Source organism: Pseudoalteromonas sp. C8, from assembly GCF_011378685.1.
In the GTDB taxonomy this organism is placed as follows: domain Bacteria; phylum Pseudomonadota; class Gammaproteobacteria; order Enterobacterales; family Alteromonadaceae; genus Pseudoalteromonas; species Pseudoalteromonas arctica.
Genome location: NZ_WTKT01000008.1, coordinates 57,672 through 173,014, shown reverse-complemented (window position 1 = coordinate 173,014; position 115,343 = coordinate 57,672). Strand labels below are relative to the sequence as shown.

100 protein-coding genes are annotated in these 115,343 nt (G+C 39.2%); 42 read left to right on the top strand and 58 right to left on the bottom strand.

Features of this window, described 5'->3' with window-relative positions; translation table 11 throughout:
• The first annotated feature begins 104 nt into the window (after positions 1–104).
• Positions 105–1,814: a BamA/TamA family outer membrane protein gene (locus tag GQR39_RS10005; RefSeq protein WP_165735505.1), complete on the top strand. Its 1,710-nt coding sequence runs from the start codon at positions 105–107 to the stop codon at positions 1,812–1,814.
• Positions 1,815–1,883: 69 nt separating this feature from the next.
• The gene (locus GQR39_RS10000) at positions 1,884–2,459 is read left to right on the top strand and encodes a mechanosensitive ion channel domain-containing protein (RefSeq protein WP_010553281.1); all 576 of its coding nucleotides are present in this window, start codon (positions 1,884–1,886) and stop codon (positions 2,457–2,459) included.
• Positions 2,460–2,812: 353 nt separating this feature from the next.
• Here GQR39_RS10000 and GQR39_RS09995 read toward each other — a convergent pair whose 3' ends face one another.
• Genes GQR39_RS09995 through GQR39_RS09985 form a run of 3 tightly spaced genes read right to left on the bottom strand, consistent with a single transcriptional unit; the run spans position 2,813 to position 5,200 of the window.
• A complete protein-coding gene (locus GQR39_RS09995) occupies positions 2,813–3,871 on the bottom strand; it encodes a succinylglutamate desuccinylase/aspartoacylase family protein (protein WP_007585786.1) in 1,059 nt (352 codons plus the stop codon).
• Complete coding sequence (gene rimK / locus GQR39_RS09990) at positions 3,858–4,763, bottom strand: 30S ribosomal protein S6--L-glutamate ligase (protein ID WP_002961977.1); 906 nt, start codon at positions 4,761–4,763, stop codon at positions 3,858–3,860. The genes GQR39_RS09995 and rimK overlap by 14 nt, the downstream gene beginning before the upstream one ends.
• A gap of 2 nt (positions 4,764–4,765) precedes the next feature.
• The gene (locus GQR39_RS09985) at positions 4,766–5,200 is read right to left on the bottom strand and encodes an ATP-dependent zinc protease (RefSeq protein WP_007585784.1); all 435 of its coding nucleotides are present in this window, start codon (positions 5,198–5,200) and stop codon (positions 4,766–4,768) included.
• A 285-nt stretch (positions 5,201–5,485) separates the two neighbouring features.
• Here GQR39_RS09985 and GQR39_RS09980 point away from each other — a divergent pair, with 285 nt between their 5' ends.
• Entirely contained in the window at positions 5,486–6,457 is a 972-nt protein-coding gene (locus tag GQR39_RS09980; protein ID WP_165735504.1) for a zinc transporter ZntB, read from the top strand.
• Between the two features lie 67 nt (positions 6,458–6,524).
• Here GQR39_RS09980 and GQR39_RS09975 read toward each other — a convergent pair whose 3' ends face one another.
• From GQR39_RS09975 to GQR39_RS09930, 10 genes are all read right to left on the bottom strand, one after another.
• Complete coding sequence (locus tag GQR39_RS09975) at positions 6,525–7,712, bottom strand: polysaccharide lyase family 7 protein (RefSeq protein WP_165735525.1); 1,188 nt, start codon at positions 7,710–7,712, stop codon at positions 6,525–6,527.
• A gap of 897 nt (positions 7,713–8,609) precedes the next feature.
• A complete protein-coding gene (gene rraB, locus GQR39_RS09970; protein ID WP_007585369.1) occupies positions 8,610–8,945 on the bottom strand; it encodes a ribonuclease E inhibitor RraB in 336 nt (111 codons plus the stop codon).
• Positions 8,945–9,658, bottom strand: a complete 714-nt coding sequence (locus GQR39_RS09965) for a 1-acylglycerol-3-phosphate O-acyltransferase (protein ID WP_024590693.1) — start codon at positions 9,656–9,658, stop codon at positions 8,945–8,947. The genes rraB and GQR39_RS09965 overlap by 1 nt, the downstream gene beginning before the upstream one ends.
• A 162-nt stretch (positions 9,659–9,820) precedes the next feature.
• Positions 9,821–12,115, bottom strand: a complete 2,295-nt coding sequence (gene parC, locus GQR39_RS09960; RefSeq protein WP_165735503.1) for a DNA topoisomerase IV subunit A — start codon at positions 12,113–12,115, stop codon at positions 9,821–9,823.
• Positions 12,116–12,125: 10 nt separating this feature from the next.
• The gene (locus GQR39_RS09955) at positions 12,126–13,220 is read right to left on the bottom strand and encodes a PQQ-dependent sugar dehydrogenase (RefSeq protein ID WP_010553286.1); all 1,095 of its coding nucleotides are present in this window, start codon (positions 13,218–13,220) and stop codon (positions 12,126–12,128) included.
• 29 nt (positions 13,221–13,249) lie between these two features.
• Positions 13,250–15,139 carry a DNA topoisomerase IV subunit B gene (gene parE / locus GQR39_RS09950; RefSeq protein ID WP_024590690.1) on the bottom strand — a complete coding sequence of 630 codons (1,890 nt, stop codon included), beginning with the start codon at positions 15,137–15,139 and terminating at the stop codon, positions 13,250–13,252.
• A gap of 108 nt (positions 15,140–15,247) precedes the next feature.
• Positions 15,248–15,808: a YqiA/YcfP family alpha/beta fold hydrolase gene (locus tag GQR39_RS09945; protein ID WP_007585377.1), complete on the bottom strand. Its 561-nt coding sequence runs from the start codon at positions 15,806–15,808 to the stop codon at positions 15,248–15,250.
• Entirely contained in the window at positions 15,793–16,578 is a 786-nt protein-coding gene (locus GQR39_RS09940) for a metallophosphoesterase (RefSeq protein ID WP_007585379.1), read from the bottom strand. The genes GQR39_RS09945 and GQR39_RS09940 overlap by 16 nt, the downstream gene beginning before the upstream one ends.
• Entirely contained in the window at positions 16,565–17,023 is a 459-nt protein-coding gene (locus GQR39_RS09935) for a DUF1249 domain-containing protein (RefSeq protein WP_007585381.1), read from the bottom strand. Before GQR39_RS09935 ends, GQR39_RS09940 begins: the two co-directional genes overlap by 14 nt.
• Before the next feature lie 26 nt (positions 17,024–17,049).
• Positions 17,050–17,676 (bottom strand): NUDIX domain-containing protein, encoded by a 627-nt coding sequence (locus GQR39_RS09930; protein WP_165735502.1) that lies wholly within the window; start codon positions 17,674–17,676, stop codon positions 17,050–17,052.
• A 151-nt stretch (positions 17,677–17,827) separates the two neighbouring features.
• Here GQR39_RS09930 and tolC point away from each other — a divergent pair, with 151 nt between their 5' ends.
• From tolC to GQR39_RS09915, 3 genes are all read left to right on the top strand, one after another.
• The gene (gene tolC / locus GQR39_RS09925) at positions 17,828–19,183 is read left to right on the top strand and encodes an outer membrane channel protein TolC (RefSeq protein ID WP_165735501.1); all 1,356 of its coding nucleotides are present in this window, start codon (positions 17,828–17,830) and stop codon (positions 19,181–19,183) included.
• Positions 19,184–19,292: 109 nt separating this feature from the next.
• Positions 19,293–20,222, top strand: coding sequence for an LpxL/LpxP family Kdo(2)-lipid IV(A) lauroyl/palmitoleoyl acyltransferase (gene lpxL, locus GQR39_RS09920; RefSeq protein ID WP_024590685.1), 930 nt, complete (start codon positions 19,293–19,295; stop codon positions 20,220–20,222).
• A 41-nt stretch (positions 20,223–20,263) separates the two neighbouring features.
• Positions 20,264–20,836, top strand: coding sequence for a toxin co-regulated pilus biosynthesis Q family protein (locus GQR39_RS09915; protein WP_101163672.1), 573 nt, complete (start codon positions 20,264–20,266; stop codon positions 20,834–20,836).
• Between the two features lie 62 nt (positions 20,837–20,898).
• Here GQR39_RS09915 and glnE read toward each other — a convergent pair whose 3' ends face one another.
• On the bottom strand, positions 20,899–23,694 hold the full coding sequence (gene glnE, locus GQR39_RS09910) for a bifunctional [glutamate--ammonia ligase]-adenylyl-L-tyrosine phosphorylase/[glutamate--ammonia-ligase] adenylyltransferase (protein WP_165735500.1): 2,796 nt from the start codon (positions 23,692–23,694) through the stop codon (positions 20,899–20,901).
• A 77-nt stretch (positions 23,695–23,771) separates the two neighbouring features.
• Here glnE and GQR39_RS09905 point away from each other — a divergent pair, with 77 nt between their 5' ends.
• From GQR39_RS09905 to ruvX, 6 genes are all read left to right on the top strand, one after another.
• Positions 23,772–24,665, top strand: a complete 894-nt coding sequence (locus GQR39_RS09905; RefSeq protein WP_007585393.1) for a hypothetical protein — start codon at positions 23,772–23,774, stop codon at positions 24,663–24,665.
• Positions 24,666–24,727: 62 nt separating this feature from the next.
• Positions 24,728–25,228, top strand: a complete 501-nt coding sequence (locus tag GQR39_RS09900; RefSeq protein ID WP_165735499.1) for a hypothetical protein — start codon at positions 24,728–24,730, stop codon at positions 25,226–25,228.
• A gap of 69 nt (positions 25,229–25,297) precedes the next feature.
• On the top strand, positions 25,298–26,032 hold the full coding sequence (rsmE, locus tag GQR39_RS09895; RefSeq protein WP_165735498.1) for a 16S rRNA (uracil(1498)-N(3))-methyltransferase: 735 nt from the start codon (positions 25,298–25,300) through the stop codon (positions 26,030–26,032).
• A 54-nt stretch (positions 26,033–26,086) separates the two neighbouring features.
• Positions 26,087–27,037, top strand: a complete 951-nt coding sequence (gene gshB / locus GQR39_RS09890) for a glutathione synthase (RefSeq protein WP_007585399.1) — start codon at positions 26,087–26,089, stop codon at positions 27,035–27,037.
• A 167-nt stretch (positions 27,038–27,204) separates the two neighbouring features.
• On the top strand, positions 27,205–27,762 hold the full coding sequence (locus tag GQR39_RS09885; protein ID WP_165735497.1) for a YqgE/AlgH family protein: 558 nt from the start codon (positions 27,205–27,207) through the stop codon (positions 27,760–27,762).
• Between the two features lie 38 nt (positions 27,763–27,800).
• Positions 27,801–28,250: a Holliday junction resolvase RuvX gene (ruvX, locus tag GQR39_RS09880; protein ID WP_008170791.1), complete on the top strand. Its 450-nt coding sequence runs from the start codon at positions 27,801–27,803 to the stop codon at positions 28,248–28,250.
• 89 nt (positions 28,251–28,339) lie between these two features.
• Here the strand turns inward: ruvX and GQR39_RS09875 are convergent, their stop codons facing one another.
• The gene (locus GQR39_RS09875) at positions 28,340–29,476 is read right to left on the bottom strand and encodes a PilT/PilU family type 4a pilus ATPase (RefSeq protein WP_010553294.1); all 1,137 of its coding nucleotides are present in this window, start codon (positions 29,474–29,476) and stop codon (positions 28,340–28,342) included.
• Between the two features lie 9 nt (positions 29,477–29,485).
• A complete protein-coding gene (locus tag GQR39_RS09870) occupies positions 29,486–30,526 on the bottom strand; it encodes a type IV pilus twitching motility protein PilT (protein WP_007585408.1) in 1,041 nt (346 codons plus the stop codon).
• Positions 30,527–30,528: 2 nt separating this feature from the next.
• On the opposite strand from GQR39_RS09870, the gene GQR39_RS09865 reads away from it, so the two are divergent.
• From GQR39_RS09865 to GQR39_RS09830, 8 genes are all read left to right on the top strand, one after another.
• Positions 30,529–31,242, top strand: coding sequence for a YggS family pyridoxal phosphate-dependent enzyme (locus GQR39_RS09865; RefSeq protein WP_007585410.1), 714 nt, complete (start codon positions 30,529–30,531; stop codon positions 31,240–31,242).
• A 17-nt stretch (positions 31,243–31,259) separates the two neighbouring features.
• Positions 31,260–32,081, top strand: coding sequence for a pyrroline-5-carboxylate reductase (gene proC / locus GQR39_RS09860; protein ID WP_101163677.1), 822 nt, complete (start codon positions 31,260–31,262; stop codon positions 32,079–32,081).
• 27 nt (positions 32,082–32,108) lie between these two features.
• Positions 32,109–32,642, top strand: coding sequence for a YggT family protein (locus GQR39_RS09855; protein WP_007585413.1), 534 nt, complete (start codon positions 32,109–32,111; stop codon positions 32,640–32,642).
• Positions 32,643–32,702: 60 nt separating this feature from the next.
• Positions 32,703–33,146, top strand: a complete 444-nt coding sequence (locus GQR39_RS09850) for a DUF4426 domain-containing protein (RefSeq protein ID WP_165735496.1) — start codon at positions 32,703–32,705, stop codon at positions 33,144–33,146.
• 4 nt (positions 33,147–33,150) lie between these two features.
• Entirely contained in the window at positions 33,151–33,750 is a 600-nt protein-coding gene (gene rdgB / locus GQR39_RS09845) for an RdgB/HAM1 family non-canonical purine NTP pyrophosphatase (RefSeq protein WP_165735495.1), read from the top strand.
• Positions 33,747–34,883, top strand: coding sequence for a radical SAM family heme chaperone HemW (gene hemW, locus GQR39_RS09840; RefSeq protein ID WP_010553296.1), 1,137 nt, complete (start codon positions 33,747–33,749; stop codon positions 34,881–34,883). The genes rdgB and hemW overlap by 4 nt, the downstream gene beginning before the upstream one ends.
• 68 nt (positions 34,884–34,951) lie before the next feature.
• The gene (locus GQR39_RS09835; RefSeq protein WP_165735494.1) at positions 34,952–36,787 is read left to right on the top strand and encodes a DUF885 domain-containing protein; all 1,836 of its coding nucleotides are present in this window, start codon (positions 34,952–34,954) and stop codon (positions 36,785–36,787) included.
• A gap of 90 nt (positions 36,788–36,877) precedes the next feature.
• Entirely contained in the window at positions 36,878–37,546 is a 669-nt protein-coding gene (locus GQR39_RS09830) for a hypothetical protein (RefSeq protein ID WP_165735493.1), read from the top strand.
• Here GQR39_RS09830 and GQR39_RS09825 read toward each other — a convergent pair.
• Complete coding sequence (locus GQR39_RS09825; protein WP_165735492.1) at positions 37,529–37,972, bottom strand: hypothetical protein; 444 nt, start codon at positions 37,970–37,972, stop codon at positions 37,529–37,531. The two genes, GQR39_RS09830 and GQR39_RS09825, sit on opposite strands and share 18 nt — an antisense overlap.
• Before the next feature lie 8 nt (positions 37,973–37,980).
• A complete protein-coding gene (locus GQR39_RS09820; RefSeq protein WP_024590673.1) occupies positions 37,981–38,697 on the bottom strand; it encodes an SIMPL domain-containing protein in 717 nt (238 codons plus the stop codon).
• 114 nt (positions 38,698–38,811) lie between these two features.
• Between GQR39_RS09820 and GQR39_RS09815 the strand changes: the two genes are divergently transcribed.
• On the top strand, positions 38,812–41,481 hold the full coding sequence (locus GQR39_RS09815) for a bifunctional acetate--CoA ligase family protein/GNAT family N-acetyltransferase (RefSeq protein ID WP_165735491.1): 2,670 nt from the start codon (positions 38,812–38,814) through the stop codon (positions 41,479–41,481).
• Positions 41,481–42,434 (top strand): ion transporter, encoded by a 954-nt coding sequence (locus tag GQR39_RS09810; RefSeq protein ID WP_024590672.1) that lies wholly within the window; start codon positions 41,481–41,483, stop codon positions 42,432–42,434. The genes GQR39_RS09815 and GQR39_RS09810 overlap by 1 nt, the downstream gene beginning before the upstream one ends.
• A 16-nt stretch (positions 42,435–42,450) precedes the next feature.
• Here the strand turns inward: GQR39_RS09810 and GQR39_RS09805 are convergent, their stop codons facing one another.
• Genes GQR39_RS09805 through GQR39_RS09795 form a run of 3 tightly spaced genes read right to left on the bottom strand, consistent with a single transcriptional unit; the run spans position 42,451 to position 47,598 of the window.
• The gene (locus GQR39_RS09805; protein WP_165735490.1) at positions 42,451–46,953 is read right to left on the bottom strand and encodes an EAL domain-containing protein; all 4,503 of its coding nucleotides are present in this window, start codon (positions 46,951–46,953) and stop codon (positions 42,451–42,453) included.
• A 25-nt stretch (positions 46,954–46,978) separates the two neighbouring features.
• Complete coding sequence (locus GQR39_RS09800; RefSeq protein ID WP_165735489.1) at positions 46,979–47,380, bottom strand: GNAT family N-acetyltransferase; 402 nt, start codon at positions 47,378–47,380, stop codon at positions 46,979–46,981.
• 14 nt (positions 47,381–47,394) lie between these two features.
• A complete protein-coding gene (locus tag GQR39_RS09795) occupies positions 47,395–47,598 on the bottom strand; it encodes a DUF3283 family protein (RefSeq protein WP_002962585.1) in 204 nt (67 codons plus the stop codon).
• A gap of 118 nt (positions 47,599–47,716) precedes the next feature.
• Here GQR39_RS09795 and GQR39_RS09790 point away from each other — a divergent pair, with 118 nt between their 5' ends.
• Complete coding sequence (locus GQR39_RS09790; protein ID WP_007586939.1) at positions 47,717–48,415, top strand: transporter substrate-binding domain-containing protein; 699 nt, start codon at positions 47,717–47,719, stop codon at positions 48,413–48,415.
• On the opposite strand, the gene GQR39_RS09785 is transcribed toward GQR39_RS09790, so the two are convergent.
• Positions 48,412–48,657, bottom strand: a complete 246-nt coding sequence (locus GQR39_RS09785) for a DUF1289 domain-containing protein (protein ID WP_007586940.1) — start codon at positions 48,655–48,657, stop codon at positions 48,412–48,414. The genes GQR39_RS09790 and GQR39_RS09785 overlap by 4 nt on opposite strands.
• A gap of 105 nt (positions 48,658–48,762) precedes the next feature.
• Complete coding sequence (locus tag GQR39_RS09780; protein WP_024590668.1) at positions 48,763–49,896, bottom strand: 1-acyl-sn-glycerol-3-phosphate acyltransferase; 1,134 nt, start codon at positions 49,894–49,896, stop codon at positions 48,763–48,765.
• A 386-nt stretch (positions 49,897–50,282) separates the two neighbouring features.
• On the opposite strand from GQR39_RS09780, the gene GQR39_RS09775 reads away from it, so the two are divergent.
• Positions 50,283–51,227: a D-2-hydroxyacid dehydrogenase gene (locus tag GQR39_RS09775; protein WP_007586942.1), complete on the top strand. Its 945-nt coding sequence runs from the start codon at positions 50,283–50,285 to the stop codon at positions 51,225–51,227.
• A gap of 185 nt (positions 51,228–51,412) precedes the next feature.
• The gene (locus tag GQR39_RS09770) at positions 51,413–51,793 is read left to right on the top strand and encodes a DUF3192 domain-containing protein (protein WP_024590666.1); all 381 of its coding nucleotides are present in this window, start codon (positions 51,413–51,415) and stop codon (positions 51,791–51,793) included.
• Positions 51,794–51,859: 66 nt separating this feature from the next.
• Here the strand turns inward: GQR39_RS09770 and GQR39_RS09765 are convergent, their stop codons facing one another.
• From GQR39_RS09765 to GQR39_RS09755, 3 genes are read right to left on the bottom strand one after another with little or no spacing between them, the layout of a single operon-like run.
• Positions 51,860–52,759, bottom strand: coding sequence for a diguanylate cyclase (locus GQR39_RS09765; RefSeq protein ID WP_007581985.1), 900 nt, complete (start codon positions 52,757–52,759; stop codon positions 51,860–51,862).
• The gene (locus GQR39_RS09760; RefSeq protein ID WP_197173257.1) at positions 52,743–56,552 is read right to left on the bottom strand and encodes an ATP-binding protein; all 3,810 of its coding nucleotides are present in this window, start codon (positions 56,550–56,552) and stop codon (positions 52,743–52,745) included. The genes GQR39_RS09765 and GQR39_RS09760 overlap by 17 nt, the downstream gene beginning before the upstream one ends.
• A gap of 51 nt (positions 56,553–56,603) precedes the next feature.
• Positions 56,604–58,001: a PhoH family protein gene (locus GQR39_RS09755; RefSeq protein WP_165735487.1), complete on the bottom strand. Its 1,398-nt coding sequence runs from the start codon at positions 57,999–58,001 to the stop codon at positions 56,604–56,606.
• A gap of 304 nt (positions 58,002–58,305) precedes the next feature.
• Between GQR39_RS09755 and rapA the strand changes: the two genes are divergently transcribed.
• Positions 58,306–61,200 carry an RNA polymerase-associated protein RapA gene (rapA, locus tag GQR39_RS09750; RefSeq protein ID WP_165735486.1) on the top strand — a complete coding sequence of 965 codons (2,895 nt, stop codon included), beginning with the start codon at positions 58,306–58,308 and terminating at the stop codon, positions 61,198–61,200.
• 302 nt (positions 61,201–61,502) lie between these two features.
• Positions 61,503–62,276, top strand: coding sequence for a YggN family protein (locus tag GQR39_RS09745; protein ID WP_007581974.1), 774 nt, complete (start codon positions 61,503–61,505; stop codon positions 62,274–62,276).
• A 98-nt stretch (positions 62,277–62,374) separates the two neighbouring features.
• On the opposite strand, the gene GQR39_RS09740 is transcribed toward GQR39_RS09745, so the two are convergent.
• Positions 62,375–64,804 carry a zinc-dependent metalloprotease gene (locus GQR39_RS09740; RefSeq protein ID WP_165735485.1) on the bottom strand — a complete coding sequence of 810 codons (2,430 nt, stop codon included), beginning with the start codon at positions 64,802–64,804 and terminating at the stop codon, positions 62,375–62,377.
• A gap of 154 nt (positions 64,805–64,958) precedes the next feature.
• Here GQR39_RS09740 and GQR39_RS09735 point away from each other — a divergent pair, with 154 nt between their 5' ends.
• Positions 64,959–65,927, top strand: a complete 969-nt coding sequence (locus GQR39_RS09735) for a class 1 fructose-bisphosphatase (protein WP_008137851.1) — start codon at positions 64,959–64,961, stop codon at positions 65,925–65,927.
• Positions 65,928–66,022: 95 nt separating this feature from the next.
• Here the strand turns inward: GQR39_RS09735 and GQR39_RS09730 are convergent, their stop codons facing one another.
• Positions 66,023–66,349: a hypothetical protein gene (locus tag GQR39_RS09730; protein WP_007581969.1), complete on the bottom strand. Its 327-nt coding sequence runs from the start codon at positions 66,347–66,349 to the stop codon at positions 66,023–66,025.
• A 43-nt stretch (positions 66,350–66,392) separates the two neighbouring features.
• Between GQR39_RS09730 and GQR39_RS09725 the strand changes: the two genes are divergently transcribed.
• Entirely contained in the window at positions 66,393–66,752 is a 360-nt protein-coding gene (locus GQR39_RS09725) for a DUF5522 domain-containing protein (RefSeq protein ID WP_165735484.1), read from the top strand.
• A gap of 444 nt (positions 66,753–67,196) precedes the next feature.
• Here the strand turns inward: GQR39_RS09725 and GQR39_RS09720 are convergent, their stop codons facing one another.
• The 7 genes from GQR39_RS09720 to GQR39_RS09690 form a co-directional block, all read right to left on the bottom strand.
• Complete coding sequence (locus GQR39_RS09720) at positions 67,197–68,030, bottom strand: sulfurtransferase (RefSeq protein ID WP_165735483.1); 834 nt, start codon at positions 68,028–68,030, stop codon at positions 67,197–67,199.
• Positions 68,030–69,103: a capsular biosynthesis protein gene (locus tag GQR39_RS09715; protein ID WP_240918195.1), complete on the bottom strand. Its 1,074-nt coding sequence runs from the start codon at positions 69,101–69,103 to the stop codon at positions 68,030–68,032. The genes GQR39_RS09720 and GQR39_RS09715 overlap by 1 nt, the downstream gene beginning before the upstream one ends.
• A 198-nt stretch (positions 69,104–69,301) precedes the next feature.
• The gene (locus GQR39_RS09710; protein WP_007581961.1) at positions 69,302–69,721 is read right to left on the bottom strand and encodes a group 1 truncated hemoglobin; all 420 of its coding nucleotides are present in this window, start codon (positions 69,719–69,721) and stop codon (positions 69,302–69,304) included.
• Positions 69,721–70,554, bottom strand: coding sequence for a DUF3034 family protein (locus GQR39_RS09705; protein ID WP_007581959.1), 834 nt, complete (start codon positions 70,552–70,554; stop codon positions 69,721–69,723). Before GQR39_RS09705 ends, GQR39_RS09710 begins: the two co-directional genes overlap by 1 nt.
• Positions 70,541–72,856, bottom strand: a complete 2,316-nt coding sequence (locus GQR39_RS09700) for an EAL domain-containing protein (protein ID WP_165735481.1) — start codon at positions 72,854–72,856, stop codon at positions 70,541–70,543. The genes GQR39_RS09705 and GQR39_RS09700 overlap by 14 nt, the downstream gene beginning before the upstream one ends.
• Entirely contained in the window at positions 72,849–73,511 is a 663-nt protein-coding gene (locus tag GQR39_RS09695) for a methylamine utilization protein (protein WP_165735480.1), read from the bottom strand. The genes GQR39_RS09700 and GQR39_RS09695 overlap by 8 nt, the downstream gene beginning before the upstream one ends.
• Positions 73,512–73,633: 122 nt before the next feature.
• Positions 73,634–74,737: a phosphoribosylaminoimidazolesuccinocarboxamide synthase gene (locus tag GQR39_RS09690; protein ID WP_165735479.1), complete on the bottom strand. Its 1,104-nt coding sequence runs from the start codon at positions 74,735–74,737 to the stop codon at positions 73,634–73,636.
• A 178-nt stretch (positions 74,738–74,915) separates the two neighbouring features.
• On the opposite strand from GQR39_RS09690, the gene GQR39_RS09685 reads away from it, so the two are divergent.
• The 4 genes from GQR39_RS09685 to GQR39_RS09670 are packed head-to-tail and all read left to right on the top strand — an operon-like array spanning position 74,916 to position 78,436.
• Entirely contained in the window at positions 74,916–75,986 is a 1,071-nt protein-coding gene (locus GQR39_RS09685; protein WP_206007809.1) for a CDP-glycerol glycerophosphotransferase family protein, read from the top strand.
• Between the two features lie 7 nt (positions 75,987–75,993).
• Positions 75,994–76,692, top strand: coding sequence for an ABC transporter ATP-binding protein (locus GQR39_RS09680; protein WP_165735478.1), 699 nt, complete (start codon positions 75,994–75,996; stop codon positions 76,690–76,692).
• Complete coding sequence (locus tag GQR39_RS09675; RefSeq protein ID WP_165735477.1) at positions 76,689–77,921, top strand: ABC transporter permease; 1,233 nt, start codon at positions 76,689–76,691, stop codon at positions 77,919–77,921. Before GQR39_RS09680 ends, GQR39_RS09675 begins: the two co-directional genes overlap by 4 nt.
• 14 nt (positions 77,922–77,935) lie before the next feature.
• Positions 77,936–78,436, top strand: coding sequence for a DUF3299 domain-containing protein (locus tag GQR39_RS09670; RefSeq protein WP_121954794.1), 501 nt, complete (start codon positions 77,936–77,938; stop codon positions 78,434–78,436).
• Positions 78,437–78,537: 101 nt separating this feature from the next.
• Here the strand turns inward: GQR39_RS09670 and mutM are convergent, their stop codons facing one another.
• Both mutM and GQR39_RS09660 read right to left on the bottom strand, forming a co-directional pair.
• Positions 78,538–79,347 (bottom strand): bifunctional DNA-formamidopyrimidine glycosylase/DNA-(apurinic or apyrimidinic site) lyase, encoded by an 810-nt coding sequence (gene mutM / locus GQR39_RS09665; RefSeq protein ID WP_121954795.1) that lies wholly within the window; start codon positions 79,345–79,347, stop codon positions 78,538–78,540.
• Positions 79,347–79,862 carry a hypothetical protein gene (locus GQR39_RS09660; RefSeq protein ID WP_007581940.1) on the bottom strand — a complete coding sequence of 172 codons (516 nt, stop codon included), beginning with the start codon at positions 79,860–79,862 and terminating at the stop codon, positions 79,347–79,349. Before GQR39_RS09660 ends, mutM begins: the two co-directional genes overlap by 1 nt.
• Before the next feature lie 118 nt (positions 79,863–79,980).
• Here GQR39_RS09660 and GQR39_RS09655 point away from each other — a divergent pair, with 118 nt between their 5' ends.
• Positions 79,981–80,907: a manganese-dependent inorganic pyrophosphatase gene (locus GQR39_RS09655; protein WP_007581938.1), complete on the top strand. Its 927-nt coding sequence runs from the start codon at positions 79,981–79,983 to the stop codon at positions 80,905–80,907.
• Positions 80,908–81,106: 199 nt separating this feature from the next.
• On the opposite strand, the gene rpmG is transcribed toward GQR39_RS09655, so the two are convergent.
• The 3 genes from rpmG to radC form a co-directional block, all read right to left on the bottom strand.
• Entirely contained in the window at positions 81,107–81,262 is a 156-nt protein-coding gene (gene rpmG, locus GQR39_RS09650) for a 50S ribosomal protein L33 (protein WP_004335545.1), read from the bottom strand.
• Between the two features lie 11 nt (positions 81,263–81,273).
• Positions 81,274–81,510, bottom strand: coding sequence for a 50S ribosomal protein L28 (gene rpmB / locus GQR39_RS09645; RefSeq protein ID WP_004335549.1), 237 nt, complete (start codon positions 81,508–81,510; stop codon positions 81,274–81,276).
• Positions 81,511–81,784: 274 nt separating this feature from the next.
• Positions 81,785–82,459 carry a DNA repair protein RadC gene (gene radC / locus GQR39_RS09640; RefSeq protein WP_007581936.1) on the bottom strand — a complete coding sequence of 225 codons (675 nt, stop codon included), beginning with the start codon at positions 82,457–82,459 and terminating at the stop codon, positions 81,785–81,787.
• 144 nt (positions 82,460–82,603) lie between these two features.
• On the opposite strand from radC, the gene coaBC reads away from it, so the two are divergent.
• The 4 genes from coaBC to GQR39_RS09620 all read left to right on the top strand — a co-directional run bounded on the left by coaBC (position 82,604) and on the right by GQR39_RS09620 (position 88,731).
• Positions 82,604–83,797: a bifunctional phosphopantothenoylcysteine decarboxylase/phosphopantothenate--cysteine ligase CoaBC gene (coaBC, locus tag GQR39_RS09635; RefSeq protein WP_165735476.1), complete on the top strand. Its 1,194-nt coding sequence runs from the start codon at positions 82,604–82,606 to the stop codon at positions 83,795–83,797.
• Between the two features lie 111 nt (positions 83,798–83,908).
• Positions 83,909–84,496 (top strand): nucleoid occlusion factor SlmA, encoded by a 588-nt coding sequence (gene slmA / locus GQR39_RS09630; RefSeq protein ID WP_007581932.1) that lies wholly within the window; start codon positions 83,909–83,911, stop codon positions 84,494–84,496.
• 140 nt (positions 84,497–84,636) lie between these two features.
• The gene (locus GQR39_RS09625) at positions 84,637–87,405 is read left to right on the top strand and encodes a prolyl oligopeptidase family serine peptidase (RefSeq protein WP_165735475.1); all 2,769 of its coding nucleotides are present in this window, start codon (positions 84,637–84,639) and stop codon (positions 87,403–87,405) included.
• Between the two features lie 252 nt (positions 87,406–87,657).
• Positions 87,658–88,731, top strand: coding sequence for a GGDEF domain-containing protein (locus GQR39_RS09620; RefSeq protein ID WP_165735474.1), 1,074 nt, complete (start codon positions 87,658–87,660; stop codon positions 88,729–88,731).
• Positions 88,732–88,733: 2 nt separating this feature from the next.
• Here GQR39_RS09620 and GQR39_RS09615 read toward each other — a convergent pair whose 3' ends face one another.
• Positions 88,734–89,918, bottom strand: a complete 1,185-nt coding sequence (locus GQR39_RS09615; RefSeq protein ID WP_165735473.1) for an NAD(P)/FAD-dependent oxidoreductase — start codon at positions 89,916–89,918, stop codon at positions 88,734–88,736.
• A gap of 328 nt (positions 89,919–90,246) precedes the next feature.
• Between GQR39_RS09615 and GQR39_RS09610 the strand changes: the two genes are divergently transcribed.
• Complete coding sequence (locus GQR39_RS09610; protein WP_165735472.1) at positions 90,247–92,373, top strand: S8 family peptidase; 2,127 nt, start codon at positions 90,247–90,249, stop codon at positions 92,371–92,373.
• Between the two features lie 104 nt (positions 92,374–92,477).
• Here GQR39_RS09610 and GQR39_RS09605 read toward each other — a convergent pair whose 3' ends face one another.
• From GQR39_RS09605 to rplU, 7 genes are all read right to left on the bottom strand, one after another.
• Positions 92,478–92,951 carry a peroxiredoxin gene (locus tag GQR39_RS09605; RefSeq protein WP_165735471.1) on the bottom strand — a complete coding sequence of 158 codons (474 nt, stop codon included), beginning with the start codon at positions 92,949–92,951 and terminating at the stop codon, positions 92,478–92,480.
• A gap of 188 nt (positions 92,952–93,139) precedes the next feature.
• Positions 93,140–94,024 carry a UTP--glucose-1-phosphate uridylyltransferase GalU gene (gene galU / locus GQR39_RS09600; RefSeq protein ID WP_007586080.1) on the bottom strand — a complete coding sequence of 295 codons (885 nt, stop codon included), beginning with the start codon at positions 94,022–94,024 and terminating at the stop codon, positions 93,140–93,142.
• Positions 94,025–94,320: 296 nt separating this feature from the next.
• The gene (locus tag GQR39_RS09595) at positions 94,321–94,698 is read right to left on the bottom strand and encodes a DUF3718 domain-containing protein (RefSeq protein WP_007586082.1); all 378 of its coding nucleotides are present in this window, start codon (positions 94,696–94,698) and stop codon (positions 94,321–94,323) included.
• Between the two features lie 78 nt (positions 94,699–94,776).
• Positions 94,777–95,268: a type 3 dihydrofolate reductase gene (gene folA / locus GQR39_RS09590; RefSeq protein WP_165735470.1), complete on the bottom strand. Its 492-nt coding sequence runs from the start codon at positions 95,266–95,268 to the stop codon at positions 94,777–94,779.
• A 73-nt stretch (positions 95,269–95,341) separates the two neighbouring features.
• Complete coding sequence (gene cgtA, locus GQR39_RS09585) at positions 95,342–96,499, bottom strand: Obg family GTPase CgtA (protein WP_007586086.1); 1,158 nt, start codon at positions 96,497–96,499, stop codon at positions 95,342–95,344.
• 140 nt (positions 96,500–96,639) lie between these two features.
• Positions 96,640–96,897, bottom strand: coding sequence for a 50S ribosomal protein L27 (gene rpmA / locus GQR39_RS09580; protein WP_002957747.1), 258 nt, complete (start codon positions 96,895–96,897; stop codon positions 96,640–96,642).
• A gap of 16 nt (positions 96,898–96,913) precedes the next feature.
• On the bottom strand, positions 96,914–97,225 hold the full coding sequence (gene rplU, locus GQR39_RS09575) for a 50S ribosomal protein L21 (protein WP_002957748.1): 312 nt from the start codon (positions 97,223–97,225) through the stop codon (positions 96,914–96,916).
• 422 nt (positions 97,226–97,647) lie between these two features.
• On the opposite strand from rplU, the gene ispB reads away from it, so the two are divergent.
• Positions 97,648–98,619, top strand: a complete 972-nt coding sequence (gene ispB / locus GQR39_RS09570; RefSeq protein ID WP_007586099.1) for an octaprenyl diphosphate synthase — start codon at positions 97,648–97,650, stop codon at positions 98,617–98,619.
• Between the two features lie 86 nt (positions 98,620–98,705).
• On the opposite strand, the gene mdh is transcribed toward ispB, so the two are convergent.
• Positions 98,706–99,638, bottom strand: coding sequence for a malate dehydrogenase (gene mdh, locus GQR39_RS09565; RefSeq protein WP_007586102.1), 933 nt, complete (start codon positions 99,636–99,638; stop codon positions 98,706–98,708).
• Positions 99,639–99,863: 225 nt separating this feature from the next.
• On the opposite strand from mdh, the gene argR reads away from it, so the two are divergent.
• The gene (gene argR, locus GQR39_RS09560) at positions 99,864–100,331 is read left to right on the top strand and encodes a transcriptional regulator ArgR (RefSeq protein WP_002957753.1); all 468 of its coding nucleotides are present in this window, start codon (positions 99,864–99,866) and stop codon (positions 100,329–100,331) included.
• Positions 100,332–100,338: 7 nt separating this feature from the next.
• Here the strand turns inward: argR and GQR39_RS09555 are convergent, their stop codons facing one another.
• From GQR39_RS09555 to GQR39_RS09540, 4 genes are read right to left on the bottom strand one after another with little or no spacing between them, the layout of a single operon-like run.
• Entirely contained in the window at positions 100,339–101,238 is a 900-nt protein-coding gene (locus tag GQR39_RS09555) for a Dyp-type peroxidase (RefSeq protein WP_165735469.1), read from the bottom strand.
• A gap of 48 nt (positions 101,239–101,286) precedes the next feature.
• A complete protein-coding gene (locus GQR39_RS09550; protein WP_165735468.1) occupies positions 101,287–102,336 on the bottom strand; it encodes an ABC transporter ATP-binding protein in 1,050 nt (349 codons plus the stop codon).
• A complete protein-coding gene (locus GQR39_RS09545; RefSeq protein ID WP_165735467.1) occupies positions 102,337–103,968 on the bottom strand; it encodes an iron ABC transporter permease in 1,632 nt (543 codons plus the stop codon).
• Positions 103,968–104,972 carry a Fe(3+) ABC transporter substrate-binding protein gene (locus tag GQR39_RS09540; protein ID WP_024590632.1) on the bottom strand — a complete coding sequence of 335 codons (1,005 nt, stop codon included), beginning with the start codon at positions 104,970–104,972 and terminating at the stop codon, positions 103,968–103,970. Before GQR39_RS09540 ends, GQR39_RS09545 begins: the two co-directional genes overlap by 1 nt.
• Positions 104,973–105,909: 937 nt before the next feature.
• On the opposite strand from GQR39_RS09540, the gene GQR39_RS09535 reads away from it, so the two are divergent.
• Complete coding sequence (locus tag GQR39_RS09535) at positions 105,910–106,425, top strand: hypothetical protein (protein ID WP_024590631.1); 516 nt, start codon at positions 105,910–105,912, stop codon at positions 106,423–106,425.
• A gap of 10 nt (positions 106,426–106,435) precedes the next feature.
• Here the strand turns inward: GQR39_RS09535 and GQR39_RS09530 are convergent, their stop codons facing one another.
• The 5 genes from GQR39_RS09530 to pdhR all read right to left on the bottom strand — a co-directional run bounded on the left by GQR39_RS09530 (position 106,436) and on the right by pdhR (position 114,477).
• Complete coding sequence (locus tag GQR39_RS09530) at positions 106,436–107,116, bottom strand: tRNA-uridine aminocarboxypropyltransferase (protein ID WP_024590630.1); 681 nt, start codon at positions 107,114–107,116, stop codon at positions 106,436–106,438.
• 324 nt (positions 107,117–107,440) lie between these two features.
• On the bottom strand, positions 107,441–108,865 hold the full coding sequence (gene lpdA, locus GQR39_RS09525; RefSeq protein ID WP_007586124.1) for a dihydrolipoyl dehydrogenase: 1,425 nt from the start codon (positions 108,863–108,865) through the stop codon (positions 107,441–107,443).
• A gap of 175 nt (positions 108,866–109,040) precedes the next feature.
• Positions 109,041–110,960 carry a pyruvate dehydrogenase complex dihydrolipoyllysine-residue acetyltransferase gene (gene aceF / locus GQR39_RS09520; protein ID WP_165735466.1) on the bottom strand — a complete coding sequence of 640 codons (1,920 nt, stop codon included), beginning with the start codon at positions 110,958–110,960 and terminating at the stop codon, positions 109,041–109,043.
• Positions 110,961–110,970: 10 nt separating this feature from the next.
• Positions 110,971–113,637 carry a pyruvate dehydrogenase (acetyl-transferring), homodimeric type gene (gene aceE / locus GQR39_RS09515; protein ID WP_010553346.1) on the bottom strand — a complete coding sequence of 889 codons (2,667 nt, stop codon included), beginning with the start codon at positions 113,635–113,637 and terminating at the stop codon, positions 110,971–110,973.
• A gap of 90 nt (positions 113,638–113,727) precedes the next feature.
• Complete coding sequence (gene pdhR / locus GQR39_RS09510) at positions 113,728–114,477, bottom strand: pyruvate dehydrogenase complex transcriptional repressor PdhR (RefSeq protein ID WP_007586129.1); 750 nt, start codon at positions 114,475–114,477, stop codon at positions 113,728–113,730.
• Positions 114,478–115,343: the final 866 nt, after the last annotated feature.

Here is a 115,343-nt window from a genome sequence, read left to right as displayed (position 1 = left end):
CAATTAATTAGTTTCAAAATCCATACCTTTTACTTACATTATAATAACAATGATGTAAGCTGATATTACGATAGTCATTTGCTACGTAGCAGTAAAGAGGTTTAATGGTGAACAAGAAATGGATAGCACAATGTTGTATTAGCTTAACGGTTTTAAGCTTTTATGTGCCTAATGCATTCGCACAACAATCTTCAACGAAAACTGATAACTGCCTTGTAGAACAGACAGATTTAAGCACAAATAAAAACTTACGCCGAGAAGTTCAAGACAAAACAACCCTCACGCACAGTAATAGTAACGCTAAAATAGCCTCAATAAAGCTCAAGCAACTTAATGTATTTAATACTGAGCTTGAAGAGGAAAATAATGCCCTATTCCGATTTGCTAACCGCGCTCATATTCAAACAGAGCCCGATGTCATTAATAACCTTTTATTATTCTCCCCTGGTGACAAGTACGATGCTAAAAAGCTTGCAGAGTCTGAGCGCCTACTTCGTAAAGAAAGCTACTTATATGATGCACAAATTAGTGCAATCGAAAACTGCGACGGTGACGTTAATGTAGAAGTGGTTACCCGTGATTTATGGACACTTTTACCTGAAGTAAACTTTAGCCGTAGCGGCGGAGAAAATAAATCAAGTATAGGTTTTAGAGAATCAAACCTGCTTGGTTGGGGGAAGCGCCTTTCGTTGTCACGCACGACCGACAGCGATCGTAGCGGTTATTTATTTGTTTACGACGATCCTAATATTTTATCTACTCGCTACCGCGGCCGTTTAGAGTACGCTGATAACAGCGATGGCAAGCGCCATTTACTTGAGCTAACCTATCCATTTTACGCGATAGACACCCCTTTTAGTTACGGTATTTTAAGCTATTCTGAGCAGCGCGAAGAGTCACTATATAAACGCGGCGAAGAGTTTAGCGAATTTGATCAAACTACTGATTTAAACCGTGCATTTATAGGACACTCTAAAGCGCTTAATAATAATTGGACCCAACGCTTAACCTTAGGTTATACCGACGAGCAGCATACCTTTGAAGCTATAGACACTACATTTGCACCACTTGCCGATGACAGAAGTTTAAGTTATCCCTTTATAAGCGGCCATTGGTTTGAAGATAACTACATAAAAGTACGCAATTTTGACAGTATATCTCGCACTGAGGATTTAAACTTAGGTTGGAATATTAAAAGCTTAATTGGCTATTCAGACGAATCATTAAGTAATGACGACAGCCGCGCGGTGTATTCTGTTAACTTTAAAAAAGCCCACTTTACTAACGATAATACCTTATGGCGTTTTAGTGCTGATATTGATGGCTATTGGAATAAAGAACAGAAAAAACTCGAAAACTTTATGGCCACTAGCCAAGTACAATATTATTTAAATACCAGTGAAGACCAATCTTGGTATGTTAAAGCCCGCGTGCAATACGCAAAAAACCTTACTGCTGATCAACAGCTTACTTTAGGCGGCGAAACAGGCCTGCGTGGTTACCCTATGGATTATCAACATGGCGACCGCAGCTTTTTAGTTAATCTAGAAAAGCGCTATTACTGGGAGTACGATTTACTACAACTATTTAAAGTGGGTGGCGCAGCTTTTGTGGATGTGGGCAGAGCATGGTTTAACGATAAAGATAATGGTGAAAACGCACATGTATTAAAAAATATAGGCGTGGGTCTTCGTTTAGCACCGAGTCGTGCAAATTCAGGAACCATGATTCACATTGATATTGCAGCCCCAGTTGATAGCTACGATGACGTAGACTCAGTACAGTGGTTAGTGAGCGTTAAAAATACTTTTTAAATAATACAAACGCGTTAAACTAATACCAATTGCATTAAATTAAATTGGTATAAAAGTTCAGGGTCTAATGTGGAAATAATAGAAGTTTTAGAATTGTTTGCATCACAATATAAGTTGATTGTAACTATAATCGCTATTTTGGTTTTCCCTCTGCTATTAAAAATAACCAAAAAATTACTCGAAAAAGCAATTAAGGGGAAAGTTGATTTACACCGAAAATATCGTGCAGAGCTCTTACTAAAAATTATACTCGCCTTTGTCGTGCTGTGTTTAGTTTTAGTATTTTGGGGTATAGAGCTGCGTGGCTTATTGGTTTTAGGCTCCTCTTTATTCGCTATGTTGGGCGTAGCACTATTCGCTGCCTGGTCATTATTGAGTAACCTCACCGCATTTTTACTAATGTTTATTCAAAACGATTGCCGTGTTGGCTATTGGGTACGAATTATTGATGGTGCGAATCATATTGAAGGGCGCATTGTTGAAATGGGCTTAATGAATGTAGTACTTGAGCATATTGATGGGCACCGTGTAATTTACCCTAATAATTTATTTGTGACACGCCCTGTCATGGTTTTAAATAAAGAACCAAAGCCAACAAAAGCTCCCGTTATAAAGCGTATTATTGGCCCTAAAAAACATAGTTAAAAAAGTAATAGTCACAAAAAAGCCGCAGTAAGTAATTAACTTCTGCGGCTTTTTTAATGCTTAACTAACCACAATTAAGACTAGGGCGTGTTGATCTTTGATGGTTGAATTTGCAGCAGTATGTTTTGTTTTTAGGCAAGGCAGAGCCTATGAAGTGTGGTTACTCCCCATAAATAGGCGATAACGCAGCATAAATGCCAAACATGCGCTGCCCTTCGGGTTCTGCCTAGGGGCGATAAACTCTTTGTTACTCGGTTTTTACTTAGCCCACTAGGTTACAAACCTCGCGCCGCGATTTAATCGCCCCTAGATTGAACAAATTTCAATCCGCAAAGTTAAACACGCCCTAGCTATTAGTTATTTAGTTCAGCTGTTTTAAGCTCGTCATCTAAATCGTTTATCTCATCAATAAAGTTCTCTAGTTGCTGCTCTACTAAACTATTGTCATTTGCAAAGTAAGCAAGGTGGAATACCGCATCACCTTCATTTACCAATGGCATAGTTTGCTGACCAATAACAATACCGCCTTTAGGCGCTAAAAGCTCAAGCTCAGAGTCACCTAGTGGGCTACTAATATAAGCAAGTACTTGCCCTTTAGTTACATGCTCCCCTAGTGATACTTGTGCACGCACAATGCCATCAACTTCGGCACGTATCCAACTAGTTGAACCTGCAATAATAGGATCTGGTAACTTTTTAGGACGCTTGCCACGGATCATTTTTAAATGACGCATAACATAATCAACACCCTGTACACCGGCCGCAATTGCGATTGGATCAAAACGCAGTGCTTCACCAGCTTCATAGGTTATAACCGGTATACCTAGGTTTGCAGCTTCACTTCGTAATGAGCCATTACGCAATGATGCATCTATAACCGCTGGCGTGCCGAATGCTTTAGCCATTTCAGCGGTTGCTTCATCAGCTAAGTTAGCGCGAATTTGCGGTAAGTTAGTTCGATGAATAGCGCCAGTATGTAAATCAATAATGTGGGTACAATGTATTGCCACTTGATTAAAAAACATATAAGCCATACGCCCAGCAAGTGAGCCACGCTCAGAACCTGGGAAGCTACGATTCATATCGCGTCTGTCTGGTAAGTAACGCGATTTATGAATAAAGCCAAACACATTCACAATAGGCACAGCGATTATTGTGCCGCGCAGTTGGCTTGGGTCTATTTTAGCAATTAACTGACGCACAACTTCTACGCCATTTAGCTCATCACCATGAATAGCCGCACACACCATAAGCACAGGACCTTCCATTACACCGTTAACCACTTCAATAGGAATATTAAGTGGTGAATGGGTATAAAGTTTAGCTGCCTCTAAGGCAAGTGTTTTACGCTCGCCTACGCCTACACTCTCTCCTAATAAGGAAAAAGGACGGTTAATTTTAACCTTTGCCACGTGTTGCTGTTCCTTTACTTGAAGCATTTTTTTCGATGAAATCAATCACCATGCCTGCAATGTCTTTACCTGTTGCTATTTCAATGCCCTCTAAACCTGGTGATGAGTTTACTTCCATCACAAGTGGTCCACGAGATGAGCGAAGTAAATCAACTCCCGCTACGTTCAAGCCCATTGATTTAGCCGCGGCTACTGCCGTTTTACGTTCTTCTGGAGTAATACGAACTAATGTAGCACTACCGCCACGGTGAAGGTTAGAGCGGAACTCACCTTCTTGTGCTTGGCGCTTCATTGCTGCTATTACTTTATCGCCTAATACGAAACAACGTATATCGGCACCACCCGCTTCTTTAATGTATTCCTGAACCATAATATTAGCTTTTAAGCCCATAAACGCTTCAATAACGCTTTCTGCCGCTTTGCGTGTTTCAGCAAGTACAACACCAATGCCTTGTGTGCCTTCAAGTAATTTAATTACAACAGGTGCACCGCCTACCATTTCTAGTAAGTCTTTTACATCATCTGGTTTGCTAGCAAAACCTGTTACTGGCATACCAACGCCTTTGCGCGAAAGTAACTGAAGTGAGCGTAATTTATCGCGCGAACGAGAAATAGCGACTGATTCATTTACAGGGTAAACACCCATCATTTCAAACTGACGAAGTACCGAACAGCCATAAAATGTAACCGATGCACCAATACGCGGGACGATTGCGTCAAATTCTTTTAAGTTTTCACCGCGATAGTGAATTTCTGGTTGCTCAGAGTTGATATTCATATAACAGCGCAATGCATCAATCACTTTAACTTCGTGACCGCGTGCCTCTGCCGCCTCAATTAAGCGACGTGTTGAATATAATTTTCTGTTGCGAGATAAAATACCGATTTTCATAGTTAAACCTTACGACCTAATAGTTGAGATAAAGCCGGGTCAACGACTATACGATTTTCCATGGCTGTACGCCCTAATAACATTCTAAACTTCATTGTTGCACGGCTTGTTAAAGTAAGCTCGATAGGCCAGCTATGCTCGCCTGCATGCAATGTAGTTTCTATAAAGTAACGTAACTCTTTTTGCCCACTTGAGCTGGTTACGTACTTCATTTTTTTAACTTTTGCATTGCAAGTGACTTGCGTTTGCTCATCATCTTGCAGTGGCTGGGCCGTAAATTTAACCCATTTTTCTGAGTCAACTTCGTATTCTTCAATGTTAATTGCATGAATACATGAAGTGCGAGCGCCAGTATCAATTTTTGCTTTTATCTCGTTAATACCAAGCCCAGGTAAACTTAACCACTCACGCCAACCAACTGTGATCTTTGCTGTCATAAATGTGCCCTTAATAAAAAAGTGACTTATACGCTACAGGTAAAAAAACACCAACGAAATAAATTTATCTAGTCGATTAGTAAATTAAATTGATCTTTTTAAACAACTGGTCACACAATGCACGCCTTGCTGAATAGTACTTTATGCCACTTTACTCAGCCCAAAGGCTCTGCATATATTTTGCTGTTTAAGCTTAACTTATTAAAAATAAAGGTAAGTTTAAAATACTTAAGTAGATACACTATAGTTAACGGTATTAAAAATACACTATTATGAGAAATAATTATGATTAATGGTTTACTACATGCACTTGTACTTGATGGACAAGGCGGCGCTCGCCCTATTGAAAGCACTAATGAGCTAAATAGCTGGCAACCAAGCCACGGAAAACTTTGGGTGCACATGGACTATAGCCAAAGCGAGGCTGTTGAATGGCTCAAGGCACAACCTCATTTAAACGACTACGAATTAGAGTCCTTAATTGCTGATGAAACACGCCCGCGTATTACATCAACGACTAACGGACATATGTTATTTTTACGTGGTGTAAATTTAAATCCAGCACAAAGCCCTGAAGACATGGTTTCAATTCGTTTATTTATTAGCGAAGACATTCTTATTACTACCCGCAAGCGTCGTTTATTATCGGTGCAAGATACGCTCGCCTGTTTAAATGAAAATAAAGGCCCATGCAATATTTCTGAATTAGTGTGCTCTATTACACAAAAATTAACCTCACGTATGCAAAGCGTTATTGACTCACTAGATGAAACACTCGACGAGTTTGAAGAAGAAATAGATGAACCAAGTAAAAAGTTTGATAACCAAGGTTTATCACAGTTGCGCCGTCAAACAATTGCCTTAAAGCGTTATTTAAAACCGCAAAAAGAAGCCCTTAGCTCAATGGTAAATAATCACTACCCGTGGCTGTTAGATGACGATAAAGCAAAATTAAACGAAACAACAAACTTACTTATTCGTTATTTAGAGGAGCTTGATAGCTCTATTGAACGTGCGCAAATCATTCAGCAAACAATCACTAACCAAGTGTCTGAGCAATTAAATCAGCGTATGTATGTAATGTCGGTTGTAGCTGCATTGTTTTTACCTTTAGGCTTTTTAACCGGCCTGTTAGGCGTAAACGTAGGAGGTATTCCGGGTACCGAGAGCCCCTATGCATTTAGTGCGTTTGTTATATTTTTGATTTTACTTACTGGCGGTATTGGTGTGTATTTTAAAAATAAAAAATGGTTATAAATTTAGTTTTTACAGTTAAAAAAGCCACTCAGTTTTAAACTGAGTGGCTTTCTAAACTACTAAATAATTAGTTAGTTTTACGCGTATAACTAACGTCAGTCATTGTTACTTTAGCTTTTGTAATTCCTAAATCTTTAAAGCACTCTTTAAATGAATCTGAGTTTCCTGACTCGCCACACTCATCTAGTGTATATGGGTCTTGTGATTGTAAATAATTACCAAACTTAAAGTAAGATTCTGAATCATCTTCTACCGGAATACCAAAGGTAGTACCTAATGCAGTCACATCTACATCACCGTAATTATTAACTACTTTTAGATTGAATGAACCACCACTTCTGATAGTACCTAGTGCATGTTTTTCTTCTTTACCACTGGTGTTACGCAGGCGAACATAAACGTCAAAAATCCCGTTACCTGCTATGCTATCATCAAAACCTGATTCATCAGTATCTGAAACATATACTTTTGAAATCGTACCCGTATCGCTAGCATGGTGCTGAGAAATAATCGTTTTACCACCATCTGACATTTCAACTTTTACAGTTGCCTCAAAAACCTCATAGGTTTCGGTCATTGCAACACGTGCACTTTCTTTTACTTTATATTCATGACGCCAGCCATTCCCGTTTGGAGTGATATGACGCGCTTCTAGAGGAACAAACTCTAAAGTGTCGCTATTTACTAATGGATGAGGATCGTTACCTTCAAGGTCAAAAATACTACCGTTGGTGATGTTGCTTGCTATACCTGAGCCACTACCAGTGTCGCCACCGCCAGTATCACCACCACCTGTGTCTCCGCCGCCAGAAGAACTACCCTTAGTTAACGAAAAGTCATCAAAACGAACATCGCTTGAGCTCTTATCATGCTTAGCAAATACTTGTAGCGAACCTGTATTAGCTGTGGTGAAAGTTTTAGATACTTTTGTCCACGAAGAAACGTTAAATTTCTCACTTTTAAACAAACCATTAAGATCGTTAATGCCGATTTGTCCCTTGCCAAGTACGTACGCACTTAACGTGTACTGAGTATTTCGATCTACATCTACATTTTGGTAAACACGCCCTGGGCTACCTTGAATTTTTAATGATTTAGAGCCTTTATACGAATCTGAAGATAGTGCTGCGGGCTCTGTTTCATTCCAGTTACTCCAACCATCTTCAAAACCAGAATTATCAATCGTGGCAGCATGCGCAAAAGAAGTACTCGCAGCAATTGCAGAACAAATAAGTAACTTTTTATATTTAACCATCATTTTTATTCCTTTAAATCTGTATAAATAACCTAACAGCTAACTTAGTACTAAATACCAAACTTAGCTTGAGCTTGCATCATGTAAACAGACTTTCAATTCAAAAAATTGGTAATATCAAAATAAATTAAAATAACTCAAATTGGTATTACCAAAACATCACCAAACCGGTAAGGCAAGGCTATATTTTTTGTATCCAATATGTCAACAAGTGAATTGTTACCATGAAATCAGCTAAACGTTCTAAAAATAATAATAAAATAAAAATTAATCAATTAATAACAACAAGTTAAAAATAAACCAATTTAAAAAAACGAATGTTCTTATTTGTAAATTTCAGAAAATAGTAGTAATTAAAATAAAATGGTCTATTACCAATTTTTATTTATAGCTTAATGCTTTATGAATAAACCGAATTAAATTTTGATTAAATTGTAACTGAGAAAAACTAGTCATACCAGTAAGGCACTAACACAGCTTGATTTGAAAATAGATTTAGTACGAATAATTAATTAAATGGAGCTTTAATCAACACATTTACTAGCATATTAAAGCCCTAAATATTTAGATTTATTAGTCTCTAGCTAGTCCATGTTGACCTTTGGTGGTTGAATTTGTAGCAGTATATTTATTTAATACCAATTCGTTTAATTAAGTGATCTATTTTAAGGCTGGAAAAACGTGTTGATAGCTAGGTAAAAAAATCGCTATTTAGTTGTTCTAAATGAGAATTTTTTAACGCAGGTAGCGACACGTTTAGCCCCGTAAAATGATTAAGTATTATTACGGATTGGTATAACCTCGAAAATAAACATGCCCTAGTTATAGGCATAAAAAAGCGAGTGCTTCTACAGCACTCGCTTTTAAACTAGTTAATCTAAACACTCGTTAATTACATTACTCTTGAAAGTAAGTACCCCAACCATCGTACTCAACTTCGCACTCAACGGCTAGTTGCGCTAGCTTATCAACGTCTTCCATAATAACGTCTACGTCTAGCTCAGCTTCAACTACAATGTCAAAGCTCCAAATTTTGTTACCGTCTTCAAGCTCAAGCTCTGCTGGTTCTTCAACATCGTAACCCAATTTAAAAGCAGCAAGTGCAGCTTGCTCTAACTTAGGAAAGTCTTCACACACAAAGTGGTGCTCTACTTCATAAAGTATTTCAGGGTCTGACCCATCTTCAAGTAGTGAACTTACGATGTCTTCACTTATTTCACGCCAGTTTTCCATTATTTTTCTCTCACTTGAGCATCTAATTCAGTTATTTTAGCAGCCATAATGCTATGCACGCTTTTAGCATGCTCACGCGCGCTAATTTCTTTATCAAGCGGTATAGGCGCTAACATTTCGATGTGAATTGTACCATTATCCCAACGATTTAGCTTAATGGTTTTATGTGTTGTATTCATACATACCGGAATTATGGGTACATCTGCGCTCATTGCGGTGTGAAATGCACCCGTTTTGAATGGTAGTAACCCTCTTCCATAGCTTCGTGTGCCTTCTGGAAACATCCATACAGATAAGCCATTATTTTTAATTTTTTCGGCTGCTTTTGAGATAGTTCCTGCCGCTTTAGAGCGATTCGATCTGTCTATTAATATATTACCCGACAACCAATAAAGCTGACCAAAAAATGGGATCCACTTTAAGCTCTTTTTACCCAAACTTACGCAGTTTTTTGGCACCATTGCTGGCACTGTAAATAAGTCGTAGCTATTTTGATGATTAGCAACATAAACTGCAGGACCAGGATCAACGGCATCTTTATGACGTGTTAGAACTAGCTTAACGCCAACCATTTTAGCCATTGAGCCAAACCAACCCGCTATAATATGTACATTATTAGGGTGAAATGGTCTTACAATCGAAAGTAATAAACCAAAAATACAACTGAATAATATAAACAGCAGCATAATAAAAACGCGTATAACAGCTAGCAAATGGGCTTCTCCAAAAATGAATTATAATTATTATAGCGTTATTTTGTGACACAAACGAGTCAATAGCGCACAAGTGTACGCTGAAATATTTAAGCTCTTTATTTTAAAACAAAAACGGCCTGCAAATGCAGACCGTTTTTATTTATACAAAAAAGTAATTGGCTACTCTTCGCTAATAACGTCTATTGGTTCATCATCTTGAGGAGTTAGCTCAACAACGGCTTCGTCAACACGCTGTAAGCCACGCGGTAGTTTATTACCCCTACGTCCTCGCTCACCATGATAATGCTCTAAATCACTTGGTTTAAGTGTTAGTTTACGCTTACCAGCATGAAGCGTAACACTGCTTCCTAGTGGTACAACAGCAAGCACTTTTACAAACTCTTCACGGGCTTGTACTTTAGCACCTGGTATAGAGATGATTTTATTACCTTTACCTTTGCCTAACTTTGGTAAGTCTCGCAGCGGGAATAAAAGCATTCGACCTTCGTTAGAAATAGCCATACAGTAATCGCTAGCAACATCGTTCACTCTAATAGGAGAAAGTAATATTCCACCTTTAGGGACACTTACCAGCGCTTTACCGTTTTTATTTTTACTAACTAAGTCTTTAAAGTCGGTAATAAAGCCGTAACCTGCATCTGACGCCATAAGCAATACTTGCTCGTCTTCACTCATTACCACGTGCTCAAAATTAGCGCCTGGTGTTAAGTTAAAACGACCTGTCATTGGCTCCCCTTGGCTACGCGCCGAAGGTAGACTGTGCGCATCAGTTGCAAACGCCCGCCCTGCTGAATCTAAAAATACCGCAGGTTGATTACTCTTACCACGAGCAGAGGCTCTAAAGCAGTCACCTGAGCGATAATTTAAGCCTTGTACATCTAAGTCATGACCTTTACCAACGCGTGCCCAGCCTTTGTCTGATAGCACAACAGTAACTGACTCTGACGGAATTAAATCTTTTTCGTTAAGTGCTTTCGCTTCTGAGCGCTCAATCACTGGCGAGCGACGATCGTCACCGTACATTTCAGCGGCTTCTTGAATTTCTTTTTTAAGCAGTGTCGACATACGACGTTCTGAGCCCAAAATTTGCGCTAATTTATCACGCTCTTTAGCCAGTTCGTCTTGCTCACCACGAATTTTAAACTCTTCAAGTTTTGCTAAATGACGAAGTTTTAATTCTAAAATTGCTTCTGCTTGCGTATCAGTTAAATCAAAGCGCTCCATTAATACAGGCTTTGGTTTATCTTCGCTGCGGATGATTTCAATTACTTCATCAATATTTAAAAAGGCGGCTAGCAAACCCTCTAAAATATGTAGACGTGCTAATACTTTATCTAAACGATACTGCAAACGACGACGCACTGTTTCGCGTCTAAATATTAGCCACTCACTTAAAATACAGCGTAAGTCTTTAACTTGCGGGCGGCCATCTAGGCCTAGCATGTTTAAGTTTACTCGGTAATTTTTTTCAAGATCGGTGGTTGCAAATAAATGCGCCATTAATGGCTCAGCTTTAATGCGGTTTGAGCGCGGAATAATTACAATGCGCGTTGGATTTTCGTGATCTGACTCGTCACGTAAATCGGCAATCATTGGTAATTTTTTAGCGTTCATTTGCGCTGCAATTTGCTCAAGTACTTTACCACCAGAACATTGATGCGGCAGCGCTGTAATAACAATATCACCATGCTCTTCGGTATAAACCGCACGCATTTTGATAGACCCACGACCGGTTTTATATATTTTATGAATATCGGCTTTTGGGGTAATTATTTCAGCATCTGTTGGGTAATCTGGTGCATGTACAAGCTCAAGTAATTCTTCAAGCTCTGTTTTTGGTTTATCAAGTAATAAACAACATGCACTAGCCACTTCACGTACGTTATGTGGCGGAATATCGGTTGCCATACCTACGGCAATACCCGTTATACCGTTTAGTAAAATATGCGGTAAACGAGAAGGCAGTACAACAGGTTCGTCCATCGTGCCATCAAAGTTTGGTGTCCAATCTACGGTGCCTTGGCCAAGCTCTTTTAATAGTACTTCTGAAAACTTAGATAAACGCGCTTCGGTATAGCGCATTGCTGCAAACGATTTAGGGTCATCTGCCGCGCCCCAGTTTCCTTGTCCATCCACCAAAGGGTAGCGGTAAGAAAACGGCTGCGCCATTAACACCATCGCTTCGTAACATGCACTGTCGCCGTGTGGATGGTACTTACCAAGCACGTCACCCACTGTACGGGCTGATTTTTTGTACTTAGCGTTAGCCGACAAACCCAGTTCGCTCATCGCATAAATAATACGACGCTGTACTGGTTTTAAACCATCACCTACATGCGGTAAGGCGCGGTCCATGATCACGTACATGGAATAATTTAAATAGGCGTCTTCGGTAAAACGCCCCATTGTTTGTTGCTCAATTCCTTGCATTAGCAAGGTATCTGTATCACTCATTAAAGCTTACCTAGTTTTTCTTATAGCTTACACGGTAGATTACATTGGCGTAATCATCGCTTACTAACAGACTGCCGTCACCTAATTCTGCAAATGCAACAGGGCGTCCAAATGTTGTTTCGTCTTTCATAAAGCCAGTAATAAATGGCGTATATTTAGTTACGCGACCTACTTCAATTGTTGCTAGCCCTACTTTATAACCTGACTTTTTAGAACGGTTCCATGAGCCATGTTCAGCAACAAATAATTGTTGCTTATAGCTTGCTGGAAATTGCTTACCGTTATAAAAATGAATACCCAGTGGCGCTACATGCGCAGCAAGTGCAAGAGCTGGCGACGTGTAATCGGCAATATTTTTACCTTCCCCAAACTCAGGGTCAATAATTGCGCCGGCATGAACATACGGAAAACCAAAATGCTCACCTTCTTGCGTTGCACGGTTTAACTCATCAGGCGGAATATCATCGCCCATCATGTCGCGACCGTTATCACTAAACCATAAAGCTTGAGTAGCTGGATGAAAATCAAAACCGACGGTGTTTCTAACGCCCTTGGCTATTGTTTTTATTTGTTTTGTTTCTACATTAAGCGCAAAAATACGGCCAAAACGTTCATCCTCAGCACAAATATTACACGGTACACCCACCGGAATGATTAGCTCGCCCGTTGGTGCAAAACGTAAAAATTTCCAACCATGATGACGCTCGCTCGGTAATGCGTCATAAACCACATCAAATTTTGGATCTTTTAATTGGGTATCAATATTTTTAAAGCGAATAATACGATGTACTTCGCCTACGTATAAATCGCCATCTTTAATTGCTATGCCAGAGGGCATATTTAGGCCTTTAGCCACAACAATTTTTTTATCTGCTACGCCATCACTATTATGATCAATAAGCGCATATACGTTGCCCGCTTTACGAGAGCCAACATACACAATACCTTTTTTTGAAACAGCTATTTGACGTGCATTTTCTACATCATTTGCAAATAAGCTTATTTCAAATCCCGGTGCTACGGTGAGCTTATCGAGTATATTTTTCGCCATTACAGGAGCGGTAGTCAGCCCAAGTAACAGCAAACTTCCTAGTAGTTTTTTCATTCGCCTCTCCTAGTGTTAAGCACAGGTAATTAAACGAGTGCCTTGTTACCATGATCTTCTAACCATTGACGACGATCAGGCGATCGTTTCTTAGCAAGCAACATATCCATCATTTCCATGGTTTCTACTTCTTCATCAAGCGTAAGCTGCACTAAACGTCGTGTATTTGGATCCATCGTGGTTTCACGCAGTTGTAACGGGTTCATTTCACCCAGACCTTTGAATCGTTGTACGTTTACTTTTCCGCGTTTTTTCTCGGCTTCTATGCGCGCCAAAATAGCGGTTTTTTCTTGCTCATCAAGTGCGTAATAAACTTCTTTACCAATATCGATTCTAAATAATGGCGGCATTGCTACATACACATGCCCTGTTTTTACTAACTCAGGGAAATGGCGAACAAACAGTGCACATAATAGTGTTGCGATGTGTAGTCCATCCGAGTCAGCATCGGCTAATATACAAATTTTATTGTAGCGTAATGCCGACATATCGGTTGATTCTGGATCAATACCCAGCGCCACTGAAATATCGTGTACTTCTTGTGATGCTAGTATTTGGCCTGACTCAACTTCCCAGGTATTCAAAATTTTACCACGTAGCGGCATGATAGCCTGAAATTCACGGTCTCTTGCTTGTTTAGCAGAGCCACCAGCAGAATCACCTTCCACTAAAAACAATTCGGTACGGTCGTTATCGGCCGCGCTACAATCGGTAAGTTTACCCGGTAAGGCAGGACCTGCAGTAACACGCTTACGCACTACTTTTTTAGCTGCACGCAAGCGAGTTTGTGCATTTGAAATACATAACTCAGCTAATAACTCTGCGGTATCTGTATGTTCATTTAACCATAAACTAAACGAGTCTTTTACAACCCCCGATACAAACGCAGAACACGAGCGTGATGATAGTTTTTCTTTTGTTTGACCGGCAAATTGAGGGTCTTGCATTTTGACCGACAACACGTAGCTACAACGATCCCAAATGTCATCAGGAGTTAATTTCACACCACGAGGGAGTAAGTTTCTAAACTCACAAAATTCACGCATTGCTTCAAGCAAGCCTTGGCGTAAACCATTTACATGCGTACCACCTTGCGCGGTAGGAATAAGGTTTACGTAGCTTTCGGCTATTGATTCACCACCTTCTGGTAGCCATACAACAGCCCAATCAGCGCCTTCAATTGAACTTTTAAATTCGCCAACAAACGGGTCTTGCGGTAATGTTTCAAAACCTTTAATTGCTTCAACTAAATAGTCTTTTAAGCCTGTTTCGTAAAACCATTCTTGGGTTTCTTTTGTTTGCTTATTAACAAACTTAATTCGCAGCCCTGGACACAAAACGGCTTTGGCTTTTAATAAATGATTAAGTTTAGTAATTGAGTAGTTTGGTGAATCAAAGTAGCTAACATCAGCCCAAAAACGAACCGTAGTGCCGGTGTTACGTTTACCGACTGTACCAATTACGTTTAAGTCTTCTACTTTATCGCCGCTTTCAAATGCCATTCTGTATTGTTGAGCGTCGCGCCTTACTGTTACTTCTACACGCGTAGATAACGCATTTACTACCGAAATACCTACACCGTGTAAACCACCCGAAAATTGATAGTTTTTATTAGAAAACTTACCACCGGCGTGTAATTTAGTGAAGATCAATTCAACCCCAGGGATACCTTCTTCTGGGTGAATATCAATAGGCATACCACGCCCGTCATCACTTACTTCAAGCGAGTTATCTTCGTGGAGTATTACGTCGATACGAGTAGCATGACCAGCCATAGCTTCATCGACACTGTTATCGATAACCTCTTGGCCTAAATGATTGGGACGTGTTGTATCTGTGTACATCCCTGGGCGTCGTTTTACCGGATCTAATCCATTAAGTACTTCAATGGCTTCGGCGTTATAATTTTGATCACTCATAGTTTTTGTCTTTATATCCGCTAAGGCTCTAATACGTTTTACTAGTTTTATTGTTATATGCGCTAAAGCGTTAATATAGTAACTAACCTCAGTTCAGGCTAACTAGTTTTACGTGATTTTAAGAAAATCTACAATACTTGCAAAGGTGCGTTCAAATTCAACGTAGCTATGATCGCCACCAAATTCTATCAATTGCTTGCATTGCGAATAATATTTTACTGCGTGTTGAAAGTTCAACACTTCATCGCCTGTTTGCTGTAATAAGTACAGTAACTCAGGGTATGCTAATTTATCTACAGCGAGTAATTTAAGTGCCTCAATATGACTGTTATTTAAATCGTAATGATAATCTTGATACGGATTATAATTAGGTCCAAGTAACGACTGTAATAAATTATAGGGTGCGACCGCGGGATTAATAACCACTGCAGGAATTTGATAACGCTGCGATAAATACGTGGCAAAAAAACCACCTAACGAGCTACCTAATAAAACGGTATTTGGCGTTAGTAATTGTTCAAGCTCAATTATAGCTTGTAGGGGCTCGTGGTTTAAGTTCGGTACACAATAATCAACGTCATAGTTTGCCATAAGCTCACCAAAGCGCACAGCTTTATATGATTTTTGTGAACTATTAAAGCCATGAATATAAATTACGCGTTTAGCCATACTACTTCCGTTTTTACTTCTACTTTATCTTTTTTACTCTTTATATTTAGCGTTCTGTAAGCTGGTCCCGCATTTTTTTGCTCCCACTGTGAAGTGTGCTTTACAAACTGTATTGAGCTGGCTGGGGTCGCATATATGGGCAGCCCTCTAAAACTTTGTTCGTAATCATTGTGCACATGCCCATGAAAAAGCGCAGATACATTATTACTATTAACTAAGATATTTAAAAGCTGTGGGCCATTTTCTAATAAGTGTTTATCAAGGTAGCCGTTTATTGGCAGCGGATTATGATGACAAAATATAACTTTACTATTATTCGAGTTGACTAAAGCGTCCGTTACTTCATCTAAATGCGTGCCAGTAACCCATCCTGCGGGCGTGGGCCCTTTAGAATTAATAAGAAGTAGCTCAATCCCATTAGCAATAATATGTTTAGCCGAATTTATTTGCCCACCACTTATGCGATTAAGCATTGCTAATTCATCATGATTACCTGGCACCCAAAATACAGGACAAGTAATGTCACTGGCATTTATAAGTTCACTAAATAATAAGTACGATTCAAAACTATGATCTTGTGTTAAATCGCCACCAAAAATAATGCAGTCTATTGATTGTTTTGCTATGTGTGCCAAGGCTTGTTCAAAATGATCTGCGGTATTTACAGTAAAGTACTCACCGCTTTTGTCTGCAAATAAATGGCTGTCAGTAATATGCGCAATGCACAAAGATGATTTATCAAATGTATATGTATCATCAAACCAAGCCATTATTTACATCCCAATTTAATGTTGCTTGCCCGTGCTCTACACAGGCCACTAACCAGTCGTATAAAAAAGCATTAAGTTGATACTTTTCATCTTTTTGATGCATTTTAGGGTTAGGGTATCCATAAGATGGTTTTATGCGTTGATGGTAATCGTGGTGAACAATTTCAGCCACTTTGGCATCGTGATACATGCGTACCGTTAAATACAGCGGCGTAATCCCTTTAACCATTCCTGTTAGCTGCTTAATTGAAATATCCATAGTGTATTTAGCGCTGCCATCAATTTTTGTAGCAAACTCACTGTTGCCAAGTTTAACTTCACGAATGCTTCCTATATTGCGCTCGCTCGGTAACAACTTTAATAGTCGCACATAGTTATGCTCACAAAGTGTTAAATACTTTGGGAGGCTCTGAATATATCGCTTTGTTGCTAATTGTGCTGTCAAAGTACCACCATAATATTAGTAAGAGTTTATGCCCATTTACTTGCCATTTTTTCACGATTAAGCGCAAGCCACTGCATACAAATAACCGTTGCCGCATTATCCATTTCACCGTTATTGAGGCGCATTAGCGCATCATCAACTGATAGAATGTGAGTTTTTATATCCTCGCCTTCAGTTTCAAGACCATATACACCTGATTTCACTTGGCTTAAGTCAGTACGCGCTAAATACAAATGCAAGCGCTCAGTTGTACCACCAGGGCTTGATAGGTATGAAAGCATAAATTCAAGTTCAGTTAATTCAAGCCCAGCTTCTTCATACGCTTCTTTTTTTACAACTGATTCGTAATCCGTACTGCCGTCTGTCATTCCGGCTATACACTCTAGCAGCCAAGGCGAATGCTTGCTTTTAATAGCGCCAACACGTATTTGCTCAATTAAAAGAACAGTATCTGATATTGGATCGTAAGGGAGTACTGCAATTGCATCGCCACGTTCTAATATTTCTCGACTAATTAATTTAGATTTTCCACCCGCAAAAAGAGCATGTTCAAACTGGTATAAATCAACCTGAAAAAAACCTTTATAAAGGTTTTTTATTGGCTTTAAATTCACATCTTTATGTGTAAATTGAACGAGCTTTTTATCAACCACGTACATACCTCCTACTTATCTAAAGCTTTAAAATGCGTTAATATATTCTGTTACACTTGAACATACTGTTTTACTAATTATTTTTTTTGTTATGCGGTAAAACAGGTTAACATGCTTTTAGTACAAAAATTGTCTAAGGACCGAACCCCACATGAAAAAGAACATTCTTGCGGCGCTAGTTAGTTTATCATGCGCATTAGGTGCAACAGCAGTGAAAGCTGAAGATTTACTACAAGTTTTTGAAATAGCGACAGCTAACGATCCTACTGTTTTAAAAGCAAAAGCCCAAGCCGATGCGCAGTCTTACCAAAGCGATTTGGCGATGAGTGCACTGTTACCTCAAATTGGTTTAACTATGGGTTATACAAAAAGCGATGCAACGTCGTACCAAAGCGTTGGCGACTTATCTAACCAAGTAAAAGTTGAAAGTGATACAGACCAATTCTCTCGCGGTGTGAGCTTAAGCCAAACATTATTTGATTTAGGTGCCTGGAATACGTTAGATATTGCCGACAAGCAAGCGCTTCAAGCAAGCGGCCTATACGATGCAGCTAAACAAAACTTAATTGTACGCGTTGCTGAAGGTTATTTTAACGTATTAAGTGCAAGCGATAACCTTGAATTTGTTGAAGCTGAAAAACGTGCAATTGAACGTCAACTTGAGCAAACAAAACAACGTTATGCGGTAGGCTTAACAGCAATTACTGACGTACACGAAGCGCAAGCTCAGTTTGATAACTCTGTAGCTCAAGAAATTATTGCAGGTAATGCTGTAGAAACAGCACGTGAGCAACTTCGTGAGATTACAGGTAAATATCACGAAAAATTAGACTTTTTAAATACAGATACTTTCTCAACAACTAAACCAACTAAGCGCTCAAGCGACTTTGTTAAAGTAGCTGAAGATAAAAATATAAACCTACAAGTGTCTAAAGTAACGGTTGATATTGCAAAAGATCAAATTGAATTAGCAAAAGCGGGTCATTATCCAAAGCTAACCCTAAGTGCTAGTTATGGCGATTCTCTTACAGACAATCAAATAAATGGCGCTAACTTTGATGATCAGCCACGTTCAGACTCAAGCTCTGTAGGGCTTAACTTTAGCGTACCTTTATATTCAGGTGGTGCAACAGTTGCTGCAACAAATCAGGCCCGTGCGTTTTACGTAGGTGCGAGCCAAGACTATGAAACAAATTACCGCGCAGTAACTCGCACAGTGATTACATCTTATAACCAAGTTGTATCAGACATTGCTACTTACAAAGCGCTAGAGCAAGCCGTTGTTTCAGCTCAAAGTGCGCTTAAAGCAACTGAAGCTGGTTTTGAAGTAGGTACTCGTACCATTGTTGACGTACTAGTAAGTACGCAAAATTTATACGATGCAAAGCGTAACCTTGCTGATGTACGTTACCGTTATGTGTTATCTACCCTTCGCCTAAAACAAGCTGCGGGTACATTAACAAGTGAAGATTTAGTTGCTATAAACCAAGGTTTAAAAGCCGCTTAAATCGCATGATTCATGTAGTTAAAAACATTGGAAGCCAGCTAAATGCTGGCTTTTTGTATTTTACAGCGCTTAGCGTTAAACTATCGTTTTTATTCTCAGAGATATTTTTGTGGTCACCTCATCTCCTTTTAAAGCATCTTTTTTGGGCCCTCGATACTGGTTAACGTGGATTGGCGTTCTATTTTTATATTTAATTTCTTGGTTACCGCAAAAACTACAATTGGCAATGGGTAAACAGCTTGGTCGCTTAGTTCATAAATTTATGAAGCGCCGTCGCCATATTGCAGAAGTAAATATTAAGCTGTGTTTTCCTGATATGAGCGCAGCAGATCAAAAAGATCTTGTGCTCAAAAATATGGAAAACACCGGTATTGCAATGGTTGAGACTGGCATGGCTTGGTGGTGGCCACAGTGGCGAGCACAAAAAGCATTAGGGTCTTTTAAAGGGCTTGAGCACTTTGAACGCGTACAAGCGTCTGGTAAAGGTGTTTTATTGCTTGTACCTCATATTCTGCATCTTGAAATGGCTAGCCGTATTATGGGCTTAGAGTGTCAGGGTGTTGGCTTTTATCGCCCTCATAACAACCCACTAATGGAATACTTTACGACTAATGGGCGCCTTCGCTCTAACGAATATTTAATCGGTCGAAAAGATGTAAAAGGTTTACTAAAAGCATTAAAAAATAAAAAGGTATGTTATTACTTACCCGATCAAGATTACGGTCGTAACCGCTGTGAATTTGTCCCATTTTACGCAGTACCTGACGCTGCAACTACAACGGGTACTCTTATGTTTGCAGGCAGTAAAAACTGCGAAACAATGAGTTTAATAACTCGCCGTGATGAAAATGGTAAATATCACTTAGAAATACTGCCAGAGCTTGAAAACTTCCCCAGTGGTGATAATAAGGCTGATGTAACACGTGTAAATCAACGCATGGAACAATCTGTTAATGCCGCACCCGAACAATATATGTGGCTACACCGTCGTTTTAAAACTCGACCTGATAAAAATACCCCTTCTTTTTATAAAAAGTAATGGTATAACAATAATAGGAACAAATAAGGTGGGTAATAATCATGTGGTTTTGGATTAGGCATTTATCATTTGCAGCTGTACTAATAGCACTCGCCGTATACTTTTTGTTGAGTGATGGTTCTTTATTTGATATTAAAAAATCTAAAAATGCAGCTGCCGAAGGATTATCACGTTTTTACTCCTCTATTCGTAACCAAGTAAAAAGTAATAAAGAACGAGATCAATTTGTTTTAAAACTTAAAACACCAGAACAGACCTTAGATAGAGTATTAGCGGAACGTGCGCGAACAGTTGATCCAATGCCGACCACTTGGACTGGAGAAGTTGAACCTAGACGCTTTGAAAATGGCACAACACTTAAAGACGTACTCTATCAATATGCTAAAAATGAAGGTATTGAGCTTTACTGGTATTTAAGTAAAGACTACGTAGTTAAAGATCATTTTAGAGTAGACAGCAACTTTACTTCAGCACTTTATCAAATTGGTCGTGCTATAAATGACGACTTTGAGCATGAGGTTTACACTTACTTTTGCCACAAACAAAGAGCAGCTGTTATTACAGAGTTACCATCAGAATTTGTGCGAACAAACTGTTTAAAGCTAAAGGTTTAAGGGTTTACACGTACAAAAAACCCAAGCAAGCGCTTGGGTTTTACAATTCAATTCAATTCAATTCAATTCAATTCAAAAATACTATTCCAAATATTCGTTACGTTAGTAATATCTTGTAAAAAAGCTTCTCGCGAGATCAATTTGCCTTTTTGATCCAAGCTCAGCACGTGATAACACGAGCGATAATCAATATACGCTTTGATCAACTGCTGTTTTTGCTCTTTAGTAATACAGCCTATATTTGCTGCATCCGTTAATATTCTTACGTTATCTGAGTAAACGGTAAGCTGCTCAAATTCATTAGCGTGTTTAAGTACTAAATATTGCGTAATAAACTCAATATCAGCCATACCACCAACATCTTGTTTTAAGTCAAATTGCTCAGTATTTCCCTTCGCTAGATGGTCGCGCATTTTTTCGCGCATTTTTATTACATCGGCTTTTAACACGGTGTCATCGCGCTGTTGGCAAAGTATATTTTTACGAATTTGTGAAAAACGCTCTATAAGATCGTCTTGGCCCAAAATTAACCGAGCCCGCACAAGTGCTTGATGTTCCCACGTCCATGCTTGAGTTTGCTGATAGTGATTAAAACTCTCTAGATTGATAGCAAGTAAACCTGATGCACCTTCAGGGCGTAATCGCGTATCAAGCTCATACAAAATACCCGATGCAGTACGAGTATTAAATAAATGCATTAAGCGCTGAGCGAGTTTTAAATAAAACTGGCGAGAATCTATCGGTTTTTCACCATTGGTTTGGCTTGAGCCATCATGATTATGTACAAACACCAAATCTAAATCTGAGTCGTACCCTACTTCTAAGCCGCCTGTTTTACCATATGCAATAACAGCAAAACCTTTGTTTTCATCATCAGTGCCAGGGGGCATACCAAAACGCTTAACGGTGTTATGCCATGCAATATTAACAGCTTGATCAACAATCGCTTCGGCCAGTACGGTTAAGTGATCGCTTACTTTCATTACATCAAGAACACCGGTTGCATCAGCAGCAGCAATTCGTAATTGATGCGTTTGCTTAAATTGCCTAAGCGACTCCATTTGCAGTTCTAAATCGTCATGCTCTATTCGTAAAAAATACTGTCTTATTTCATCTTTATAAGCGGTTAATGGTGTCGGCTTATAAAGAACAGCCGGATCTATTAGCTCATCCAGCAATATAGGGTAGCGAGAAATATGCTCGCCTATCCATTTGCTATGACAACACAGTAAAACAAGTTGCTTTAATGCACCTTGGTTTTCGTACAGCAATTCTAAATAAGCAGTACGTGAAATTATCTTATTAAAAATTTGGCAAACCATTGTAAAAGCAGCTGCGCTGGCATTGAAGTCATTTAACTGACTCAATAAAACAGGCATTAATTTATCAAGGGTTTCACGCCCTCGGTTACCTATGTTTACCTTAGACAGTCTTAATTTAAAATCGCTAAGGGGTGTTTGCCATTCATCTCTAGCCTCTTTTAAAAAGCTCACATCACCATGATCCCAAGCACTAATAAATGCGCCTTCACAGGTATCTAGTGGCGCGGTTTCTTCACCAATAACGAGAGCAAACTCACCGTTAACTTGCTTCATTACCTTTTCAATAGTGCTTAAAGTGGCAAAAAAATCAGCTTGTTCTAATAATAAATTTAAGCGCTGCTGATTCAATTCATCATCGGGGAGTGTTTGCGTTTGCTGATCGTCAAATATTTGTAAGTACTGTTCAACTTTTCGCAAATAAAGGTAATTGCGTTTAAGCTCGCTCGCTTCTTGCTCATCTATAACTTGGTTAAGTGCCAGCTCATTTAATGCTTTAAGTAATGATTGAGTTTGTAAATTAGCCTCTCGCCCACCTCGTACCATTTGCAGGGCTTGCACTATAAATTCAACTTCACGAATACCACCAGCGCCTAGTTTTATATTATTAGTTAAGCGTTTACGGCGAACCTCTTGTGCAATCATTAACTTCATTTTACGCAAAGATTCAATCACCGAAAAATCAATATACCGGCGATAAACAAACGGCTTTAAAAGCTTAATAAATTCATCCCAATATTTATTAGGCGTGCCAATTAAGCGCCCTTTTAACATCGCGTAGCGTTCCCAGTCGCGACCTTGTTCTTGATAGTAATCTTCAATGGCATTAAAGCTCATAACCAAAGGGCCACTTTCGCCAAACGGGCGTAGACGCATATCAACCCTAAATACCTGCCCGTCACCGGTGGCTTGGTTAAGTGATGCAATGAGCTTTTGTGCAACTTTGGTATAAAATACTTGGGCCTCAAGGCTTCTGCGGCCACCTTGGGTTTTTGTGCTGCGCGGATATGCAAAAATGAGATCAATATCAGAGGAGTAGTTTAGCTCTTGCCCGCCGAGCTTCCCCATCCCTAAAACCATTAATGGCATTGCTTGGTTTTGCTCATCAAGCGGCTCACCATTTACTTTTGCCACCTGTGCATGCGCCCATTGGTTAGCACTATTTATTAGCATGTCAGCCAGTTGGCTTATGTAATTAATACTATCGGCAATGGGGTTATTACAGCATAAATCTAAAAAGGCGACTTTGAGCCAGTACTTTTCACGATATTGGCGAAGTACTTTATGGCACTGCACTTCATCAATGTCAGCTAAGTTAAGGTTTTTAAAAGGAGAATCTATTGCTCTATTTTGTATTTCGTCTTTGCATAATAGCCAAGTATTTAAATCAGGTTGTGATTCTAAACTGCGCCAAGCAAAGTCGCTTAATGCTAATAACCTTACAACTTCACTTTGTTCACTTTGCTGCGGGTATAACTGTTCAAAGCGCATCAAGCCAAATTTTTGTAATTGAATAGGAAGTTGCTTTACGTTACTCATCAATCCTCTCTTTTATATCATCAATAACCGTACTAGAATGATTAAAACCTAGAAAGGTTAACTTAATTAGGATCACCATGTCATATTTGTCTTTATCTAACACTAGTTTTATTGCGATTGCCATTAGTTTTGCGGTTATTTGCATAACTATTTTTTGTTTACGAGTTGTCACTCAAATCAAAGCAAAACAAGCGCTTAAAGATGAGCTAGCACAACACGACAACTTTGCCATGGGTATTAGTTTTGCATCTGAAATATCAGTTGTTATAGCCACTATGGCTTTCTTATTTGACGAAATAAGCATAAGTACCGCACAGTCAAACCCGTTAAAAGTGTTAATTATTATTATTCTTTTATTCACTTTTATAAAAGTGGGTCATTTAATTCACAGAAAATGGATACTCCACAGGTTTAACGAAGAAGCTGCCATACTAAAACAAAATGTATGTGCTGCATTGGTAGATTCAGGCATGTTAATCGCTAACTGTATTATTGCTCTTGGCTTGTACACGTGGACGCACACCCAAGGATTTAGCAACTTACTTATTGCTTGTGTTAGCTTTTTTACGCTTCAGGGAATGTTTGCACTTGATAGTAAAATACGAGAACACCGTTTTGCAAAAGCAAATCAAGGAGCTTCGCTACAAAGTAACTTTAACCTAGAGAATACATCTATTGGTATAAGGTATGCTGGCAAATCAATAGGTTTAGCATTGGCTGTATATGCTGGTTTATCTAGCGCAGCATTTCAAAACGGTAAAATGGTAGAAAACATATTTACACTCGTTATGCATTGCGGTGTAATGTGGATACTACTTTACAGCTTAACGTATGTGATAAAAGTTATCTCTTTACCAAATATTGATACGGCTCTTGAAATAGACCATCAAGATAATATTGGGGTAGCATGTATAGAGTTTGCTGTTTTTTGTGCTATAGGCTATTTACTTATTAGCATGTTTTCTCTTTAGACCTTTTTACTAAAATACAGCCATTAAAAGTCTGCATTTAAGTAATAATGGTAATTACTTAAATGCAACAAGGTCCTAGCTCTATGCCACTTGAAATAACGAATTACTTGTTAATTGACATAGACAACGAATTTAGCCGAGCATTTGCCGAATACTATGTAAATAATAATGGTAAAACAAAAGCGAGTACGCTTATTGCAGCAGGCAGTAATACCCGCCAGTTAGTAAAAATGATGTTTGACGAACTTATTAAAGACTATAGTTATTGCGACCTTGAAAACGAAATAAGCGTTTCTGAATTAATTAACTATCTAAAAGAGCATCACGATTTACACGGAGTCCTTTTTAATAGTACCGATTACTTACTAGCAAGCGATAAACAACGCTTTATTTATAACTCGTTACATGAAAAGCGCTTTTTAATAAGCCTTGATGATACAGGCTATACACTAAGCCTAGTTACTGACGAGACGTTAACGGAACCTTCGCAAAATCACCACGATATAGCGCACACACCACAAGATTTAATAGATCTTGCAGAGCAACTTAATAAAAATAAATAATTGCGCACAGCTCCCAGCTTACTTACCATAGCAGTATATATCTTTACGCTAAGTAATAAGTGACGCCCTATGCGAGTTCCTCATATTTATCAAACATCGAGTATTGCCCTAAACACCCCTGTAACTTTAGATGACGATGCTGCAGGGCATATTGGCAGAGTGCTGCGCATGAAAGTAGGCGAGCATGTATCTATTTTTAATGGCGAAGGCGGCGAATACCTTAGTGAAATAATTGAGGTAACAAAAAAAACAGTCGTCGTAATGCCGTTAGAGCTTAATCCTCATGATGTAGAATCCCCGCTTAAAATTCATTTAGGCCAGTGTGTATCCCGTGGTGATAAAATGGATTTTACAATTCAAAAGTCAGTTGAACTGGGCATTACCGAAATCACCCCTATTTTTAGTCAGCGCTGTGGCGTGAAACTAATGGGCGATCGTCTTGAGAAAAAACACCAACAATGGCAAAAAATTGCAATAGCAGCGGCAGAGCAATCTGGGCGTAATTTTGTGCCAACTATTCATCCCCCTGTAGATTTAAAACAATGGCTTGCACAACAAACCAATGCAATTAAGCTCACTCTTCACCCTCGTGCTGAGCACAGCATTAAAACCATTACGGTACCTAAAGATGGCGTACGCTTTTTAGTCGGCCCAGAAGGCGGCTTTACCGACGATGAAATGGCACTAACTAAACAACTAGAATTTGTGGATATTCGCTTAGGCCCGCGCGTTTTACGAACGGAAACAGCCGCTTTAACGGTCTTAAGTGCATTACAACTTCAATTTGGCGATTTAGCTAATTGAAATAACTAAAAGCACCCTCATATAAACAGTAACATTTATAGTAAGGCACAGCGCATGGCAATTAAGTTAGGTATTATTTCAGATCCTATTAGTGGATTTAACATCAAAAAAGACACCGGTTTTGCAATGATGATGCAAGCGCAAGAACGCGGCTACGAAATTTATTATATGGAGATGGATGATTTATCTCTTCGTAAAGGTAAGTCGTACGCTACAGCGTCTAAAGCGCAAGTGTTTAATAATGCAGAAAAATGGTACGAGCTTGAAGAAAAAGCCACTATAGCCCTTGCCGACCTTGATGTTATTTTAATGCGAAAAGATCCTCCTTTTGATACCGAATACATTTACGCGACGTATATTTTAGAGCGTGCAGAACAAGAAGGTACGTTAATAATTAACAAGCCACAAAGCCTTCGCGATGCTAACGAAAAGCTATTTACAGCATGGTTTAGCGAACATACGCCAGACACACTTGTTACACGTAGCCAAAAACAAATTCGTGAGTTTTTAGCCGAGCATAAAGACATTATTTTAAAACCCCTTGATGGCATGGGTGGCGCATCTATTTTCCGCCTTAGAGAAGACGATGCCAACATTGGTGTAATTTGTGAAACGCTAACCGAGCACGGCAGCCGCTTTGCTATGGTGCAAAATTACATCCCAGAGATCAAACAAGGCGACAAGCGCGTATTGGTTATTGATGGTGAGGTTATTCCGTATTGTTTAGCGCGAATTCCACAAAATGGTGAAACACGCGGTAATTTAGCTGTTGGCGGTCGAGGCGAAGCGCGTCCACTTAGCGAGTCAGATTTAAAAATAGCGCAAGCGGTTGCACCAACGCTTAAAGAAAAAGGCTTAATATTTGTAGGTTTAGATATTATTGGCGATAAATTAACTGAAATTAACGTAACTGCACCAACGTGCGTGCGCGAAATTGAAGCTGCTTATGATATTTCTATTACAGGTATTTTGTTTGATGCCATTGAAAGAAAGCTAGATAAATAAATAAATAAATAAGTATCTACCTATCGTTATTAAAAGCACTTTTGTGTCATAAATTTTAATATAGTTGTTAACTATTAATTTTTAAACTGTATGAAAGTGCTTTTTTAGTTTTAAAAACAAAGGTATGTGCCATACTCAAAGTTCATTAACTAAAAAGGGTGAAATCTATGCAGTCATTAGAAAATCATTTTTTAATCGCGATGCCGTCGATGCAAGACCCTTTTTTTAAACGTGCTGTTACCTATATTTGTGAGCACAATGAAGATGGGGCTATGGGCTTGGTAATAAACCAACCTATTGATGTTACTGTTGGCGAACTTTTAGATAAAATAGAAATTGACAACGACAAAACTCAAAACGCAGCAAAAGTAAGTGTGTTTGCAGGCGGACCCGTTAAAACTGACCGTGGTTTTGTTTTGCACTCTCCCCAATCAGGTTATTCAGCAAGCCAAAAACTCAGTAGCGATATTATGATCACTACCTCAAAAGACGTTTTAGCAAGCTTAACTACCGCACAAGCACCTGAACAATTTATTATTACATTGGGTTATTCAGGATGGGAGCAAGGACAACTCGAAAAAGAGTTACTTGATAACAGTTGGTTGATCATAGAAGCCGATCCGAAGATCATTTTTGATACCCCCGTTGAAAAACGATGGGAAAAAGCAGTTTCAATGTTGGGCTTTGATATTAGCCAACTCAGCCCTGAAGCTGGTCACGCATAATAGTAACTTAACCCTTAGCAAACTTAAACAAGATACACATGACAAAAAAATCGCTTAAGCCGCAAGGCGAACGCACTGTAATGGGCTTTGACTTTGGCACCAAAAGTATTGGTATTGCTATTGGGCAAGAGCTAACAGGCAGCGCCTCTAGCCTTAAGGCTGTAAAAGCACAAGATGGCATTCCTAACTGGGACCATATTGCTGTACAAGTAACCGAATGGCAGCCTGACTTAATGGTTGTTGGCTTACCACTAAATATGGATGGAACGTCACAAGAGGTTACCTTTAAAGCAAAAAAGTTTGCCAACAGATTACATAATCATTATGGCATTCCTGTGCAAACACAAGACGAGCGTTTAACGACTGCAGATGCTAAAGCGCGACTTTTTGAAAGTGGTGGCTATAAAAACTTAGGCAAAGGTAACGTAGATAATATGTCTGCGGTTATTATTTTAGAAAGTTTTTTTGAGTCTAGTTACGGTGAATAAACAGGCTATATAAATAACCTGTTATATAAATAAAAAGCGCCAATTGGCGCTTTTTTTATATTAAGTATTTATATTTATTACTTTTTAAATTATTGATCGCTATTTTTATCGTCAAGGCCATCAATAGTAACGCCTTGTAAAAAGCCCGCACCTTGCTGCTCGTTATTGCGCAGTTTAATCATTAAACGTAAATCATTTGGCGAATCAGCATGATGCAGTGCATCAGCGTAATTAATTCGCTGCTGTCTATACAGCTCAAATAATGCTTGGTCAAAGGTTTGCATGCCCATTTCTTTCGATTTAGCCATTGCCTCTTTAATACCACCAATATCACCGTTTTTAATCAGTTCAGCAACCATTGGTGAGTTAAGCAATATTTCAATAGCTGCAACACGGCTTTCACCATCAGCAGTCGGTACTAATTGCTGGGCCACAATTGCACGTAAGTTAAGTGCTAAATCGTACTTAAGCTTATCGTGTTTTTCTTTTGGAACTAAATGCATAATACGGTCAATCGCTTGGTTAGCATTATTAGCATGCAGTGTTGCAACACATAAATGACCTGTTTCGGCAAAGCTTAGTGCGTATTCCATAGTTTCTTGAGAGCGAATTTCACCAATCAAAATTACATCGGGAGCTTGGCGTAATGAGCTTTTAAGTGCTGACTCAAAGCTTTCGGTATCAAGCCCTACTTCGCGTTGAGTAATAATACTTTTGCGATGCTCATGAACAAATTCAATCGGATCTTCAATAGTCAGTATATGACCACGTTGATGTCGGTTACGGTAACCAATAAGTGCGGCTAGCGAGGTTGATTTACCCGTGCCAGTACCACCGACGAACAAAACAAGGCCACGTTTAGACATAATTACATCGGTAAGAATAGAGGGGAGCCCGAGTTCACTCACATCAGGTATTTGCGTCACAATGCGGCGTATAACCATACCTGCTTTATCGCGTTGCCAAAAAGCAGAAATACGAAAACGCCCTTCGTCGGTGGCAATCGCAAAGTTACATTCTTTCGTTGTATGAAACTCTGCTTTTTGCTTTTCGCTCATTGCAGATTCTACTAACTCAAGCGATTGCTCATCAGTAAGCCTATCGTCACTTAGGGCTGTTAGCTCACCGTTTATTTTTGCGCTTACAGGTAGCTGACTCGATACAAATAAGTCAGAACCTTTTTTCTCAATCATGATGAGTAAAAAGTCGTTTAAAGATAAAGCCATAATAGTTTCTTACCCGCCAAATTGTGTTTTGTCTTGTGCTTTTTCTTTCGCTGCCGCATTTGTAACAATGCCGTGATTAACTAAATTAGTTAAACATTGATCCATTGTTTGCATGCCCACAGACGCACCGGTTTGAATAGACGAGTACATTTGTGCAATTTTATCTTCACGAATTAAGTTACGAATAGCAGGTACTGCAATCATAATTTCGTGTGCTGCAACTCGCCCGCCACCAATCTTTTTAAGCAGTGTTTGCGAGATAACAGCACGCAAAGATTCAGATAACATTGAACGTACCATTGATTTTTCTTCACCTGGGAATACATCGATAATACGGTCAATAGTTTTTGGTGCAGATGTTGTATGCAACGTGCCAAACACTAAGTGGCCTGTTTCAGCAGCGGTCATTGCAAGACGAATTGTTTCTAAATCACGTAACTCACCGACCAATATTACATCTGGATCTTCACGCAATGCACTACGTAGCGCGTTTGAAAAGCTATGAGTATCGCGATGTACCTCACGTTGATTAATAAGGCTTAATTTATTATCGTGAACAAACTCGATTGGATCTTCTATTGTTAGAATATGGTGATGTTTATTTTGATTTATATAATCGACCATAGCGGCAAGTGTTGTTGATTTACCAGAGCCCGTTGGGCCTGTCACTAACACGAGTCCACGTGGGGTATCGGAGATTGTTTTAAAAATATCTGGCGCACCTAAATCATCAAGCGTTAACACTTCACTTGGTATGGTACGAAATACCGCAGCAGGCCCGCGATTAGAGTTAAACGCATTCACACGAAAACGTGCTAAATTAGGCACTTCAAACGAAAAATCCACTTCGAGATTTTGTTCGTAGTCCTTGCGTTGATTATCGTTCATAATATCGTAAACCAGACTGTTTACGTCTTTGTCTGCAAGGGCTGGTATATTAATGCGGCGAACATCACCGTCTACGCGTATCATAGGTGAAACACCCGACGATAAATGTAAATCGGATGCTTTGTGTTGCACACTAAACGCTAATAATTCGGTAATATCCATTTATGACTCCACAACTAACTGATAAATATATGGTTACAATAGCAGAACGACTCACATCCGCCTACGCTAGAATTGCAGACGCGGCAAAAATTGCACAACGAAACACTAACGAAGTCACTCTACTGGCAGTGTCTAAAACTAAACCAAGCGAAGATGTTATTGCAGCTTATGAGCATGGTCAGCGCGAATTTGGTGAATCTTATGTTCAAGAGGCTATAGATAAAATAGCTCAACTACAGTCATATAGCGACATCATTTGGCATTTCATTGGCCCTATTCAATCTAATAAAAGTGCTTTAGTGGCTGCCAACTTTGATTGGGTGCAAAGTGTTGATCGCATAAAAATAGCGAAACGATTAGATTCCCAGCGCCCAGACGATAAACAGCCTCTTAATATACTTATTCAAGTAAATATAAGTAATGAGGAAGCGAAGTCGGGTTGCCACCGCGATGAAATAGATGAACTTGCCGATTTTATTAACCAATGTGAGCACTTAACACTTCGAGGTTTAATGGCTATTCCCGCTAAAAGCAACGATCTGGATACGCAAATTCAATCTTTTGAGCAATTACAAACTTGCTTTGATAAACTAAAGACCCAATATCCTCAAGTAGATACTTTGTCGATGGGTATGAGTAACGATGTTGAAGCTGCCATTAGTGCAGGCTCAACCATGGTAAGGATCGGCACAGACATTTTTGGAACACGAACTTAAAAGGTGATAACAGATTTATGTCAGATAAAAAAATCGCATTTATAGGCACAGGTAATATGAGCTACGCCATTATTGGTGGCATGGTAAAAAACGGTTTTAACGCAAGTAACATTATTGCGACTAACCGCAACCAAGAAAAGCTTGAAAAGGTAGCAGCCGATTTCAAGGTGCAAACCACCAGTGACAATAACGAAGCCCTGCGCGATGCTGATGTAATTGTTTTGTCTGTTAAACCACAAATGATGGGCGATTTATGTAAATCGTTTCAAGAGTCGGGCGTAGATTTTAGCGATAAACTGTTTATTTCTGTTGCTGCTGGCTTAACTGTAAAACGTTTACGTGAAATGCTAGGTCAAGACGTTAAAATGGTACGTTGTATGCCAAATACACCGTCTTTATTAGGCCGTGGTGTATCAGGTTTATATGGCGCGGGCGAAACACAAAGCGAACACGAATTTGTACAACAAGTTTTTGAATGCACGGGCATTGTTGTATGGGTCGAAAAAGAATCACAAATTAACGATATTATTGCTGTGACCGGCTCATCACCTGCTTACTTTTTCTTATTTATGGAAGCCATAGAAGAAAAAGCCAAAGCGCTGGGCTTTAATGATGAAGACGCTCGTCGTTTAGTACAACAAACAGCCCTTGGCGCCGCCGAAATGGCACTTAGCCAGCCTGATATTAGTATTTCGCAACTACGTTCAAACGTAACATCTAAAGGCGGTACTACTCACGCAGCTGTTGAGCACTTAAAAGATGAAGGCTTAACTAAAACCGTTGGCGATGCAATGGATGCGTGTATTGCGCGTGCAGAGCAAATGGAAAAAGAACTTTAAAACCACTTTTTTATTGAAGGTTACACTATGAATGCCATGCAATTTTTAATCAGTACCCTGTTTGATTTGTTTTTAATGGTGGTATTACTGCGCTTTTGGCTGCAGTGGGCAAAAGCCGACTTTTATAATCCAATGAGCCAGTTTGTGGTTAAAGCCACTTCGTTTGCGGTAAAACCACTGCGTAAAATCATTCCGGGATTTGGCGGACTTGATTTAGCATCTCTGTTGTTGGCATTTATAGTGGCTGTAGCCAAAATTAGTACTTTAATGCTTGTTATATATAATGCGTGGGCAATACAGCCTGTAATTATACAAGCACTTATAACGGTACTAAAAGAAGGCCTTAACTTAGTTTTTTGGGTACTTATTATTCGCGCTATTTTAAGTTGGGTTAGCCAAGGTTATAACCCTATAGAAGCGGTTTTCCATCAGCTTACTGAACCAATGCTAAAACCAATTCGTAAAATATTGCCATCAATGGGTGGCTTAGATTTATCAGTTTTAGTGCTTATTATTGGTATTCAGTTTTTGCAAATGCTGCTTATGGATTTTTTAGTCTAATATGGATTTTTTAATTAGAGGCCCAAAGGCCTCTTTTTTATATGTTTTGAGGAATACATAATGAACCGTTTAATTAAGTTTTGTTTTATTGCTTGTTTAGCATTTGCATTTAACGCGCAAAGCGAAGAAATGCAAGGCGCACAATATAAAGAGCTTGGCCCTTGGCAAGTGCATTACATCGCCTTTCCTTCTACCTTTATTCAGCCAAAAATAGCAAAAGCGTATGGCCTTGAGCGAAGCGGATACAAAGGCATTGTGAATATTTCTGTTTTAAAAAATGATGCCGAAAATACAGCCCAAACAGCAAAGCTTACTGGCACAGCTAGAAACCTACTTGGCAATAAACAAACGCTTACTTTTAAAGAAGTAAAAGAAGGTGATTCAGTTTATTACCTTGCCCAAGTTGATTATACCAACGAAGAGATTTTACGCTTTGAGATTGAAATACAACAAAGTAATCAATTTCAAAAATTACAGTTTCAGCAAAAATTTTACGTAGATTAATAACATGACCAAAACTTTAGTACTTGCTACAGGTAACCCTGGCAAAGTAAATGAGCTAGCTAACATGCTAAGCCCTCTGAATATTAATGTAGTTCCACAGAGCGATTTTAACGTAGGTGAAGTTGCCGAAACCGGCACTACCTTTGTTGAAAATGCCATTATTAAAGCGCGTCATGCCGCTAAAATTACTGGCATGCCTGCTATTGCCGATGACTCAGGTTTAGAAGTTGATGGCCTAAATGGCGCACCCGGTGTTTACTCTGCCCGTTTTGCAGGCCCAGGTGCCAGCGATCAAGATAACATTGATAAGTTACTCGTAGACTTGGGTAATAACCCTATCCGTAGTGCTCGTTTTTGGTGTGTACTGGTATTAATGCGCCACGCAGATGACCCTACCCCCCTTATTTGCAGTGCAAGCTGGGAAGGCGAAATTACGCTCACTCAAAATGGCAGCGGTGGCTTTGGTTACGACCCTGTATTTTTTGTAGCAGAGAAAAATTGTACCAGTGCTGAGCTTACAAAAGAGCAAAAAAATGCAGTGAGTCATCGCGGCCAAGCACTACAAAAACTATTGCTAGAGCTACAGCAAAAAGGCGGCCTGTGAACCTTCCACCACTGAGCTTATATGTGCACGTACCTTGGTGCGTGCAAAAATGCCCGTACTGCGATTTTAATAGCCACGGACAAAAAGGTGAAATACCTGAAGCTGAATATGTTCAGCATTTAATTGATGACTTAAAAGCTGATTTGCACTTAGTGCAAGGACGTAAAATTCACAGCATCTTTATTGGTGGCGGTACTCCGAGCTTATTAACTGGTGCGGCTTATACTCGTTTATTAAATGAAGTTGACAACCTAATTGGTCTTGAAGAACACTGCGAAATTACCCTTGAAGCCAACCCAGGTACAGTAGAAACAGGTCGTTTTAAAGATTACGTAAAAGCAGGCATTAACCGTATTTCTATCGGTGTGCAAAGCATGCAAAACGACAAGTTAAAAGCACTTGGTCGGATTCATGGCAGCGACGAGGCAAACTATGCCGCGCAACAAGCTAAAGAAGCCGGTTTAAATAGCTTTAACCTTGATTTAATGCATGGCTTACCAGGGCAAACACTTGACGATGCACTGAGCGATTTAAAGCAAATAATAGCGCTCGATCCACCGCATATATCTTGGTATCAACTAACTATTGAACCCAATACTCAGTTTGCTTCAAAACCTCCTACCTTGCCACAAGACGAAATACTGTGGGACATTCAAGAGCAAGGGGTCGAGTTACTAGCTCAAGCAGGTTACATACAATACGAAATATCGGGCTATGCAAAACCAGGCTATCAGTGCCAACATAACTTGAATTATTGGCGTTTTGGCGATTATCTCGGTATTGGTTGCGGCGCGCATGGTAAGGTTACTGATGCAAATACAGGGCTTATTACGCGTACTGAAAAGGTTAAACACCCACGCGGCTATATGGATTTAATTAAACCGTATATGTATAAAAGCTGGCATGTAGAGCAAGACGATTTAGCGTTTGAATTTTTTATGAATCGCTTTCGCCTTGTTGAGCCTTGCCCAATTAATGATTTTAATAAACTTACAACACTGCCACTGCAAAGTCAGCAAAGTGCATTAAACCAAGCAATTAATAAAGGTTTATTGACTCAAACAGACAGCCATTGGCAGGTAAGCTTAAAAGGTCATCGCTTTTTAAATGACCTGCTAGAATTATTTGTGTAGCCCCCAGCGCTACACAAAAAATAAATATAAAATACCCTAATGGGTTTCTAACAACAAAAGGGAAAACAATGCGTAAACTTACTTTTATTGCGGCCGCAGTAAGCGTTGCACTACTTGCTGGTTGCCAGCAAACAACACAACAAGCGACTTCAGCTCCTATTGCACAAGCAGTTCAATCACAACAAAGTGAAATAGACAAAGCCAATGCATTTTTTGAAGATACATTTAACCGCGACGTAATGAGCAGTCCTGTATATCAAACATACATGGGTATTAAGCAAGATTACGATAAGTGGGATGATGGCAGCGAAGAAAGACAGCTTAAAGATTTAGCGCAAACAAAAGCTGACCTAGTTGCACTAAAAGCAATCAGCCGTGATTTATTAGATGATGCAACAAAAGTTAGCTACGACTTAAAAAAACAAGATCTTGAAAGCTCAATTGCTGACTTTAAATGGCGCTACCATAATTACCCTGTGAACCAAATGTTTGGTACGCATTCTATGATCCCTGCATTTTTAATTAATCAGCACTCAATTAGTAATGTAAAAGAAGCTAAAGACTACATTTCACGTTTAAATGGTGTAACTGGTGTTATTGATCAGCTTATCGTTGATTTAACTGTACGTGCAGAAAAAGGCATCATAGCCCCTAAATTTGTATTCCCGCATGTTATTGATTCAAGCAAAAACATTATTCACGGTGCACCGTTTGAAAAAGGCGATGATTCTACATTGCTTGCTGACTTTAAACGTAAAGTAACAGCGCTTGAAATTAGCCAAGACGAAAAAGACTCGTTAATCAGCGATGCATCAGATGCATTAAAATCAGCTGTTAAACCATCTTACTCTAAGTTAATTAATTACCTTGCACAGCTTGAAAAACGCGCAGATGATCGCGATGGCGCATGGAAATTACCTGATGGCGAAGCGTTTTATAACAACGCACTTAAGCGCACAACTACAACAGATTTAACTGCTAAAGAAATCCATGCAATTGGCCTATCTGAAGTGGCACGTATTCATGATGAAATGCGTGAAATTAAAGACAAAGTTGGCTTTAAAGGCGACTTAAAAGCGTTTATGCAGTTTATGAAAACTGACAAGCAATTTTACTACCCTAATGATGCACAAGGTAAACAACGCTACCTTGATGAAGCCACTGGGCTTATTGATACAATGAAAACGCGTTTAGATGAGTTATTCATTGTTAAACCAAAAGCAGGTTTAAAAGTAAAAGCGGTTGAAGCATTCCGTGAAAAAGCAGCAGGTAAAGCATTTTACCAACAGCCAGCTCCTGATGGTTCACGCCCAGGTGTTTACTACGCTAACCTTTACGATATGGAAGCAATGCCAACGTATCAAATGGAAGCGCTGGCATACCACGAAGGTATTCCGGGACACCACATGCAAATAGCTATTTCGCAAGAACTAGAAGGTATTCCTAAGTTCCGTAAGTTTGGTGGCTACACAGCGTATATTGAAGGCTGGGGTTTATACTCAGAGTTCATTCCTAAAGAAATGGGCATGTACTCAGACCCTTACTCAGATTTTGGTCGTCTTTCAATGGAATTATGGCGCGCATGTCGCTTAGTTGTTGATACGGGGATTCACGCAATGAAGTGGACTCGCCAAGAAGGTATTGATTACTACGTAAATAACACGCCTAATGCAACATCTGACGGTGTTAAAATGGTTGAGCGTCACATTGTAATGCCTTCACAAGCAACAGCTTATAAAGTGGGTATGCTTAAGATTTTAGAGCTTCGTGAAGAAGCTAAAAAGCAACTTGGTGATAAATTTGATATTCGCCAGTTCCACGACGTAGTGCTTAAAAATGGTCCTGTACCACTTAATGTACTAGAAAACTTTGTTAATGAATGGGTAGCAAGCAAAAAGGCTTAAAACCAATTTAAACAATTGCTTTAAATATGAAAAGGTCGCATTTGCGACCTTTTTTGTTTTATAGTAGTAAAAAAGATTTTGGAAATAATAATGGATTTAAGCATACAACTACTTAATGCGCGTATTTCAAAGCAGCAGTTAAATGAGCTCGATAACGACTTTAGGCAGTTAAGCCCTGCTCAGCAAACTTTGCAGCTTAACCATTTATATGACAGCGCCCAACGGTTGAGTGTTAAGTATGACTTTATGCAAAACATAGCAATCCGTATATTAAGTACTAATACAGCACCTTCTCTATTTATTAATCAACTCACTAATATTGACGCATTGAGCTTTTTCACCCCAGCGCTGAGAGTAAATAAAGGCTTTTTAGTACAAGATACTCAAGGAAATAACGTACTGCACAATGTGTTTAAGCATGCCGATGCTACAAAGCTGCCATTTAACTATGTACGCTCTTTAATGTTGTTTGAATCAAATGATGACTTAGTTAAAGCACTCGCGCAGCCCAACTCTCACGGATTAACACCAGTTGCCTGCTACATTGCCTATGCAAATAAACCGAGCACACCGGTAAAGCATGAATTTTCAGCTTTGTTAGCATTAATGGAAATAGAGCAAAAACAAAACCCTAACGTAAAACAGCAGCTTGCCAACGTACTAAAAGGGCAAAAAGTTAACGAGACCACAATTTTACTTAGCGCCGCTTACTTGCAACGCTCAACGGCGCAAGTTGCTCACTTAATCAAGGCGCTTTAATTCACTCACAACTTCTGTACGCACACTGTCTATGGCATGTGTAATAGATTGCGCAGCACTTTGGTGATCAACCATATTTGGCCAATTTGTTTGCCAGACCTTTTGTAAGCCTTTTGTTTTTAAATGTACTTTATCAACGGCTAAGTAGCTTAAGTCATGAATTAAGTTAACTTTAACCCAGCCTTTTCTAGGGCTGCCATCTATTTTGTTATTATCGTAATGTGCGGCAAATACAATAAGCTCAAGCTCGGCTAGTTCTTGTAATATTTGAAAGCTAGCAATGCGTGTATTGTTGTTCTCTTCACTTGCCTCCATCCGCCATGCATTATAACTAAAGCCTATAAACGCAAATACTACGCTCGCTATAGCAGTGAAAAAATACGAACGGGGCGCCAGTACAAACTGACCATATTTAGACTCTGACATATTATTTCCTAGTCATTTAAATAATATTCAACACTGGTTACCACTCTTATGTTTTTTATTTGCGGTGTGTTTGAATCTCGATTACTGATACTAAATTGCCCTTGGCGAGCTGTTTTTATTTTGCCTAATTTTGAATTAGAGTCTTTAGCAAATTTATTAGCGACTTCACGCGCTTTTTCAGTTGCTTCTTGCACCATCGCAGGTTTTACATCATTGAGGCCTGTAAAAATGTATTCAACTTTAGTTTCGTAGCTGTCCTGCACTATCGCGATATCTTGTTTAGCAAGCTGGCTTACTTTACTCAGCGCGTTTTGCACTTTATCTGGCGCATCAGAATAAACAATAATATTTGAACGCACTATGTATCTAAATTGCTGATTTTCATTACTGTATTCACGTGCTTGCTTATCAATAACTGACTGGCTGCCTATTGTTATTTCATCGTCGTCAAAACCATGCAGTTTTAAGAAAGCAGTTACAGCATCATTTTTTTTCTCAACTCGGCTGACTAATTTTTCAAGGTTATTGTCGGCATCACTAAATTGCAGAGGCCAAATTACCGTATCGGCTATTACTTCTCGCTCGGCCAATCCCTTAACCTGCACAGTACGTTCCATCTCTTTTACACTGAGAGCTGTGCTCTTTAAAATAAACCCTAAGCTAATTAAGCCTATACTTAAACAAATAGCCGCTATAACAATGTAAAAACCGGGGGTTTTATTCACAATAATCTCCTTGATTGATATCAATAATAAGCATCTAGACGCTCGAAATAACACAGTAAACAGGGTACATTGAGACTATAAATAACGCAAAATTTAATCAGCCTAGGAAAAACCATGAGCCTTAAGCGCATTACCCAGTTTTTTAACCCAAGCTCAGTGGCCGTTATTGGTGCCTCTAATATATCAACTCGTGCTGGTTTTGTGGTTATGCGCAACTTACTTCAAGGCGGTTTTAAAGGGCCGATAATGCCCGTTACTCCAAGCCATAGCGCAGTACATGGCGTACTTGCTTACCCCTCTATTGCTGACTTACCAAAAGTACCCGACCTTGCTGTTATTTGTACTAACAAAAATACCTTAATTGATATTATTGAGCAGCTTGGAGAGCTTGGCTGTAAAACGGCTATTGTTATTGCAGATGGGCTTTCTGGAGAGCAAAAAAGCGCACTTAAAGCATGCGCTCAAGCCAAACAGGTTACTTTGCTTGGACCCAATTGTTTGGGCTTGCTGATCCCTCATATTGGTTTAAATGCGAGCTTTTCACATACTGTAGCAAGCCCAGGTAAAATTGCATTTGTATCGCAATCAGCAGCAGTATGCTCAACTATTTTAGATTGGGCTAAAAACAAAGAAATTGGCTTTTCATATTTTGTATCGGTAGGTGATTGCCTTGATATAAACTTTAATGAACTACTCGACTTTTTAGGTCGTGATGCTAAAACCAAAGCTATTTTACTCTACATTGATAACATTGAAGATATTCGTGGCTTTATATCAGCAGCAAGAGCTGCGGCCTTTAGTAAACCTGTAATTGCAATTAAAACAGGTAAAACAAGTGCAGGCGCACTTGCAGCCGAAATTCACACCGGCGGAAAGCAAAGCTCTGATGCTGTTTACGATGCGTTATTTCAACGTGCAGGTATGCTGCGCGTAAATGATTTACGAGAGCTATTTGCAGCGACACAAACACTCGCCATGCATCCAAAATTATTAAAAGTAGAGCAACTGACAATTTTAACTAATGGTGGCGGCCCGGGTGTTATGGCCGTTGATGAGCTAATTCAAAGCTCCGGTAAATTAGCCGAGTTGAGCGCTGAAACCCGAAATGCGCTAAATAAAGTAATTCCGCAATCAGAAACCACCTCAAACCCTGTGGATATTTTTGGCGATTCAGCACCTGCGCGTTATAAGCAAGCATTAGAAATTTTACTGCACGCAAAAGAAGTTAAAAACTTACTGATTATCCATACTCCCTCAGCGCTTGCGCCCAGCGAAGACTACGCCAACATTATTGTAGAAACCTTACAAACATTACCCAAAATGGCACGCCCTTACGTTATAACTAATTTTATGGGTGAAGACGCATCTTACGCCGCCAGAAAAGTGTGCTCAAACAACGCAATACCAACTTATAGAACACCAGAGGGTGCTGTTGGCGCGTTTATGCACTTGGTAACGTATCGCCGTAACCAAAAGCATTTAACGCAAACACCTGAGTCGAATACAGATGACGCAAAAATAAATAAAGTAGCAGCTAAAGCGCTTATTAATGAGTTTTTAGATGACGGACAAAGCTACTTACCTACCCATCAGGCAAGCCAAGTATTAAATCACTATGGTATTACATGCATTCAAACTGAGGTGGCTTACACCCCAACAGAAGCCAGAGAGCAAGCCATAGAACTTGGTTTTCCGGTCGCGTTAAAACTTATTAGCCCAAGTATTGCTTCAAAGTCTGAAGTAGGTGGTGTGGTGCTTAACTTAAACGACGCCAACGAGGTTGAACAAACCGCTTTTGCAATGCTTATCCGTATTAAAAACACTTATCCGGATGCTGTTATTGAAGGGTTTTCATTACAAAAAATGGCGCCGCGAGCAGGCGCAAATGAGCTGCGAATTGCAATTAAAACCGAGCCTAATTTTGGTCCTGTTATATTATTAGGTGAAGCAGGCACCGGCCTTGAATATGCGCAAGCCGCCGTTGCTCTGCCTCCACTAAATATGAACTTAGCAAAGTATTTAATTGCCGCAGCGCACGATAAAGGCGTACTAAAGGAGCGCATATTACCCGAAAAAGTTGATAAGTATCGTTTGTGTGCACTGCTAACGCGTATTTCTCAGTTAGTTATTGATCAACCTGACATAAGCTCAATGGAACTTAATCCTATACTTGCCAGTAATGGACAGTTTTTAGTGCTCGATGCCACCATGACACTTAGCCGTTATCAAACTCAGAGCAATCGTAAGCGCTTATCTATTCGTCCCTACCCTATAGAACTTGTTGAAGTGGTAACACTTAAAAACGACACCCAAGCTACGCTCAGACCAATAAAGCCAGAAGATGAACAAGCTCATAAAGCATTTGACGAGTCACTTAATAAAGAAGACAGATATAAACGCTTTTTTGGCGAACTACCACAATTTAACCACGATCAACTCGCGAAAATGACGCAAATTGATTACGACCGTGAAATGGCGTTTATTGTTTGCCAACGCTTTGAAGGTAAAACTCGCACATTAGGTGTGTCTCGCGTCATTATGGACCCCGATAACCTGCATGCTGAGTTTGCCATTGTAGTACGCTCAGATTGCCAAGGCTTAGGGCTTGGTCGCATACTAATGAGTGCTGCAATTAACCACTGTAAACGCCAAGGTGTTGAGTCGATTGAAGGCATAACTTTACCAGAGAATACGGGGATGATTGAGCTTGCCCGTAAGTTAGGCTTTAAAATTAGTCGCGACTTTGAAGAAGGCAGTATTAATATGGTACTTAAACTTAAATAATGAATGAACCACACACTTTAAGACAAAAAATGGCTTGCCTGTTTGAAGGCACAGGCCAGTACCATCGAGCAGGACATATTCTTGATATTGCACTCATTAGCTTAATAATGATTAACGTTGTAGCCATTGTTATTGAATCAATTCCAAGTGTGGCAGAGCAGTATTACAACGAATTCTTAGTTTTAGAAATTGTCTCGGTCGCTATTTTTGCTATTGAGTACTTAGCCAGACTTTGGGCTTGCGTAGATAAAACACAATATGCAGCAATGGAAGGGTCTCATACCAAACGTCGGCTTAGCTATTTTTTCTCCCCTTTGGCAATTGTTGATTTAATTGCGATTTTACCAAGCTTAATGATGTTTTTATTTCCTCTCGATTTACGTTTTTTACGCGTGCTCCGACTATTAAGGGTATTTAAACTCACTCGCTACTCACGCGCCATGCAGCTACTTTTAAAAGCCTTTAACGATGAAGGTAGTTCATTAATGGCTGCTTTTTTTATTATGGCCGTCGTGCTTATTTTAGCTTCATGCGGAATTTACTTAATTGAGCACGACATACAACCCGATAAATTTGGCTCTATTCCTGCGGCTATGTGGTGGGCAATGGCAACATTAACAACCGTTGGTTATGGCGATGTAGTACCTATAACACCATTGGGTAAGTTTTTCGGCGGGGTTATTACACTACTGAGCATGGGAATGGTTGCGATACCTACCGGTTTACTGGCGTCTAGTTTTTCAGAACAAATACGTAAACGCCGCCAATTTTTTGAAGATGCCGTACATGAACAAATTCAAGATGGCACTCTTAATGATACTCAACAAGAACACCTAGAAGAACTACGCTATAAATTAGGCTTGAGTAAACTAGAAGCTAATAAGGCCATTAAAACGCAGTTGAATGAGCATAATAGCCATTTGTTTTGCAGGCACTGCGGTAAAAGGCCTTAAATATGTACTGCTATTATTAATTAAATATATCACTCCAATTGCGATTAATAAGCGGTAGCACTTCGGTATTAGGTACCGGTTTACTAAATAAGTACCCTTGAAAATGCATGCATCCTCGCGCCTTTAAAAAGGCGAGTTGGTGCGAGCTTTCTACGCCTTCAGCTACACATTCTTTACCTAAACTATCTGCAAGCGCGAGTATTGATTGAATAATAGCTTCATCGTCAGAATCTATGCCTATGTCTTGTACAAAGCTTCTATCTATTTTTAATACATCAATAGGAAAACGCTTTAAATAAGTAAGCGATGCGTAACCCGTACCAAAATCATCCATATACAATCTACAGCCCAACTTTTTAAGTTGTTCCATGCTGTGTAGCGCTTCTTTTGAATCACGCATTAATATTGATTCGGTTATTTCAAAAACAATTGCCTCAGACGACACTCCTGAATTACTTAACGCTTTTTTAATTTCAGGAACAAGGTCTTTAAACTCAAAATCAAGAGCCGATAAATTAATAGATAAATACAGGCTAGGTGAGGCTTTTCGCCACTCTTTTAGCTCTAATAAAGCGCGCGCAAAAGTCTGCAGCATAATTTTTGTAATTAGGCCTATACCTTCTGCTGCCACCGAAAACTCTTGAGTTTGCACAAGCTTATTTTCAGGCCAACGCAGCAGTACTTCAAAGCCTTCTGTTTTTTGACTTTCAGCGTTAATGATAGGCTGGTAGTAATTACAAAATTCTTCTTCTTGATACGCTTTAGTTAGCTGAGACTCAAGATGCAACGCTCTTTGAACATGCTGATTCATCTCTTGCTTATAAAACTGATAACGCCCCTCTAAAGAGTCTTTTGCATGATATAACGCTATGCTCGCAGCTTTTAAAAGCGCAGAGCCTTGCTGTGCATCATCTGGTGATATAGCCACACCAATACTTAAATTAACGTTTACAACTTGGCCATTAATCGTAATATTTTGATTCACACAATCCATCAACTTAGTGCATATAATGAGTACTTGTTCGATTTGCTGAATATCTTCCACCAGTACTACAAATTCATCGCCACCAAATCGAGCAACACTATCAGACGGACGCAAGGAGCATTTTAAACGCTCAGCAACTTCTTTAATTAGTTCATCAGCAACTGCATGCCCCAAAGAGTCATTAAAGTATTTAAAACGCTTAATATTTATATGTAATAAAGCAACTTTACATTCGTGCAATTTTGCTTGCTCAAGGGCGTGTTCAACGCGGTCATTAAATAACGTACGATTTGGCAACCCTGTTAATGCATCGTAGTTGGCCAATAAGTGCAGCTCGTTTTCGGCTGATTTTTGTGCGTTTATATCGGTTAAAATAATGACATAACTATTAAGGCGCTGTTCGTTATCGGCCACTGCACTTATTTTCACAAGTACATGACGCGACTCACCACTTGCTAAAACTACACTGTCTTCACACGAAAAGTGTTCTCCAATAGATAGCTTTTGCATTATGCGTAAATAATCAAAACGATTGCTGCGCGATATACCTAAATTTAATGCTCGACTAGATAACGACTCAGCAGAGAAGTTAAAGGCGGTTTGCAGTGATTTATTAGAAGCCCGAATATTTAAATTTTTATCGAGGATAAACACCCAATCACGTGTTTGCTCAAATGCTGCCGTAAATAATAAAGCGTGTTCTTCAAACACCATCTCACGGGTCATATTTGTGTAGGTACCCGCTACTTTTTGTGGCGTTTTATCATCCCACTCAACTACTTTTCCAAAATCTTTATACCAGCGCCAATAGCCTTTTGCATGGCGCAGGCGGTAGGTGCAATTAAAGTAACCTTTATCGGTAGATAAAAACTCAAGCCACTCTAAGCGAAATAGCTGTTTGTCTTGCGGATGAATTTTAGATAAATATTCATCAAGGCTCACGGTTTCATTTTCGTAGCCTAACTCACTCGCTAAGCGAGGTTGATAAATACTTGGATTGCTTGATTCCCAATCCCAAACACCCGATTCGCTACCTTCAAGCGCTAGCTTTAGACGGGCTTCGCTTTCTTTACTTTCTTTATTTGCTGCCAATAAAATACGCTGAATTTTATTACGGCGCATAACCCACATAGCAACAAAGCCAATAAACAGCATGCCGTAAAGCACCATAAAATAAGGTGCACGCCAAAGCGGATACTTTACTTTTATTTTTAAAATAGCAGGCGAGGTATATTCGCCAGTCAGGGGGTCTTTAGCCCAAACTTTTAATTGATAATTACCTGGATTCAATTTTGGAAACAATACACGGTTGTTATTTCGGGTATAACTTTTTTGTCCGTTATCGAGTTGATACTCATAAATGATGCGTTCTTGATTACTAAATGCCATGGCCGAAAATGCAACTTCAAGCCCTATATCATCATGGTTTAACACAACCTCGTTGAGCGGTTGTTTTAAATCAAGCGATAAATCTCGTGACATTAAATCAACTCGCGTAATATTTACGTGATCAATAAGCGACTGATAGTTTTGGTTTTCCATTGGATGAAAATAAGTAAAACCTTTTAAGCTACCATACGCAATATGGCCATCTTTGAGCTGTGCCATGGCGTTGCTATTAAACTCAGCAGAGAGTAGCCCTTCTGATGTAGAAAATTGCTGAAAATGAAGTGTTTCTGGGTTTAATCGCCAAATGCCTTTATGGCTACTCATCCAGATCATGCCATCATCATCTAGCACCATATCGTATAGCAGAGTGCCTAATTTATTCCTTTCTAAATCAATTGTATGGACTAATTGATAGGTAGATGCGTCAAGGCCTATTAAGCCGAAATTAGAAAGTGATATCCACAATATATTGTTGTTATCTATTAAGTAAGAAAGCACACTAATGGCTACGTTTTCATGCTGTTTTGGCACTTTATAAATCATTTTAAGTGCTAAATCACTTGGGTTTACTTGGTATAAAATACCGGCATTAAAAAATAATGGTGAATCTGGTTTATTGCTCAGCGCAGGTAAAAAGCCATGGGCTAAAAAGGGTTCAAATTGATCAAACTGGCCACCCAAACGCGTTATTACTTGAGAATCTATATTGTATATAAATACCCCATGATCTGAGTGCACAAAGTATAGATCGCCATTTGGCATTAATGTAACGCCATGTACCCTACCGGTAATTAACTCCTGATTAGCAGGGTTATGTACTTTAGGTTCGCTAACTTGATGCGTTACAGGGTCAAAAATAAACAAACCACGGTTCGTATAAAGCCATAAATTATTTTTATAAGGCGTTATTTCATATACGGTAAACTCAGTGGTGAGTAAGTCGACTTTGTAATCTTTTAAATAAGCTTTACCAATATTTGTTTTTAAATCAACCTCGGTAATACCGTTATGCGTTGCAAGCCAAAGCTTGTCTTTATATTCGGTAATCCCCCAGATAGAGTGATGCGATAAACCATCCCCCCCGAGCAAAGTGCCATCGACATTATTAAAATGATAGCTGTCATGAGATAAATAAAACGCACCATCAGTCTTAGTCGCAACCCATGTACCACCCGATTTATCTTTAGCCATATCAATAATACTGGTATCGGCAAGTGTGTACTTACTTTGGGCTATTCGAGTGTTTTTAATCATCTCCCCGGTGTTTAAATCAAATTTAAACAAGCCTTTATCGGTAGCTAAATCTATTTTTCCGTGCTCGTTTACTATGCTCCACACATTTAAGTCACTTAGTAATACCTTACTTTCAAAAGGTAAATCTGGGCGTTCAAACATTTTTGATAAGTTACTAATATCAACTTCGTATAAACCTTGTACCGCCCCTACTAACAACTGTTTATTTTCACCTAATGCGAACGACTTAACATTATTTTGGTAAATATGATCAGCCTCACCTTTTAAATGCTGCAGGGGTCTGACTTGCTCTGTGGCAATATCAAATACGTATGCGCCATGGCTTGTACCTATAAATATATAACCATTGTAGGCAAAGAGCTTTCTCACAAGGGTATTTTTATATTTAGCCGGAAGCTCAAAAATAGTTGTGATTTTTCCGGTTGCTATATCAAGCTTTGCAAAGTCGCGGCCTCGGCCAATCCAAAGTGTTTTTTTATCAACGGCCACCATACTAAAAACAGACTGATTGATAATTTCTTCTTCACTGGTAGGTTTTTCTAGAAATTGCTGATATGAATCTGTTACGGGGTCGTATCTAAATAGGCCTGCAAGTAAAGAGGCTATCCAAATGTGCCCTTGAGGGTCTTGGTAAATACGATCAATGATCGCTTCTTCTAATTCACCATTAGGGCCGTTTATTGGAATAACTTGATAGCCATCATAACGATTAAGCCCAGCCTCAGTAGAAAGCCAAAGGTAACCATTAGTGTCGATAAGCATTGTATTAACGTAGCTTTGCGATAAGCCTTCGCTTGGAGATAAACGTTTTACTTGTGCGCCTACTTGGCAACTTAGGATAGTTATTAAAACTACAAAGCAACTAATGATCCCATTAACGCATTTACTCATGCTTATTCCATATTATTATTTATTATTATGGGTACTCTAGAGCGACTATATTTCGATGTTTGTAAGTATCAAAAAGTACTTGTAAAGCAAGAGTATATGTTAACACTTGGTTAAAACCAATAGCACAATATAAATCAACTACGTTTTTATATGCGAAGGTATTAATCATCTTATCTTGCGACTTTAAGAGTGTTGATAATAGCTGTTTAGCAACACCTTTACCGCGATGTTCCAGCGCAACAAACATGGTAGATAAAAATAAGAACTCTGTTTTATCTTGCAGCCTACATGCTGCAACTATTTCATTATTATAGTAAGTAACCCATACCTTATCTTGTTTATTAGCCCGCCCTCTTACATTATGTTTTTTATAAAATTTATTAACGAGTGGAACTTTTAGCCCATCCAGCAACTTAACTATATACATTTTTATATCAACACTTAGCTAAGCATTAGCGCTAAATATTGCTCAAACTTTTGCTTCAAAACCATTTGTTCAGCCATTGGACGGCTATGGATTGTATTATAAACTTGCTCTCTCGTTTTTTTATTTCGCTTAATTTGATACGCCCAAAAAGACGCTTCATAATCTAACTGAATTTGGTATTTTTCTTCACGTGGCAATAGGCATAAATTAAAACTCACAATACTTCCTCATTCGCTTTTAAAATTATTTGATTAACCCCGAAACTGGGCAAGAGGTAATCTCCTTGTTATTATACGCGTCTTATTTTATTTATTTCTGTAGTAATTGGAACTGATAATGAATAGACATTTTAGTATCTTGTTATTATTGGTAAATTTATTTTTTAGTGCCTCTTGTTTTAGTCATCAATACAACCTCACTTTTAATCGTCCGCAAAGTACACCACAAGCTGATTATGCCTTAGAGTTATTAAAGTTAGCATACGCAGATATCGGTTTTAAAATACATATAATCGATTTTAGCCACCAAAATGCTTTGCTAGCTGCAAATAATGGCGTACTTGATGGGCAGTTAGGAAGAGATGCAAGCGTTGAAGAAAATTACGAAAACTTAATTAGGGTCGATTATGAGCTATTTAAGTTTGACTTAGTATTATATAAAAACTGTTTACCTAGCAGTTTAGAACAGCTCGATAGCGTCGCAATTGTTGATGGCTACCCTGTCCAAGAACATTATTTAGCAAGCACACAGTTTGCAGGGAATATTATTAAAGTTAAAAGCATGAATACCCAACTTAATTTGCTTGCTCAGAAAAAAGTACAGGGAGCTTTAATGATTAATTTTATAATGCAAAACAATGAGCTCCCGTCACCTCAAGGTTGCTTTGTAAAAGAAGTGCTGAATACTTATCCGCTTTATCATTATTTAAATAAGCGTAATGAAAACTTGGTAGAAAAGCTTAAAATGTCATTAATTAACTTAACTAACAATGGCACTGTGTACGCACTAAGAGCCAAGTATGGATTAAGCTTTTAAAAGTCGAACCCTTGCTGCTGCGCCTGTGTGCTTGGCACTGCATTTTGCTGCTTTTTTTGAAGATAACGTTTGTAGCGCTGCTGGCACAAACTAAGCACCTTCTTTTTTTGGTCGTTGGTTAAGGTATTCCACGAAAAGCGTTCATCCCGACTACGATAACACCCTTTGCAATACCCTCTGTTATTAACTAAGCAAATACTCTTGCAAGGACTTGGAATATCAAATATTTCAATTTGTTGCATGCATAAGTACCGCCCAGTTGAAGAGGAGGTATTAGTATAGCGTTATTTTTGAGCAAAAAAAAAGCAGCAATTTAATTGCTGCTTAGTTTCATTGAGCTGTGAGTATTAATGTTCACAGCTATTAGTATTTATCTCTGTTTTACGGTGAAATGGCTTAGCGTACATAGCTAGCACTAATGGTTTTAACTCTTCAGGTACACAGGCTAAACGTTGTTCAAATGTCGCTGTATCAGGAGAGTCTATTACCGCATCTTTACAACCACCAGCGATGTAATTGCCTGGGTGTAAATAAAACGAATCAACAATTTGCCTATCAATTGTTTTAGCAAGCTCTTCAGCACTATCACATTTAGATTCAATTGGTTGCCCAAATGCTAAATGCACGTGCCCTTTAGCAGTACTAAAGCCTTCAACAATGCTCGCAATATCTTCACCAGCCGATTTAACGTACTCACCATGGTGTTGCTTGTGGTAAAGCTCTTTGGCTTTAGCAATTGCACACGGCTCATATTGATAAGAAATAGAAACAGGCACTATTTTTAACTCTTTAATATAATCGCCAAACTCTTTCTTTTGTTTACGCCCATTTAATTGCAGCATTTTTAAAAGCGCAGGATCAGTTTGATCAAAACCGTCTTTTGCACGCCCTTCTTTTTGCGCAATCCAAATAGAATTTCCACCGACCACAGAATCGTAAATGTATGACGATAATTGAGTCAGTGCTTTTAACATCTCTTTTGGTGCTTTAGCAGAGCGCTTAACTATAAAGCTTTTATTTAGACGCATAAGCTCAGTAATGTAAGGTATTTGCAATAAATTATCGCCAATAGCAATACGCACTGTTTTCATTTTATGTTGGTATAAACCCCAGTTAACTAATGCAGGATCAAGCACTATGTCTCTGTGGTTTGAAATAAATAAATAGGCCTGGTTAGCATCTAACTGTTCTAACCCAGAAAAGGTAACTTTTGATGTGGTGCGCTTCACTAGTTTATCTAAGTATTGTGCCACTTCATTTTGCACATCTTCAACGGTGCTTACTTTGCCCCATTTTTTGCGTAACTGACTTCTTACCATTGGACGCGCAATAAAAGGCACTGCCGATAAAAAGCGCGGTAAATTATACTTTGCTATTACATCAATAAACGCATCATCGTTAATTAAACGTGTAAGCGACGCCGCAACTTCGTCGTCGTTGTATGGGCGTATATCTGCGTATTTATCTTCTAATTCACTCATTACTACATCTACAATGTTAAAAAACGGTACGCCAAAGCGCACCGTTTATGTCTATATCCGATTATAACTCAGCCAATCTAAAATGCGAAATAACCAAAAAAGCGATTTTATTTTTAGCAACTTGCTTTAAAGCCGAGTTTAATTACCTTCTATGACCATGAGCTTGCTCAAAAGTGCAAAAATCTGATCAGTCTAGCAAAATACCATGTTCTCAATCTGCTAGTGGGCAGACCACTAATACAAAGCCCTCTAATCATTTGGTAGTAATACCATTAACAAAGCCTTTCTTTCGTAGTACCTTAAGCTCGTATTTTAGATTTTTGATGGATCGTAGGCATCTTTTTACGATTTTAACTCTTTCAGATCCACTTATTTTAGGGCTCATAATGAACATTACTATTCTTGATAACGCAACGTTAGCTAAAACGTCTCTTACTGGTATTGAACAACTTGGTAAATTAACGACTTATGAACTTACTAGCCCAGAGCAAGTTATTGAACATTGCCAAGGTGCTGATGTATTAATCACTAATAAAGCCGTTTTAAATCGCGATACTATTAGCAAACTTACACAGCTTAAATTAATTTGTGTAAGTGCAACTGGTACTAATAATGTTGATCTAGAAGCCGCTAAAGAATTTGGTATTGCCGTAACTAATGTAGCTGGCTATTCGACACCTTCTGTTGTTCAACATACGTTTTCTTTAATTACTAACTTACTGGGTAACACACACCGCTATCAGGCGGATTGCCAGCAAGGCGCGTGGCAAAAAAGTGAAATGTTTTGCATACTCGATTACAGCTTTAACGACTTACAAGGTAAAACATTTGCCATTATAGGCGGTGGTACGCTAGGTAAAGGCGTTGCTAAAGTGGCTGAGGCATTTGGCGCAAATGTTATTGTTGCAGAGCGCAAAGGTGTTAAATGTCGCGACGGTCGTACGCCTTTTGAAGACGTCATTAAAACAGCCGATATAATCAGCGTACACTGTCCGCTAACAGATGAAACACGTGATTTAATTGCACTTAATGAGCTTAAAATGATGAAGCCAAGCGCTATAATTATTAATACAGCACGTGGTGGAATTATTAACGAATCCGACTTAGCTACAGCGCTTGAGCAAAACCTAATTGCTGGAGCCGGTGTTGATGTACTAACTAAAGAACCAGCTGAGCTTTCAAACCCACTTGCTAATTACAAAGGTAATAACCTTTTACTTACTCCACATATAGCATGGGCAAGCACCGAATCTATTGTGCGTTTAATTAATGAAGTAAGTTTAAATATTGCTGCATTTAATAAAGGCGAATCACGCAACCGCTTGGTGTAGTGATTTTATTGTAGTAATCAAATAAGCTAAAAAATGGCTGTTTTTACTAATACATTTAATATTTTATTAGATAAAAACAGCTTAACCCACTTAACAAACTGATTAATAACAACTTATAAATATGGTCTACTCTTTGCTTTAATACAGCTAATAACCAATTAAAAATCTTATTAAGGTAAATAAAAATGAAAAAATCACTTTTAGCAGCCGCTTTAATCGCTCCATTTTTAACAGGCTGTGTTATTGCCGTATCAGATGGTGAAGCTGAGACTCATTGGGCTGGTAAGAATTCATCTAGCTGGCAAGCACAACATAAAAATAATCGTGAAGCTATATCAGAGCTAAAAATGGATAGCAGTTACCAATCTGTTTTAACGCAATTAAAAACGCCTAATTTCACAGAGCTATTAAAAAAAGATGACGATGTATACCAAGTACTTTTTTATGTAACTCATAGCAAGCATTCAGATTCTAAAACAACGAAAGATGAATGTACGCCACTTGTATTCAAAAATGATAAGTTAGTGGGCATTGGTGAAACCGCTTTAGGTATGATCACGCAATAGCCAATAAAAAATGTTTGATACAAAAACGCCAATATATGAATATTGGCGTTTTTATATATTAAGTTTTTAGAGCGCAACTATTCTATCTCGCCCTGCATCTTTAGCGGCATATAGGCCTAAATCGGCCTCTTCTAATAACGCTTGCTCAGCATACACTTTACCACTTTGAGTAGTGGCAATACCTATACTAATAGTGATGTGGTCTGCATTTAATGAGCCTTTATGTTCTATATTCAAAGCATTTACAGCATTGCGTAATTTGTTAGCAAACTCCATAGCTTCATGCCTATTCATTCCAGGTAATACAGCTGCAAATTCTTCACCACCATAACGAGCTATAAAGTCACTACCACGTTCACATTGAGCTGCGAGTGCTTGTGCAACATCCTTTAAACATTCATCGCCAGCACGATGTCCGTAGCAATCGTTGTAACGCTTAAAGTGGTCTATATCCATAAGTAACACCGATAGCGGGGTTCCACTGCGTTTACTTCGGCGCCATTCACGAGCTAAGTTTTCGTCTAGGTAGCGTCTATTTGGGATTTCAGTTAAGCCGTCGATTGAGGCTAGCATCTCTAGCAGATCATTTTTTTGCTTTATAAGTAATTGGTTACGAACCCTAACACGCACAATAGAAGGGCTAAATGGCTTGGTGATATAATCCATAGCACCGAGCTCTAGGCCCTTAGCTTCGTCGTCATGGCTACGATTAGCTGATATAAATATAACGGGGATCGATTGAGTTATCGGATTTTCTTTAAGTTGCACAAGCACTTCATAGCCGTCAATTCCTGGCATAATCACATCAAGGATAATTAAATCAACTTGCGCAGTTTTTACAAAGGTCAGTGCTTTTTCACCACTTTCAACTAAGAATACGTCGTGTTCTACTTTAAGTGTTTTTTCAAGTACTAATCTGTTGATTGGATCATCATCTACAATAAGTACTTTAGCTCTTTTCGACATCCCTAGCCCCTACCCCTTTTATAAAAACAATTACCTGTTCTAACTGCATAATAAGCTCTTTCAGTGTTATTTCAACAGGCTTGTTAGTTGTTTTAAGTGTTCTTTCACACAATAAAGCGCAGTGAGACAATCGTCTAAAGCCTAAATTACCTGCTACACCTTTTATACTATGCACTAAGCGTACCAAATCATCCTTATTGGTTGTTTCTTCTATTTGCAATAGCTGGGTTTCGCATAAATTAGCAAATTTACCAATCATTGTATTAAGGAGCTTTTCATCCATACTAAACTGCGTTAATGCGAATGATTTTTCAAAAAAGCTTGGTTTAACTAAGTTTAAATCGGCAATTGCATCAATAAGTACCTTAGCAACAACCGGTTTAGTTAAATGCTTATTCATACCGCACTTTAAAGAACGTTCAATATCAGCGGGTTCACAATGAGCCGTTAAAGCAAAAATAGGCAGTTGCTTTGCGTCAAACTGTTGACGAATTAATGCCGTAGCTTGGCAGCCATCTATTTGCGGCATTTGCACATCCATCAATATTAAGTCAGGCTTTAAAACTTGCAATAATTCCATGCCGATAGATGCGCTTAAAGCGGTAACAACACTTACATTTGCTTGGCGTAATACACTGCTAATTATTTCTAAATTAAGTTGATTATCATCAATGGCTAATACAAGTAGACCCGATATATCAACTTTAGTTTCAGCAGTATTATATATTACGGCATTGGTACTAGCTTTAGGCTGTTGCTGAGAGTTCAAGCTAAATAGCCTTTGTCCCAATGCAGAGGCTTTAACGTGATGCGCAGCTAAATGCTCACTTGTTGGTAAATTAAGTGTGTGCTGATGATTAATAATAATTACCGATGTTTCTTTAGCTGATAACGAATCATTAATTGCTTCAACATTTAAAAGTGCAGGTAAATCGGCCGCATCGATTATTATTTGCTGAGTATTAGAGAGCTTAATTGGGTATTTGAGTACTTCATCTAAATTAATATTAGCAAGCTCTGTATAAGCATTTGTTACTTGCTTAAGCTCTTTACTTTGATCCGATAAAATAGCCAATGTATTAGTCGGTAACATCGTATTTTTAGTGGTATCAACCAAAAAACTAACGCTGAAGTAAAACTCACAGCCATGACCTTTTTTACTCTTTAAAGCAATCTCCCCTCCCATTAATGACACCGCATGTTTAACAATCGCTAAACCTAACCCAACACCATGATGTATACGTGTTGAAGACTCATCACCTTGCGTAAAGGCGTCAAATAAACGCCTCTGATCGGCTTCATCTATGCCCATACCGGTATCAATTACTTTAAAGCAAATATGCTGTTGCTCTAGGCTATCGCTTTCAATAAGTTCCATTTTTAAAGTGATAGAACCTGTTTTTGTAAACTTAACAGCATTTGTTAATAAATTACCTAATATTTGCTGTAAGCGAATACTGTCGCATATCAAATCAGGCGCTATTAACGGGTCAATATCAATAACAAATTCAATGCCTTTTCCTTCACACAATGGAGCCGTTAAACTTTCACAAATATCCACCAGCTCAACCATACTAAAAGATGCTTGTTTTAAATCGGTTTGCGAACTTTCTATACGTGCAAAATCAAGCATTCTATTGAGCATTAGCAACAAGCTTTGTGCTGCATGCTTAGCTTGATCCGTTTGTTGTAATTGCTTTTGCGTTAATCCTTGCTCAATAAGCATATCAAGCAGCCCTAAAACAGCATTAAGAGGAGTGCGTATTTCATGACTTAAATTGGCTATAAAGCGACTTTTAGCAAGGGTTGCTCGTTCGGCATCTAGTTTCGATTTAGTTAATGCGCTCACATCCTGAATGTGAATAACATAATAAGCTGGGTCCCGGTTTTCATCCCATACAAGCGATACACTCAGTTGCAACCAACTTGTTAAGCGCCCTTGAGCAAGCGTTAGGTGGTATACGCGTTTTTTGTCATCTAGCAATTGCGCTAAAGTGCTTTTTATTTGCTGCCATTGAGTATCGTCAAACAATGCTTTTAACTGCTCACCAACCAGTACTGGCTGTTCAGAAAACTGCTTTCTTGCCGCTTTATTTACTTGTAATATTGTGTGCTCAAGCGAGAGTAAAACCACGCAGTTAGCCGCAAATTCAATCGCACTTCTAAATTTAGATTCTGATGCTTTTAAGGCCAATAATGCTTGTTGCTGCTCGGTAATATCGCGACCAATACCCATAGTCCCCAACAGATGTTGGTGCTCGTTATAAAAAGGTGCAATAGTCAGTTGGTACGTTTTTTTATCGGTTTCTATTCGCTGTTCAACACTGTTTCTATTTTGTAATACTTGTTTTTCAAGCGCATTTATTTGTTGATCGTTATCACCTAAATCATCTACATATTTACCGACTAATGCAGTTTGATCTTTACCGATGTACGCCTCAAATGCTTTATTGCACCCTAAGAATGATCCATCAATATTTTTAAAATAAATAAGATCTGGCACACTGTTTAGCATAGTGTTGAGCAAAGCCAAGTGGCGCTCTTTTGCTTCGTAACTGCGGCTTAGTTTTTCTGATTGCAACTGAACCTGGTCGTCCAGAGCTTTATTTGCACTTTGTAATGAATCAACTAACTGTTTGTTTTTAGTAAATACACGCTTCACTTTAGAAAACCAAGGCTGCCAGCTCAGCGGTACTTTATAATCGAGCTGCACTTCTTGCTGTGTACCGTTACTCTCTAGGTACGACATTAAGTGAGTCATTGGCTTAATAAAAATGCGCTGACTTAACCAAAAAAACACGCCAAACATAATACTTAAAAATAGCGTTAAAAATGCAAACTCTAATAGTATTTCATACTTAATTGGGCTTATTAGTTGGGGTTTGTGCTCGTAAAATGCTGCGTGAATAGGTAACTCATCCATTGGCTGCATAAAGTAATTACTATCACTAGTTAAGACTGTTTTTTTACTATGGTGCTGGGCCAAATCAGGCCAATAATTTTTTAATGCTGTTGCTTGCTCTATTAACTGTTTAGAGCTGGCGATAACTTGATGTGATTGGTTCATAAAAACGTATTCACCACTGTTCGGTGAAACCTTTTTTAACCACCCAGAAATTGCCTGAACATCATAAATCAAAATAATGTAATCGGCTGAGCCAGTGCTTCGTTGTCGGCCAATAGCAAAATACGATTTATCATTCACTTTAACAATGGGACTTGAAGTAAGTTTGTTTGGTGAAAATTTTGGCTTAAATTTTCCATTTAGAATTTCAGTAAGCATTAAACTTTGGCTTTTGTTTCGCCTGCTTACATAAGCAAAACCATTATTATCAACATATGCTACAGCAGACAACGACTGCATTAATGCAAGCGTTGTATTAAACGAAGGCCCTAATGTAATAGCCTGCTGCCACTGCATTAATGCCTTAGTAGATAACGCAAACTCCCCCTTACCTACAATTTCAGTGCCTTGCTCACTAAAGTGACGGTAATAGTAACCATCATATTGATTTATGCCCTCAAGTAAGCTTTGGTTTATTTTTGGATAGGTCGTTTGTTCGTATAAGCTAAACATGGTGGTGAGTAGATTACTCACCGACTCCATCCCGTGAGTAACCTGTGCTGAAACATTCGTAAAATCGGCTTCGCGTTTTTCAACCGCCCGCTCAAGCTTTATATTATATAAGTGCAAGCACAGTAAAAAAGCGACAATCAATGGCACTAAAAGCGCAATAAATAATGAACGATAATAATGCTTCAGAGGTAAAAAATTCAATGTACTGCCTGCCATTTGGCTCGAAAATCAATCGATAGACTATCGAGCCAATTTGTTAAGCGCAAGTTATAAATTTTCTTCTGCAAATGACGCTAAGCGACTACGTACAACACCGTTGAGGTTTATAGTTGCGCTGCCTTCAAAGTTTTTAAAGCGCTCTACTATGTACGTTAAGCCCGATGTTACTGGCGTTAAATAGTTACTATCTATTTGCGCCAAGTTACCCGTACAAATTAATTTAGTACCTTCGCCGCAGCGGGTAATAATCGTTTTAAGTTGAGATGCCGTTAAATTTTGGCTCTCATCTAAAATTACCACCGCATTTTGAATGCTACGCCCACGCATAAAGTTAACCGATTTAAACTGAACATTAGCCTTCTCCATAATGTAGTTTCGGCTTGATATCGGATTTTCGTCGCCTTTGTGCAATACCTCCAGCGTATCGGTAATGGCTGCGAGCCATGGCGCCATTTTTTCCTCTTCGGTGCCTGGTAAAAAGCCAATGGACTCTGCTATTTCTGGCGTATTACGGGTAACTATTACTTTATCGTAAATACCTTTTTCGATGACCATTTCAAGGGCGCTGGCAAGCGCTAACAAGGTTTTACCACACCCCGCAGGGCCGGTTAAAATAACAAGTTCAATACTTGTATCTAGCAGCGCATCAAGCGCCATTCCCTGATAAATATTTTTGGGCTTAACGCCCCATGCTTGTTGATGCATTAAACGCTCAATACCAATATCTTTGAGCGTTATGTGCTCGTCATCGTACGATTTAACACGCGCCGCAAACTGATCCCCTCCATCAAGTAAATATTCATTACAAAATACATCCGGTATTAAGTTTTTAGGCACATGATGAAGCGTATCTCGTCCGTGTTGCTGCGTATTACATTCCCCTACATGGTCCCAAAAATCACCTTCAATTTTTTTATAACCACTAGTGAGTAAGCTGATATCGTCAATAAGTTGATCGGTACGGTAATCCTCAACATATTTAAGCCCTACGCCTTTGGCCTTTAAACGCATGTTTATGTCTTTTGTTACTAATATAACTTTTGAATCACTGTGCTGCTTTTGTAAATACACGGCGCAATTAATAATACGATGGTCGTTTTCGTTACCCGGCAGACCAGAAATGGAGTCGGCAAATAAATGGTCGTTTACAATAATGAGGGTACCTGCAGAGCTCGCTTTTGCCTTTTTGTTACTCGGCAGCGCCACGCCTTGTAGCATTTGTTCGGGCGTTGCATTTTTAAGAACTTCATCTAATCCACGAATAGCGACGCGCGCATCACGGCTTACGTCGTGTTTTCTGTCTTTTATGTGGTCGAGCTCTTCAAGCACTGTCATCGGAATTACAACGTCATGTTCTTGAAAAGACAAATAAGCGAGGGGTTCGTGAAGTAGTACGTTGGTATCTAGCACATACATTTTACTTTCAAGGTTCGAAGCTTTTTCCATAGCACTTTCCTTACGTTTTATGATTTTTATGCTATACCAAAATAACTAAGTAAAACGGGCAAAACTTCAACCTGCAATACTTAATTGCCAAGGCATAATGTAAGTTTAGTCTATTTGTCATAAAAGTCCGTTTTATTACAAACCATAATTAGTTTTAATTTATAAAAAAGCAGCCATAAACAAGTTGTTTTAATAGTAATAATTAACACTTACAAAATTAATTAAAAGTGAGCCAAATAGCGCCTTGCAGTGGTGTTAGCTTACAGGTAACATAGCCGCCTTTTTCATCATAGACGAGACATACATGAATTTTTCCTTAGGTCAGCGTTGGATCAGTGATACAGAGTCAGATTTAGGATTAGGCACCGTTGTTGCCATTGAAGGCCGTCAGGTCAGCATATTATTTCCTGCCAGTGGTGAGAGCCGTGTTTATTCTTCGGCAGAAGCACCTGTTACCCGTGTGGCATTTAATCCTGGCGATGTGATCAAAAGCGTTGAAGAATGGGAATTAGAAGTAGAGTCTATTGAAGTACAAGGCGAGTTACTGTGTTATCACGGCACCCGTGTTGATAACGGCGAAACTGCCAAGCTTAAAGAAACCTTTTTAGATCATTTTATTAAGTTTAATAAACCACAAGATCGTTTATTTGCGGGCCAAGTCGATCGTTTTGATCGCTATACACTTCGCTACCAAACGTGGTTACATAAATTTGAACGTGAACAATCGCCTATTAAAGGCTTAATTGGTCAGCGTGCTAATCTTATTCCGCACCAGCTTTATATTGCCCAAGAAGTGGGTAAACGTTTTGCACCACGCGTACTTTTATCAGATGAAGTAGGCCTTGGTAAAACAATTGAAGCGGGCATGATTTTACACCAACAAATTATTAGTGGTCGTGCAAGACGCGTATTAATAGTTGTACCAGAAAACCTACAACACCAATGGTTAGTAGAAATGCTACGCCGCTTTAACTTACACTTTTCTATTTTTGATGAAGAACGTTGCGACGAAGCGTTTGCAGATTCTCCAAACGTGTTTGATACAGAGCAACTAGTACTTACCAGTCTTGAGTTTTTAACCAAGAAAAAACGCTGGTTTGAACAAGCAACGCTTGCTGATTGGGATTTACTAGTTATAGATGAAGCCCATCACCTAAGTATAAATAACGGCAAGCCAAGCTCAGAGTATCAACGTATGGCAGAGCTTAGCCAAGATATTCCTGGCCTTATTTTACTTACCGCAACGCCTGACCAACTTGGTCACAGCAGCCACTTTGCACGTTTACAGTTACTCGATCCTGACCGTTTTTACGACTACGACGTGTTTAAAGAAGAAGAAGCAAATTATAAAGACGTTGCTGAAGCTGCAAATCAATTACTGCAAGAGCAAGGGCTAGACGACACAGCCAAAGCCACACTAATTGAGCTATTAAAAGAAACCGATATTACTGATATTCTTGAAAAAGCACAGCAAGGCGATTTACCAGCACGTAAAGAAATACTTAACATGCTGCTCGATCGCCACGGCACGGGTCGCATATTATTTCGAAACAGCCGCAGCGGTATTGATGGCTACCCAAGTCGTAAATTACACGCCTACCCTATGGCACTGCCAAAACAGTATAAAACGGCTATGTCGGTACTAGGCAACATGGGTGGCATTCAAAACCCTGAACTAAGTGCACACCGCGCTCTTTTTCCTGAAAAAATATTTCAAGAGTTTGAAGGCGAAAGCGCAAGCTGGGGTTTATTTGACCCACGTGTAGATTGGTTAATCGAAACACTTAAAACGCTTAAGCGCGAAAAAGTACTACTTATATGTGCTAAAGCTGAAACAGCTATCAGTCTTGAGCAAATACTGCGTGAACGCGAAGCAATTAAAGCATCGGTATTCCACGAAGGTATGTCTATTATTGAGCGTGACCGCGCTGCTGCATTTTTTGCAGACGAGTACGATAATGCACAAATATTACTGTGTTCAGAAATTGGCTCAGAAGGTCGTAACTTCCAGTTCTCGCATCACTTAGTGTTGTTTGATTTACCATTGAACCCAGATTTACTAGAGCAGCGTATTGGTCGATTAGACCGTATAGGTCAAACGCAAGATGTGAACATTCATGTGCCATATTTTGAAAACACCGCTCAAGAAGTATTGCTACGTTGGTACAACGAAGGTCTAGATGCATTCGAATCTACCTCGTCAACAGGCCAAATGCTTTATAAAGAGTTCCGTGATGATCTACTTGAATATATTTCTGCGCATAACTGCGATGAAGACGAACTCGATCCATTACTTGAGCAAGTAGCACAGCAAAATGCAGTACTGCGTAAAAAAATGGAAAGCGGACGAGATCGTTTACTAGAGCTACATTCATCGGGTCAAGGTGCTGCAGATTCACTTGTAGCTGAAATCGAAAAACTCGACAATCAGTTTGAATTACCAAGCTACATGATCAACGTGTTCGACACATTTGGCGTAAGCCAAGAAGATAAAGGCGAAAATACCATTATCTTAAAGCCAACTGAGCATATGTTAAACCCTTCATTCCCATCGCTTAAAGAAGATGGCATGACCGTTACCTTTGATCGCGACACGGCGCTTTCGCAAGAAGACGTGCACTTTGTTAGTTGGGATCACCCAATGGTGCAAGGCACCATGGATATGATTTGTGACGACGACTTTGGTAGCGCATCGGTTGCATTGCTTAAAAACAAAAAGTTACCGCCTGGTACCTTTTTTGTTGAGCTTATTTTTGTTGCAGAAGCAATGGCACCAAAAGTATTACAAGTTGGTCGCTTTTTACCGCCTACACCAATTCGTATATTGCTAGATAAAGCAGGTAATAATTTAGGTGAGAATGTGGCATTTGAAGGCTTTAATCAGCAGTTATCAGCCGTTGGCCGCCAAACAGCAAGTAAACTTGCAGGTGCATTGCAAAGTGCTGTTCACCCTATGATTACTACCGCTAAAGATATGGCACAAGAAAAACTTGAAGTTATTCGTGCAGCGTCGCTTGTTAAAATGCAAACGTCACTCAGTGAAGAGCAAGAGCGACTGGTAGCCCTTAAGCAGATTAACCCGAATATTCGCCAAGAAGAAATTACCTTCTACGATAAGCAACGCAGCGACCTAGCTACATATATTGAAAAAACGCAGCTACAACTTGATGCAATTCGATTAATAGTGGTTTCACACTAGAGATTTTGGCTTTTAACCGCTAGCCTTTTAAGCTGACTCCAGAGTAAATTTGGAGTCATCTTTTTAAACTTCATTTTTAAAACCACGTGTTCTTATTTAGATATGAGCTAACACTACCTATTTAGCTTTATACCAAGTCCTTTATTGTGCTATCTATTTTTCTTAACATCACCGTAGCTAAAAACTCAAGCTACGCCCTATACAGCTATTGTTTGAGATAGTTGATAGGTTTATTTTCCCTTGCATAAAGTTGTTTTTTTGTTAACCTACTCGCCTTCCATTTTAGTCTTTTTGAGGTGTTTATGGCGTTTCTATCTCGTTCGATATTGGCGTTGTCCATAGCGCTCTCAAGCAGCAGTGTCTTTGCTCAAGCCCAATGCGATGTTGAATTACGTCATGGTTTAATTATCACTGACGATGCAATTCGCATATTAGATAAAGGCCAGACTCGTGTACAAATTAATAACAATAACCAACTATTTATTCGCGGTTATTGGGTTGATTTAAGCGATGACGAAAGCAAAGTACTCGAACAGTTTAGTAATGGTATTCGCCACACAGTCCCCGAATTAGTAAATCTGGCTACCGATGGTGTTAACTTAGGTTTAAGCGCTATTGAACACGTAGTTGAAGGTATGTCAGACAAAGAGCCTGAAGTACTAAAAACACAACTAAAGTATGTAGAGCGCGCGCTAATGGATAAGTTTAAGCGCGGAGATGACTTCTTTTTTATAGCCCCTCAATCACTTTCGCAAATAGATGATTTTTTTACTAAAGAGATCAGCCAGCAAATTCACTCTGCAGTGCATGGATCGTTAGGTGCTATTTTGGTATCACTCGGAGATGCGTTTAAATCGCGCGAAGGTAATATAGAAGATCGTATTAACGACATGGGCCAACGCATGGATATTATCTCAAGAGAAATTGATAAGTCGCTACAAAAAAAGGCGCATCAATTAGAGCTTAAAGCTTCTGAGTATTGCGAATGTTTAAACGCACTCGATGTAACCGAATCTCGCTTACAAGCAATAGTACCTGGTATGGCCGATTACGATTTAGTGCAAATAAAGTCTTAGAGTACGTATTCGTTTTTAGAATAAAATAACACCGAGTATGAACATACTCGGTGTTTTGCTTTATGATTGATTAAAAATAAGCGCTTCTACTTTTTATTCTAAATTGGTGAGCCCGGTGGGATTGGCAGCACTTTAAAGTTGTTTGGCCATTGCCCTTTAATTAAAAACTGATTTATTTGCTCAGCTAAATATTGCTTAAACGCACTCTCGCCAGTACTTGTATGGCTCAGCATTGAGTTTTGGTTAAAGTCTTCACTCAACTTAACTAAGTAGTAACGTAACTGCGCTTGCACTTCAGGGCTTGCACTATCGCTTGCTACTAAATCAGCCATGGTTTTTGCAGTTAAAAATTGCACGCGCTGAGTGATTTTACCTGTCATTGTATTAGGTGATGACACGTTAAACACTTGGCTATATAGCTCCTCAAGTAACTCATCTAAACTATAAAAGTCATTACTACGCGCTTGTTGCTGCGCTAAGCGATTTAAACGCTGTGCATTTAATAAAAGCGACAAGCTGTGCTGCACTGCAACCTCGGGTAACGCCATTGCATCGAGCGTTAACCCTGTGCGTCCAACTATGCTCTCGCGCGATTTAGACTCGCCATATGCTTTTGGCGGAATTAGCGATAACACAGATTCAGGAAGTAATAAGTTACTTGGCTTAAGCGTTGCAAAAATAGCGTTTACTGCTTCTTGCTGTGTTTTTTTATTAACGACTTGTGCGCCTTTTACGGGTGAGTCACCGCGTGTTTCGTATTCGTAATCAACACCGGCTATAAGTTTCACTGCAGCCTCAACCTGAAAACGGTGAAACAGATAAAGCGGAACTAGTTTTTCCTCTAATTGCGATAATGAGTCGCCCGTTTTAATATTATTAATACCAAACTGCGAAAGTGCTTTTTTACGTACGTCGAGTACTCGTAAAAGCTCCTGAGAAGGATTAGTGCCGTTATCCCATAAATGAGCTGTTGGATGCGCGCCACCTTTAGCACGAGCATCACTATCTGATATAAACTCAAGGCCTTTGGCTTTGTTCTCTTTTAAAATAGCAGCAAGTTCTGCGCTTTCATCTTGGTTAGTAAAATCGCTATAGCCATATTTAATTACCTGGGTATCCCACACGCCCATGCCTGTTGCATAGCCGCGCGTTACATCAAGCTTACCTTGTTCATTAAAACTAAGTAGCGGATGTGGGTAATCCATTACTGAGGCTCTATCCCCTACCGATGCTGCAAAGTTATGAGAAATACCTAACGTGTGGCCAATTTCATGTGCGCTTAATTGGCGAATACGATCAAGCGCCATTGCTTGCAAGTTTTTAGCAACTTCATTGCCTTTTAAATAAGGAGCAGCGAGTGCTTCAGCTATTAAAATATCTTGGCGAACACGCAATGAGCCGAGTGTTACATGCCCTTTAAGTATTTCACCTGTACGTGGGTCGATCACCGAACTTCCGTATGACCAACCACGCGTTGCACGGTGTACCCATTGAATGACGTTGTAACGAATATCCATAGGGTCGGCGCTACTTGGCAGCACTTTTACTATAAATGCATTTTTATATCCTGCCGCCGTAAATGCGTCGTTCCACCACTTTCCACCTTCAAGCAAAGCGCTTTTAACGGGCTCTGGTACGCCAGGATCAAGGTAATATACAATTGGTTTAACAGGCTCACTAATAGGTAAACTTGAATCCTTTTTAGTTAAACGATGGCGCGGTATATAACGCACGTACATAGAGTCACCAAGCGGCGCTGCGTAATCTTTATGTTCTATACTCCAAAAACCTGATTGCGGATTAAACTTACGGGGCGTGTAGTTATCATCTGGTAATTGAATAAGTGAATGATGCATGTGTACGGTAAGTGAGTATGGGTCGGCACTTACTTGGCGAACAAATTCACCTGGTTTTGTGCCTTTAAATGTAAGTACAGCTTCAAGCTCGGTGTTTTTTACAAATGCTTTTGAGCGATTCATATAAACGGCGCTACGTGACTCATCAAGGCTAAAGTTACCTTGCTTACGCGCCGCAAGCGTTCGGCTTACGCCGTGTACATCACTTAATAAATAAGGTGTGTAATCAATAAGTGCTGTGGCTTTATCTTCTGCGACCACTTTAAAACCAGCAAGTATACTTGATGCAAACGCCTCTTTAATACTTTGCTGTTCGGCCTTGTTACTTGTGTTGGCACGATAGTAAATATTTACAGCCCGCAGCATTACTTTGTCGCCAAAACGCTCAAACTGCACAAGGTGAGTATTACCAAGCTGACCTCTATCAAGGCCTATGTCGTTAGAGCCAATACCGTAAGGCAAGCTTTGCTGCAGTAAAAATTGTTGTTCAAACTTATCAACTTTTAAATATACTTTTCCGTTTTGGGTATCGTAAAAAAACGAATAATAGCCCGGAAAATGATTCATTTGCGTAGTAAATTCATCAATTGACTTAATTGCTGCGTGCGCTTGAGTTATGATAGAGCACAGCACAGTAAAGAATATGTAACTTAGTAGTGGTATTTTTTTCATAATCTTATCTTTGTTATTTGTGTTTTAAGTACGATTAGGTGGTCCCATTATAGGGTGCTATTTAAACAATACAGTTATTTAAGACGAATTTCAGCGCTCTAAGCTAATCTCTCTCACATTATGATTGGTTTTAACACGTTATCAGGAAAATAGAATGCGTAGACTCCCTCCAGTATTACTTGAAGATGGTTGTTCAAGAGAACTTTTATCATTAATTCGAACAATTTTAGCAGCATGTAAAGAAATTTCGTTTCGCGTTGGTCAAGGCGCGCTTTCTGGCGTATTAGGCTCAACCCTTGATGAAAACATTCAAGGTGAAACTCAAAAAAAGCTCGATGTATTATCTAATCAGCTGTTAAAAGATATTTTACTGGAATCAGGTACGGTTAAAGCAATCGCTTCTGAAGAAGAAGACTACACAGTAGCAGGTAACCCAGACGCTAAATTCATAGTGGCATTTGATCCATTGGATGGCTCGTCAAATACCGATATTAACTCGCTTGTCGGTACTATATTTTCTATTATGGAAGCGCCTGAAGGTTCTGACGCCGCTGACGAAAGCATTTTTATGCAGCCAGGTCATAAGCAAGTTGCAGCAGGTTACGTACTTTACGGCCCGTCAACAATGCTTGCGCTGACTACAGGTAAAGGCACGCGTATGTTTACCCTTGATAAAACACAAGGCAGCTTTTTACTTACACAAGATTTTGCTGATATTCCTGCTGATACAAACGAATTTGCCATTAATACGTCTAACCAACGCCATTGGCAACCAGCTATGCAAAACTACATCGATGATTTGCTAGCAGGCGATACAGGCCCGCGCGCTAAAAACTTTAATATGCGCTGGATTGCAGCAATGGTGGGCGATGTACATCGCGTGCTTAGCCGTGGCGGTTTATTTACTTACCCTACCGACACCAAAGATCCTAAAAAGCCAAATAAATTACGCCTACTTTACGAAGCAAATCCAATGGCTATGTTAGTAGAGCAAGCTGGCGGTATCGCATCAACCGGTACCGAGCGTATTATGGATATTCAGCCTGATGCAATCCACCAGCGTGTAGCCGTTATTTTAGGTTCTAAAAACGAAGTCGAAACGTGCTTGGGATATCATAAATAATCGCTTAAAACGATTGTCTTCAATTTAAAAAACCGCATTCAATTGAAATGCGGTTTTTTTGTAGGTGAGCTTTTACACCTCGCTTTTTAAACAAATCAAATTTTTACTAACGCAACTATTTGAGCAAGCTTTTGATGATTAAGCTCTCCCATTTGCTCGCTATTACTGAGCGCATAAATAAAACCTTCATGCTCTGCACAATCAATGTCATCTCGCGATTCAATTACGTTTGCCCAAAGCTCTAAATCATCTAAGTCTATTTCGTTACTTAAACAGCGCTTAAGTACATCAATTAAAACCTCGGTTGAGAGAGTATAATGAGTTTTATTGCTATCAGCAGGGCTTGAAACGATAACCGATATAGCTTCATCCCTTTGCTCACCAAATGTAATAAATTCAGCTAATGCTTTTTGTGTATTCATAATATTTGTTATTCTTGGCTCACTGTTACTAAAAAGAATTATAATGACTGAACTTAACTGCACTCAATGCCACAGTACTCTAACGTGTAATGTAGACGATATATCAGCGTGTTGGTGCAATGAGCTGCCGGCTATTTTACCGCTAGATATCACAGCAACAAGTTGTTTATGCCGCAAGTGCACGCTTAATAAAATAAATACTTTTTTAGAGGGTGTTTATACACAACCTATTAAAACCCAAATAGACTTTGCAAAACAATTTAGAGGTAACGAAAATTTAATTGAAGGGCTCGACTACACCATGCAAAGTGGTTACATGATATTTAGTAAGTGGTTTTTTTTAAAGCGTGGTTCGTGCTGCAAAAATGGTTGTAAAAATTGCCCTTATGGTTTTAGAAAATAAAAACCATTTAATACAAATACGAGCAAACATTGGTTTTTACCCTCTCATTTCCTTCACTTTTTCTTGTGAGTAATATTTTTAAGTACTGTTATTCACAAAGAGGTTTAGAGGCGCTGCGCTTTTAGAGTAAGTGATTGTATAAAAATAGTATTCAAATACGAGTAAGCACTGGTTTTTACCTTCTCATTTTCTTCTCTTTCACTTTTTCTTGTGAGTAATATTTTTAAATACTGTTATTCACAAAGAGGTTTAGAGGCGCTGCGCTTTTAGAGTAAGTTATTGTATAAAAATAGTATTCAAATACGAGTAAGCACTGGTTTTTATCTTCTCATTTTCTTCACTTTCACTTCTCCTTGTGAATAATATTTTTAAGTACTGTTATTCACAAAGAGGTTTAGAGGCGCTGCGCTTTTAACGTGAGCAAGCTTTACATATCCAACACGTCTACTTTTCTCCCGTGGCGATGGGCAATGAATCACTTGCGCCCCACTCACTCCACGAGCCATCAAAAACACTTAAATTACTGTAACCACATTCAGTAGCAAATAACGCTAAAACACAGGCTGTAATACCTGAGCCACAGCTAAATTGTAGCTGCTGTGCATCCCCGACCACGTCATTAAATATCGCTTTAATTTCAGTAAGTGGTTTTGCTTCACCTTTATTAAGTAAATCCATAAAAGGTAACGAGCGACTATTTGGGATATGCCCGCTACGCATGCCTTTTCGGGGTTCACTTTCTTCGCCTGTAAAACGCTTATAAGCACGTGCATCTAGCAATGCAGTGCTGGGCTCATCGATTACGTCAACCACTTGTTGGCTATTAATAAAATACGCAGAGTTATAGTTTGCCGTAACATCACCTGTACCTGACGCTTTGCTATAACCTTGTTGTGTGGCGTAATCGCTCTCTAACCACTTTTTAAGGCCACCACTGAGTACTTTAACATTGTGATGCCCCATAGCTTTAAACATCCACCACGCTCTTGCTGCGCTAAATAAACCGCCATCTTCGTATACAACTATAAACGAGTCGTTATTTAAACCTGCATTTTGCATCATGTGGGTAAACTGCTGCTCGCTGCATACCATACTTGGTAAGGGATTTGATCTATCGGCCAATTCGTTTTTTATGTCAAAACGTTTAGCGTTAGGCAGCATTGCTTGCGGCGAATAAGTACCCAAAACACCTGGGCGCAGCATACCTGCATCAAATATCACTAATGCAGGATTATTAAGTTGCTCGTGTAATTGCTGACAGCTAATTAGGTTTTTCACTACGATTCCTTATCACCATGATACTTAGCAAACTCGTCATTACCCGTAAAACGCGCTTCAATCGCTTTAATGTGTTTATCTTCAGTGTGTTTCCAAACGCCAGGAATACAATATACATGTTCAATAAAGCTAAAAAACTTATCCTTTAATAATGTATTTGGTTGCCAGCCCTGCACTACTTCGTTCATATTCTCTGCTAGCTGCTCTGCAGTGCTTGCATGCTTTACCAAACCCTCAATGTTGTAACAGGCTTGTCCAAGAGTTAAAACTCGTTTATTGAGCAGCAATGCTTCTAAGCCGACCGTTGAATTAATCGTTAATACGGCTTCAGCGCACTTAATCAAATCACTTGTTTGATTTCCATTAGCAAAAATTGCAATCGGATCTTTTTCATAAAGATGAGCGTAATGTTTATGCCACGACGGATGCTCTTTAAAAACCACTTTTAAACTTGGATCGTTTAAGCTTTTGACCGCTTTAATCACCTCGTCGTAAAACATGTCCATAGAGTTTATCCACGGAGAAAAGCTAGCTAATTGAGTATCGTGAGGTACTTGAAAAGGCGCAAATATATAGCGTTCTGGCACATCGGCGCATTCAAATTCACAGCGCTTTTTATGATCAGCTCTTGGAATTAAATCCGGCGCACAAAAATTTAGCTTATTTTGTGGGTCAAAATTTAGGTAAAAAGAAGGGTCACGGCTTAACGACGCATTATAGTTAATACCGCTAGGGTCTAAACTGCTTGTACCGGGTAGTAAACCATTTTCATAATAAAACTGCTTAACACCTAATGCTTTTGCAGCCATAGCAACGGTCGTATTTGGAAGTTTATTGCCGTTCCAAATAACAATGCACTCAGGATTAGTCTCGGTTAATAAGGCTAAATACTTAGCGTATCGTAATCGTTCAAATAAAACTAACCCAGCACTGTAAACAGCAGTAATAATAGGACTATTCCAGATAGCATTACGTGCTCTTTTGCGTTTTAGCTGAGAGTTAACTACATCAGTAAAATTAACTTGAAACGCATCTTTTAAATACTTAACAGCAGAAAGCTTAGGGGCTCCCATGATATGTAATTGGCAATCCATCGACAATTTTTTGATTATTTTTTTATAGTATTTTGCGTGTACATTTTTGCGAGAGATAAATAGGTAAGCCATACAAGCTATATTTGCCAATTATTGTTTTTATGAAATAATTCTAAGTGGACAATGACATCAAAGCAAGGTTCCCTTTACTTAATAATTACTTTAAAGCCTTTATGGCTACATTTTTATAATTTCACCACGAAGTGGTGCCATTCTAGAGAGAATATCGTTTTGCAAACTATGGCTAATGTTCTGCTCATTCATTGCATTTATAAGTAAATCAACCACATGATTAAAGTCTTTCTCTGTAATATGCATACCTGTATGGATTGCTACCATAGAGTCGCCATCGTATGTACATGGGCCTTCTACTAACATACACATATGAGTAATAAACCCTTGGCGAAAGTACGCTATATTGCTGTGTTCAAAGTAATGAATTATCTGCTCGTCATTACCTATTTGATAGATAAAGCTATCAACAATTCTGCCTATCCCCGCTTTACCATCGAGCTTTTGATAAAGCGATAATTGTGTTGAGCTAGCACAACTACAAAGCAATCCTACGCATACTATAAAAATACCAACGCTTTTCATTACCAATACCCTGTTACCGATAAATACCAACCTGTTTGATCGTCAGCTCCTGCAATGCTTCCTAAATCAAGGTAAGCCGCTGTCACACTTACGTGCTTATTAGGCATCCATGCTACAAATAAGTCTTTCCAATCTTGTTCGCCTAAGTTTAAGTTATTTGATTTTTGACGATACTCAACACCTACGGCGACTTCACGACTAAAAAATAGTGCTGTGCTGCCTTCAAATAGCACTTTACCACTACCATTTTCTCCACCGTAGCCAAGCAAACCAAGTTGATTAGCTTCGCTGTATCGTGTAGTTACGTTCCAAAACCAGTTATAACCAGCAATAGCCCCCAAATGTAACTTACTAGCAGCGAGGTAGTAGTCAGTGCCGCTAGTATCTTCTGCGCCTACAAGTGTTGCAATACTGCCATCATCCAGTGATTTATGCTGAATACCTAAGCTAAGTTGTGGCCAATCACTGTAAACAATATCGCCATATAAACGTATTTTAGCACCTGTAATTGACTGCTCTATTTCAGCATCAAGTGCTGGTACATCAAAGCGCTGTTGGGCATAACTGAGCTCAACGCGATTAAATAAATTAAGTTGTGCACCACATACGTCAAGTGTGTAGTCGGTTACATCTGCGCGGCTACAAAAGCCATTTACCGAAAATTCGTCATCACTTGCGTACCCAGCAAGTTGTGCCCACGGTACAATACCACCGCCGCCACTGCCTTCAATTTGAGAAACTCCCGGCGTAGCTAGCAGTTTTCCATTGCTTGCAATGCTCGGTACACTAATTATTAAAAACAAACTTGCTAATAAGTATTTAATTTTTTTCATAGTATTCCTCCAGCCATTCTTCTAATAGTTCTGCTTTTAAAGGCCTACTTAAGTAATAGCCTTGTGCATGGTCACACTGCATACCTCTAAGTAAATTTAATGAGCCAAGTGTTTCAACCCCCTCAGCTACAACCGAGAAACCTAGCTGATGCCCCAACGTAATTGATGATTGCACTATAAATTGATCTTTTTGCGATTCATCAAGTTTTAGGATAAAGCACTTATCTAGCTTAAGCTCATCAATCGGTAACATTTTTAATCGACCAAGTGATGTTTGCCCTACACCATAATCATCTAATGATATTTTAACGCCAATTGCCTTTAGGTTTTCGAGCGCTTTAATACCTTTTTCTTCGTTTTCGATCATATCGCGCTCAGTAAGCTCAATAGTGATCAGCTTAGGATCTACTTTGTACTTTTTAAGCGTACGAACTAATGCAGCATGAAAGCCCGGAAATGCTATGTCTTGCGCAGATACATTTATTGCAGCTTGTAAGTTTATATTTTTAAACTGCCAATCAGCTACTTGTGCTACAACCGTATTAACAACCCACCCTGTAAGTTCAACAATAAGGCCCGACTGCTCAGCCAAGTCAATAAACAGTTCAGGATTAACCCAGCTACCATCTTTTCGCTGCCAGCGAATAAGCGACTCAACTTTATCTATTTTTTGCGTTTTCATGTGTAATTTTGGCTGATAGGTCATAAATAACTGACCATCATCATCACTAATAGCCTGCTTTAATTCATCAAGCATTATTAAGCGCTCTAAGTGCGCCTCGTCTTCACCATTTTGATAATAATGTATGCTCTCTTGTGTGTTTGCAGCACTTTCAACAGCAATTAGCACGCGGCGCATTAAGTCATCACTTGCAATTCCTTGCGTAGGATACTGCACAATGCCCGCACTAAAGCGTAAGTTAATTTTTAGTTTTTGAATGGTGTAGCACGCTTGTAATTGTGCCATTAAGCCAACAATACCGCTTTTGTGTTCGCGCGCTGCCGCAGTCGGAAACACAGTTAAAAACTCATCGCCGCCAATACGAGCATGAAAGCCCCCTAACTCATCCGAAAACTCACTTATTCTACAAGCAACCGCCTTTAGGCAGTCATCACCAATGCGCGGACCGAGCTTATCGTTTATATGGCGAAGACCTTTTATGTCTATTGCAACGAGCGTGTACTCGGCTGATGAATCTAACTCTTCATCAAGCACCTCAAGCATAGCTGAGCGGTTATAAAAGCCTGTTAGGGAGTCGTGTCTGGCTTGAAAGCTAATTTGTTGCTCGCGCTGATTAATATCATTACCCATGCTATCAAACGCTGCGACTAGCGTGTCTATTTCGGTGCTTTGCCTGCGCCCTTTAAATTCAAAAGTATAATTACCTTGTGCAAATTGCCTTGCTATTACAGCTAGTTGAGTAAGTGGCGTAGTTAAATTATTTGCAAATATGCTGCTCGTAATAACACCTACAAACATAGTTAAAATAGCTAAAATAATAAGTGTAAAAAGAAGTTTTTCGAAGTCACTATAACTTTGTGTTAAATCGGCGCTCAGTAAAATAATTATAGGATGGGTCAACAACGATGGTAAATCTATATCTCGGTTACGATACACCAAATACTCACCAAAAAACCGCGAAGTGGTTACGGTACTAAAATAGCTAACAGGTTCAAATTGCTCAGGGCGATTAGCTAATGAACTAATAACAATATCGTCAGCGCTACCTATAAAGCTCACATCCATGCCTGTTAAGCTTTTTAGTTCATGGGCTACATTGTCATCAATTTTAAAGCCCACCAAACTATAGGCCACTGTACGTGGCGCTCTTACGGGTAATAAAATAATTTGGTAAAGCTCGTTATTAAGCACCACAAAACTAGACTCTTCTGGCGCACTTAAAAGCTCTTCCATTAACGGCTTTAAGTTATGTGCAAAAACATCTTCGTCAGTATTGGCGGAAATTAGCTTACCCGATAAATCAAGTAACAGCATTAATTCGGCATCAATACGTTGGCTATGATTAAACAACACACTGCTTATTGTCCCGGCATCTCGCGTTGCTACAGCTTGCTTAAAACCAAAGTCGGAGGTGAGTACTTTTGCTGCGGTTAGTAGTAAGCTTTCTTTTGATTTTAAATATTGCTTATAAACATTTTGCGCTACGGTAATGTCTTGATTTACTTTTTCTTCTTGAAACTTACTCGTAGACCACCAAAAACTAAACAAGCTGACCATAGTGGTTAATAACACTAAGCCAACACATAAAATGGTTATGCGATTTCGTAAACTATTAGTCATTACCAGCCTTAAACTTACTACCAAAGGTATTTCTAGGTGCTGGGGTCGATGTGTTTACTGTTATCTGTAACTGTTTTTGAGAATTAATTGTTATCATTTTTTTATTCTCCAATGGCGCTGTTTGTAAAGGGTGCCACAAACTCACTTGTGCAGGCAGCGTATTAATAGGCAAACTAACATAGCCTTTTTTATCTGTTTTATATACGGATTCACTACTCGCTACATAGATATAGCCAACCATAGAGTCATGAATATTACACCCTAAAACAACAACCCCTTGTTGCTCAAACGTAATGGGCTCTTTTGGTTGCCCTGAATATAATCTTAGTTGAAAAGGCTTAGCTTGTGAAAAAGAATAAACATGATGGCGAATATTATCGCTGTTAGGAAAGTTAACTTTTTGACCCTGTTGTACAACTAATAATTCGGGTAAAAACTGCTTATGGACTTGATCCATTATAGCAATGGGCAAATTTGATGGTGTGGCTTGTTTGTCAGCAATATTAAGCTCAACCACTGCACCTGATAACTTTTGGCCGTGTTGATCTTCTATTACTAATTCAATATTCGCACTTAAAGCAAACTGACTAAAAAACAAACCTATAGCTAAAAAGTAATGACTTTTAGCAAACTTTTGCAATGCCCGCTCAAACATAACAACACCTAAATATTAATGTTAGGTTAAGTTAATTAGAGACGAGCACTAATTGCAAGAATTATAGCCCAGTAACTAAAAATAAAGACTTAGTTACTGGCTTTGTTAGCACTTAAGTGCTGCTATTTAACAATTAATCCGTAATCGTTATCTAAAATAGTAATTACTTCTTGGCGAGGATCTTCAGGGATCACAATATCTTTACCTACAATTTTGCTCGCTATGCCAACATAGGTATTTGACACTTCAAGCATTACTGATTCTGGTAAAATATAATCTTTTGCTAATTGCTCACGCTCACTCATGCGATCTTTATTTAATAATACGTCGCTCTCTGGCACATTATTAATAAGTAATTGGCGAAAACCTTCTTTAGAATTTTCAACAATTTTACCATTTTTGTATGCAGCTTCATCCCAAATACGTGACGAATCAGGCGTGCCTACTTCATCAATATATATAAGCTGTTGCGCGCCATTTAAATCCTCTACATAACCAAACTCAAATTTTGTATCTACAAAAATTTGGTTAAGCTTCGCTAGTTCATCACTAATTAATTTAAAACCTTCAACTAACAGCTTTTCGTATTTGGTTACGTCATCTACCGATTTAAAGTTAAATACGTCTAAGTTATTAGTAATGTTAGCGCGAGTAATATTTACATCATCAACTGGCGGAATATCAGCAACGCCTTTAATAATACCTTTTGTTGATGGCGTAATTAAAACGTTATCAAGCTTTTGGTTCGCTTTTAAGCCTTCAGGCAAGTCAATACCACAAAAGTTACGTATGCCTTTAGCGTAGTCACGCCACATGCTACCCGTAATATATTGGCGAGCAATTGCCTCTACTTTTACTGTACTAGCTTTGCGTACAATCCACACATACGGATGTGGAATATCAACAATATGATTACCCGCAAGGCCTGCTTTATCAAATAACTTAAACCAATGGGCTGCCACTGAGTTTAACGCTATACCTTTACCTGGTACGCCATTTAAACCATTTTCGCCTTGCCAAATGCAATCAAATGCAGAAATTCGGTCTGAAATAACCATAATCGCAAGCTCAGTACCTGTCGGTACTTGGTAGCCTTTGTCTTTAATTAATCGTGCGCTGTCTTCATCAGTTAACCAATAAACTGAACGAACTTTACCGCTGTGTACTTCACCTTTGGTACGAATGGGTAAATCATCGTTTACGTCTAAAACTTTATAGCTAGTCATGCTATCTCCGGGGTTAGGGATGCTCTTTGAGCAAAGTATGGTATGGGGTTATATGGGCTGTATAATAATCTAGCCAACCTCAAAGCTCAATCGGATGCTTAAAACAAATAAAGGCATATATTTATAAGCAAGTCGCAATGGGGTAAACTTAATGTGCTAACCAGCCTGAGGAGATAGCTTGAACTACTTAACTGCCACTAAAAATAAAAAATACTTGATGTATATTTCTCAGAATTATTCATACGCTATCTTGAGACCTTTGCAGGCGCAAATATTGGCATATGGTGGTGAAGTACGCTGGTTTTTAGCTGGTAGCGAAGTAAACCCCGATTTTTTAACCACAAACGAGCAGCGTTTACATACCATAAAAGATGTTAAAAGCTGGTCTCCAAACATTACATTTATACCGGGCAATATAGTACCGAGCTTTATTCCGGGTAAAAAAGTAGCTGTATTTCATGGTTTTAACTCTGAAAAGCGCAGCTCTGAAGGTAATCGTGGGCATTTTACTATTCGTGGTTGTTACGATTTATATTGTACGCAAGGTCCAAATACAACAACCCGATTTAAAGAGCTAGCTAAGCAGCATGGTTTCTTTAAAGTAGCTGAAACTGGCTGGCCAACGCTCGATCCACTTTTTAGCAATACTTCAAATAATCCTTATGTAAGTGACGACTCTCGCCCTACTTTACTTATATGCTCTACTTTCTCACGAAAGCTGTCACTTGCTCCTAAATTATATGAGCAAATAAAACATTTTAGTAAACAAGGTAAGTGGCGTATTTTGATGCAATTTCATCCTAAAATGCCTACCGAATGGGTTAATAAATACAAAGCGTTGAGTAGCGAAAACCTAACATTTATTGAAACCGATAACGTCTTGCCGTTACTGCAAGCTGCCGATGTTATGCTGTGCGATACTTCGTCAGTTCTTTTAATGTTTTTACTACTACGTAAACCGGTAGTAACATTTTGCAATCAAAAACCACTTCCTCATTTACTTGATATTACCGATGCTGATGAAGTAGAAGCAGCTATTGAACATGCGCTTACTAAACCTAGTGATTTAATGCAAAGTATTGAAAGCTATTGCCAGGAACTTCATCCATATACCGATGGTCAATCTAGCCAGCGCGTATTAAATGCAGCTAATGAATTTTTACAAAGTAGCGATAAACTAAAATCCAAACCACTAAATATAATAAGACAACTAAAAATGCGTAAAGATCTAAACTATTGGGGTTGGTAACCAAATAATGATAAACCTAAAAAATGTTACTTTTAAGTGGCATAAAAGCGATAGCTCTCCCACGCTCAACATAAAAGAGCTAGTTATTGAAAAAGGCGAGCGTATTTTTTTACACGGTCCTAGTGGCTCAGGTAAATCGACATTGTTAGCGATTCTTGCTGGTATTAATACAGCCACCAGCGGTGAGGTATCAATTTTAGACCAAAACCTAACTACATTAAGCAATACTACCCGTGATGTTTTTAGAGCGGATCACATTGGCTACATTTTTCAAAACTTTAACTTGCTTCCTTATTTAACTCCTATTGAAAATATAACGCTTGGGTGTGAGTTTTCAAAAAGTCGAAAACAAAAAATATTAAAGCAATCATCAAATAAAAACTCTGCCTTACAAAAAGAAGCGATGCGGTTATTAAATGCTTTAGGCCTTACTGCGCAGTATCACCATAAAGATGTAGCGACATTGAGTATTGGACAGCAACAGCGCGTTGCTGCAGCTCGCGCATTTATAGGCAGCCCTGAATTAATAATTGCTGATGAGCCCACATCTGCACTCGATACAAATAACCGTGAGAGCTTTATAAAGCTACTGTTTGAACAAGCAAAGTTATCTAATAGTACGCTGGTATTTGTGAGCCACGATGAAACACTAAAGCCTTTATTTGACCGCTCCATTGACCTTATAAGCTTGCAGGAACAAGTATGATTCTCGCTAAACTTGCTTACAAAAGCTTATTAAACCGCCGCGCAAGTGTACTGCTTACATTATTTACTATCGCAATTAGTGTAATGTTACTTTTAAGTATTGAGCGTGTACGAATTGATGCTAAAAGTAGTTTTAGTAATACTATTTCGGGCACTGATTTAATTGTTGGTGCGCGTACCGGCGACATACAGTTGCTGCTTTCGTCAGTATTTAGAATTGGCCATACTAATAACGGCGTAAGCTGGAAAAGTTATGAATACATAACAAGTCAGCGTGGCGTAAAATGGAGCATACCTATAAGCCTAGGCGACAGCCATAAAGGTCAAGCGGTACTAGGCACAACACTTGATTACTTTAGCCATTATCGCTTTGCAAAAAAACAAAACTTAACCTTTAACAAAGGCCAACCTTTTGCTGCAATTAACGAAGTGGTGCTAGGTAGTGAAGTTGCAAATAAATTAGGTTATAAACTTAACGACTCTATTGTTATATCGCACGGTATGGGGAACACCAGTTTTCATCATCATGACGATAACCCATTTAAAGTCGTCGGTATTTTAAACTCTACTGGCACGCCTGTTGATAAAACGCTGCATATTCCTTTGGCTGCAATCGATTTAATTCACGGCGGTAAAGCGAGCCTTGAGCATGAGCATGACGACCTAGTTGGGCATCCAAAACAAATTACAGCATTTTTAATGGGATTCAAATCGCCTTTATACACGCTACAAATTAGGCGCAATATAAATCAATATAAGCCAGAAGCCCTGCTTGGGATTATGCCAACCGTAACACTTAAAGAGTTATGGGAAATGCTCGCCATAGTAGAAAAAATACTTTTGCTATTCTCAGCTGTTGTCGTGTTAATTAGCCTACTTGGCATGCTAACGACATTGCTCGCAAATTTAAGTCAGCGTCGTCGCGAACTTGCTATATTACGTTCGGTAGGCGCTCGCCCTTGGCATTTATTTACACTTATAAGTATTGAGTCACTACTGACCACTTTACTTGGTTGCCTAGCAGGTAGTGTGCTTTACTATTTAGCTATTTTTTCAGCCGGCGGTTACTTACAAAGCCATGCCGGTATAAGCGTAAATATCACAATACTCTCTTACTATGAACTGGGCTTAATCGGCGTTATTATGGTAGCCGGTTTTATTATTGGCTTAATACCCGCTACTCGCGCTTATTTTTATTCACTCAGCGATGGTATGAGTATAAAAGCATAATTTTTAGGGATTTTATGACATTTTTTAAAACAGCTTTTCAGTACATTGCTGCTATTGGCTTATTATTTATAAGCGTAGCGAGTTATGCTAATCCACCAAAAGAAATTTTTTGGGAAGACTTAATCCCTAAAAACCACGTGCAAATAGACACTCAAGCACAAGCTAATCACGAAGGTAGTGATCAAAACTGGGTGCAACCCGATTTAGATGCTCCAGTGGTAAAGGCACTTGATGGCCAATCGGTGAGTTTGCCTGGTTTTGTTGTGCCACTTGAGGGCGATAGCGAAGTAATTACCGAGTTTTTACTCGTTCCTTATTTTGGCGCCTGTATACACGTACCACCACCACCGCCAAATCAAATAGTCCATGTAACAATTAAAGGTGGAGTACCAATAGATAGCCTATACGACGCAATTGTTGTAACTGGAATAATAAGTACACAAACGTGGTCGGGCGAAATCGCGCAGGTAGGATATAAAATGAAAGCGGTCGGTGTAGCACCGTTTGAGCTTTAAAATTAAGGGCCCGCTTTTAAAGCTGGCCCTTAAATCTCATTAAATTTAGAATCGATAAAATTTACATAACTAAATATTCAAATAACTAGATAACTAGATAACTACTTTTGGCAATTTGAGCAAAAAATAGTACTGCGCTGCCCCAATCTAATTTCTTCTAATTCGTTTTCACACGTCATACATGGCTTGCCTTTGCGCCCATATACTAATAACTCTTGAGCAAAATACCCTGGCTTACCATCACTTTGTGCAAAGTCTTTAAGCGTTGTACCACCTTGTATTATAGCCGCAGCAAGCGTGTCCTTTATAATAGGGATAAGTGCTTGATAACGTTTGAGCGATACTTTTCCCGCTTCTCGCTTTGGATGTATACCCGCTTTAAATAACGATTCATTCGCGTAAATATTACCAACACCAACCACCACTGCGTTATCCATAATAAATTGCTTTACGGGTACTTTTTTATTGCGCGATTGTTCGTACACGCGTTTAGCAAAAAAATCATCGGTAAGCGGCTCAGGACCAAGCTTAGAGAGTAGCTTATGCACTTCACCTGGCTCTTGCCATAAGCAGCAACCAAAGCGACGAGGATCGTTTAAGCGCAGTGCTTTACCGTTGCCAAAAATAAACTCTACGTGGTCATGCTTTTTAAGCGGCTCACTTTTATCTACAACACGTAGATTACCTGACATACCCAAATGTAAAATAGTGCTCCCAAGCTCACAGTGTAAAAGTAAGTATTTAGCTCGTCGTTCAATACTAGTAACAATTAGCCCTTCAAGTTGATACACGTCATCTGGCACTGGCCAGCGCATACTGGCATTGTAAATATTTACCTTTGTAACAACTTGGTTTTGTACGTGGGGAGTGATGCCCATTCGGCTCACTTCTACCTCTGGTAATTCAGGCATTAATTAGACTCACTTTGTGAAAAATCAAAACTAGGAAATAACTGCTGTGCAGTTTTTAAATCGAGTGCGAGTATTCGTTGGCTACTCTTTTCGAGTAAGTAATATTGCCCATCGCCTTTATAAAGCAAATAAACCCAAGGTAAACTCTCGCCAGCCAACTCAAATGTAGCAACATATAAAGGTGCATTAGGATTAAAAACAACAGATTCGTTAACACCCATTAACTGCGCGCTTTGCCATTGGTTAATTAAATCACTAAGTTGCTGCTCAGAGGCTTGCCACACAAGCGGTATGTCTTTTTGTAGTGGGGTTGTACGCCAGCTTGTTCCTATTCGCTCAATTTTTTGATCAACAAATTGCAGTGTCAGTACAAAACTTTGCTGGGGGAGTACGGCTTGTAATGTTGGTTTATCCTCCCCTCCCAAAAGTTGCTTATGCCAGCCATTCAAAAAGAAGATCATAATCAACATCGAAAATATTATAACGTTGTTCCAACCTTTACGGCCCAGTCGCATATTAATACACCTAGTAAATTCAAGATTTTAAAGTGTAACTAAAACTTAATTGCGCTGTCTATATGTTAAAGGCCGCAGACTTTGTTAGAATATCGGCAAATTTAAAGGAGTTCCGTCAATGTCTATGTATGTAGTGGGCCATAAAATCCCAGATTCAGATTCTATTTGTGGTGCAATTGCACTGGCTTATTTAAAAAACCAAATCGATGAGCCAGCAATTCCAACTCGTCTTGGTGAAATATCACCTGAAACTCAATTTATCCTTGATAAATTTGGCTTCGAAGCACCAGAGCTTAAATTAAGCTACGCGGGTGAAGATGTGTATATTGTAGATCACACAGAAAAAACACAAGCACCCGATGATATCGACCAAGCTCGCGTTGTTGGCGTGGTAGATCACCACAAATTAGGTGACTTAACATCATCTACTCCGCTTGAATGTTGGATTCGTCCTGTTGGTTGTTCAAACACCATTATTAAAATGATGTACGACTTCTACAGCGTAGAAATCCCTAAAGACATCGCGGGTATTATGATGTGTGCAATTTTAAGCGACACAGTCATATTTAAATCACCAACATGTACCACTGCCGATATTAAATGTGTTGAAGCGCTAGCTGAAATTGCAGGCGTAGAAGACTTTAAAGAATTGGGTATGGATATGTTTCGCGTTAAATCTGCGGTAGAAGACACACCAGCACGTGATTTAGTAATGCGCGACTTTAAAGATTTCAACATGAACGGTAACCTAGTAGGCATTGGCCAACTAGAAGTAATCGACCTTGCTGTTTTTGACGATATTAAAGCAGACCTTGCAGCCGATATTGCTAAGCTAAAAGTTGAGGGTAATCGCCACTCTGTATTTTTACTACTTACCGATATAATGAAAGAAGGCTCAGAAATGCTAATTGTATCTGACGATGCAAACTTAGTTGAGCAGGCTTACGGTGTAAAACCAGAGAATGATAAAGTATGGTTAGATGGTGTACTGAGCCGTAAAAAGCAAGTAGTACCACCACTACAAGATGCATTCACAAAAATCTAATGATACCAATTTTATTAAAAACATGATTATTTTATCGCATTAAATAGCTCACTAATTTAATGCTATTGGTATAACGTTTTTTGATTTAAAAGCCTTGTTGGTTATGCCAACGAGGTTTTTTATATCAATTCACTAATCATATTTTTAAAAACAAAAAACCCAGCCTAGGCTGGGTTTTTAAATTCTAAAAGAACTAAAATTACTTAATTTTAGCTTCTTTAAAAAGAACATGTTTACGAATCTTTGGATCAAACTTTTTGATTTCCATCTTCTCAGGCATGTTACGTTTGTTTTTGTCAGTAGTGTAGAAAAAACCAGTACCGGCAGTTGAAACTAAACGGATTTTATCGCGCATGATTCAGATCCTTAAACTTTAACGCCGCGAGCACGGATTTCTGTAAGAACCGTGTCGATGCCTTTTTTATCGATAATACGCATACCTTTAGTAGTAGTGCGTAATGTTACAAAACGTTTTTCACTTTCAACCCAAAAACGGTGTGTTTGTAGGTTAGGTAGGAAACGACGTCTAGTCGCGTTTCTCGCGTGTGAACGGTGATTACCAACCGCAGGACGCTTACCTGTAACTTGACATACTTTAGACATGTCTATATATCTCCAATAACTTCGCTCGAGCTTAATTTAATCTAAGGCCGTGTATTTCCGCCCTAGAGATAAATCGAAGGGCGCTCTTTATACAGCTTTTACAGGCAAAGATCAAACACTGATCTATCCAATCAGCTCATATATGTAAATTTGATAGCGGCTAATTATAAAGATCGAATGCCCTTAGGGAAAGTAAAAACTGCATTTAAATTAAACTAATTTGCCAAAACACGTTAAACAGCTCATTTTTAATACACTTCTGTATCTAACAAAGCTAAATCAGGCCTCGCTCGGCAAACGAAACACACGTTTCTCCACCAACAATGATGTGATCGAGCACACTTATGTCGACCAATTGCAGTGCTTGCTGCAATTTATTAGTAATAAGTTTGTCTGCTTGGCTCGGTTCTGCAATACCACTTGGATGATTATGCGCAAAAATAACAGCGGCTGCATTATTTTTAAGGGCAGCCTTTACCACTTCACGCGGATAAACGCTGGCAGAATTAATTGTGCCATAAAAAAGTATTTCATCTTTTACTAATCTATTTTGGCTATCTAGGTATAACACCATAAATACTTCTTGTTGCAAACCTCGCATTTGAATTGTTAGGTAATCGTAAACTGAGTTTGGCGAATTAAACACGGCGTCTCGTTGGCAACGCTCCTGCATATAACGTTGGCTTAGCTCTAACACAGCTTGTAGCTGAACATACTTAGCGGTCCCTAACCCCTTTTGAGAGCAAAACTCCTCAATGCTGGCATTAAACAAATTATGAAGTGTTTTATTCTCGTTTAATAAATGCTGAGCCAACTCAATTACATTCATTCCCGGTAACCCTGTTCGTAAAAATATGGCAAGAAGCTCTGCGTCAGTCAGCGCCTTAGCCCCCTTTGCTATGAGCTTTTCACGAGGTCGAAGTGAGTTTGGTAGTGACGTAAGTTGCATTATTCATCCTTGAGAGGCGAAAGTGTCTTATAAATGTAATGCAAATTTGAAATTTAGCCTGTTATTTCGAATTAAAAAACTTCGCTGTATGGGTAAAGATTTGTTATTTTAAGCCCAATATTTAATAAAAACTGATGAACATCCATGACTAACTTAACAAACAAAAAAATTGTACTAGGTATTACCGGCGGTATTGCAGCTTATAAATGTGCAGAACTCGTTAGGCGATTAAAAGACTCTGGTTGTGAAGTAAAAGTAGTTATGACTGAATCAGCTAAACACTTTATTACACCACTGACCATGCAAGCCGTTAGTGGAGAAACAGTCTCTGACTCATTACTAGACCCTTCTGCTGAAGCTTCAATGGGGCATATTGAATTTGCAAAATGGGCTGACTTAATTTTAGTTGCTCCAGCGACGTGTAATATTATTGCTAAAATGGCAGCCGGCATTGCTGACGACCTACTAACGACGTTACTGCTAGCAACGCCTGCAAAAGTCGCAGTTGCACCAGCCATGAACCAGCAAATGTATGCACACGCAGCAACACAAGCTAATTTAGCCACATTAAAGGCACGTAACGTACTTATTTGGGGCCCTGGTAAAGGTGAGCAAGCCTGTGGCGATATCGGCGCTGGACGCATGTTAGAGCCTCATGAGCTAGTTGCGCTATGTATAGCAAAAGAGCAACCGCAATTACTTGCAGGAAAAACAATTACAATAACAGCAGGCCCAACGCGTGAGCCTCTCGACCCGGTACGCTTTATATCAAATCACAGCTCTGGAAAAATGGGTTATGCACTGGCAGAAGCCGCTTTGCAACTCGGTGCTAAGGTTAATTTAATTTCGGGTCCGGTCACTATAAAAGCCCCTACTGGCGTAAACCTTATCAATATAGAAAGCGCTGAGGAGCTATTAACTGAGTCACTTACCTATGCACCGCAATCAGATGCATTTATTGGCTGCGCTGCTGTAGCAGATTATCGAGCTGCAAACATTGCGACTCAAAAAATGAAAAAGCAAGGCGACGAACTCACCCTTACTTTAACTAAAAACCCTGACGTAATTGCAGCTATTGCCAACCTTACACAAAACCGCCCCTATACGGTTGGATTTGCCGCCGAAACTCAAAATGTAGAAAGCTATGCTAAAGGTAAACTACAAAATAAAAATCTAGATATGATTTGCGCTAATGACGTATCAAAAAGTGGCTTAGGGTTTAATTCCGATCATAATGCTTTAACACTGTACTGGCATAACGAACAACTAGAATTACCAACAACAAGTAAAATAGAAATAGCTCGCAAGGTGATCGAACAGCTGGCTAAACATCTATAAAAAGGCTGGAAACAAACTGAATAAAACATTAACATACGCCAATCATTTGAACAAAAAATGACTAGGGTTCTTAACTGCGCCACTAAGAATAACTAATAAAAAGGAATGTTCATGCCTGCGACAAAAAGAAGTAATCGCAAAGAGCAAATACTGCAAGCACTCGCACAAATGTTAGAAACTAATTTAGGACAACGCATCACCACAGCAAAACTAGCTGCTGAGGTGGGTGTGTCTGAAGCCGCGCTATACCGTCATTTTCCGAGCAAAGCGCGTATGTTTGAGGGCTTAATTGAGTTTATTGAAGATACCCTTTTATCTCGTATAAATATTATTATTGAAAACGAAAAAGAAAGCCAAACGCGCATTTATAACATTCTATTATTACTTCTAACCTTTGCTGAAAAAAATCCAGGCATTACTCGTATTTTAACTGGCGATGCTCTGCAAGGTGAGCAGGAACGTTTACGCGAGCGGGTACAAAGCTTGTTTGAAAAACTAGAAACTCAGTTTAAACAAGTACTTCGTGAGCGTAAATTACGTGAAGGTAAAAACTTTCAAAGTGATGAGCTTACACTTGCAAACTTTTTACTTGCCTACGTTGAAGGCAAAATGAATCAGTTTGTACGTAGCGACTTTAAAGCAAAGCCAAGTGTTCAATTTGAAAAACAATGGCTTGAGCTACAAAAAATTTGGCTGTAATGTTTGCTAAATTAATAAATTAAATACCAAAAAACGACCTACGGGTCGTTTTGTCGTATGTAGCTGCCATTTATCTGATCCGCTCGAATTGTGAGCCAAACTCGTTACAATGAAACAATGTCATAATACGAGAATCAATAATGAAAACAAAACTCACCTTATTAAGCACGGCACTCGTTGCCAGCTTAACTAGCACCGGCATACACGCCAAAGAATCGCTACAATTTAAAGACGTATTTAGTTTTAAATCAGCTAAAAGCACACAACTATCTGACAATGGCCAAGTACTCACTTTTAGTGCAACGCCGTATCGTGGAAATGCAACTGGCCAAGTTTACTCACTACAAAGCAATACGCTCATCGCAGAAGTAGAACGCGGCACTAAGCCTCATATTAATAAAGCCGCTAACTGGGTCGCTTTTACACAAGTGCCTACCTTACTTGAAAAAGAAATAACCAAAAAAAAAGACACACTTAAAAACAATCTGGTACTCGTAAACACGCAATCAGGTGCCCAACAAAACTTTGCTGATGTAAAAGATTACACGGTATCTGATGACGGTATGTGGCTTGCTTATCGTTTAAATAAAAAAGACGATGACGCAAAAGTAGAAGATAAAACCGATAGCGCTAAAAACGAAGTAGACAACGCTATCACGCCCGATAAAAAAGATAAGAGCTATGCGCTTGTTATCGTAAATTTATCTGATAAACGCACCCATACAATAGAAAACGTATTTAGCTACGCGATTAACTCAGCCAACAGCCAGCTATTAGTGAGTCAAAGTTACAGCGATGGTAATAACAACCAAATAGCGCTGATTGAGCTAAGTGACTTTACTAGCAGCGTATTAATTGATGAACCGGGCGCAATCGCAAATAAAATAGCATGGCACCCAACTGACAATATTGCAGTGTTTACATTAGGTAACTATGTAAATGATGACACGCGCCGTCGAAGCTACAGTTTACAGCTATATAAAAACGATAAACTTTCAACAATAGCCTCACCTGATAAAACATGGACCCTAGGTAAAACAGCATCCCTTAAATGGTCAGAAAATGGCGAGCGCTTATATTTTGAAAACCATCCAAAATTAGCAGCTAAAGTAAAAGCCAAAGAATATACCGACGAAGCCTCATTGTACGACTTTGATACCATACGTGAACATAAAGGTTTAGATGTATGGCACAACAACGATGCGCAAATAAAACCGCGTGAAGAACAGCAATGGAACGAAGTTAATAAAAACCGCCATTACAGCGCGGTATATCACGTTAACTCGCAAAAAGTTGCGCAACTTAGTACACCAAACATGCCTGAGGTTGCACTAAAGCCTGAGCGAGATGTGTCTTTACTTGGCTCATCTAACATTCCCTACTTAGAAAAAATAATGTACGGCGGTTTTTTTGCTGATTACTTTGCAGTAAATATAAACACCGGTAAACAAACTCCCATTATTAGTAACTACCCGTTTAAACCGAACCTTGCACCTAATGGAGAGTTTGCGGCTTATTTTAACGACAGCCAAATACAGTTAAAAGATTTAAAAAATAATAAAGTAACACCGCTTACAAAAGCGATTCAGGCAACCTTTGCTGATGATAAACACGACTACCCTTCTACCCAACCTGGTTATGGTTTTGCTGGTTGGATGACCGATAGCAGCCAAGTGCTTGCTTATAGTAAATACGATATTTGGGCATTTGACGTAAAAACGCAGCAAGCTAAACGCCTAACTAATGGTAAGCAAAGCAATACGCAGTACCGTGTTATTAAGCTTGATAAAACCCAAGTGGGCTTTAAAAAAGGCGATACATTACTTGTCTCTGCTATTAACTTACAAACTAAACAAAGCGAAGTGGCAAAGCTCGACTTAACCACTAACACAATAACTAAGGTGCTTAGCGGTAATAAACGCTTTGATATGGTTAAAAAAGCCAAAAAGGCTGACAAGTACTTATTTACCTCGCAAACTTATAGCCAATTTCCTGATTACTACCAAACAGATTTTAGCTTTAGCGCACCAAAAAAAGTGACCACGCTAAACCCACAAATTAGTAATTTTGCCTGGGGCGAAAAGCCAGAACTAATAAGCTATAAAGGCTTTGACGGCGAAGATTTACAAGGCGTCCTAATAAAACCAGCGGGATATAAAAAAGGCGATAAAGTACCTGTGGTTGTGTATTTTTATCGTTACATGAGTCAGCGCATGTTTGATTTTCCAAAAATGGAATTAAACCATCGCCCTAACTTCCCTATGTTTACCTCAAACGGCTATGCGGTATTTTTACCTGATATTCGCTTTGAAATAGGTCACCCGGGTAAATCGTCAACGCAAACCATGATAAACGCCACCCAAAAATTAATAGATTTAGGCATAGCCGACCCTGATAAAGTAGGCTTACAAGGTCACTCTTGGGCGGGCTATCAAAGTGCGTTTATGATAACCCAAACAGATATATTTAAAGCGGTTGTATCGGGTGCGCCAGTATCTAACATGACAAGTGCTTACAGTGGCATACGTTTAAAATCGGGGCTTGCGCGTCAATTTCAATACGAAACAGGGCAAAGCCGTATTGGTAAAAACTTATTTGAAGCTCCTGAGCTTTATATAGAAAACTCACCGGTATTTTTTGCAGATAAAGTTAATACACCTATCTTAATAATGTCTGGCGACAAAGACGATGCAGTACCTTGGCATGAGAGCGTGCAGTACTACTTAGCTCTGCGCCGTGCAGGTAAAGATGCAACCTTTTTACAATACGAAGGTGAACCGCATCATTTGAAAAAGTTTCCTAATCAGGTCGATTTTTCAGTACGTATGATGCAGTACTTTGATCATTACTTAAAAGGCAAACCAGCTGCAAAGTGGATGACACAAGGCGAAGCATTTATAGAGGAATAGATATAACATTTATTCAGAGCTCTACGTAAGCGATAACGGCGAGCTCTGCGTCAATTAAATCAAGGCGAGGCATATTACATTTAAGTAATCAGTCACTACCTAGTCCTTCATACCTTTGAAAAATGCTGTAATGATCTTTAAACTTTTATAAACACCACCGTATATAAGCGTTTTAATCAAAGTTAAAAAGCTATAGTAAAAATCTTATATAGGTAATAATCACTAAATTCAGAGGTTAAAGAGTCGTTCATTATGCTAGGTTTTTGGTACAAAGAGTTTCCACAATACCCTAAAGATCATAAGGATTTTTGGCGTACTCGCTTAATAGCTCACTCTTTACTAATAACTACATGTTACTTTTTAGTTTTAACACTCCTCAATCTTTTTTATTTTGAAAGCTATGACATTGCTTTAATTGATGCCTTAGGACTTACGATATCGTTAGGTATTTATACTTGGTTTAATAAAACAGCCAACGTAAATGCAGCAGCGTGGGCTGTTACCCTTATGGTTGTTAGCTTAATAATGATGTTTGTGATTTCTGTAGGCGGACATGCGCATTCTTTATTTTGGGCAACGTTAATCCCGCCTTTTAGCTTTTTTTTAGTTGGAAGAAACTGGGGAAGCCTATTTAGTACAGTCGCCTTTACTATTTGTGCGTACCTTGTGTATTTACAACAACAGCAAACTGTAACAATTGGCTTAGGCTCTTTATTTAATCTTATAGAGGTAAGCCTTGCTCATATTTTAATTTTTAGATTTTACGAAAAAACACGGTTTTCGGCATACACTCGATTATCTATCCGTAACTTAGAAATTCAACACTTAGCAGAAACCGATAAGTTAACGGGGCTTTATAACAGGCAAAAATTTGATTTTGAATTATCACAGTTAATTGCTAAAAATGACGTTTTTAAAACCCCACATTGCTTACTTATTTGCGATATAGACCACTTCAAAAATATAAACGATACCTACGGGCATTTAGTTGGCGATAACGTACTCACTGAATTTTCTAAAATATTAAAAATGCGTATGGGAAATGATGCACTTATTGCGCGATGGGGCGGAGAAGAATTCACGATTATTTTATCGAACACCTCTTTAAATGATAGCGCTAAAAAAGCTGATGACCTGAGAAAATATATTGCCAAAAACACCATTACAAATATAGCATTTACTATAAGTATTGGGTTAGCAACGATACAAAAAGACGATACAGCGCTATATAAGGCTAAAAATAATGGACGCAATAAAGTATGTGTTAGCGATAACGATTCAACCGTTATCGCTCAATCAACTTACTTAAATGGGTCTATAGCCTAAACTTAAGCGTACTGCCCACAAGCAAATCCACAGCTCCAAGCATACTGGAAATTGTAGCCCCCTAACCAACCCGTTACGTCAGTTACTTCGCCTATAAAGTATAGGCCTTTAGCTTTTTTAGCTTCAAAGGTTTTTGAGCTCAACTCGTCGGTATCTACACCGCCCAAAGTTACCTCAGCAGTACGATAGCCCTCGGTCCCATTAGGCTTTATTTGCCACGCATGAATGTAATTAACTAACTCATCTATTTGGGCATGTGTAAGCTGATTAATATTACAATCTGGTATCGCTTTGCTTTCATGCAGTATTTCTATAAAGCGTTTAGGTAAAATAGTCGAAAGGCTGTTTTTTAACGACTTTTGGGCTTGTGTTTCACGCCAATCAGCAAGTTGTTGCCTTAAATCAATTTCAGGTAGCAGGTTTATAGTGACAGCCTGCCCTGCTCGCCAAAATGAGCTTATTTGCAATATTGCAGGGCCCGATAACCCTCGGTGAGTAAAGAGGATATTTTCTTTAAATACGGTGCCGTCTTCGCTTGAAACTTCACATGGAATACTAATTCCCGAAAGCCCTTCAAAACGATCTTTATCATGCTGATGCAGAGTAAACGGCACAAGTGCAGCCATAGTTGGTAACACGCTTAAGCCAAACTGCTCTGCAATTTTATAACCTATTGGTGTAGCCCCTAGTTTTGGCATGGTTAAGCCACCTGATGCTATAACTAACGACTCACAGCTTAAGGTTTCTTGCTCTGTGGTAACGCTATAGCCGGTTTCGGTTTTTGATACATTGATCACTTCACTGCGTAGCTTTATATTTACTCCGGCCCACTCACATTCGGTTAGTAAAATATCAACAATGTCTTGTGCATTGTTATCGCAAAAAAGCTGGCCTAGTGTTTTATGGTGATACGCCAAGCCATGTCTGTCTACAAGCTCAATAAAGTCATGCTGTGTATAACGACTTAAGCATGATTTAACAAAATGAGAGTTTGTGCATAAGTAGTTATCCGGGGTTGCATTTTCATTTGTAAAATTGCAACGCCCACCACCACTTATTAAAATTTTACGACCTGGTTTTTTCCCCATATCAAGTACTGTAACGCTTCGGCCACGGTATCCAGCTTGCGCTGCACACATTAATCCTGCTGCTCCCGCACCTATTACAATTACATCTACTTGGGTCATTTATTTATCTCATTAAAAAATTTGCTCGATTATAGCAAAGTTTAATAGCTAACAACGCAGCATTTGAATTATTAGTAATAACACAACAAAAACGCATCAGTAATAAGTAGGGAATAATTACCCTCACAATAAAACAACCCTTTATGCTTATTTTTAATTTATATGACAAATACTAAACAACGAGTAAACCGCTAAAAACCTGGGTTATAACTAAATGAAAGAGGTACATAATAAATTGATATTTTAACCCGGTTAACAGATCGTTTACTTTTGTTCCCGCATCGTGATCTTATATCACGAAATAATAAATAAAAATCTAGGGATAATTATGACAACTAGTAAAACTTTTAAAAGATGCGCAATTGCAATTACAGTTAGTACGCTTTTTGCAGCAACATCTGGCATGGCTCAATCAGTTTCAAGTTCAATGACTGAAACATCGGCTAAACTACAAAGCCAAGGCAGTTTCGAAACTCAGTTCATTATTAAATATAAAAATAATAACGAAATGGCAAGCCTCTCAACTGCAGACGCAAGCCTGTCTAGCATGAAAAAGCGCGCACAAAGCTTTGTCAAAAACTTCGCTTCTAAAAAAGGCAAAGTAAAAGCAAAATATATTCGTGCAATGGCACTTAATAACCACCACGTAATGCGTGCTGATAAAAAATTAAGTACAGCAGAAGCCCAAGAGTTTATGCAAGAAATGGTTGATTCTGGCAATGTTGAATACATTGAAGTGGATCAAATGTTAAAGCCGTTTTCAACTCCTAACGACCCTCGCTTTGATGACCAATGGCACTACTACGAGCAAGCCGGTGGTTTAAACTTACCTACTGCATGGGATACCGCAACGGGTAGCGGTGTAGTTGTAGCTGTACTAGATACGGGTTACCGCCCACATGCCGATTTAAATGCTAACATTTTACCGGGTTACGATATGATCTCTAACCTATCGGTAGCTAACGATGGCGGTGGTCGCGATAGCGATGCACGTGATCCTGGTGATGCTGTTGCTGCGAATGAATGTGGTACTAACGGTGCACAAAACTCTAGCTGGCACGGCACGCACGTAGCCGGCACAGTTGCTGCGGTAACCAATAACGGCGAAGGCGTTGCAGGCGTAGCTTATAACGCAAAAGTAGTGCCTGTTCGTGTACTTGGTAAGTGTGGTGGTTTAACCTCAGATATTGCAGACGGTATTATTTGGGCATCTGGCGGAAGTGTTTCAGGCATTCCTGCTAACTCAAACCCTGCAGATGTAATAAACATGAGTTTAGGCGGCAGCGGTTCATGTAGCTCGACAACTCAAAATGCAATTAACACAGCACGCAGTAACGGCACTGTGGTAGTTATTGCTGCAGGTAACGATAACGATAACTCGGCAAACTACAACCCAGGTAACTGTAATGGTGTAGTAAACGTAGCATCAGTAGGTCGTAATGGCGGTCGAGCTTATTACTCAAACTACGGTAGCAATATTGATGTTGCAGCACCGGGTGGCGCGCAAAGTTTTGCAAACGACTCTGAAGGTGTTCTATCAACTTACAATTCAGGTTCGTCTACACCTTCAAGCGACAGCTACGGTTATTCGCAAGGTACATCAATGGCTGCGCCTCACGTAGCAGGTGTTGCGGCACTTATTAAGCAAGCAAAACCAGATGCAACGCCTGACGAAATAGAAAGTATTTTAAAATCAACAACCCGTTCGTTCCCTGCTACATGTACTAGCTGTGGTACGGGTATTGTTGATGCAGCCGCAGCTGTTGCAGCAGCAAGTGGCGGCACTACTCCGCCTACAGGCGGTGATAGCAAGCTTATTAATGGTGAAGCTAAAACAGGTTTAAGTGGGGCTGCAAATGCACAAGCGTTTTACACTATGACCATACCAAGCGGTGCAACTAACGTAACATTCACTATGAGTGGTGGTACTGGTGATGCTGATTTATACGTACGTGCGGGCAGTAAACCTACAACTACTACCTATGACTGTCGCCCTTATAAAGGCGGTAATAGCGAAGAGTGTTCTATTGATAACCCTACTGCGGGAACTTACCACGTAATGCTTAACGGCTACTCTGCGTATTCAGCTGTGAGCTTGGTAGGTAATATTACTGGTGGTTCATCGTCTGGTGGCGGTACAGGCACTCCACAAGCTGGCGGAGGCACTATAAGCGATGTGACAGCCAATACTGGTCAGTGGAAACATTACACGTTAGATGTACCTGCAGGAATGAGTACGTTTACAGTAACAACGTCGGGTGGAAGTGGCGATGCAGACTTATTTGTAAAATATGGCAGCCAACCAACAACCACTACGTACGATTGTCGCCCTTATAAAAATGGCAACGCAGAAACATGTACATTTACCAATCCACAAGCAGGTACTTGGCACTTAAGTGTTAACGCTTATAGCACTTTCTCTGGTTTAACACTTAGCGGACAATACCAACCGTAATTTGAAATTTGAGCCGTAAATAAAAAACCGATGTTGTTTCCAACATCGGTTTTTAAATAGTAAGTAGCTGATTAATTAAAGCTAAAACCTACACTTTATTACTGTTATAGCTTCTCTAGTACTGATTCTGCGCGGCTTACAACAAACTCTTTGTCTTGCTCTACAAATAAACCAGTTACTACTTCATTTTCAATAATCATAGCGTAACGCGTTGAGCGTAAACCACCAAAACTAGCGGTATCTTTATCAAGCCCTAACGATTTAGTGAAACTTCCATCGCCATCGGCAAGCATGGTAATTTCTTGCGCGTTTTGCGAGTCGCCCCATGCTTTCATAACAAATGCGTCATTAACAGATACACAGTAAATAGCATCAACACCTTTTGCTTTAATTTTATCAGCAAGAGTAATAAATTCAGGTAGATGTGCATTTGAACACGTTGGTGTAAATGCACCTGGCACTGCAAATAACACGACTTTTTTACCTTCAAACAACTCTTTATTTGTAAGAGATTGCATACCGTCGTCAGTTAATTGCGTTAACGTAACCGATGGTAATTCTTGGCCTTGCTCAATCATGGTGGTTCCTTTAAAAGATCAATACAGAATAAGTAACAATCATACTACGTAACCTATTACAGTGTAGGTAAAGTGTAACTAACTTAGTAACCCAGAGTAGTCTAGCAAAGGTTTATAGACCGAGTTCACTACATTTTATGAAAACTATTTTAGCTTCTATAGTTTTCATAAAATTTATTGCTCTGTAGTTAAGGTAAATTCAAATCATTTATAAAGCGAGAAAAGTCATTACCTAACTTTTTATCCCGCATGCTGTACTCTACAATTGCTTTTAAATAGCCTAACTTATCTCCGCAATCGTGAGAGCGACCACTCATATGGAATGCTTCAACGGTTTCTTGTGCCATTAATGCGTCAATAGAATCTGTAAGTTGTATTTCACCGCCAGCACCTACAGACGTTTTTGCGAGTAGAGGCCAAATATTCTTACTCAGTACATATCGCCCTACAACAGCAAGATTTGAAGGTGCTAAATCAGCATCAGGTTTTTCAACCATTGCTTTAATTGCAGCACTTTTACCTGGCATTAACTCAACACCGTTTATATCAGCAATACCATATTTACTAACGTCTTCTTTAGCTACCGGCTCAAGCATTATTTGACTTGCTTGAGTTTCTTTAAAGCGTTTAATCATGGCCGCTAAGTTTTCAGTTTTTTGGTCCGCTGTATAAGCATCAAGTATCACATCTGGCAGGAGCACTACAAAGTTATCGTCACCAACTATTGGCTTAGCACACAAAATAGCATGCCCTAGCCCTTTAGCTTCACCTTGGCGTACACTCATAATGGTGACATCAGGCGGACAAATAGAGCGAATCTCATCTAATAAAGCACGTTTAACACGTTTTTCAAGAGTAGCTTCTAGCTCGTAACTTGTATCAAAATGGTTTTCGATTGCATTTTTAGAGCTGTGTGTAACTAATACAATATCTTTAATACCGGCAGATACACATTCGCTGACAATATATTGAATTAGAGGTTTATCAACTATAGGGAGCATTTCTTTTGGAATAGCTTTTGTCATAGGGAGCATTCTCGTCCCTAAGCCTGCTACTGGAATTACAGCTTTCATATCTATCCTTAGTGATTAAGTTTGTAAATAAACTAGCAGATACAAAATAGATACCAGCTGAATAAAGTTACCTCTTTTGAAGAAGTAAATTTGAAGCTGCTTTTAAAGTGAAGACTCTACACTTTAGGAATATAAAATAGATAGGTAAATAGTGAACTTATTAATGATTTTGTTGGGGGGGGGTGAGATTACATTAGCTAAATAAAAAAGCCTGAGATTGTTATTAATAACAACTTCAGACTAATCAATATTTAACAATACCTTACTGAAGGTAGAGTTATAAAACCTTTTTATAATTAAAGACCAGCGCGATCTTTAATCACTGCAATAAGTGGTGAGCTAGCAAAGTTGCCTTCAGCCCAAGCAATATCAGCACCATCTGTTAACGCACTTTTTGATAAGTTTTTAACTATATACTCACCAGTATCCACTGCATTACTAGCAACAGCATGGCGTAATAAGTTATTACCATTACATTGTACTGCATCATAAATATTACGAATTTTTACACGAGAGCTTTTAAGCTTGCTGCGTAATCGGTTTTTATCGTCTGCCGCAATATATTCACAAATAGATACTGCTAATTGATCTTCAGCATTTGCAGGTGCTGTATACGAAAAAGAACTTACAGCGACAACAGCAGTAAGTGCAACTAGCTTTGGTAATTTAAACATGACAAACCCTTTATAATACTTTGTTCTTATATAGACTATCAAATATTATATCAATCTATCAAAAATTACGCAATAATGTTAATGTTCTTTATACAAAGTTACGAATTTATAACTAGATTTGTTTTTTTCATCAGGGAGGTTTTCTTGCTCTTCTTTCACGTCCCAATTAGCAACTTTATTGTAATCAGGAAACTGTGTATCGCCTTTAATATCTAAATCAATAAAGGTTAAATACAAGCGTTCTGCTTTTGGTAAAAATTGCTCATAAATATTACCGCCACCAATAATCATTACTTCTTCAACAGCACAAACCAGTTCTAGTGCGGCCTCTGGTGTGGTTACCACTTCAATACCCTGTGCAGTATATTCGCTGTTTCGAGTAATAATAATATTACGACGCCCAGGTAAAGGACGGCCTATTGACTCAAAAGTTTTACGACCCATGATCACAGGTTTACCCGTAGTTATTTTTTTAAAATGCTGAAGATCCGCAGGTAAATGCCATGGCATTTTACTATCTAGGCCAATTACACGGTTATTTGCCATTGCTGCAATCATTGAAATTATCATAATAAACACCTAGTACTTTATTCTTAAACAAAGAAAAAGGAGCATAAGCTCCTTTTTAATAAATTCTATTTAATTAACGCTCGTAGACAACTTCTACGTCGTAATCGTCTTCATCCCAGTCGTCCCAATCATCATCATTGCCTTTACCTTTAGTGGCTTTTTCATGATAGGTATCCCACTTGAATTCAACTTCTTCATCTTCAACTTGTACAAACTTCTCTTTAGGCATGCTATCAAGTAGTGTCATTATGTTGTGGATTAAAGGTTGAGTATTAAGTTTATTAATTGCTGAAATGTGATAAATATTTTCAGTTTCGCCCAGCTCTTCTGCAATCGCTTCGCATAGCGCTTTTGCTTCATCTTCTGGTAATAAATCTATTTTATTAAACACTAACCAGCGCGGCTTTTCTGCTAATTTAGGGCTGTATTGGTGTAGCTCGTTAATAATCGAGAATGCATTATCAACAGGGTTTGAACCATCTACCGGCATTACATCAATAATGTGCAATAACACACGACAACGCTCTAAATGCTTCAAGAAGCGAATACCTAGGCCTGCACCATCAGATGCACCTTCAATTAGACCCGGAATATCGGCTATAACAAATGATTTATTTGCTTCTGGACGTACCACACCTAAATTAGGAATAAGCGTCGTGAATGGGTAATCAGCTACTTTTGGTCTTGCTGCAGATACACTGCGGATAAACGTAGATTTACCTGCATTTGGTAATCCTAGTAAGCCTACATCAGCTAATAATAGTAACTCTAACTTTAAGTTACGTACTTCACCGGGTGTGCCCAATGTTTTTTGACGAGGTGCTCGGTTAGTACTTGATTTAAAACGTGCATTCCCCAAGCCGTGGAAACCACCTTTTGCAACCAAAATTCGTTGACCATCTTGAGTTAAGTCGCCAAGTCCCTCTTGGGTATCAACATCCATGATGCGCGTGCCTACAGGCACCATAACAAATAAGTCATCGGCTTTTCGGCCTGTACAGTTACGGCTACGACCGTTAGTACCACGTTCAGCTCTATGAAAGCGCTCAAACTGATAATCAATTAGGGTATTTAAGTTTTCATCAGCTTGTAGATAAACACTACCACCGTCTCCACCGTCACCGCCGTCTGGTCCACCATCTGGAACATATTTTTCACGACGGAAAGACACGATGCCGCTGCCACCGTCTCCAGCTTCTGCGCGAATTTCTACTTCATCTACAAACTTCATGATTACTCACTTTAGGGATTGGCTTGTTTAATAACTCTATTATATACCCAAGCCAACACAAATGCAGGCTTGGGTATATATTTTGACTGACTACAAAACAAAAAACCCCGCAAAGGCGGGGTTTTTAACTACCTTACTGATTACTCAGTTACGATAGTTACGTATTTACGGTTTAAAGGACCTTTTTGTTCAAACTGAACTTTACCATCTGCTTTTGCGAAGATAGTGTGGTCTTTACCGATACCTACGTTAGTACCAGGGTGGAAACGAGTTCCACGCTGACGAACAATGATGCTACCCGCTAGAACTGATTCGCCACCAAAACGCTTAACACCTAGGCGTTTGCTTTCTGAATCGCGACCGTTACGAGTACTACCAGCTGCTTTTTTATGTGCCATTTCTAAGTACCTCTAATTAAGCGCTAATGCTAGTGATTTTAACTTCAGTGAACCATTGACGATGGCCCATTTGCTTACGAGAATGCTTACGGCGTCTAAATTTAACAACCTTAATCTTCTCACCGCGACCATGTGAAACAACCTCAGCTGTTATCTTGCCACCGTTTACGAACGGTACACCGATCTCGATTTTCTCACCATCAGCAACTAAAAGTACTGAATCAAATTCTACTGCCGCACCAGTTTCAACGTCTAATTTTTCAAGACGAATCGTTTGACCTTCAGTCACACGATGCTGTTTACCACCACTTTGGAAAACCGCGTACATAATTAACTCCGTCTGTGCACCCTCAAATCGGCGCAACTAAAATATTCTTCGATAGGGCGCGAAGTTTACGCTAACGCGAAATAACTAGCAAGCCTATTTTGTAATTAAAATGAATAAAAAGTAGCTGCTTTGAGAGCAATTCAATATTTACCCCATTTTATATTAATTAGCCCTTTTGCCAAGCGCTTTTTAACTCTTAGTCGAAATAAATTAATGTACTCAAATATGACCCTCACAGCTTAATATCTAAGCACACCATAAACTGTATATTGATTATCAATTAATCAGTTATCTTGGCTAATTCAGTCTAAATTAAGTACTTTAATAGTGTTTTTTCAATCAATCGTCACAAAATATCGAGCTAGTGCATTTTTTGTTGTACAATCTGCGCCGTTCACACATAAAAATTGGCTCGGAGATCAATGGATATAAAAGCTATCCAGGCGTTAATCGAAAGCGATATGAATGACGTCAATCAACTTATACATGCGCAAATGCGCTCAGATGTGGCGTTAGTTAATCAGCTTGGTTTATATATAGTTAGCAGTGGCGGCAAACGCGTTCGTCCAATGCTCGCGATTTTAGCAGCCAAAGCGCTCGGTTATCAGGGTAAAGATCACATAACACTTGCAACAATTGTTGAGTTTATTCATACAGCAACGCTATTGCATGACGATGTTGTAGATGAATCAAACTTACGACGTGGCACACCTACAGCAAATGCTGAATTTGGTAATGCTGCTAGCGTATTGGTTGGTGACTTTATTTACACTCGTTCATTTCAGCTTATGGTTGGCCTTGGAAAAATGCAGGTTATGCAAGTACTTGCCGATGCAACAAACATTATTGCTGAAGGTGAAGTATTGCAGTTAATGAACTGCAACGACCCAGATACGACCGAAGCCAGTTATATGCAGGTTATTTACTCTAAAACAGCTAAGTTGTTTGAAGCAGCGACAGGCCTTGCTGCCATTATTACTGAGCAAGACCAGACTACTCTCGATGCACTAAACCTATATGGTATGCATTTAGGTACTGCGTTTCAGCTAGTAGATGATGTACTCGATTACAATGCAGATGCTGAGCAGTTGGGTAAAAACATTGGTGATGATTTAGCTGAAGGCAAACCAACGCTTCCACTTATTTATGCTATGCAACATGGTAGCGAGCAGCAAACGCAGCTTATTCGTGATGCGATAGAGCACAGTAATGGTATGGAGCATTTAGAAGACATTCTATCGGCACTAAAGCAAACTAATGCGCTTGAATTTACAATGCAAAAAGCAGAGCTTGAAGCTGACAAAGCTATTGCGTGTTTAGACTTTTTAGCTGAGTCTGACTATAAGCAAGCACTCATAAGCCTTGCTCGTATTGCGGTTGACCGCGACCACTAGTTTTAACTAGTTACACAGTGTGAAATTAATTCTGAGCAATAAAAAAGCCTGCAAATGCAGGCTTTTTTGTTATTCTACTTTGGCTATTACGCCATGAAATCAACACCTTCTTTGATGTCTTTTTTCAGTGTTTCAAGCATGTCATTTTTTGCTTTTGTTTCAAATGCGCTTAGTTCGCCGTAAGAAAGAATTTCTTCTACGCCGTTTTTACCTAAACGTACTGGATGTGCAAAGTACTCTGCATCGCCATTTTCAACAGCAACGTAAGCGTAATCTACAACTTCTTCACCCTGTAGGCCTTTAACTAAAGACATACAAAAACGAGCTGCAGCAGCACCCATAGATAGCGTAGCTGAACCACCGCCTGCTTTAGCATTTACAACTTCAGTACCCGCATTTTGGATACGTGGAGTAAGTGCAGCAACTTCTTCATCAGTGAAAGAAACACCTTCAACTTGAGAAAGTAGAGGAAGAATAGTTGTGCCTGAGTGACCACCAATTACTGGTACTTTCACAGTTGCTACGTCTACGCCTTTAAGTTCAGCAACAAATGCTTCTGAACGAATAACGTCAAGCGTAGTAATACCGAATACGCGTTTAGCGTCGTAAGTACCTGCTTTTTTGAATACTTCAGCAACGATTGGAACTGTGCCATTTACTGGATTAGTAATAATACCTACTAACGCTTTAGGACAGCTAGCAACAATGCCTTCTGCTAAAGTTTTGATGATACCAGCATTTACATTAAATAAATCAGCACGATCCATACCTGGTTTACGTGGCATACCCGCTGGGATAAGAACGATGTCAGAGCCTTCAAGCGCTTTGTTTAATTCGTCTGCGCCAAAGCCTGCTACTTTAACATCTGTTGGGATGTGAGAAAGGTCAACCGCAACACCTGGTACTACTGGTGCAACATCATAAAGTGATAATTCAGAGCCAGCTGGTAAGCCTGTTTTTAATAATAAAGACAACGCTTGGCCGATACCGCCTGCAGCACCTAATACAGCAACTTTCATTGGAATTCTCCGTAATTTGAGGTAGGAAACATTTGTGGCTCTTAAGATAATGAAATTAGCGACTAAAAACAAATTTATCCTGTCTATTTCAAGTATATTTTCGACCATAGTCGTAAACTTTTGTGATTTAACGCATCAAACTGGCAAGTTAACTAAACAACTGCTGCATAATTATTCATTTTTGTGTAGAATTTGCGGCATAAATAACAAAAACGAATAAAGACTATGCAACCACAAGATAAACAAGAAGCACTGGTAAAAGCATTTAAATCACTATTAAAAGAAGAAAATTTTGGCTCTCAAGGCGAAATAGTTGATGCATTAAAAGATCAAGGCTTTGACAATATAAGCCAAAGTAAAGTATCGCGCATGTTAAGTAAATTTGGTGCTGTACGCACACGTAACGCCAAACAAGAAATGGTTTACTGCTTACCTGCTGAAATGGGTGTACCTACGGCTAAAAGCCCATTACGCCAATTAGTAATCGACATTATGCACAACGAAATGATGATCATTATTCGTACCAGTCCAGGCGCCGCTCAGCTTATTGCTCGTTTATTAGATTCATTAGGTAAAGCAGATGGCGTACTAGGAACAATTGCAGGCGACGATACTATTTTTATCGCTCCTGCTAAAATATCTGAAATAGATGTAACACTTGAACGTGTTCGCATTTTATTTGATACGGTTTAATAGCAAACTAAATTTGTTTTAAAAACCCGACTGAAGGCGCAAAGAAAGCAGAACCCATATCGGCTTGAGTAAAATCAAGCCAGTGGTCGTAACAATCCCCTTCCCCTAAACGACTATTCAGTACTTTTTCAAATGCGGTGCCCGTACAAGCGCATGTAATTGATAACATTCCCTGCTCATACACATCGCCATAAGGCATGCTCTGATTTAATAATAGCGGTTGTCCGTCTTCGTCTTTTAGCTCACTTCGCGAAGCATGGCTGGTTTCGATCGCAGGGGTAATTAGCGTGTTATCAAGGCGCGTACGTCCCATTATTTGTTCTTGCTCGCTCAATGATAAGTGCTGCCACATAGTTAAGTCATGCTTATAGCGCTGTACATGAATATAACTCCCCTGATCTTCAAAATTGCCAGGGCTACTAATTAAAGCCGTAGCGCGCTTTTTTCTTCCATGTGCGGTGTCGCCACCATAAATAAAACCATTAAAATCACGACCATCTAAAAAGCGAAAATTACGAATTTGCTCCACCAGCTCAACATCGGGGGCAAATAGTTTTAAAATTTGCAGCGCAAATAAATGGTTAACGTCTTCACGGTCAGAGCGAATTTGCACAAATAAATCGCACGGTTGTACGCTCATTTGATGATCGCTATGGTTTATATTAGGAAAGCTCTGTAATTCGCTTGGGATGTATTCAGGGAGGATATGCGGCCAATATTGCGCACCAATAGCAACCATGCAAGAGAGCATTGATTCTGAAAATTGATCGCTAAATTCTTCTTCAATAGCGCTTACTTGTTTTAACTTTGCGCGAAGTGATTCATCTTGACCATCAAACACATTAAAAAATAAGTGCAAACCGTGTAAGTTTGCTTCAGCACAAATCCCTGATTGCGCTTGCGCCATTGTTATTCCTTAGTTTTACAGATAAAAACACAGCGAATAACAAATTAATTACGATTCGAAAAAATTCACCGTGTGAGGTTTTATTTTTATTATAACCTGTTCATTATTTTCAAATGACTGGCCATATTGTGCAGCAACTTCAATTTCTTGTTTATCAATAACAAGTGAATAAACATACGCCGAACCAATAAAGCGACGACTTATGATTGTAGCTCGCTTGCTGAGTTTGTCACTTTGGTTATCTGCCACTAATTCTATTTGATGAGGGCGCACATATATAAGCCCTACGCTTACGTCATGCTTACTCTCAACATAAGATTCGACTAAACCAAATGGTGTTTTGTATTCAGTTGCTGTTAATACTTCTGCGCTCAAGTATATGCCTTGACCCAGAAACTCTGCAACCTCCTTTGAACATGGATCTGCAAAAAGCTGCTCGGGCGTGCCTTGTTGCTCAATTTTACCGCGATGCATAATGGCAAGTGTATCTGAAAACGCAAACGCCTCTTCTTTTGAATGTGTAACAAACACAGCAGATACTTGGGTTGCCTTAATAATTCGACGTATATCGGCGATTAATTCAAAGCGTACTTGCGTATCAATATTTGAAAAGGGCTCATCAAGTAGCAATAAACTAGGCTTATAAGCTAATGCACGAGCAATAGCTACGCGTTGTTGTTGACCACCCGATAACTGATGCGGGAACCTGTCGGCACAGCCAATTAAATGTACCAGCTTAAGCATTTCATCTACGCGTTGCTGCTTTTGAGCTTTACTCATTTTACTAAGCCCAAATGCGATATTATTTGCTACCGTTAAATGCGGAAACAACGCATAGTCTTGAAACATCATGCCGATGTTACGGTGCTCAGGCGAGACAAACGATTGCTCATCACTCACTAATTTACCGTCTATAAAAATAGACCCTTGCTTGGCTTCAATTAAACCTGCAATCGCTTTTAACGTGGTCGTTTTGCCGCAGCCACTCGCTCCGAGTAGGCAAACAATTTCATCTTTACCCACCGTTAAATCTAAATCGTGAATAACCTTTGTGCCGTTATAGTGATAGCTCACGCCTTGTAAAATTAAACTACTCATTTAACTACGCTGCTCCATAGAACGATTAATAAAATACAAAGGAATAAACCCAACAATAACAATAAATAATGCCGATATTGAAGCAAGTTCTAACTGCTCGTCACTCACATACTGAAATACATGAGTAGCTAAGCTTTCAAAATTAAACGGCCTGAGCAATAGCGCAGCCGGCAGTTCTTTCATGCACTCAATAAATACCAATAACGCAGCAGTAAGCAATCCTCTTCGCAGTAAAGGTAGGTGCACTAAACGCAGTGTTTGTCCTTGGCTTTTACCCATTGATTGGCTTGCCATATCAAGTGATGGGCTAATACGTAAAAAACTCGACTCAATTGCTCCGTGTGCAATGGCGTAAAACCTAACAATATAAGCAATAATAATAGTAAGAATGCTACCTGTAAGCAGCAAGCCAATATCTAAGTTATACGGCTCGAGCGCTGTGTTGATGGTGTTCTCTAACAATGTAAGCGGTAATAAAACCGCAATAGCGAGTACTGTGCCAGGCAACGCATATCCTGTGCTTGCTAAACGCCCAGGAATAAGCGGATACGTTTGCTTTGCCACACGCTGATAAAAAACCACAAAAACACTCAACGTAATCGTTATTAGGCTCACAACCCCTGCCACTTTTAAACTTTGCCAAGCGTAACTAAAAAACTCTACATTCCATGCTTTATCAAAGTAGGTAATGGCGTAATTTATAAGTACTGCAATAGGGATTACAAACGCGATAAATAAAATAAAGCTGCAAAATGCCGTTGCGAGCCAAGCTGACTTTCCTTTTAATACATAGAGAGATTCACTATTTACACTTGATTGGCGCTCAAATACCGCTTGGTTACGACGACTAAAGCGCTCCGCCATTAATGCTAAAAATAACAGTAATAACATCACACCCGATATTTTAGCTGCCGCTGTAAGTGAGTAATAACCAAACCACGTATCGTATACGGCAGTCGTTAATGTACTTACGGCAAAATAACTCACTGTTGCAAAGTCAGCCATGGTTTCCATACTTATAAGCGCAAGAGCCGCCACAATAGCCCCACGAGAGAGTACTAAGCTTACTTTAAAGAAACTTTGCCAAGGAGATAATCCCATTAACTGGCTAGCTTGTACTAATTTGAATGACTGCTCGCGAAGAGCCGTTTTAAAAATCAAAAATAAATACGGATAAAGCACCAAGGCAATCATAACGATGGCGCCGGGTAATGTACGTATATCAAAAAACCAATAGTCATTAGGCGATTGCCAACCAAACCATTCTCTCAGCGCTATTTGCACCGGGCCCGCATAATCTAATAAATCAGTGTATACATAGGCAATAATATAGGTGGGCATAGCAAGGGGCAGCATAAGTGCCCATTCAAACTGTTTTTTACCCGGGAAACTACAGTAAGCCGTTAGCCATCCAAGTGGCAAAGCTATGGCGCAGCTAAGGACGCAAACACCTAAAACAAGCAATACGGTATTGGTTATGTAATCCCAAAGCACGGTATCCCACAGGTGAGAAAACACCTCAGAGCTACCTTGTAGAGATTCAAAAAGAAGAAAAAACAACGGGGCCGATAGAATTAAGCCAGTCGACCACGCAAAGAGCTGCCATTTAGACAGCTTAAATTTATTAGTCATTAAAGATCGAACTTCACCTCATCAATTAGCTTAAGCGCTAACGGACGATATTTACTAATCTCATCAAGTGGCAAGCTGTCTTCTTTAAAACTCCCCCAAGAGGCAACCAAACTTGATAGTTCAACACCCGACTTAACTGGATACTCCATATTTAATGAGGCATACATGTTTTGTGCTTTGCTGTCGGTCATATATTCTATGAGCTTTAATGCATTTTCAGGGTTTTTAGCATATTTGGTAATAACCGCACCCGAAACATTTATGTGTGAGCCACGATTAGTTTGATTCGGAAAGTTAATATTTACGGCCTCTGCCCAACCTTTTTGCTCTTTATCTTCTAGCATTTTACCAAGATAGTAACTATTACCTAATGCCAAGTTACATAAACCTTCTTTAACTGCTTTAACTTGAGCACGATCGTTACCTTGAGGTTTACGTGCTAAATTAGCCTTAACACCTTCAAGCCACTCTTTGGTTTGCGCTTCACCATGGTGTGCAATCATAGAAGCCACTAAACCTAAGTTATATGGATGTTTGCCTGATCGCGTACAAATTTGTCCTTTGTATTTAGGATCTGCTAAATCTTCATAAGTGAGCTTAGGTAACGCACCAATTCGCTCTTTTGATGAATACACATTACGAACTCGCTTAGTAAGCGCGACCCATTGGCCATCACCGTCACGAAAAGCTGCAGGCACGTTATTATTTACACTGTCACTTTTTATAGTTTGTGTTAATTTTAAATCTTCTAATTGAATAAGCGCACTAAAATTAGAGGTTAATACTAAATCGGCTTTACTGTGTTTACCTTCACGTTTAACACGCTCAATTAACCCTTTTTTAGCAAAAACAACATTGGTTTTTATTCCCGTTTGTTTTGTAAAATCTTCTAAAATTGGCTGAATCAAAAACGGCTGACGAAAAGAATAGATATTAACAACGTCACTTGCAAAGGCTGGTGCCGATGCTGCTAATCCTAAAACAAGTGTAAATACTGTCTTCATTATTTCACCTAAATAATTGTTATTATCATCGAATTCTACCGCGCTCATTCAAAAAGTGCACACTTTAAATAAATGTAAATATGTAAATAACGCCCAAAAAGGAAATGCCGTGTAAGAGATGTCTCACGGATGTGACAGCTAATGAGTAAAAATCAAGATAAAAAACACACAAAAACAACCTAACCAACTGTATTTATTGAATATTCACATTATTACTATTGCATAAATACTAATTGAACGTAGTTTTATCCCTATTTTAGTTGCTCTATTGCACTATAATTTACGCATCAACCAAGCAATGACGCTTATTGAGTAAAAGGAAATGGACTGCTTACTCAACCAACCAATGATTAGGTTACCAGGACAACACGGATTTTAGGACAGGCTCAGGATGAGTATCACAACGCAATGTTGTAAAAAGGACAGCGTCAGGAAGATGCGAAAAGGATAACAACACGGCTAAGTTGTTTAACAGGATGTTTAAGGAATAAATGGACAGGCCTTTAAGGCAACACAATGGATTGGTTAAAATAGGGATACACTAGGAAGTGTAATTAAGGATTTGGTAATAGTATTTACCCTACAGGATGTTTAGGAATTTAAGGATACAGGCCCGGATGGTCTACATTACATAGAACTAAAAAGTAATATAGTAATAAACATGGATTAGTAAAAATTGGAGTTGATTAAGTTCAATTGCAGGATGCAGAAAATTAGAAGATTCCGCAAGCGCGCCTAGAGATAGAGCGCGCTTTTCTTTGCCTAAAATTTGGGTTTAGTAAAGCTCTAAGCAACTACCACTAACTTTTGCAGGGTAATACTGCATCCCAGCTAATCAATATTAATACCTTCAAATACTTTATTAATATTTTAAATTTCGCTAAGTTTTTCATTAATTGCGCCGATAACTAAGTAACGCAAGGATCATAAATACTCAATGGATATGAATTTTAAAACGCCGCAAAGCAATACCTTTTTATGTAAAGTATCAGACGCAAGTACAGCAAAACCAATTGGTGTTTTTAGTGCCCAAACTCCCAACGAAAATCCGTATAAAGCTTTATTTAGCCCCAAAGGTTATAACTTTTTAAATATGCCAATGAGTGAGTTTAAAAACATACTTAACGTAATTATCCAGTTAGAAAGCGATATTTCTATTAGTAAATGGGGTGAGGGTTCTCGACCTGATGAATTTAGTTATCAGCTTAATAGAATAGCAAACGCTATTGCGACTACTCACTTTAAGGGAAAAACCGATATTAGCTGTTACTTTTTAAAGCGAGTCGAAGAGGCTAAGGATATGATTGGTGAGGACTGCACCTCGTTTATTCAGGCTCACAATAGCGTAAGCCAATTATATAATACGGTTTTACAATTAACATCTGAAGAAGGCTTCAGAGCAATTCAAAATAAAGCACTTGCTCACTTAAAAGAGCAGCAAGCTTTCGCTTAACTGCGTAAAACTACTCTTCTAGCGGTCGGCCTTTATTGCGCTTACCAAGCAAATACGCATCACGAAACTTAATAAAATGCTGTTCTAATTTAGAAGATGCATCCATTTCTCCCGCAAGCGCTAGCACCATAATAGCCACTTCAGCAGTGCCTAGTTGATGCGCATGAGGGGCAACACGTAATCGGTAATCAGATAGTTTATCAGCAGTAACAGAAAGTACAGGCAAGTTATCTAAGTATGGGCTTTTGCGAATCATTTTTTTAGCTTCACGCCAGGTACCATCTAAAAATATAAATAGCGGTTTTTTACCCTCTTCAATACTTATTTCGGTAATGGCCCTGCCCTCTTCTACGTCTTCAGCAGGGAATACTACCATTGGCTGATATTGTGAATCGCTTATCAAAGCTAAAAGAGCGGGGTTAGGGTCTGTTCTATCCCATCTAAATGCGTGGTTATCTGGCACTATTTCAGCAATTAAGCGCCCAGTATTAGAAGGTTTAAAACTTTCATTGTGATACATTAATAAGCACACAGCTGCTTTACAATCTGCATGCTCAACACCTTTACAAATACAGTAGTGCTTAGCTATTAAGCATTGCTCACAGCGATCTAATTTACCGCCTCGAGCATTAAACTCTCGACGGGATTCACTTATTTGTTGAGCGCGTAATGCTAAAACTGAGTTTTTCACTGTATTTACCTTCAATTAATTAAGCGCGCATTGTAACGACTTATCGCAATTTAATCTTATATTTATAGCCATACCAACCTGCATAAATCTTTGATCAATTTAACGAATTAAATTGCACTATAACTTCGTTAAAAATTTTTTATTTAGAACAACTAGATACAAAAACTTTTGCCTAGTTCTAGCGTAATTTTCTTAACGTTAAATAGACCCCATATATAAGCAGATTGGTATCATTGAATTAATTCAACATCTCTCAAATTAAAAACCAGGCATAAAAAAACCCAACCGAAGTTGGGTTTTTCAAACAAATGCTAAAAAGTTAAATTACTTCTTTTTAACTGCTTTTTTGTTTGGTAAGTCAGTGATCGAACCTTCAAAAATTTCAGCTGCAAGGCCGATTGATTCATTCAATGTAGGGTGAGCATGAATAGTAAGCGCTAAGTCTTCACCATCAGCACCCATTTCAATACCTAAACCGATTTCGCCAAGCATTTCGCCCGCGTTAATACCGATCATAGCACCACCGATTATACGGCCACTTTCTTTATCAAAAATAAGTTTAGTAGAACCTTCAGTACGAGATGATGCAATAGCACGACCAGAAGCTGCCCACGGGAATACCGCAGTTTCAATTTTTAGGCCTTGCTCTTTTGCTTCTTTCTCAGTAACACCTACCCAAGCGATTTCTGGGTCAGTGTACGCTATTGAAGGAATACATTTAGGGTCGAAGAAATGCTTCTGACCAGAAATAACTTCTGCAGCGACATGACCTTCATGAACCGCTTTATGTGCAAGCATAGGCTGGCCAACTAAGTCACCAATTGCAAAAATATGGCTTACGTTAGTACGTAATTGCTTATCAACATTAATAAAGCCACGCTCATCAACGTTTACGCCCGCTTTTTCAGCATCAAGTAAGTTACCGTTTGGAGTACGGCCAACTGCAACAAGCACTTTGTCGTAACGTACAGGTTCTGCTGGTGCGTTTTTACCTTCAAACGTTACGTATAAGCCATCTTTTTTAGCTTCAACACCAACAACTTTAGTTGAAAGCATTACGTTGAATTTTTTGCTTACGTATTTTTGGTAAATTTTGATAATGTCTTTATCAGCTGCTGGAACTAATTGGTCAGCAAATTCTACAACATCAATTGCAGAACCTAGTGCACGGTAAACCGTACCCATTTCAAGACCGATAATACCACCACCAAGTACAAGTAGTTTTTCTGGTACATCTTTAAGCTCTAGCGCGCCAGTTGAATCAATTACACGGTCATCTTGTGGGATGAAAGGTAAGTTAACTGGTTTAGAACCTGCTGCAATAATCGCGTTATCAAACGTGATAGTTGTAGAGTCTTTCTCGCCTTCAACTACTAAAGTATTGCTGCCAGTGAATTTGCCGTAACCAGATACAACTTTCACTTTACGCATTTTAGCCATGCCCTCTAGTCCACCAGTTAACTGGCCAACTACAGAATCTTTCCAAGTACGAACTTGGTCAAGATCGATCTTTGGTGCGCCAAAAGTAACACCATGAGATGACATTTCAGCTGCATCATCAATCACTTTAGCTACGTGTAAAAGTGCTTTTGAAGGAATACAACCAACATTAAGACATACGCCGCCTAATGTTTCACGAGATTCTACCAATGTAACTTCTAAGCCCAAGTCAGCAGCGCGGAATGCCGCAGAGTAACCACCAGGACCACCGCCTAGTACAACAACTTGAGTTTTTAATTCGTTGCTCATGCTATTACCTTAATTGTTTGAACGGGACACTGCCCTAAAGTTTAACTGCCATGTTTCTGCAAGGCAGAAAGTGAGAGCAGATCACAAATTTGTGCAAAGATTGTATCATTGCAAATGGTAAAAATCCCAGCTAAAAACAACTGGCTGGGATTTGATTCTATTCATTGTCCAGCGATTACATCACCAATTGGCGAATATCGCTCATGTAACTTGCAAGAGTCACAGTAAAGCGTGCAGCTAAGGCTCCGTCAATAACCCTATGGTCGTATGACATAGACAGCGGAACCATTAGTTTTGGTTCAAACTCTTTGCCATTCCATTTAGGTTTCATTTCAGATTTAGACACACCTAAAATAGCCACTTCTGGTGCATTAACAATCGGCGTAAATGCCGTACCGCCAATACCGCCAAGGCTAGAAATAGTAAAACAACCACCTTGCATATCAGACGATGTAAGCTTACCGTCACGTGCTTTAACAGATACTTCCATTAATTCGCGTGATAGTTCAATAATGCCTTTTTTATCAACATCTTTAAACACAGGTACAACTAAACCGTTTGGCGTATCAACTGCAACACCAATGTTAATGTACTTTTTAAGGATTAAGCTTTCGCCGTCTGCAGAAAGCGATGAGTTGAATTTTGGAAATTCAGCAAGTGCTTTTGCAGCTGCTTTCATTACAAACACAAGTGGTGTAATTTTAACACCCAGCTTTTTCTTCTCGCTAAGCACATTTTGCTCTTTACGGAATACTTCAAGGCTTGTGATATCAGCTTCGTCAAACTGTGTAACATGCGGGATTTGTACCCAGTTACGGTGTAAATTTTTGCCTGATAGCTTTTGAATACGAGACAGCTTTTGCTCTTCAATTTCGCCAAATTTAGCAAAATCAACTTTAGGCCATGGAATAAGACCAAGCTCGCTACCACCAGCACTACTACCTGCTGATAATTGACCAGATTCAACTTGCTTAACTAGATTTTTAACATAGTTTTGCACGTCTTCTTTAACTATACGGGCTTTACGACCAGTGCCTTTAACGTTAGCTAGGTTAATACCAAACTCACGCGCTAAACGGCGAACAACAGGTGATGCATGAGCATACGCGCTGTTTTCTGTGAAGCTTTCATTACTTGCTTTTACAGGTGCTGCTTGAGCCGGTGCCGACTCAGTTTTAGCCGCTGCTGCAGGTGCTGATTTTTCAGCTGGTGCTGATGCTGCTGCCGGCGCGCTGCCTGCAACTTCAAATACAAAAATTAATGAGCCTGTCGATACTTTATCGCCAGCAGCTACTTTAATTTCTTTAACTGTACCTGCAAATGGAGCTGGTACTTCCATTGCCGCTTTGTCGCCTTCAACGTTTAAGATTGATTGATCTTCTTCAACCGTATCGCCAACTGCAACTATAATTTCAGTTACTTCAACTTCATCGCCACCAATATCAGGTACATTAACTTCTTTAGTACTTGGTGCTGCGTTTGCTGTTGAGCTAGCTGCTGGCGCTTCTACAGGAGCCGACTCTTTAGCCGGTGCCGCAGATTCACTTCCTGCTACTTCAAAAACAAACACTAATGAGCCTGTTTTAACTGTATCGCCAGCGGCGACTTTAATTTCTTTAACTATACCGGCAAATGGAGCTGGAACTTCCATTGCTGCCTTGTCGCCTTCAACGTTTAAGATAGATTGCTCTTCTGAAACGGTGTCGCCAACAGCAACCATGATTTCAGTTACTTCAACTTCATCATCGCCAATATCTGGTACGGTTACTTCTTTAGTTGAAGAACCTGTAGAAGCAGCAGGTGCTGCCTCTTCAGATTTAGCTGGAGCAGCGGCTGATGCTTTTTCTTCACCAGTGCTTTCACTCTCGCCTTCAAACAAAAATACTAAAGAGCCAGTTGTAACGGTGTCGCCAACGTTTACTTTAATTTCTTTAACTGTACCCGCTTGCGAAGCAGGTATTTCCATTGATGCTTTGTCGCCTTCAACATTTAATAATGATTGGTCCACATCTACTTTGTCGCCAACGCTTACTAATATTTCGGTTACTTCTACTTCATCGTCACCAATATCTGGTACTTTAATTTCAATACTCATTGCAAACCTCTTATGCGTACAGTGGGTTAAGTTTGTTAGTGTCGATGTTGAACTTTTTAAGTGCTTCAACAACTACTGACTTCTCAACTTCACCGCGTTTAGCAAGTTCAGATAACGTAGCAACAACAACGTAGCCCGCGTTAACTTCAAAGTGACGACGTAGGTTTTCACGGCTATCAGAACGACCGTAACCATCGGTACCTAACACTTTGTAGTTGCTGCTTGGAATAAATGAACGCGCTTGTTCTGCGTAGTTTTTCATGTAATCCGTTGCTGCAACAGTCACAGAGTCGTTTAATACGCTTGTGATGAATGCTGTTTTTTGCTCGCCTTCAGGATTAAGCATGTTGAAACGTTCAACATCTTGACCTTCACGCGTTAATTCGTTGAAAGACGTAACAGAGAACACGTCAGACGCAATGCCATACTCTTCGCTTAGAATCGTAGCGGCTTTACGTACTTCAGTCATAATAGTACCTGAGCTTAATAGCTGTACGTTGGCTTTTTTACCTTCGTAACTTTCAAGCTTGTAAATACCCTTACGAATACCTTCTTCAGCGCCTTCTGGCATAGCTGGCTGATGGTAGTTTTCGTTCATAAGCGTTAGGTAGTAGTAAATATTTTCTTGGTCATCACCGTACATACGACGAATACCGTCTTGTACAATAACAGCTACTTCAAACGCGTAAGTTGGGTCATATGAAATACAGTTAGGAACCGTGTTTGCAAGAATGTGGCTGTGGCCATCTTCGTGTTGTAAGCCTTCACCATTTAGCGTTGTACGACCCGCTGTAGCACCTAATAAGAAACCACGTGCTTGTTGATCGCCCGCCATCCATGCCATGTCGCCAACACGCTGGAAACCAAACATAGAGTAGTAAATGTAGAATGGGATCATTGGTAAATCGTTAGTGCTGTATGAAGTTGCAGCAGCAACCCATGACGACATTGCACCTAACTCATTAATACCTTCTTGAAGCACTTGTCCTGATACAGTTTCTTTGTAGTAAGAAACAATATCACGATCCTGTGGCGTATAGTTTTGGCCATGCGGATTGTAAATACCGATTTGACGGAATAAACCTTCCATACCAAATGTACGCGCTTCATCGGCAATAATTGGTACGATGTTTTTACCAATGCCTTTATCTTTTAATAAGATATTAAGTGCACGAACAAAACCCATAGTGGTTGAAATATCACGTTTTTGTTCTTCAAGTAGCGGCTTAAACGCGTCTACTTCTGGCAACGTAAGTTTTTCACTAAAACGTGGAATACGCTTAGGTGTATAACCTTTAAGTTCATCACGACGAGCATGTAGATATTTATACTCAGGTGAACCTTCTTCAAGCTCTAAATAAGGTAGTTCTGCAAGTTGCTCTTCAGATACTAAATCATCAAGACCAAGGCGTGAACGTAAATGCGCAACATGCGACATGTCCATTTTTTTCACTTGGTGCGCAATGTTTTTACCTTCAGCTGCTTCACCCATGCCGTAACCTTTTACAGTTTTAGCAAGAATTACAGTTGGACGGCCTTTAGTGTCTTCTGCTTTTTTAAATGCAGCAAATAATTTTGATGACTCATGACCACCACGCTTAAGCGCGAAAATTTCGTCATCTGTCATGTCAGCAACAAGTGCAGCTGTTTCTGGGTAACGACCAAAGAAGTTTTCGCGTACGTACGCGCCATCTTTAGCTTTATATGTTTGGTAATCGCCATCAACAGTTTCGTTCATTAACTGTAGTAATTTACCCGTTGTGTCTTTAGCTAGAAGAATATCCCAACCGCTGCCCCACACTAGTTTAATTACGTTCCAGCCAGCGCCTTTAAACAAGCCTTCTAGCTCTTGAATAATTTTACCGTTACCCATAACTGGGCCATCTAAACGCTGTAAGTTACAGTTAACTAAGTAACAAAGGTTATCTAGTTTTTCACGTGCAGCAAAAGAGATTGCACCGCGTGATTCTGGCTCATCCATTTCACCGTCACCTAAAAACGCGTATACACGTTGGTTTTTAGTATCTTTTAAGCCACGACCATCTAAGTATTTTAAGAAGCGCGCTTGGTAAATAGACGAAATAGGACCTAAGCCCATTGATACCGTAGGGAACTGCCAAAATTCAGGCATTAACTTAGGGTGTGGGTACGATGGTAAGCCTTCGCCATCAACTTCTTGGCGGAAGTTATCTAGTTGTGCAGCCGATAAACGACCTTCAACAAATGCACGTGCATAAATACCAGGAGAAATATGACCTTGGTAATAAACTAAGTCACCACCGTCTACATCATTTGGCGCTTTAAAAAAGTGGTTAAAACACACTTCATAAAATGCAGCAGATGATTGGTAAGACGCCATATGGCCGCCTAAGTCGAGATCTTTTTTAGATGCACGTAGAACGATCATAATCGCGTTCCAACGTATAATTGAACGAATACGACGCTCAAGATTTACATCACCCGGGTAAGCAGGTTCTTGATCTACAGGAATAGTATTAACGTAGTTCGTGGTAATACCCGTTGGCATATCAACGCCGTCTAAACGGGCTTGCTCTAATACTTGCTCAAGTAAAAACTGAGCTCGTTCAACACCTTCTTCGCGCACAACTGATTCAAGAGCTTGTAACCACTCTTGTGTTTCTAGCGCGTCTACGTCAATTTTATTGACTTCAGACATATGGAGGTTTCCTTATGTTTAAAATACGAATATTGTTAATTTAATATCACAGCTACTTAATTTGTGTGTTCAAAGTAGTTATGTACTAACTTAATTTTGTTTAGTGCGTCTTAAACTACGTTCAATTCGCGAATGTTCTTTGCCTGCTTCAAGTAGTGCTTCTTCGATAAATGCTAAGTGCGCATTACTTGCTAAACGGGCTTGTTCTGGATTACCGTCAATAACGGCATCCATTAATAAACGCCTGTGTTGGGCTAATTGACTGCTAATATCTGACTTTTTTAATAAAACAGTTAAATTTTGCAATACATTTTGCTCAAGCAGCGCTTTCATGCCTCTTACTAAATGCAGTAACACCACATTATGCGAAGCTTCTGCCACGCTAAAGTGAAATGCATTAATTGCTTTTGCTTTTTGCTGTAAATCATCATTAACTAGGGCAATTTTATCAAAGCTTTCTTTCACTTTGCTAAAATCGTTGCTGGTCCCGCGCAGTGCCGCGTAGTAAGCAGCAATCCCTTCTAATGCATGACGAAATTCAAGTAAATCAAACTGCGACTCAGGGTGTTTACTAATCAAATCAAAAAGTGGATCAGTAAGCCCTTCTTCGAGCTGATTTTTTACAAACGTGCCGCCACCCTGGCGACGCGTAACTAAACCTTTCGCTTCTAATTTTTGAATTGCCTCACGCAGTGACGGGCGAGACACTTCAAATTGCTTTGCTAGTTCACGCTCTGGTGGCAACTTTTCACCTGGTGCTAACGAGCCTTCAAGAATCATGTTCTCGAGTTGCTGTAAAATAACATCAGATAACTTTGCTGCTTTGATCTTTAAAGACATGAATCAACGTCCGCGTTGTATAAATACCAAGAGCCCATAGAGCGGGGCTTTGAGTCGTATGATTTACCCAAAAGGTAAATTGGTCATACCAAAAATTTTCAATACGGTATCAAAAACCTTATTAGCTGTCAATTTACAGGTAACTTGAGCAATTGAAGTAGCGTAACGCATTTTGAACGAAGATTAAACAATGCGCAATTTACAAAAATTGTTATAACGTTAATAGTATGAAAACAATTGGTCTGACCAGAAAAATAGAGTGTTAACTCTAGTTGAATTTATTAAAGAAATTAATAACAGGATAAAAGTGCCAAAGAAATAGCAGCCATTTACACACGATCAGTCAACTAAATATAAAACATAATGCGCGATATAAAATTTCGACCACGCAATATCGTAACAGCGGGTTTACCCCGCGACATTTGGCAACTAATCTCCCAACCGAAAAAACACAATGCGCGATGTAAAATCGCGACTACGCAAATATCGTAGCAGCGGGTTTACCCCGCGACTATTGTGCAAGTAATTACCTAAACGTAAAACACAATGCGCGATGTAAAATCGCGACTACGCAATATCGTAGCAGCGGGTTTACCCCGCGACTATTGTGCAAGTAATTACCTAAACGTAAAACACAATGCGCGATGTAAAATCGCGACTACGCAATATCGTAGCAGCGGGTTTACCCCGCGACTATTGTGCAAGTAATTACCTAAACGTAAAACACAATGCGCGATGTAAAATCGCGACTACGCAATATCGTAGCAGCGGGTTTACCCCGCGACTATTGTGCAAGTAATTACCTAAACGTAAAACACAATGCGCGATGTAAAATCGCGACTACGCAATATCGTAGCAGCGGGTTT

Coding starts and splice junctions, on each gene's coding strand:
- GQR39_RS10005 (WP_165735505.1), top strand. CDS start 105: ATGGTGAACAAGAAATGGATAGCACAATGTTGTATTAGCTTAACGGTT.
- rimK (WP_002961977.1), bottom strand. CDS start 4,763: ATGAAAATCGGTATTTTATCTCGCAACAGAAAATTATATTCAACACGT.
- GQR39_RS09985 (WP_007585784.1), bottom strand. CDS start 5,200: ATGACAGCAAAGATCACAGTTGGTTGGCGTGAGTGGTTAAGTTTACCT.
- GQR39_RS09980 (WP_165735504.1), top strand. CDS start 5,486: ATGATTAATGGTTTACTACATGCACTTGTACTTGATGGACAAGGCGGC.
- GQR39_RS09975 (WP_165735525.1), bottom strand. CDS start 7,712: ATGGTTAAATATAAAAAGTTACTTATTTGTTCTGCAATTGCTGCGAGT.
- rraB (WP_007585369.1), bottom strand. CDS start 8,945: ATGGAAAACTGGCGTGAAATAAGTGAAGACATCGTAAGTTCACTACTT.
- parC (WP_165735503.1), bottom strand. CDS start 12,115: ATGAGTGATACAGATACCTTGCTAATGCAAGGAATTGAGCAACAAACA.
- GQR39_RS09955 (WP_010553286.1), bottom strand. CDS start 13,220: ATGAAAAAACTACTAGGAAGTTTGCTGTTACTTGGGCTGACTACCGCT.
- parE (WP_024590690.1), bottom strand. CDS start 15,139: ATGAGTGATCAAAATTATAACGCCGAAGCCATTGAAGTACTTAATGGA.
- GQR39_RS09945 (WP_007585377.1), bottom strand. CDS start 15,808: ATGGCTAAACGCGTAATTTATATTCATGGCTTTAATAGTTCACAAAAA.
- GQR39_RS09940 (WP_007585379.1), bottom strand. CDS start 16,578: ATGGCTTGGTTTGATGATACATATACATTTGATAAATCATCTTTGTGC.
- tolC (WP_165735501.1), top strand. CDS start 17,828: ATGAAAAAGAACATTCTTGCGGCGCTAGTTAGTTTATCATGCGCATTA.
- GQR39_RS09915 (WP_101163672.1), top strand. CDS start 20,264: ATGTGGTTTTGGATTAGGCATTTATCATTTGCAGCTGTACTAATAGCA.
- glnE (WP_165735500.1), bottom strand. CDS start 23,694: ATGAGTAACGTAAAGCAACTTCCTATTCAATTACAAAAATTTGGCTTG.
- GQR39_RS09905 (WP_007585393.1), top strand. CDS start 23,772: ATGTCATATTTGTCTTTATCTAACACTAGTTTTATTGCGATTGCCATT.
- GQR39_RS09900 (WP_165735499.1), top strand. CDS start 24,728: ATGCAACAAGGTCCTAGCTCTATGCCACTTGAAATAACGAATTACTTG.
- rsmE (WP_165735498.1), top strand. CDS start 25,298: ATGCGAGTTCCTCATATTTATCAAACATCGAGTATTGCCCTAAACACC.
- gshB (WP_007585399.1), top strand. CDS start 26,087: ATGGCAATTAAGTTAGGTATTATTTCAGATCCTATTAGTGGATTTAAC.
- GQR39_RS09885 (WP_165735497.1), top strand. CDS start 27,205: ATGCAGTCATTAGAAAATCATTTTTTAATCGCGATGCCGTCGATGCAA.
- ruvX (WP_008170791.1), top strand. CDS start 27,801: ATGACAAAAAAATCGCTTAAGCCGCAAGGCGAACGCACTGTAATGGGC.
- GQR39_RS09875 (WP_010553294.1), bottom strand. CDS start 29,476: ATGGCTTTATCTTTAAACGACTTTTTACTCATCATGATTGAGAAAAAA.
- GQR39_RS09870 (WP_007585408.1), bottom strand. CDS start 30,526: ATGGATATTACCGAATTATTAGCGTTTAGTGTGCAACACAAAGCATCC.
- GQR39_RS09865 (WP_007585410.1), top strand. CDS start 30,529: ATGACTCCACAACTAACTGATAAATATATGGTTACAATAGCAGAACGA.
- proC (WP_101163677.1), top strand. CDS start 31,260: ATGTCAGATAAAAAAATCGCATTTATAGGCACAGGTAATATGAGCTAC.
- GQR39_RS09855 (WP_007585413.1), top strand. CDS start 32,109: ATGAATGCCATGCAATTTTTAATCAGTACCCTGTTTGATTTGTTTTTA.
- GQR39_RS09850 (WP_165735496.1), top strand. CDS start 32,703: ATGAACCGTTTAATTAAGTTTTGTTTTATTGCTTGTTTAGCATTTGCA.
- rdgB (WP_165735495.1), top strand. CDS start 33,151: ATGACCAAAACTTTAGTACTTGCTACAGGTAACCCTGGCAAAGTAAAT.
- GQR39_RS09835 (WP_165735494.1), top strand. CDS start 34,952: ATGCGTAAACTTACTTTTATTGCGGCCGCAGTAAGCGTTGCACTACTT.
- GQR39_RS09830 (WP_165735493.1), top strand. CDS start 36,878: ATGGATTTAAGCATACAACTACTTAATGCGCGTATTTCAAAGCAGCAG.
- GQR39_RS09825 (WP_165735492.1), bottom strand. CDS start 37,972: ATGTCAGAGTCTAAATATGGTCAGTTTGTACTGGCGCCCCGTTCGTAT.
- GQR39_RS09815 (WP_165735491.1), top strand. CDS start 38,812: ATGAGCCTTAAGCGCATTACCCAGTTTTTTAACCCAAGCTCAGTGGCC.
- GQR39_RS09810 (WP_024590672.1), top strand. CDS start 41,481: ATGAATGAACCACACACTTTAAGACAAAAAATGGCTTGCCTGTTTGAA.
- GQR39_RS09805 (WP_165735490.1), bottom strand. CDS start 46,953: ATGAGTAAATGCGTTAATGGGATCATTAGTTGCTTTGTAGTTTTAATA.
- GQR39_RS09800 (WP_165735489.1), bottom strand. CDS start 47,380: ATGTATATAGTTAAGTTGCTGGATGGGCTAAAAGTTCCACTCGTTAAT.
- GQR39_RS09790 (WP_007586939.1), top strand. CDS start 47,717: ATGAATAGACATTTTAGTATCTTGTTATTATTGGTAAATTTATTTTTT.
- GQR39_RS09785 (WP_007586940.1), bottom strand. CDS start 48,657: ATGCAACAAATTGAAATATTTGATATTCCAAGTCCTTGCAAGAGTATT.
- GQR39_RS09780 (WP_024590668.1), bottom strand. CDS start 49,896: ATGAGTGAATTAGAAGATAAATACGCAGATATACGCCCATACAACGAC.
- GQR39_RS09775 (WP_007586942.1), top strand. CDS start 50,283: ATGAACATTACTATTCTTGATAACGCAACGTTAGCTAAAACGTCTCTT.
- GQR39_RS09770 (WP_024590666.1), top strand. CDS start 51,413: ATGAAAAAATCACTTTTAGCAGCCGCTTTAATCGCTCCATTTTTAACA.
- GQR39_RS09765 (WP_007581985.1), bottom strand. CDS start 52,759: ATGTCGAAAAGAGCTAAAGTACTTATTGTAGATGATGATCCAATCAAC.
- GQR39_RS09760 (WP_197173257.1), bottom strand. CDS start 56,552: ATGGCAGGCAGTACATTGAATTTTTTACCTCTGAAGCATTATTATCGT.
- GQR39_RS09755 (WP_165735487.1), bottom strand. CDS start 58,001: ATGGAAAAAGCTTCGAACCTTGAAAGTAAAATGTATGTGCTAGATACC.
- rapA (WP_165735486.1), top strand. CDS start 58,306: ATGAATTTTTCCTTAGGTCAGCGTTGGATCAGTGATACAGAGTCAGAT.
- GQR39_RS09745 (WP_007581974.1), top strand. CDS start 61,503: ATGGCGTTTCTATCTCGTTCGATATTGGCGTTGTCCATAGCGCTCTCA.
- GQR39_RS09740 (WP_165735485.1), bottom strand. CDS start 64,804: ATGAAAAAAATACCACTACTAAGTTACATATTCTTTACTGTGCTGTGC.
- GQR39_RS09735 (WP_008137851.1), top strand. CDS start 64,959: ATGCGTAGACTCCCTCCAGTATTACTTGAAGATGGTTGTTCAAGAGAA.
- GQR39_RS09730 (WP_007581969.1), bottom strand. CDS start 66,349: ATGAATACACAAAAAGCATTAGCTGAATTTATTACATTTGGTGAGCAA.
- GQR39_RS09725 (WP_165735484.1), top strand. CDS start 66,393: ATGACTGAACTTAACTGCACTCAATGCCACAGTACTCTAACGTGTAAT.
- GQR39_RS09715 (WP_240918195.1), bottom strand. CDS start 69,103: ATGGGAGCCCCTAAGCTTTCTGCTGTTAAGTATTTAAAAGATGCGTTT.
- GQR39_RS09710 (WP_007581961.1), bottom strand. CDS start 69,721: ATGAAAAGCGTTGGTATTTTTATAGTATGCGTAGGATTGCTTTGTAGT.
- GQR39_RS09705 (WP_007581959.1), bottom strand. CDS start 70,554: ATGAAAAAAATTAAATACTTATTAGCAAGTTTGTTTTTAATAATTAGT.
- GQR39_RS09700 (WP_165735481.1), bottom strand. CDS start 72,856: ATGACTAATAGTTTACGAAATCGCATAACCATTTTATGTGTTGGCTTA.
- GQR39_RS09695 (WP_165735480.1), bottom strand. CDS start 73,511: ATGTTTGAGCGGGCATTGCAAAAGTTTGCTAAAAGTCATTACTTTTTA.
- GQR39_RS09690 (WP_165735479.1), bottom strand. CDS start 74,737: ATGACTAGCTATAAAGTTTTAGACGTAAACGATGATTTACCCATTCGT.
- GQR39_RS09680 (WP_165735478.1), top strand. CDS start 75,994: ATGATAAACCTAAAAAATGTTACTTTTAAGTGGCATAAAAGCGATAGC.
- GQR39_RS09675 (WP_165735477.1), top strand. CDS start 76,689: ATGATTCTCGCTAAACTTGCTTACAAAAGCTTATTAAACCGCCGCGCA.
- GQR39_RS09670 (WP_121954794.1), top strand. CDS start 77,936: ATGACATTTTTTAAAACAGCTTTTCAGTACATTGCTGCTATTGGCTTA.
- mutM (WP_121954795.1), bottom strand. CDS start 79,347: ATGCCTGAATTACCAGAGGTAGAAGTGAGCCGAATGGGCATCACTCCC.
- GQR39_RS09660 (WP_007581940.1), bottom strand. CDS start 79,862: ATGCGACTGGGCCGTAAAGGTTGGAACAACGTTATAATATTTTCGATG.
- GQR39_RS09655 (WP_007581938.1), top strand. CDS start 79,981: ATGTCTATGTATGTAGTGGGCCATAAAATCCCAGATTCAGATTCTATT.
- rpmG (WP_004335545.1), bottom strand. CDS start 81,262: ATGCGCGATAAAATCCGTTTAGTTTCAACTGCCGGTACTGGTTTTTTC.
- rpmB (WP_004335549.1), bottom strand. CDS start 81,510: ATGTCTAAAGTATGTCAAGTTACAGGTAAGCGTCCTGCGGTTGGTAAT.
- radC (WP_007581936.1), bottom strand. CDS start 82,459: ATGCAACTTACGTCACTACCAAACTCACTTCGACCTCGTGAAAAGCTC.
- coaBC (WP_165735476.1), top strand. CDS start 82,604: ATGACTAACTTAACAAACAAAAAAATTGTACTAGGTATTACCGGCGGT.
- slmA (WP_007581932.1), top strand. CDS start 83,909: ATGCCTGCGACAAAAAGAAGTAATCGCAAAGAGCAAATACTGCAAGCA.
- GQR39_RS09625 (WP_165735475.1), top strand. CDS start 84,637: ATGAAAACAAAACTCACCTTATTAAGCACGGCACTCGTTGCCAGCTTA.
- GQR39_RS09620 (WP_165735474.1), top strand. CDS start 87,658: ATGCTAGGTTTTTGGTACAAAGAGTTTCCACAATACCCTAAAGATCAT.
- GQR39_RS09615 (WP_165735473.1), bottom strand. CDS start 89,918: ATGACCCAAGTAGATGTAATTGTAATAGGTGCGGGAGCAGCAGGATTA.
- GQR39_RS09610 (WP_165735472.1), top strand. CDS start 90,247: ATGACAACTAGTAAAACTTTTAAAAGATGCGCAATTGCAATTACAGTT.
- GQR39_RS09605 (WP_165735471.1), bottom strand. CDS start 92,951: ATGATTGAGCAAGGCCAAGAATTACCATCGGTTACGTTAACGCAATTA.
- galU (WP_007586080.1), bottom strand. CDS start 94,024: ATGAAAGCTGTAATTCCAGTAGCAGGCTTAGGGACGAGAATGCTCCCT.
- GQR39_RS09595 (WP_007586082.1), bottom strand. CDS start 94,698: ATGTTTAAATTACCAAAGCTAGTTGCACTTACTGCTGTTGTCGCTGTA.
- folA (WP_165735470.1), bottom strand. CDS start 95,268: ATGATAATTTCAATGATTGCAGCAATGGCAAATAACCGTGTAATTGGC.
- cgtA (WP_007586086.1), bottom strand. CDS start 96,499: ATGAAGTTTGTAGATGAAGTAGAAATTCGCGCAGAAGCTGGAGACGGT.
- rpmA (WP_002957747.1), bottom strand. CDS start 96,897: ATGGCACATAAAAAAGCAGCTGGTAGTACTCGTAACGGTCGCGATTCA.
- rplU (WP_002957748.1), bottom strand. CDS start 97,225: ATGTACGCGGTTTTCCAAAGTGGTGGTAAACAGCATCGTGTGACTGAA.
- ispB (WP_007586099.1), top strand. CDS start 97,648: ATGGATATAAAAGCTATCCAGGCGTTAATCGAAAGCGATATGAATGAC.
- mdh (WP_007586102.1), bottom strand. CDS start 99,638: ATGAAAGTTGCTGTATTAGGTGCTGCAGGCGGTATCGGCCAAGCGTTG.
- argR (WP_002957753.1), top strand. CDS start 99,864: ATGCAACCACAAGATAAACAAGAAGCACTGGTAAAAGCATTTAAATCA.
- GQR39_RS09555 (WP_165735469.1), bottom strand. CDS start 101,238: ATGGCGCAAGCGCAATCAGGGATTTGTGCTGAAGCAAACTTACACGGT.
- GQR39_RS09550 (WP_165735468.1), bottom strand. CDS start 102,336: ATGAGTAGTTTAATTTTACAAGGCGTGAGCTATCACTATAACGGCACA.
- GQR39_RS09545 (WP_165735467.1), bottom strand. CDS start 103,968: ATGACTAATAAATTTAAGCTGTCTAAATGGCAGCTCTTTGCGTGGTCG.
- GQR39_RS09540 (WP_024590632.1), bottom strand. CDS start 104,972: ATGAAGACAGTATTTACACTTGTTTTAGGATTAGCAGCATCGGCACCA.
- GQR39_RS09535 (WP_024590631.1), top strand. CDS start 105,910: ATGGATATGAATTTTAAAACGCCGCAAAGCAATACCTTTTTATGTAAA.
- lpdA (WP_007586124.1), bottom strand. CDS start 108,865: ATGAGCAACGAATTAAAAACTCAAGTTGTTGTACTAGGCGGTGGTCCT.
- aceF (WP_165735466.1), bottom strand. CDS start 110,960: ATGAGTATTGAAATTAAAGTACCAGATATTGGTGACGATGAAGTAGAA.
- aceE (WP_010553346.1), bottom strand. CDS start 113,637: ATGTCTGAAGTCAATAAAATTGACGTAGACGCGCTAGAAACACAAGAG.
- pdhR (WP_007586129.1), bottom strand. CDS start 114,477: ATGTCTTTAAAGATCAAAGCAGCAAAGTTATCTGATGTTATTTTACAG.